This is a genomic window from Rhizobium grahamii CCGE 502, assembly GCF_000298315.2.
Lineage (GTDB): Bacteria > Pseudomonadota > Alphaproteobacteria > Rhizobiales > Rhizobiaceae > Rhizobium > Rhizobium grahamii.
Genome location: NZ_AEYE02000016.1, coordinates 1 through 95,806 on the forward strand (window position 1 = coordinate 1; position 95,806 = coordinate 95,806).

General features: G+C 58.4%; 95 protein-coding genes and 15 pseudogenes. 43 read left to right on the top strand and 67 right to left on the bottom strand.

Translation table 11 applies throughout. From position 1 onward, the window contains the following. Positions 1-33: 33 nt before the first annotated feature. Both RGCCGE502_RS16095 and RGCCGE502_RS16100 read right to left on the bottom strand, forming a co-directional pair. On the bottom strand, positions 34-342 hold the full coding sequence (locus tag RGCCGE502_RS16095) for a tautomerase family protein (RefSeq protein ID WP_016555231.1): 309 nt from the start codon (positions 340-342) through the stop codon (positions 34-36). Between the two features lie 52 nt (positions 343-394). Beyond that, entirely contained in the window at positions 395-1,384 is a 990-nt protein-coding gene (locus tag RGCCGE502_RS16100; protein ID WP_016555232.1) for a zinc-dependent alcohol dehydrogenase family protein, read from the bottom strand. A 224-nt stretch (positions 1,385-1,608) separates the two neighbouring features. On the opposite strand from RGCCGE502_RS16100, the gene RGCCGE502_RS16105 reads away from it, so the two are divergent. Continuing rightward, on the top strand, positions 1,609-2,304 hold the full coding sequence (locus RGCCGE502_RS16105; RefSeq protein WP_016555233.1) for a hypothetical protein: 696 nt from the start codon (positions 1,609-1,611) through the stop codon (positions 2,302-2,304). Between the two features lie 80 nt (positions 2,305-2,384). Further along, complete coding sequence (locus tag RGCCGE502_RS16110; RefSeq protein ID WP_016555234.1) at positions 2,385-3,566, top strand: trans-sulfuration enzyme family protein; 1,182 nt, start codon at positions 2,385-2,387, stop codon at positions 3,564-3,566. Positions 3,567-3,574: 8 nt separating this feature from the next. On the opposite strand, the gene RGCCGE502_RS16115 is transcribed toward RGCCGE502_RS16110, so the two are convergent. The 9 genes from RGCCGE502_RS16115 to RGCCGE502_RS16155 all read right to left on the bottom strand — a co-directional run bounded on the left by RGCCGE502_RS16115 (position 3,575) and on the right by RGCCGE502_RS16155 (position 8,873). Beyond that, positions 3,575-4,258: a CbtA family protein gene (locus RGCCGE502_RS16115; RefSeq protein ID WP_016555235.1), complete on the bottom strand. Its 684-nt coding sequence runs from the start codon at positions 4,256-4,258 to the stop codon at positions 3,575-3,577. A 10-nt stretch (positions 4,259-4,268) separates the two neighbouring features. Next, positions 4,269-4,448, bottom strand: a complete 180-nt coding sequence (locus RGCCGE502_RS16120) for a CbtB domain-containing protein (RefSeq protein ID WP_016555236.1) — start codon at positions 4,446-4,448, stop codon at positions 4,269-4,271. A gap of 36 nt (positions 4,449-4,484) precedes the next feature. Continuing rightward, positions 4,485-5,270, bottom strand: coding sequence for an aquaporin (locus RGCCGE502_RS16125; RefSeq protein ID WP_016555237.1), 786 nt, complete (start codon positions 5,268-5,270; stop codon positions 4,485-4,487). Further along, positions 5,242-5,592: an SH3-like domain-containing protein gene (locus tag RGCCGE502_RS16130; RefSeq protein WP_016555238.1), complete on the bottom strand. Its 351-nt coding sequence runs from the start codon at positions 5,590-5,592 to the stop codon at positions 5,242-5,244. Before RGCCGE502_RS16130 ends, RGCCGE502_RS16125 begins: the two co-directional genes overlap by 29 nt. After that, positions 5,592-6,263 carry a nitrile hydratase subunit alpha gene (locus RGCCGE502_RS16135; protein WP_016555239.1) on the bottom strand — a complete coding sequence of 224 codons (672 nt, stop codon included), beginning with the start codon at positions 6,261-6,263 and terminating at the stop codon, positions 5,592-5,594. The genes RGCCGE502_RS16130 and RGCCGE502_RS16135 overlap by 1 nt, the downstream gene beginning before the upstream one ends. Continuing rightward, positions 6,260-6,592: an SH3-like domain-containing protein gene (locus RGCCGE502_RS16140; protein WP_016555240.1), complete on the bottom strand. Its 333-nt coding sequence runs from the start codon at positions 6,590-6,592 to the stop codon at positions 6,260-6,262. The genes RGCCGE502_RS16135 and RGCCGE502_RS16140 overlap by 4 nt, the downstream gene beginning before the upstream one ends. Before the next feature lie 33 nt (positions 6,593-6,625). Then, the gene (locus RGCCGE502_RS16145; RefSeq protein ID WP_016555241.1) at positions 6,626-6,985 is read right to left on the bottom strand and encodes a carboxymuconolactone decarboxylase family protein; all 360 of its coding nucleotides are present in this window, start codon (positions 6,983-6,985) and stop codon (positions 6,626-6,628) included. 21 nt (positions 6,986-7,006) lie between these two features. Continuing rightward, entirely contained in the window at positions 7,007-7,924 is a 918-nt protein-coding gene (locus tag RGCCGE502_RS16150) for an MBL fold metallo-hydrolase (protein WP_016555242.1), read from the bottom strand. Positions 7,925-8,048: 124 nt separating this feature from the next. Further along, positions 8,049-8,873: an alpha/beta fold hydrolase gene (locus tag RGCCGE502_RS16155; RefSeq protein WP_016555243.1), complete on the bottom strand. Its 825-nt coding sequence runs from the start codon at positions 8,871-8,873 to the stop codon at positions 8,049-8,051. A gap of 477 nt (positions 8,874-9,350) precedes the next feature. On the opposite strand from RGCCGE502_RS16155, the gene RGCCGE502_RS16160 reads away from it, so the two are divergent. The 3 genes from RGCCGE502_RS16160 to RGCCGE502_RS16170 are packed head-to-tail and all read left to right on the top strand — an operon-like array spanning position 9,351 to position 12,432. Further along, positions 9,351-11,414 carry a PAS domain-containing protein gene (locus tag RGCCGE502_RS16160; RefSeq protein WP_081647257.1) on the top strand — a complete coding sequence of 688 codons (2,064 nt, stop codon included), beginning with the start codon at positions 9,351-9,353 and terminating at the stop codon, positions 11,412-11,414. Beyond that, a complete protein-coding gene (locus tag RGCCGE502_RS16165; protein WP_016555245.1) occupies positions 11,414-12,049 on the top strand; it encodes a response regulator transcription factor in 636 nt (211 codons plus the stop codon). The genes RGCCGE502_RS16160 and RGCCGE502_RS16165 overlap by 1 nt, the downstream gene beginning before the upstream one ends. Before the next feature lie 2 nt (positions 12,050-12,051). After that, positions 12,052-12,432, top strand: coding sequence for a response regulator transcription factor (locus tag RGCCGE502_RS16170; protein ID WP_016555246.1), 381 nt, complete (start codon positions 12,052-12,054; stop codon positions 12,430-12,432). Here RGCCGE502_RS16170 and RGCCGE502_RS34515 read toward each other — a convergent pair. Beyond that, positions 12,404-13,369 carry an AraC family transcriptional regulator gene (locus tag RGCCGE502_RS34515; protein ID WP_051158686.1) on the bottom strand — a complete coding sequence of 322 codons (966 nt, stop codon included), beginning with the start codon at positions 13,367-13,369 and terminating at the stop codon, positions 12,404-12,406. The genes RGCCGE502_RS16170 and RGCCGE502_RS34515 overlap by 29 nt on opposite strands. 103 nt (positions 13,370-13,472) lie before the next feature. On the opposite strand from RGCCGE502_RS34515, the gene RGCCGE502_RS16180 reads away from it, so the two are divergent. From RGCCGE502_RS16180 to RGCCGE502_RS16195, 4 genes are all read left to right on the top strand, one after another. Beyond that, positions 13,473-13,925, top strand: coding sequence for a nuclear transport factor 2 family protein (locus RGCCGE502_RS16180; RefSeq protein ID WP_016555248.1), 453 nt, complete (start codon positions 13,473-13,475; stop codon positions 13,923-13,925). Continuing rightward, entirely contained in the window at positions 13,922-15,013 is a 1,092-nt protein-coding gene (locus RGCCGE502_RS16185; RefSeq protein WP_016555249.1) for a Gfo/Idh/MocA family protein, read from the top strand. The genes RGCCGE502_RS16180 and RGCCGE502_RS16185 overlap by 4 nt, the downstream gene beginning before the upstream one ends. Continuing rightward, positions 15,006-16,031, top strand: coding sequence for a zinc-binding dehydrogenase (locus RGCCGE502_RS16190; RefSeq protein WP_016555250.1), 1,026 nt, complete (start codon positions 15,006-15,008; stop codon positions 16,029-16,031). The genes RGCCGE502_RS16185 and RGCCGE502_RS16190 overlap by 8 nt, the downstream gene beginning before the upstream one ends. Before the next feature lie 61 nt (positions 16,032-16,092). Next, complete coding sequence (locus RGCCGE502_RS16195; RefSeq protein WP_016555251.1) at positions 16,093-17,010, top strand: SDR family NAD(P)-dependent oxidoreductase; 918 nt, start codon at positions 16,093-16,095, stop codon at positions 17,008-17,010. Between the two features lie 540 nt (positions 17,011-17,550). Here RGCCGE502_RS16195 and RGCCGE502_RS16205 read toward each other — a convergent pair. From RGCCGE502_RS16205 to RGCCGE502_RS37295, 5 genes are all read right to left on the bottom strand, one after another. Beyond that, complete coding sequence (locus RGCCGE502_RS16205; protein WP_016555253.1) at positions 17,551-18,039, bottom strand: MgtC/SapB family protein; 489 nt, start codon at positions 18,037-18,039, stop codon at positions 17,551-17,553. 536 nt (positions 18,040-18,575) lie between these two features. Beyond that, the gene (locus tag RGCCGE502_RS16210; protein ID WP_016555254.1) at positions 18,576-19,898 is read right to left on the bottom strand and encodes a GGDEF domain-containing protein; all 1,323 of its coding nucleotides are present in this window, start codon (positions 19,896-19,898) and stop codon (positions 18,576-18,578) included. 47 nt (positions 19,899-19,945) lie between these two features. Continuing rightward, complete coding sequence (locus RGCCGE502_RS16215) at positions 19,946-20,695, bottom strand: transporter substrate-binding domain-containing protein (protein WP_016555255.1); 750 nt, start codon at positions 20,693-20,695, stop codon at positions 19,946-19,948. 422 nt (positions 20,696-21,117) lie between these two features. After that, positions 21,118-21,756, bottom strand: a complete 639-nt coding sequence (locus RGCCGE502_RS16220) for a glutathione S-transferase family protein (protein WP_016555256.1) — start codon at positions 21,754-21,756, stop codon at positions 21,118-21,120. 21 nt (positions 21,757-21,777) lie between these two features. Continuing rightward, positions 21,778-22,308 carry a hypothetical protein gene (locus RGCCGE502_RS37295; protein WP_176705702.1) on the bottom strand — a complete coding sequence of 177 codons (531 nt, stop codon included), beginning with the start codon at positions 22,306-22,308 and terminating at the stop codon, positions 21,778-21,780. Here RGCCGE502_RS37295 and RGCCGE502_RS16230 point away from each other — a divergent pair. Together RGCCGE502_RS16230 and RGCCGE502_RS16235 are read left to right on the top strand one after the other, a co-directional pair. Further along, positions 22,304-22,975 (top strand): annotated as a pseudogene (locus tag RGCCGE502_RS16230) (hypothetical protein). The gene RGCCGE502_RS37295 and the pseudogene RGCCGE502_RS16230 sit on opposite strands and share 5 nt — an antisense overlap. 447 nt (positions 22,976-23,422) lie before the next feature. Beyond that, positions 23,423-23,629 (top strand): hypothetical protein, encoded by a 207-nt coding sequence (locus RGCCGE502_RS16235; protein ID WP_016555260.1) that lies wholly within the window; start codon positions 23,423-23,425, stop codon positions 23,627-23,629. A gap of 154 nt (positions 23,630-23,783) precedes the next feature. Here the strand turns inward: RGCCGE502_RS16235 and RGCCGE502_RS35320 are convergent. The 4 genes and pseudogenes from RGCCGE502_RS35320 to RGCCGE502_RS16255 form a co-directional block, all read right to left on the bottom strand. After that, a pseudogene (locus RGCCGE502_RS35320) lies at positions 23,784-24,221 on the bottom strand (acetyl-CoA C-acyltransferase); the annotation flags it as partial. 72 nt (positions 24,222-24,293) lie between these two features. Beyond that, positions 24,294-25,280: an acrylyl-CoA reductase (NADPH) gene (gene acuI, locus RGCCGE502_RS16245; protein ID WP_016555262.1), complete on the bottom strand. Its 987-nt coding sequence runs from the start codon at positions 25,278-25,280 to the stop codon at positions 24,294-24,296. A gap of 58 nt (positions 25,281-25,338) precedes the next feature. Next, positions 25,339-26,343, bottom strand: a complete 1,005-nt coding sequence (locus tag RGCCGE502_RS16250; protein WP_016555263.1) for an NADP-dependent oxidoreductase — start codon at positions 26,341-26,343, stop codon at positions 25,339-25,341. Between the two features lie 134 nt (positions 26,344-26,477). Then, positions 26,478-27,290, bottom strand: coding sequence for an oxidoreductase (locus tag RGCCGE502_RS16255; RefSeq protein WP_016555264.1), 813 nt, complete (start codon positions 27,288-27,290; stop codon positions 26,478-26,480). An 85-nt stretch (positions 27,291-27,375) separates the two neighbouring features. Between RGCCGE502_RS16255 and RGCCGE502_RS16260 the strand changes: the two genes are divergently transcribed. Continuing rightward, on the top strand, positions 27,376-27,798 hold the full coding sequence (locus RGCCGE502_RS16260) for a winged helix-turn-helix transcriptional regulator (RefSeq protein WP_016555265.1): 423 nt from the start codon (positions 27,376-27,378) through the stop codon (positions 27,796-27,798). Positions 27,799-28,299: 501 nt separating this feature from the next. Here the strand turns inward: RGCCGE502_RS16260 and RGCCGE502_RS16270 are convergent. The 11 genes from RGCCGE502_RS16270 to RGCCGE502_RS16320 form a co-directional block, all read right to left on the bottom strand. Further along, positions 28,300-28,788 carry an ion channel gene (locus tag RGCCGE502_RS16270; protein WP_016555267.1) on the bottom strand — a complete coding sequence of 163 codons (489 nt, stop codon included), beginning with the start codon at positions 28,786-28,788 and terminating at the stop codon, positions 28,300-28,302. Between the two features lie 96 nt (positions 28,789-28,884). After that, positions 28,885-29,577: a hypothetical protein gene (locus tag RGCCGE502_RS16275; protein ID WP_040674727.1), complete on the bottom strand. Its 693-nt coding sequence runs from the start codon at positions 29,575-29,577 to the stop codon at positions 28,885-28,887. A 33-nt stretch (positions 29,578-29,610) separates the two neighbouring features. Further along, the gene (locus RGCCGE502_RS16280) at positions 29,611-30,198 is read right to left on the bottom strand and encodes an OmpA family protein (RefSeq protein ID WP_016555269.1); all 588 of its coding nucleotides are present in this window, start codon (positions 30,196-30,198) and stop codon (positions 29,611-29,613) included. Between the two features lie 3 nt (positions 30,199-30,201). After that, positions 30,202-30,630: a cysteine rich repeat-containing protein gene (locus tag RGCCGE502_RS16285; RefSeq protein ID WP_016555270.1), complete on the bottom strand. Its 429-nt coding sequence runs from the start codon at positions 30,628-30,630 to the stop codon at positions 30,202-30,204. Positions 30,631-30,688: 58 nt separating this feature from the next. Beyond that, the gene (locus RGCCGE502_RS16290; protein ID WP_016555271.1) at positions 30,689-30,958 is read right to left on the bottom strand and encodes a hypothetical protein; all 270 of its coding nucleotides are present in this window, start codon (positions 30,956-30,958) and stop codon (positions 30,689-30,691) included. A 119-nt stretch (positions 30,959-31,077) separates the two neighbouring features. Continuing rightward, positions 31,078-31,689 carry a HupE/UreJ family protein gene (locus tag RGCCGE502_RS16295; protein WP_016555272.1) on the bottom strand — a complete coding sequence of 204 codons (612 nt, stop codon included), beginning with the start codon at positions 31,687-31,689 and terminating at the stop codon, positions 31,078-31,080. Then, on the bottom strand, positions 31,686-32,285 hold the full coding sequence (locus tag RGCCGE502_RS16300; protein WP_016555273.1) for a HupE/UreJ family protein: 600 nt from the start codon (positions 32,283-32,285) through the stop codon (positions 31,686-31,688). The genes RGCCGE502_RS16295 and RGCCGE502_RS16300 overlap by 4 nt, the downstream gene beginning before the upstream one ends. After that, positions 32,282-33,316, bottom strand: coding sequence for a HupE/UreJ family protein (locus tag RGCCGE502_RS16305; protein ID WP_040674730.1), 1,035 nt, complete (start codon positions 33,314-33,316; stop codon positions 32,282-32,284). The genes RGCCGE502_RS16300 and RGCCGE502_RS16305 overlap by 4 nt, the downstream gene beginning before the upstream one ends. Continuing rightward, positions 33,313-34,257: a peptidylprolyl isomerase gene (locus tag RGCCGE502_RS16310; RefSeq protein ID WP_016555275.1), complete on the bottom strand. Its 945-nt coding sequence runs from the start codon at positions 34,255-34,257 to the stop codon at positions 33,313-33,315. Before RGCCGE502_RS16310 ends, RGCCGE502_RS16305 begins: the two co-directional genes overlap by 4 nt. A gap of 8 nt (positions 34,258-34,265) precedes the next feature. Continuing rightward, positions 34,266-35,447 (bottom strand): hypothetical protein, encoded by a 1,182-nt coding sequence (locus RGCCGE502_RS16315; protein ID WP_016555276.1) that lies wholly within the window; start codon positions 35,445-35,447, stop codon positions 34,266-34,268. A gap of 77 nt (positions 35,448-35,524) precedes the next feature. Next, the gene (locus RGCCGE502_RS16320) at positions 35,525-37,720 is read right to left on the bottom strand and encodes a DUF3604 domain-containing protein (RefSeq protein ID WP_016555277.1); all 2,196 of its coding nucleotides are present in this window, start codon (positions 37,718-37,720) and stop codon (positions 35,525-35,527) included. A 501-nt stretch (positions 37,721-38,221) separates the two neighbouring features. On the opposite strand from RGCCGE502_RS16320, the gene RGCCGE502_RS16325 reads away from it, so the two are divergent. Both RGCCGE502_RS16325 and RGCCGE502_RS16330 read left to right on the top strand, forming a co-directional pair. Next, a complete protein-coding gene (locus RGCCGE502_RS16325; RefSeq protein WP_016555278.1) occupies positions 38,222-40,030 on the top strand; it encodes an adenylate cyclase in 1,809 nt (602 codons plus the stop codon). A gap of 207 nt (positions 40,031-40,237) precedes the next feature. Beyond that, a complete protein-coding gene (locus RGCCGE502_RS16330; protein WP_040674773.1) occupies positions 40,238-41,467 on the top strand; it encodes an alpha/beta hydrolase in 1,230 nt (409 codons plus the stop codon). A gap of 334 nt (positions 41,468-41,801) precedes the next feature. On the opposite strand, the pseudogene RGCCGE502_RS39370 reads toward RGCCGE502_RS16330, so the two are convergent. From RGCCGE502_RS39370 to RGCCGE502_RS16340, 3 genes and pseudogenes are all read right to left on the bottom strand, one after another. Then, positions 41,802-41,964, bottom strand: a pseudogene (locus RGCCGE502_RS39370) (DUF8437 domain-containing protein); the annotation flags it as partial. Between the two features lie 583 nt (positions 41,965-42,547). Beyond that, positions 42,548-43,351 carry a 2'-5' RNA ligase family protein gene (locus tag RGCCGE502_RS16335; protein WP_244441708.1) on the bottom strand — a complete coding sequence of 268 codons (804 nt, stop codon included), beginning with the start codon at positions 43,349-43,351 and terminating at the stop codon, positions 42,548-42,550. Between the two features lie 18 nt (positions 43,352-43,369). Continuing rightward, positions 43,370-43,738, bottom strand: a complete 369-nt coding sequence (locus RGCCGE502_RS16340) for a response regulator transcription factor (protein ID WP_040674739.1) — start codon at positions 43,736-43,738, stop codon at positions 43,370-43,372. Positions 43,739-44,259: 521 nt separating this feature from the next. Here RGCCGE502_RS16340 and RGCCGE502_RS16345 point away from each other — a divergent pair. The 5 genes from RGCCGE502_RS16345 (at position 44,260) to RGCCGE502_RS16365 (ending at position 51,201) form a co-directional block, all read left to right on the top strand. Further along, positions 44,260-45,927: an arylsulfatase gene (locus RGCCGE502_RS16345; protein ID WP_019280027.1), complete on the top strand. Its 1,668-nt coding sequence runs from the start codon at positions 44,260-44,262 to the stop codon at positions 45,925-45,927. Between the two features lie 104 nt (positions 45,928-46,031). Beyond that, a complete protein-coding gene (locus RGCCGE502_RS16350; RefSeq protein ID WP_244441712.1) occupies positions 46,032-47,024 on the top strand; it encodes an HAD family hydrolase in 993 nt (330 codons plus the stop codon). A gap of 92 nt (positions 47,025-47,116) precedes the next feature. Beyond that, positions 47,117-47,971, top strand: a complete 855-nt coding sequence (locus tag RGCCGE502_RS37300) for a hypothetical protein (protein WP_016555285.1) — start codon at positions 47,117-47,119, stop codon at positions 47,969-47,971. Positions 47,972-48,040: 69 nt separating this feature from the next. Then, a complete protein-coding gene (locus RGCCGE502_RS16360; RefSeq protein ID WP_040674742.1) occupies positions 48,041-50,326 on the top strand; it encodes a multiheme c-type cytochrome in 2,286 nt (761 codons plus the stop codon). A gap of 86 nt (positions 50,327-50,412) precedes the next feature. Further along, positions 50,413-51,201, top strand: coding sequence for a hypothetical protein (locus RGCCGE502_RS16365; RefSeq protein WP_016555287.1), 789 nt, complete (start codon positions 50,413-50,415; stop codon positions 51,199-51,201). 43 nt (positions 51,202-51,244) lie between these two features. Here the strand turns inward: RGCCGE502_RS16365 and RGCCGE502_RS16370 are convergent. The 3 genes and pseudogenes from RGCCGE502_RS16370 to RGCCGE502_RS16380 all read right to left on the bottom strand — a co-directional run. After that, positions 51,245-51,977: pseudogene (locus RGCCGE502_RS16370) on the bottom strand (NADP-dependent oxidoreductase); the annotation flags it as partial. Between the two features lie 113 nt (positions 51,978-52,090). Further along, positions 52,091-52,858, bottom strand: coding sequence for an HD domain-containing protein (locus RGCCGE502_RS16375; protein ID WP_016555288.1), 768 nt, complete (start codon positions 52,856-52,858; stop codon positions 52,091-52,093). 55 nt (positions 52,859-52,913) lie between these two features. Next, positions 52,914-53,555, bottom strand: a complete 642-nt coding sequence (locus tag RGCCGE502_RS16380) for an HD domain-containing protein (protein ID WP_016555289.1) — start codon at positions 53,553-53,555, stop codon at positions 52,914-52,916. A gap of 211 nt (positions 53,556-53,766) precedes the next feature. Here RGCCGE502_RS16380 and RGCCGE502_RS16385 point away from each other — a divergent pair, with 211 nt between their 5' ends. Continuing rightward, positions 53,767-54,741, top strand: a complete 975-nt coding sequence (locus RGCCGE502_RS16385) for a GlxA family transcriptional regulator (protein WP_016555290.1) — start codon at positions 53,767-53,769, stop codon at positions 54,739-54,741. Between the two features lie 92 nt (positions 54,742-54,833). On the opposite strand, the gene RGCCGE502_RS16390 is transcribed toward RGCCGE502_RS16385, so the two are convergent. The 8 genes from RGCCGE502_RS16390 to RGCCGE502_RS16425 form a co-directional block, all read right to left on the bottom strand. Beyond that, positions 54,834-55,412, bottom strand: coding sequence for a DUF308 domain-containing protein (locus RGCCGE502_RS16390; protein ID WP_016555291.1), 579 nt, complete (start codon positions 55,410-55,412; stop codon positions 54,834-54,836). 92 nt (positions 55,413-55,504) lie between these two features. Continuing rightward, positions 55,505-55,783, bottom strand: coding sequence for a hypothetical protein (locus RGCCGE502_RS16395; protein WP_244441709.1), 279 nt, complete (start codon positions 55,781-55,783; stop codon positions 55,505-55,507). 37 nt (positions 55,784-55,820) lie between these two features. After that, complete coding sequence (locus RGCCGE502_RS16400) at positions 55,821-56,597, bottom strand: molybdopterin-binding protein (protein WP_016555293.1); 777 nt, start codon at positions 56,595-56,597, stop codon at positions 55,821-55,823. Further along, on the bottom strand, positions 56,594-57,445 hold the full coding sequence (locus tag RGCCGE502_RS16405) for a cytochrome b/b6 domain-containing protein (RefSeq protein WP_016555294.1): 852 nt from the start codon (positions 57,443-57,445) through the stop codon (positions 56,594-56,596). The genes RGCCGE502_RS16400 and RGCCGE502_RS16405 overlap by 4 nt, the downstream gene beginning before the upstream one ends. Positions 57,446-57,552: 107 nt before the next feature. Further along, entirely contained in the window at positions 57,553-58,179 is a 627-nt protein-coding gene (locus tag RGCCGE502_RS16410; RefSeq protein ID WP_016555295.1) for a hypothetical protein, read from the bottom strand. 68 nt (positions 58,180-58,247) lie between these two features. Next, the gene (locus tag RGCCGE502_RS16415; protein WP_016555296.1) at positions 58,248-58,838 is read right to left on the bottom strand and encodes a TetR/AcrR family transcriptional regulator; all 591 of its coding nucleotides are present in this window, start codon (positions 58,836-58,838) and stop codon (positions 58,248-58,250) included. Positions 58,839-59,012: 174 nt separating this feature from the next. Then, complete coding sequence (locus RGCCGE502_RS16420; protein ID WP_019280032.1) at positions 59,013-60,431, bottom strand: MFS transporter; 1,419 nt, start codon at positions 60,429-60,431, stop codon at positions 59,013-59,015. Positions 60,432-60,515: 84 nt separating this feature from the next. Further along, on the bottom strand, positions 60,516-61,061 hold the full coding sequence (locus RGCCGE502_RS16425; RefSeq protein ID WP_019280033.1) for a TetR/AcrR family transcriptional regulator: 546 nt from the start codon (positions 61,059-61,061) through the stop codon (positions 60,516-60,518). Between the two features lie 195 nt (positions 61,062-61,256). On the opposite strand from RGCCGE502_RS16425, the gene RGCCGE502_RS16430 reads away from it, so the two are divergent. The 5 genes and pseudogenes from RGCCGE502_RS16430 (at position 61,257) to RGCCGE502_RS16445 (ending at position 63,968) form a co-directional block, all read left to right on the top strand. Next, positions 61,257-61,664 (top strand): RidA family protein, encoded by a 408-nt coding sequence (locus tag RGCCGE502_RS16430; RefSeq protein WP_016555299.1) that lies wholly within the window; start codon positions 61,257-61,259, stop codon positions 61,662-61,664. Positions 61,665-61,821: 157 nt separating this feature from the next. After that, positions 61,822-62,268, top strand: coding sequence for a MerR family transcriptional regulator (locus RGCCGE502_RS16435; protein WP_016555300.1), 447 nt, complete (start codon positions 61,822-61,824; stop codon positions 62,266-62,268). Then, positions 62,258-62,752, top strand: a pseudogene (locus RGCCGE502_RS37955) (PIN domain-containing protein); the annotation flags it as partial. The gene RGCCGE502_RS16435 and the pseudogene RGCCGE502_RS37955, both read left to right, overlap by 11 nt. 56 nt (positions 62,753-62,808) lie before the next feature. Then, a pseudogene (locus RGCCGE502_RS36600) lies at positions 62,809-63,145 on the top strand (hypothetical protein); the annotation flags it as partial. Positions 63,146-63,488: 343 nt separating this feature from the next. Beyond that, a complete protein-coding gene (locus RGCCGE502_RS16445; RefSeq protein WP_016555302.1) occupies positions 63,489-63,968 on the top strand; it encodes a helix-turn-helix transcriptional regulator in 480 nt (159 codons plus the stop codon). Here RGCCGE502_RS16445 and RGCCGE502_RS37960 read toward each other — a convergent pair. Next, positions 63,952-64,151, bottom strand: a pseudogene (locus tag RGCCGE502_RS37960) (non-homologous end-joining DNA ligase); the annotation flags it as partial. The gene RGCCGE502_RS16445 and the pseudogene RGCCGE502_RS37960 sit on opposite strands and share 17 nt — an antisense overlap. 131 nt (positions 64,152-64,282) lie before the next feature. Then, positions 64,283-64,567, bottom strand: coding sequence for a DUF982 domain-containing protein (locus RGCCGE502_RS16450; protein ID WP_016555303.1), 285 nt, complete (start codon positions 64,565-64,567; stop codon positions 64,283-64,285). Positions 64,568-65,199: 632 nt separating this feature from the next. Between RGCCGE502_RS16450 and RGCCGE502_RS16460 the strand changes: the two genes are divergently transcribed. Beyond that, positions 65,200-65,394 carry a hypothetical protein gene (locus RGCCGE502_RS16460; RefSeq protein WP_016555305.1) on the top strand — a complete coding sequence of 65 codons (195 nt, stop codon included), beginning with the start codon at positions 65,200-65,202 and terminating at the stop codon, positions 65,392-65,394. Between the two features lie 266 nt (positions 65,395-65,660). Continuing rightward, positions 65,661-65,921 (top strand): response regulator, encoded by a 261-nt coding sequence (locus RGCCGE502_RS39080; RefSeq protein ID WP_016555306.1) that lies wholly within the window; start codon positions 65,661-65,663, stop codon positions 65,919-65,921. Between the two features lie 69 nt (positions 65,922-65,990). Here RGCCGE502_RS39080 and RGCCGE502_RS16465 read toward each other — a convergent pair whose 3' ends face one another. Beyond that, a complete protein-coding gene (locus RGCCGE502_RS16465) occupies positions 65,991-66,686 on the bottom strand; it encodes a response regulator transcription factor (protein WP_016555307.1) in 696 nt (231 codons plus the stop codon). Positions 66,687-66,944: 258 nt separating this feature from the next. Here RGCCGE502_RS16465 and RGCCGE502_RS16470 point away from each other — a divergent pair, with 258 nt between their 5' ends. After that, positions 66,945-69,788, top strand: coding sequence for an ATP-binding protein (locus RGCCGE502_RS16470; RefSeq protein WP_016555308.1), 2,844 nt, complete (start codon positions 66,945-66,947; stop codon positions 69,786-69,788). A gap of 49 nt (positions 69,789-69,837) precedes the next feature. Here the strand turns inward: RGCCGE502_RS16470 and RGCCGE502_RS35340 are convergent. From RGCCGE502_RS35340 to RGCCGE502_RS16520, 10 genes and pseudogenes are all read right to left on the bottom strand, one after another. Then, positions 69,838-70,190: pseudogene (locus RGCCGE502_RS35340) on the bottom strand (2Fe-2S iron-sulfur cluster-binding protein); the annotation flags it as partial. Then, positions 70,100-70,387 (bottom strand): MOSC domain-containing protein, encoded by a 288-nt coding sequence (locus tag RGCCGE502_RS16475; RefSeq protein ID WP_016555309.1) that lies wholly within the window; start codon positions 70,385-70,387, stop codon positions 70,100-70,102. The gene RGCCGE502_RS16475 and the pseudogene RGCCGE502_RS35340, both read right to left, overlap by 91 nt. 128 nt (positions 70,388-70,515) lie before the next feature. Then, a complete protein-coding gene (locus RGCCGE502_RS16480) occupies positions 70,516-71,211 on the bottom strand; it encodes a glutathione S-transferase N-terminal domain-containing protein (RefSeq protein WP_016555310.1) in 696 nt (231 codons plus the stop codon). Between the two features lie 805 nt (positions 71,212-72,016). Further along, positions 72,017-73,408: an aldehyde dehydrogenase family protein gene (locus RGCCGE502_RS16490; protein ID WP_016555312.1), complete on the bottom strand. Its 1,392-nt coding sequence runs from the start codon at positions 73,406-73,408 to the stop codon at positions 72,017-72,019. Continuing rightward, positions 73,398-75,056 carry an acetolactate synthase large subunit gene (locus RGCCGE502_RS16495; protein ID WP_016555313.1) on the bottom strand — a complete coding sequence of 553 codons (1,659 nt, stop codon included), beginning with the start codon at positions 75,054-75,056 and terminating at the stop codon, positions 73,398-73,400. Before RGCCGE502_RS16495 ends, RGCCGE502_RS16490 begins: the two co-directional genes overlap by 11 nt. 339 nt (positions 75,057-75,395) lie before the next feature. After that, the gene (locus RGCCGE502_RS16500) at positions 75,396-76,157 is read right to left on the bottom strand and encodes an ABC transporter ATP-binding protein (RefSeq protein WP_016555314.1); all 762 of its coding nucleotides are present in this window, start codon (positions 76,155-76,157) and stop codon (positions 75,396-75,398) included. 1 nt (position 76,158) lies between these two features. Beyond that, positions 76,159-77,007: an ABC transporter ATP-binding protein gene (locus tag RGCCGE502_RS16505; RefSeq protein WP_016555315.1), complete on the bottom strand. Its 849-nt coding sequence runs from the start codon at positions 77,005-77,007 to the stop codon at positions 76,159-76,161. Further along, positions 77,000-77,911, bottom strand: coding sequence for an ABC transporter permease (locus RGCCGE502_RS16510; protein ID WP_016555316.1), 912 nt, complete (start codon positions 77,909-77,911; stop codon positions 77,000-77,002). The genes RGCCGE502_RS16505 and RGCCGE502_RS16510 overlap by 8 nt, the downstream gene beginning before the upstream one ends. Before the next feature lie 4 nt (positions 77,912-77,915). After that, positions 77,916-78,977 (bottom strand): ABC transporter permease, encoded by a 1,062-nt coding sequence (locus RGCCGE502_RS16515; RefSeq protein ID WP_016555317.1) that lies wholly within the window; start codon positions 78,975-78,977, stop codon positions 77,916-77,918. A 24-nt stretch (positions 78,978-79,001) separates the two neighbouring features. Continuing rightward, positions 79,002-80,597 carry an ABC transporter substrate-binding protein gene (locus RGCCGE502_RS16520; RefSeq protein ID WP_016555318.1) on the bottom strand — a complete coding sequence of 532 codons (1,596 nt, stop codon included), beginning with the start codon at positions 80,595-80,597 and terminating at the stop codon, positions 79,002-79,004. A 129-nt stretch (positions 80,598-80,726) separates the two neighbouring features. On the opposite strand from RGCCGE502_RS16520, the gene RGCCGE502_RS16525 reads away from it, so the two are divergent. The 3 genes from RGCCGE502_RS16525 to RGCCGE502_RS16535 are packed head-to-tail and all read left to right on the top strand — an operon-like array spanning position 80,727 to position 83,509. Beyond that, positions 80,727-81,437: a GntR family transcriptional regulator gene (locus RGCCGE502_RS16525; RefSeq protein ID WP_016555319.1), complete on the top strand. Its 711-nt coding sequence runs from the start codon at positions 80,727-80,729 to the stop codon at positions 81,435-81,437. A gap of 13 nt (positions 81,438-81,450) precedes the next feature. Further along, a complete protein-coding gene (locus tag RGCCGE502_RS16530; protein WP_016555320.1) occupies positions 81,451-82,359 on the top strand; it encodes a dihydrodipicolinate synthase family protein in 909 nt (302 codons plus the stop codon). A gap of 10 nt (positions 82,360-82,369) precedes the next feature. Beyond that, positions 82,370-83,509 (top strand): mandelate racemase/muconate lactonizing enzyme family protein, encoded by a 1,140-nt coding sequence (locus RGCCGE502_RS16535; protein WP_016555321.1) that lies wholly within the window; start codon positions 82,370-82,372, stop codon positions 83,507-83,509. A gap of 204 nt (positions 83,510-83,713) precedes the next feature. On the opposite strand, the gene RGCCGE502_RS39195 is transcribed toward RGCCGE502_RS16535, so the two are convergent. The 3 genes and pseudogenes from RGCCGE502_RS39195 to RGCCGE502_RS16545 form a co-directional block, all read right to left on the bottom strand. Next, on the bottom strand, positions 83,714-84,028 hold the full coding sequence (locus RGCCGE502_RS39195; RefSeq protein ID WP_439332343.1) for a DUF4143 domain-containing protein: 315 nt from the start codon (positions 84,026-84,028) through the stop codon (positions 83,714-83,716). After that, entirely contained in the window at positions 83,929-84,357 is a 429-nt protein-coding gene (locus RGCCGE502_RS37965) for a DUF8612 domain-containing protein (protein ID WP_244441710.1), read from the bottom strand. The genes RGCCGE502_RS39195 and RGCCGE502_RS37965 overlap by 100 nt, the downstream gene beginning before the upstream one ends. 545 nt (positions 84,358-84,902) lie before the next feature. Then, positions 84,903-85,205 (bottom strand): annotated as a pseudogene (locus tag RGCCGE502_RS16545) (adenylate/guanylate cyclase domain-containing protein); the annotation flags it as partial. On the opposite strand from RGCCGE502_RS16545, the pseudogene RGCCGE502_RS35345 reads away from it, so the two are divergent. Further along, positions 85,205-85,390: pseudogene (locus RGCCGE502_RS35345) on the top strand (ABC transporter ATP-binding protein); the annotation flags it as partial. The pseudogenes RGCCGE502_RS16545 and RGCCGE502_RS35345 overlap by 1 nt on opposite strands. Positions 85,391-85,566: 176 nt before the next feature. Here the strand turns inward: RGCCGE502_RS35345 and RGCCGE502_RS34525 are convergent. Beyond that, the gene (locus RGCCGE502_RS34525) at positions 85,567-85,785 is read right to left on the bottom strand and encodes a type 2 periplasmic-binding domain-containing protein (protein WP_016555324.1); all 219 of its coding nucleotides are present in this window, start codon (positions 85,783-85,785) and stop codon (positions 85,567-85,569) included. A 302-nt stretch (positions 85,786-86,087) separates the two neighbouring features. Between RGCCGE502_RS34525 and RGCCGE502_RS16555 the strand changes: the two are divergent. Beyond that, a pseudogene (locus RGCCGE502_RS16555) lies at positions 86,088-86,477 on the top strand (GFA family protein). Between the two features lie 388 nt (positions 86,478-86,865). Here the strand turns inward: RGCCGE502_RS16555 and RGCCGE502_RS16560 are convergent. Both RGCCGE502_RS16560 and RGCCGE502_RS16565 read right to left on the bottom strand, forming a co-directional pair. Then, positions 86,866-87,726 carry a class I SAM-dependent methyltransferase gene (locus tag RGCCGE502_RS16560; RefSeq protein ID WP_040674790.1) on the bottom strand — a complete coding sequence of 287 codons (861 nt, stop codon included), beginning with the start codon at positions 87,724-87,726 and terminating at the stop codon, positions 86,866-86,868. Between the two features lie 34 nt (positions 87,727-87,760). Continuing rightward, positions 87,761-88,408, bottom strand: coding sequence for a TetR/AcrR family transcriptional regulator (locus RGCCGE502_RS16565; RefSeq protein WP_016555327.1), 648 nt, complete (start codon positions 88,406-88,408; stop codon positions 87,761-87,763). A gap of 206 nt (positions 88,409-88,614) precedes the next feature. On the opposite strand from RGCCGE502_RS16565, the gene RGCCGE502_RS16570 reads away from it, so the two are divergent. The 10 genes and pseudogenes from RGCCGE502_RS16570 to RGCCGE502_RS39375 all read left to right on the top strand — a co-directional run bounded on the left by RGCCGE502_RS16570 (position 88,615) and on the right by RGCCGE502_RS39375 (position 94,848). After that, a complete protein-coding gene (locus tag RGCCGE502_RS16570) occupies positions 88,615-89,508 on the top strand; it encodes an NAD(P)/FAD-dependent oxidoreductase (protein ID WP_016555328.1) in 894 nt (297 codons plus the stop codon). A 300-nt stretch (positions 89,509-89,808) separates the two neighbouring features. Continuing rightward, positions 89,809-90,050 (top strand): annotated as a pseudogene (locus RGCCGE502_RS37970) (site-specific integrase); the annotation flags it as partial. Positions 90,051-90,390: 340 nt separating this feature from the next. Continuing rightward, the gene (locus RGCCGE502_RS16575; protein ID WP_040674793.1) at positions 90,391-90,915 is read left to right on the top strand and encodes a cytochrome P460 family protein; all 525 of its coding nucleotides are present in this window, start codon (positions 90,391-90,393) and stop codon (positions 90,913-90,915) included. A gap of 386 nt (positions 90,916-91,301) precedes the next feature. Further along, entirely contained in the window at positions 91,302-91,523 is a 222-nt protein-coding gene (locus RGCCGE502_RS37305; RefSeq protein WP_176705704.1) for a DUF982 domain-containing protein, read from the top strand. Positions 91,524-91,976: 453 nt separating this feature from the next. Further along, a complete protein-coding gene (locus tag RGCCGE502_RS16580) occupies positions 91,977-92,468 on the top strand; it encodes a CBS domain-containing protein (protein WP_019280040.1) in 492 nt (163 codons plus the stop codon). Positions 92,469-92,483: 15 nt separating this feature from the next. Continuing rightward, positions 92,484-92,699 (top strand): annotated as a pseudogene (locus RGCCGE502_RS38910) (BON domain-containing protein); the annotation flags it as partial. 768 nt (positions 92,700-93,467) lie between these two features. Further along, entirely contained in the window at positions 93,468-93,758 is a 291-nt protein-coding gene (locus RGCCGE502_RS16590; RefSeq protein ID WP_016555332.1) for a hypothetical protein, read from the top strand. 80 nt (positions 93,759-93,838) lie between these two features. Further along, positions 93,839-94,117 (top strand): annotated as a pseudogene (locus tag RGCCGE502_RS39085) (acetate/propionate family kinase); the annotation flags it as partial. Between the two features lie 73 nt (positions 94,118-94,190). Next, positions 94,191-94,520: pseudogene (locus tag RGCCGE502_RS39090) on the top strand (hypothetical protein); the annotation flags it as partial. A gap of 133 nt (positions 94,521-94,653) precedes the next feature. Continuing rightward, positions 94,654-94,848, top strand: coding sequence for a phosphoketolase family protein (locus RGCCGE502_RS39375; protein ID WP_016555334.1), 195 nt, complete (start codon positions 94,654-94,656; stop codon positions 94,846-94,848). A 144-nt stretch (positions 94,849-94,992) separates the two neighbouring features. Here RGCCGE502_RS39375 and RGCCGE502_RS16605 read toward each other — a convergent pair whose 3' ends face one another. Both RGCCGE502_RS16605 and RGCCGE502_RS16610 read right to left on the bottom strand, forming a co-directional pair. Then, a complete protein-coding gene (locus RGCCGE502_RS16605; protein WP_016555335.1) occupies positions 94,993-95,430 on the bottom strand; it encodes a type II toxin-antitoxin system VapC family toxin in 438 nt (145 codons plus the stop codon). After that, positions 95,417-95,671 (bottom strand): type II toxin-antitoxin system Phd/YefM family antitoxin, encoded by a 255-nt coding sequence (locus tag RGCCGE502_RS16610; protein WP_016555336.1) that lies wholly within the window; start codon positions 95,669-95,671, stop codon positions 95,417-95,419. Before RGCCGE502_RS16610 ends, RGCCGE502_RS16605 begins: the two co-directional genes overlap by 14 nt. Positions 95,672-95,806: the final 135 nt, after the last annotated feature.

Genomic DNA, 95,806 nt, shown 5'->3' on the forward strand with positions numbered 1-95,806 from the left:
CGGTCATCCTCGCACCTTTAGTGTGCTGGCTGTTCAAACCGCTTCGGTTTTTGGCGGCAATACGGAAGCGAACTCGTCACGAGACGTGGGGTTCCCGTCGATCATTTCGTAAACGGCCTTCGACCTGCCAAGCGTAGCCATCAGTGAAGGTGGTCCCGAAAAGGATTCGCCGCCAATGTGCCAGCCGTCCGTATGCAACTCCTCGATCAGAACCCAAGTCACGGACCTAAAGGCCTCGGAACCTTCAAATTTGACCATGACGTCTGTGATGGCCTTCGCCAATGCATGTTTCTGGGTGCTGGTGAACACGCCATCAACCAGTTTGATGTTCACGAAAGGCATTGATATCTCCTATAACGTTGAAGAAGGGGCAGCGATCAGGCTCCCGAGGCCGTTAATGAACCTCGATGACAAGCTTCCCGTTTGCCTTGTGGGTCTCCAAAAGTTCATGAGCGTCGGAGGCCGTCGCCAAGGTGAACTTCCTCGGATCGACCCGCGGCGAAACGTTCCCGGCCTCCACCAGCTTCGTCGCCTCCCGCATGATGTCGCCGTGATGTTCTCGTCCCTCGCCGGTTAGAAGAGGGATCAGCGTGAATACGCCGGAATAGGTTGCAGACTTGAATGACAACGGAGCTAAAGCGTGAGTCCCCCAACCGAGGCAGCTCACAACATGGCCGAATCTTCCAACGGCTTTGAAAGCGGTATCCAGTCCCGCACCGCCAACCGTGTCGTAGACGACATCGAAACCTTTTCCGGCGGAGTGCTTCGCGACATAGCTGTCGACGCCATCTGAGGCGTAGTCGATCGGCGTGGCTCCGAGACCGTTGAGGTAGTCAGCCTTGGTTGCGGAATCGACGGCATAGACTTTAGCCCCCAGAGCGACACCAATCTGCACGGCGATATGTCCGACACCGCCGCCAGCACCTAGCACGAGAAGACTTTGCCCCGCCTGGAGGTTCACGCGGTCGACGAGCCCCTCCCATGCCGTGATGAAAATCAGAGGAAGGGCGGCGGCATCGCGCATTGTAAGGTTTGAGGGTTTCAAAGCCAGCAGTCGCTCGTCAACCGACACGTACTCCGCAAGGGAACCCTGATTGCCACCGACGCCCCCGGTCATCCCGTAAACCTCATCCCCGGTGGAGAAGCGCGTCACACCCTCTCCGACCTCAGTAACGACACCAGCCAAGTCGATGCCAAGTATCGCCGGAAATGCATGCTTCGCGTGGGCCGCAGCTCCGGCCCGGATTTTCGTATCGAGAGGATTGACGCCGCTTGCGCTTACACGGACCAAAACCTGACCACGGACAGGCCGGGGGTGCGGAATGTCGGCTATTACGAAGGGGCCGTTGGCGGCTTCCACGACCGCAGCTTTCATCATCGACATCTGGCTTCTCCTAAAGCGATTGCCTCGGGAGAGTGCGCCCAAATTCTGGGGGCAGGAATCATATATACCTTTAGATGAGCACGGTCAGCTCGCGTTACAGGTTGTGGCCGTCCCTTCCACCTCGCGCCCTAATGGAACATATTATTTCCGCGTCGCTAGAAAGGAGTACCCTTCCTGTCGGCATCACACGCAGCATCAATCGGCCGCGGAAACGGGGGCGGAAAGTGAACAGACTGCTCGAAAAGGTCATCACAGCGCATGGGGGCCTGAGAAACTGGGACGGGGTCGGTACCGCGAATGCCACGGCAACCGTCACAGGCCTGTTCCGTCATGAACACTCGTCCGCGACACCCAGTCAAGTCAATGTCCAAACTCACCAAAACAGGGTAACGATCGAACCATTGGGTTGCCCCGACTGCGTCAGCCATCTCGACCATGATCACCTGTCTGTCGTTCGGAAAGACGGTACAATTGTTATAGGACTGGAAGATTTCGGCCTGCGGTTCGAGCCACCCATTGGCTTAGCGACAGGCGTGTTGATGACGTGCCGCACCCTCCGCTCAATGCTGACTTCCCCCTTTTTGCTGACGGATGAAGCGGTGGAGATAAGTGAACTGGTACCCTGGAACGAGCGCGGTGCCCAATGGCGGGTTTTAAGGGCCGAGTTCCCCCCTGATCTGTCTGCGCCCGCTCGGGTGCAGGATTATTTCTTTGACGCAGAGTTCCTCCTGCGGAGGCACGACTACCATGTCGACGGCGCTCAGGCCATCACGGTTTGCGAGCTCGTCGCAGACTATGTCGACGTCCAGGGCCTCCGGATGCCGACAAAACTCAAGGGGTACGCGCGCCGCCCTGACTTGGCCCCCGACTTTGGAAGAGAACTGATATCCGTCGACCTCAGCCGTCTCGCTTTCTCCTAGCTCGGAGTTTCGCCGGCCGCGCCTCGTGTGTATTAGGCCGATGACTTCTACCAGTCCGCTTTGGCGAAAAGGATGTATCCATGAAAGACCTCACCCGCTGTGTCATCACACCCGAAGTCAATACGGAAGGTTTCAAGTCGCTGGCCGTAGGTGTCCACCGGGCATCCACGATCGTATTCGATAATGCTGCCGATTATGCGAACCGTGGAGCGCGAGGCCCTGATGGGTATAGTTACGGCCTGTACGGCACTCCCACCACGCGAACGCTTGAAGCCAAGCTTACGGCGCTAGAGCAAGGGGCGAGAACCTTCCTCGTACCCTCGGGCCAAGCCGCGAATACGATCGCGGTGTTGCCGTTCCTTAAAGCAGGTGATGGCATCCTCATTGCCGACACGGCCTACCCACCGATGCGCGATTTCGCGGATACGGACCTTGACCGCTTCGGCGTGGAGGTCGATTACTACGACCCACTCGATCTCTCCGATCTTGAGAGAAGGATCAACAGTCGCACTAAAATTGTCTGGTGCGAGTCTCCGGGTTCGACCACCATGGAGGTGCAGGACCTGCCCAGGATCGCACAGCTGGCTCACAAGCACGGTGCGCTTGTCGGCTGCGATAACACATGGGCGACGCCCATTAACTACAAGCCCCTATCGCTCGGTGCGGATATCGTCACCGAGGGACTTACAAAGTACATTGCCGAGCATTCTGACCTGTTGTTGGGATCGCTGACCGTGCGCGACGAGCGGCTCGTGGCTCCGATAAGGTCCACACTCGGACGGTTAGGTATCTCCGTATCGCCGGACGACGCATCAATGGTGCTCCGGGGTATGGAAACACTGGGCGTTCGCATGCAGCACTCCAGCGAGGTTGCGATGTCGTTGATCGAGAGGCTTCAAGCATCAGAGGTCGTTGAGCGCGTCCTCTATCCGGCACTTCCAACCGATCCTAGCTATACAGTCTGGCAAAGGGATTTCACCGGCGCGTCCGCGGTCTTCAGCGTCATTTTCAAACCGGGAATAGCCAACCATGTCCCTTCGTCACTGGATGTCCTCCAGACTTTCGCGATAGGGGCGTCATGGGGCGGCACGCGCAGCCTCGTCGCTCCAATGCCGGTCAAAGGCCATCGATCCGCTACGAAATGGGCCGGAGACGATCTGATACTGCGGATCAGTGTCGGCTTGGAAGACCCGCAGGACCTGATCGACGACATCGACGCAGTCTTGGCAGATATTACGTCCCGCGTTCGCGTTGATCGTTGAGGAACTATCTATCCCAACACCGCTCGGCATCGGTCTCCTGATCGAAGGACACCGAGCGTAACACCCATTGCTACCCAAGCGACAAGCCCGGCAGCAAGGGTCCCAAGGACGAAGTGACGTTGCAATTCCTCGGGAACGAGCGTCGCGACGCCATCTGCCGTAGGCGCTCCGTAAAGGAAGGGCGCGGCCAGCAATACCAAGGAGGCGAAATATGCGGCGGTTTTTCGGACAGTGGCGGCCAGAAGCAACGCCCCTGCGGTGCAGCACGCACAGCAAAGCCACCAGAGCTGACGTTGGCCTAGATCGGCGGCAGGCATTCCCGGAAGCTCGGGCGGCAAGCCTATCGCCGGCACGAGATTAAATGCCAGGAAGCCACCCATCCCCCAAAAGAGACCTGAGCCCCAGGTTCTCAGACCGCCGCTGACTTCAGCGACGACACTGACGAGAAAGGCATAGCCCACGAACGCAAGGACCATCGCAGCCAAAGTGATCAAGTTCCTTCCAAAGACCGAGACTTGCTCGTGCTTATGCCGAGCCTGATCGGCCGCCGTTTGATGTTCGGCCGCGTGCTCAAAGGCTTCTGCTTCCATGATCGAAGGGACGTTTATCGCAATGTTGAGAGTGGACGCGATCACGCCTCCGACCACTCCCGCAAGCAACGCCAAAAAGAACAATCGCTGAAAATAAGCCATAGCGGGAGCCTCAGTGACAGGGAAAACTCAGGGTATGGCGCACGTCGTGGGTAGCGTCGTGGATGGCGGGAATGTTCGAAAATCCAACACTGCCAAAGAGAATTGCGCCTAGAACCGCAATGGCTGCGATGGAGAAAGCCCTGGCGGTCACGCCAACTACGATGGGCTTCTGCTCTGTGATGGCTATCATCTTCGTTCCCTTCTCTGAAAACCATGAGGTTGAACGCTACCGATGGCCATGATCGCTAGCCCGCTCTTCAGCTGCGCCATCGCGTGGCCGGTGGAATTGCTTCGTATCTTCAAACGCGATCCTGGTTACGACCAAGGCGGCGACGAGGCCTAGCAACTGGGCAACACCAAAGGCAGCGGCCTTGGCCAGGCTCACGGCGACAGGTCCCGCAGCCAGGGTCGCGGCGATCGTGACAGCCGGATTCGCGTAGGATGCCGACGGTGTGGCCAAGATCGCGGCAGTTAGCCAAGCTCCGACCGCGAACGGCCCAGTGTCCCACTTGCTGCTACGCGCGCAACTTATGACGATGATCAGGAGCCCAGCGGAAGCCACGAACTCACTGACCAGGAGCGCCGCCGTCGGACTTTCTCCGATGGTCGGACGAATAGCCTCGCGGAACATCATAGTGGCGAAAATAGAGCCACATACTCCGCCAGCGAGTTGCGCCAGAACATAGGATATCGTGCATCCGGTCGCGCCGCGGAGCCATTGTCCGATCGTGATCAGAGGATTGTAGTGGCCTCCGGACACTTTCCCCATTGCAACGATCAACCCGACCAGAGAGCCGGCGATCGAGACTGCGATGATGACCGAGGCCGCCAAAGGTTCCGCACCCAGCTTCTGCTGCACGGCTAACCCCGACCCCACCATCGCCACGGTGAGAAGACAAGTCCCCACCGCCTCGACGAAAGACCTTCGCAATAATGGAAGCGAGCCGTCGACCTCAAAAAAGCAGAATGCCTCCGGAGCTATATCAGGCATTTGGATGCGAGCGCGCCACATCGCTCGTGTAGCGCGCCTCCAGCTCAGCCATTTTCGTCGCCAGGGCGCCTGGCGTCAGGATACCCTTCTGAAAGAGGATGTTCGCGAAGGCAACGATCCAGCGTTCGTAGTACGACAACTTCCCGATCATCTCCGAGCCGAGCGCCGCGACGCCGCGACGCTTCTCTTCAGTGTTGATGATCTTGTGGAAATCGAGAACGTCGGCTAGCGCGTGGCAGCGCTTCTCCCATGGGAGCAATTCATGTTCGACGCGTTCGATCTTGCCGCTCGCGTCGCCTCCGATGTCGTTGGGAAGTTTTTTGACGAGAAGTTCGCTGGCCATCACGCCGCCTCCGTTCGGTACTCTACCGGGATCACGCCGATCATCGCATCGCGCGTCACGAGCGTTGCGAGGTCCTCCTCGCTCATTGCCTCTGTCCCTGCCGGTCGCATCGGCAACACGAGGTAACGGACCATGGCGGTGGAATCACTGACTATAATCTCGACATCGTCGGGGATGTGCGTGCCGAACTCCTCGAGAACTGTCCGCGGTTCATAGACTGCTCGGGCCCGGTACGGCTTCAGCTTGTACCAGTCGGGCGGGAGGCCAAGCACGGGGCGCGGATAGCAGGAACACAGCGTGCAGACGATGAGGTTGTGGACCTTCGGGGTGTTTTCGACAACGATTAACTGGGTGTCGTCGTAAAACATGATCCCTAGCTCTTCGCACCCCTTGCGACCGTCATCGAGTAACCTTTGACGAAACCCGTCGTCGACCCAGGCTCGGGCCACGACCTTGGCACCGAGTGCAGGCGTTCGTGAGTCCAGCACCTCGATCTGCCTTCGTATCTCGTCCGCGCCAAACAGCCGCCGCTCGATCAGCAGCTCTCGTACGGCAGTTTCCATAAAATCGTAGTAGCCGGGAGCATCCGCGATGGAGATTTCATCATGCGGATGCGAGTGCCCTGGATGGTCATGGTCATGGTGATCGTTGTCATCAGTTCCCACGGTCAAATCCTTTCGAGCCAGTTCTCGTAGACCTCTACTCTCAGCCCGTCGGAAGCCGAGCCTCTGTAGTCGTTCCAAATCTGCGACAGCGGAATCGCGATACGATAGTAATGGCCCTTCGAGCCGGCGTTCCGCCCGAAGCCCTCTTCCTCGTTGTCGACCCCCATCGTTGCGATGACCCGTTCGATCACCGCCGCCTTGCCCCGGAGATACATCGGGAGCCGATAATGACCGACGGGGAATCGCGTCCCCGTCCTCACCATGTCGCCAACTTTGAAGGCGGGAATCTCGCCTAGCGCAGGGACGACAGCATGTGCGATCGATTGCGATGTCATAAAGATGTCCTTTCTTGAGCTTTCTGGCCGGTCTCAGACTTCGCGTTCTTCCTGTGTTTTCGCTTTGACGGCATCCAAAACGCGAGTGGAGTAGACGAGCCCTGCACCCGCGTTCACGCCGATAGCAGTCCCCAGCGCTTCCGCGATTTCCTCGCGCGTCGCGCCAGCTTTGAGCGCGGCCTCTGTATGCACGACAATGCAGCCGTCGCACCGCAGGGAAACCGCCACAGCCAAGGCGATCAACTCGTTGACCTTCGACCCAAGCAGGTCGGTTTTTCTTGCCGAACCGCCGATCGCTTGATAGCCCCGGATAACATCGGGGCTGAGGGCTGCCAGCTCTCCGACCCCGGCAAGTACCTGACTGTGATAGGCATTCCAGTCGATCATGGACATCGAGGGAGCTCCGTTGGGGCGTTAAACACCGTGGTAGACGAGACGTGCGAAAAAGTCGGGCGAGATAACGAACTGCCCCCATTTCGCGTCGAACGCCGCCGTCGGCTTGGCGGCGATCACCGCGTCGACCGGTTTGCCTTCCGACTTGAGCTTCGCGACGTTCCCACGGATATCGACAAGCATGGTCCGGTAGTCGCTGAGCTCCGACTTGTTGCTGAGCGGCTGGCCGTGACCGGGAATGACGACAGTCTTGTCGCCGACGCGGGACAGGATTTCCTCCACGGCCTTGATCTTCCCGTCGATGCCTCCGCCTGTGGAGTAGTCGATGAAGGGATAGATGCCGTTCCAATAAAGGTCACCCGTGTGAACGATGTCGGCTTCGCCGAACGCGACGGAGATATCACCGTCGGTATGAGCGTTCGGATGGTGCTTGAGCATCAAAGTCGACTTGTTCAACTCCAGAGACATCTCGTCACCGACGGTCTCGGAGGGCACGGCCGCGAGTGGCGGCCGCGGGAACTCGAAGTTCCAGTCCTCGACCTTCTGAACCGTCATCAGGTGCGCTTTGGTGTTCTCGTGCGCGAGGATCGCCGCCCCTTCTGCGTTCAGCCATTCGTTGCCGTCCGTATGGTCGAAATGCCAGTGAGTGTTGATCAGGTGCCTGACAGGCTGTTTGCCCAGTCCTGCCAGAGCTTCGAGTAGCCGGAGCCGCGATGCGGTTATGCCGCCGTCGATGAGCACCTTGCCGTCCCCGCCGGTCAGGACCGCGATATTCCCGCCCGATCCTTCCAGGATCGACACTCCGGCTCTTGCCTTGTGGACTTTGACGGGTGCCTTTGCAGCTGCATCGCGGATCATGTCAACGATGCCTTGCGCCTTAGCAAACACCTGAGGAGGGCTAAGCCAGCCTCCCGTTGCGACGAAGGTCGAGGCTGCCATGCAGCATAGGCAAAACCCGCGACGTGATAACTTGAAGTCTTGAGTCATGGCGTGTCCCCTCAAAAAAGGCGGGGCGGCTCCGGGGAGCTTGGGATTCACCTGGAGCCGCTTGTCCGCCGAACGATCATGCCTGGAAAAACGCCAGCAGATCGGGATTGATGATGTCCGGATGGGTGCTGCACATCCCGTGCGGGAGGCCCTTGTAGACCTTCAGAGTTCCGTTCTTGAGCAACTTGATCGACAGAAGCGCGGCATCCGCGATCGGCACTATCTGGTCGTCATCCCCGTGCATCACGAGCACCGGAACATCGATCTTCTTCAGGTCCTCCGTGAAATCGGTCTCGGAGAAAACCTTGATGCACTCGTAGTGTGCGATAGCACCGCCGATCATACCCTGTCGCCACCAGTTCTGGATCAGGCCGGGATAGACCTTGGCGTCCTTTCTGTTGAAGCCGTAAAAGGGGCCGCTTGGAACATCGAGATAGAACTGCGCGCGGTTGGCCGCGAGCTGGGCGCGGAGATCGTCGAACACCGAGATCGGTAGACCGCCCGGGTTCTTGTCCGATTTCACCATGACCGGCGGGATGGCAGCTATGATCACTGCCTTGGCGACCCTGCCCTTTCCGTGCTGGGCGACATAACGGGTGACCTCCCCGCCTCCCGTGGAGTGACCGACGTGGATCGCGTCTTTGAGGTCCAAGGCTTCCGCCAACTCCGCGACGTCAGCTGCGTAGGTGTCCATGTCATTGCCGACGGCGGTCTGCGTAGAGCGGCCATGTCCGCGCCTGTCGTGCGCGATTACCCTATAGCCCTTGCTTAGAAAGAAGAGCATCTGGTTGTCCCAGTCATCGGCGCTAAGCGGCCATCCGTGGTGAAAAACCACGGGCTGTCCCTTGCCCCAGTCCTTGTAGAAGATTTGCGTCCCGTCTTTCGTGGTGATCATGCCCATTTTCTTTTCCTCGGCTGGTGATTGGCTTGTCTGCGCGTTCGCGATCTGGACTGGAGCGAGTTCGGGAAATCCGAATATGGATGCTCCGAGCACCCCCGCCGCGGTCCCGAGAACGGTGCGGCGGGAAACGGGGATTAATGCCGGTATATCGGACGTCATGATCCTCGACCCTTTTGCAAGCCGCCGAGCGACGGCATTCGAGAGCAGGAAACGGTGGGCCAGGCCCGCCCGTCGATTGGGATGTGCGGGAGGATATGCAGCCGCCCCTCGTCGGCCAATCATATGTTTCCGTTAGTTCCGCCTGTTCGTCTGGCCTGATCTTCGGGATCGAAGTATAGTCCCGGCAACTCCAGTGGCGTGTACCGGGAGAATGTCGTGAGGGGGATTGAAATACGGCAATACGCGCCCGCGCTTGCTACGGGCTGCGCGGGAACTGCTTTGGGAATATTTGAACAGGAGCCGTATGGCGGGCTCTTCATGGCGGTTGCCGCGCTTGTGTTGATAAAAGGCAGGCGGACCGCGGCGTGCGTCGCGTTGTTCTTGATCGTCGGCTGCGCTTTGATCCCGTTCAACCGGGCGAGCTCTTTCACGAACCCCGTGGCGTTCCTACTGTCGGGACTAGGCGCTTTATGGCTGGTAAGCATCTGGAGGCAGCGTACGGAGGTCGATCAGAGCCTGGTTGACGCGAGGTTGATCGTCGAGAGCATGCCGGGCCTAGGCTGGGCGACCGATGACAAAGGAAACTTTGTCTACGTCAACCCAAGCGTCGTCGATTACGTCGGTAAGAGCACAGAAGAGTTTAACACCACCGGGCGCACGGGCCTCGAGGCCGTACATCCTGAAGATTCAGACCGCGTCACGCAGGCTTGGCTCACCAGTATGAGGACTGGCACGTCTTTTGAGTCCGTCCATCGCATCAGGCGCGCCGATGGCGATTACAACTGGTTCCACGCATATGGACGCCCCCACCTGAATGAGCGAGGGGACATTCAGGGATGGTATGGCACCACGATTGATGTCGATGAGAAACAGCGAGCCGAGCAACGGCTGGCGGAAAGTGAACGCCAACTACGCACGCTGATCGATACAATGCCGGTGATGATCTGGTGCGGGTCGCCCGCTGGGGAGCCGATCTACCAGAACCCCAAGTTACTGGAATATCTCGGCGCGACGACAGAGCAGATCAGGGACAACAATTTCGGTGTCGTTCATGCAGGTGACATGGCTGGATTCCAATCGACGTGGGCCGAATGTGTAAAACAGAAGACGCCTCTCTCGCTGATATGCCGTCTTCGGTTCAACGATGGGACATACCGTTGGAACCGGGTAACGGCAGCCCCTCTTCTCAGCGATACGGGCGAGATTATCCAGTGGTACGGCACCAACGTCGACATCCAGGAACTGCACCAGACGCAGGAAGAACTGCGCGAGAATGCAAACCGCCTTAGATTGATGCTGGACACCCTGCCAGCGTCCGTTTGGTGTGCGAGCCCCGACGGCCAACCAACCTATTTCAACGAACCCTTGATGAGGTATTCGGGAGTTTCACTGGAGGAGTTGCGAGGGGCGAACGGGTCGGGTTTCGCGCCGATGATCAGCCGGCTTGTCCATCCGGCTGACGCCCCAATCCTCAAGAATCGTTTTGAGCAATCGTTCAAGTCAGGCGAACCCATCGCTTTGAAATATCGTCATCGCCTCGCCGACGGCGGCTATCACCTCGTCGACTGCAGAGCACGTGTTCTGCGCGACTGCCACGGCCGGCTGTTTCAGTGGTACGGCGTCATAGTCGATGTCGAGGAAGAAGCACAGGCCCAGGCGCAGTTGCAGAAAGCGCAGCACCATTTGGAGTTGGCCACACGCGCCGCGAGTTTGGCCGAGCTTTCCGCGTCCATTGCCCATGAGATCAACCAGCCACTCGTAGCAGTCGTCACCAACAGCAGTGCGACGGAAAAGTGGCTCGAGGCCGTGCCGCCAAATCTCGAGCGAGCGAAGAAAGCCGCCAGGAATTCCGCGGAAGCAGCAAACGACGCTGCCGAGGTTATCACCAGGGTCAAGGCGCTTTTCCGGCAGTCTGGCGGCGCGAAATCGCCAGGCAATCTCAACGAAGTCATCGAAGAGGCTTGCGTTCTGCTTCGGGAGCGTATTGCCGCCTCGCGGTGCGATCTGCGGGTGGAACTTCAAGCCGACTTGCCACAGGTCGTTTTCGATAGAGGACTCATCCTGCAGGTGCTCGTGAACATCATACAGAACGCGATGGACGCGATGGCCAGCCTAAATGGATCGGTGCGACTGCTAGTAATCCGTTCGATGCGCAGCGGCGGGGATGTGGTCGTGGACGTTAGGGACAGCGGTACCGGATTGCATGATACGGAGAAGATTTTCGAGCCCTTCTACACAACGAAGCACAATGGCATGGGCATTGGATTGTCGATCTGCCGGAGCATCGTGGGGGCTCACGAGGGAAGATTGTGGGCGACTCCCGCTGAGCCTTTCGGCACCGTGTTTTGCTTTTCCCTTCCTGGAAGCGGAGGAGAACCTTGATGTACGAGAAAGATCACACCGTATTCGTCGTGGATGACGACAAGCGTGTGCGTGACGGTCTTACGGAATATCTGGAAGCGTCGCGGATAAACGTGGCGACCTTCGCGACAGGACGTGAGTATCTCGACGCGCCCAAGCCCGACACGCCTTCCTGTCTTGTCCTTGACGTCAGACTTCCCGATGTCGACGGATTTGAGCTTCAAGCGCAAATGTCAGACAACCCTCGTCCGCCGATCATATTCATCACAGGGCACGGCGATATCCCCATGACCGTTCGAGCCATGAAGCTTGGCGCTGTCGACTTTCTGTCCAAACCGTTTCAGGAACATGAACTGCTTGCCGCGATCGAAACCGCGCTCCAGCGCGACCGGACCTCTCGGCAGGAACGGGCGGCGCTCCTCGAACTTCAAGCGAAGCTGGATTGCTTGTCCGCGAGGGAACGCGACGTTCTCCCGCTCGTTGTAAGTGGACTGATGAACAAACAAGGCGCGGCCAAGCTGGGCATCAGCGAGATAACGTTCCAGATTCACAGAGGCAATATGATGCGCAAGATGCACGCGGATTCTCTCGCCGACCTTGTCCGGATCGCCGGTAAACTCAACATTCCCATTACGCATTCCCGACATGGAAATTGAAAATGATAGCGCAGGCGAGCCATACCTTTGCGATCGTGGACGATGACAAACGTGTTTTGGAAGGATTGAGGGAGCTTCTGGAATCGGTGGGATACGTGGCGAAAACCTATCGATCGCCGAGCGCTTTCCTGAATAGCGGCGAGCTGAACACTTGTGATTGTGTCATCACCGATATCAAAATGGAGGCCATGGACGGGTTCGAGCTGGAACAGGCAGTACGCGGTCAGGAACCGGGGAAGCCGATGATATTGATGACGGGACGCACCGACATCGAGGACAGAGGGTACGTTGGCGCTGACGATCACCGGGTGTTCATGCGCAAGCCACTCAACAGCCAGGCGCTGTTGCAGGCAATCACGCGGCTTCTTGCATTTCCTCGTTGAAGACGGACGTCTTGGAGGCGGCAGTGCTCATTACACTTTTTCTATGCTCGCTCGGTGCGTGCCCCAGCACCTTTCTGAAAGCCTTGGTGAAAGCAGCTTCGGATTGATACCCGACACGCCGAGCGATCACCGATATCTTGCTGGCGTTTGCTTCGATCAATCGGGCGGCTTGATAAATCCTCCACTCGGTCAGGTACGCAAGCGGAGCCTGACCAACGACGTCCTTGAAGCGGGCGGCGAAAGCAGATCGCGACATGCCGGCCTCCTGGGCCAGCCGATCGACGGTCCACGGCGTCTGAGGGTCGGCGTGCATCGCCTCCATCGCTAGCGCGAGGTTTTTGTCTGCGACCGCAGCTAGCCAACCTGTCTTCGCTGTTCCCCATTGCTGTGAATAGGCACGAATAGCGTGAACGAACAGCAGTTCGAAAAGCCGTCTCACCACAGCGTCCGAACCCAGCCCCGGCGAGTCAGCTTCCGCGGCCAATAACTCGAGTACGGCCTGGAAGGCGCGGCTTCGGTTCTGCTCGGACCTCAAATGAAGGAGCTTCGGCAAAACGTTGAGCAATGGCCGAACATCAAGCCTCTCGATCTCGAAAAAGCCGCTGATGAATGTCGTCGTCGTGCCGCCGCCGCCGAACTGAATTCGGTTACCTTCCCTTAGCGCTTCGACATCGAGACAATCCTCAATACGGGACCGTTCATGGTCGTAGACGCGATAGGGCTCGTCTCCGAACATGATGAATACGTCGCCCGCGCGCAGCGCCACGGGTTCTGGGTTTCCTCGAGTCGTCAGGACTCCCGACCCTCGGACGACGAGCACGAATTTGATGGAAGGATCGCCGTTCGATACAACGCCCCAGGGTGCAGTCGCGTCAAGCGTGGTGAACTTCGCCTTCCTGATCCGCAAAGAAGAAAAGATATCACTCAAGGGGTCCAACTAAATGTTCCTATGATGGACGATCGAGCCAAAACTTGGGACGATCGAGACTGAAGGCTCTTGGCTACCGTCGCTATATGGGGGTGCGAAAAGGAGATTCCAATTGCAGAAACGTCTCGCTCTAGCTGATACCATTCGGACACAAAAGGCCCGGTACTGCCGCTATGTCGATACCCATCAATGGGTCGAGTTCACAGCCTTGTTCGCAAGCAATCCCACGATCCGCTTCTTTGGAGAGGATGGCGTTCTGCTGGCGGAATTCGATGCCGTCGACGAGTTGGTGGCCGTCACCAGGGCGTACCTCTCCGGTGTGAGGTCGATCCATCAGGTCCACAACGACGAGATCGACATCGTGTCGGACACCGAGATCAGCGCCGTGTGGTCAATGGAAGACTACCTGATCTTTCCGGATGGGAATGATGGCCGACCCGCGTCCATGCACGGTTACGGACACTATCACGAAACATGGCGGCTGGAGGACGGGCAGTGGCGGCTGGCGCTGCTGGAGCTTCGCCGAACTATCCTTGAGATCAAGCCGAAGGAGAACGCGGCATGACAACCACTCCCATCAAAGTTGGCATTATAGGCGTACATCCGGACAAGGGCTGGGCAACTACGGCCCATATCCCCGCTCTGAAAACACTGCCGCAATTCCGCATAACAGCCGTCAGCCATAACAAGCAGGACATCGCGCAGGCATCTGCGCTGAAGTTCGGCGCGGACCGAGGCCACTCAACGACCGACGAACTTGTGAACGATCCGAACGTCGATCTCGTTGTCGTGACCGTGAAGGTACCGCATCACCTTGAGCTTGTGACCAAGGCCCTTGAGGCCGGAAAGGCGGTATTTTCGGAGTGGCCTTTGGGAATGAACTTGTCCGATGCCGAGAAAATGCTGGCGCTTGCGAAGAAACAGAACGCCTTCACGGCAATCGGGCTTCAGACGCGCTCCGTTCCGGCTATCAGCCTAATCAGGGATTTGGTGAGAGACGGCTACGTCGGCGAGGTCCTATCTGTCTCCATCATCGGTTCGGGGATCATCTGGGGCGAAGAGATCAACGAGAGTTACCTCTACACGCTTGATATGGCGAACGGAGCGTCGATGCTGCACGTCCCGTTCGCGCATACTCTGGACGCTGCTCTCTTCGCCCTGGGCTCCGGAATGGAATCTGTCGGAGGATCTTTGTCCAACAGCCGGCCCATGGTCCGCGTGGCGGAGACCGGCAACCAGGTCCCGTTCACCGCACCCGACCAGATCGTGGTCAGCGGCCTTTTGGAGAACGGGGCCGCGTTGAGCGCCCACTTCCGCGGCGGTCTCTCGCGGGGAACGAACTTTCATTTGGAGATCAACGGCACCAAGGGCGACCTGATCCTGACAAGTCCGGTGGGGTACGTTGGCTTGGGCGGATTCGCCGTCCGAGGCGCTCAGGGGGACGAGCAGATGCACGAACTGCCGGTGCCGCAGACCTATGACACGCTCGGCATCGCCGAAGGTTTCAGCCAGAGCGTCGGCATCGCATACTCACGTATCGCATCCGACATGTTGGATGGCACCAATCTCTCGCCCACGTTCGAAGACGCCGTGAAACTCCACCAGGTACTGGAGACAATAGTATCGGGCAACGGAGAGCGTCGCGATGTCTGAGAAAATGCGGGCGCTCGTTGTGACGCGGCCGGGGGGACCAGAGGTTCTTGAGGTTCGAGACGTAACCCGCCCCGGGCTACGCGACGAGCATGACGTCATCGTTAAGGTCAAGGCGGCAGGCATAAACCCCGCCGACTGGCAAAACCGGAAAAACGGCGCGGTCTACGACGTTGAGGGTGATCAAAGCGCATCGCCGACAATCCTGGGGATCGACGGCGTCGGCATCATTGTGGAAGCGGGCGCGGCCGTAACCAGCGTCCGCGCCGGCGATGAAGTCTGGTACGTGGACGGCGGCTATGCAGGCAACCCCGGTAGCTATGCCGAATATAAGGTGGTCCGTGCCGATTACGTGACGTTCAAGCCTGCCGGCATGGGCTTCGCAGAGGCGGCGGCACTGCCTGTTGTCGGGCTGACGGCATGGGAGGCCGTCTTCGATAAGGGGCAGGTCAGCAGTGGCGACCATGTCCTCGTCCACGGCGGCGCAGGCGGCCTCGGACATATCGCGATACAGTATTTGACCTCGATTGGAGCGAAGATCGCGACGACCGTGTCCAGCAAAGCCAAAGCTGAGCTTGTCCGAAAGCTCGGCGCTGAACTCATCATCAACTATCGGACGCAGAACATCGAGGAAGTACTAGAGACCTGGAGGGGCGAACCTGGCGCTGACGTAGTCTTCGACTTTGTCGGCCACGACAACTTCGCCAGAAGCTTCGCCCATACATCAGCGTACGGCAGGCTCGTGAACACGGTTGTTTCCGAGTGGCCAGCAGGAGGCAACGCTGCTGCCGAATGGAAAAATCTCGACATCAGCTTCGTCAACATCGGATTGCCGCAGATCAGCCGGAACCATGGACATCGTCTCCGACAGACGGCCATTTTGAAGGAAATCGCTGAACTCGCAGATCGCGGCCGCCTGAAACCACACATCGACAGGGTAGTGTCTTTTGATGGTGTCGCGGAGGCGCAACGAGCGCTGGAAGCCGGCGAAACCCTTGGCCGCCCCGTTCTGGTCCTGTGAGGACCCTACTTGACCTGTGCCGAACCCGGCTTTGAGTGACTAACGAAAAGAAAGACCGACGATGACTGATATACTGCCATTTGGCTTCTCCACGACAGCGGCGGAGGTCCTCTCCGGTGTCGATCTGAGGGGAAAGACCATGATAGTAACTGGCGGAGCCAGCGGCATCGGGATCGAAACCGTAAAGGCTCTTGCATCCGCTGGCGCTGCAGTGACAATCGCGGCGCGCAGACCAGAGGCCGCCGCAGATCTCGCTTTGACGCTTCGCGAGCAGTCGCGGAATCCCCAAATTGACGTGCGACAGCTCGACCTAGCCGACCTAAGGTCGGTGCGGAAATTCGTGGCCGATTGGGACAAACCGCTTCATGCTCTCGTCAACAATGCTGGAATCATGGCCCTTCCCGAGCTGGAGCGATCCGCCGAGGGCTGCGAAATGCAGTTCGCGACCAACTTTCTGGGCCACTTTGCCCTCACAACCGGACTCCATCCTCATCTGGCAAAAGCCCAAGGTTCCCGGGTCGTGTCCGTAAGCTCGACAGGAAGTCTCTTCGGACCGGTCTTCTGGGACGACCCGCATTTCCGTTTCATTCCCTACACCCCGCTTCTTGGGTACGCACAATCTAAAACGGCCTGTATCTTGCTATCCGTGGGCATCGCCCGCCGCTGGGAAGCGGACGGCATCGTGTCGAACGCCCTCAATCCGGGAGCGATAGCAACGAACCTACAACGACACACTGGCGGTCTTAGAACCCCTGAACATTTACGCAAAACGCCGGAACAAGGCGCGTCGACGTCGGTACTCCTGGCGGGATCGCCTCTCGTCCAGGGTGTCAACGGCCAGTACTTCGATGATTGTCACATTGCACCTGTGCTCCCGGCAAGGCCGGATGGCAAACTAGAAGGCGTGGCCGCTTATTCCCTTGACGGAGAAAACGCAGATCGCCTTTGGCAGTTGGCGACTGACTTGATTGGGGTATGAGCTCGGACGACCAAGCGGTGCTGTAGACAACGGATGTCAGGGTGACATCCAGCCTCACCGCGCTCCAAGGGATCAAGGTCTTTGCAATGACGATCGAGTGCGGGAAGCGATCGAGGCATCCATTTGACGAGCGCGACACTTCACCGAAAGATGGCCTCATCGAAGAAGCTCGCCCTCATTTGAAAGATGCCCGCCTTGCCTCTTCGAAGCCTCTATCAACAGTCCGGTGAAGCATTGGCAAGCGGTCGTGAGCCGTGGAAGTTCCAGGTCCTTCGATGGCAAATGAATTAGGTATGCCATGGGGAATAGAATCCTAAGTCTCAAAAAGAATGGCTTCCTCGTGTCCGCGTTGAGGAAGCCGTGCGGGCCAGCAAAAAGTGACTGCTCGTCCCGCCGAAGGGCGTGTTCGATCGCATCGAGATCCCCTCGAGTACCCAAATGGATGACGAGAAAAATCAACGACACGAGTGCAGCAAACCAACACAGCCTAGATTGCGGCATGGCAGCGGGCGACAAATCAAGCCGAGAAGCTTCTTTATCTCAATGATCCTCAGGGGCACCTGTGGTTTCTAAACGATCGACATCAACCTTCTCTTCGGCTTTGAAGTTCGTCATAACCCGAAGCGTTGCGAACGTCGCAATCGAAAGCACCACTGCAGTCTCGTAGGCGCCAAGCCCCACGGCAGCACCGATCGCGCCGGTTGCCCAAAGACTCGCTGCGGTTGCCGTCCCACGGATACTTGCCTTGCCGACTAGGATCGCGCCGCCGCCAATGAAGCCGACGCCATTGATAATGCCTTCAACGATACGGGCCGTCGCTTCGGCGTTCTCTTTGGTCACGGTCTCGGCTGCTTGGATGAACCCGCAAGCCGCTATCGCGACGAGCGGAAAAGTTCGAAGGCCCGCACTACGCTCGTTGCGCTCACGGTCCCAGGCTATTGGAAGCGCCAGGATATAGGCAACGACCAATACGGTGAGGTTCCGCAACAAGTCTATGTGTACACCAATATCGCCAAGCCATTCAGCCACCTCTTCCTCCTTTATTGTAAACCGTGAAAGATGGGCGGCGGTAGATTATCGGCAAGATGCCGACACACCACTTTAACAAAGACGGAAATTGAACGGGTCAGTGAATCCATCGAGGAAGTCGTAAGAGGGGTTTTCTGGCATGGCGAAGTCGGGGCATGAGATCTCGGTTTTAGCTGCGAGTGCTACTTTAAACGATGTCCGGAACTTTTCGAGATCGCGACCTTTCGGCGTGCCCGATAACGGCGACAATGGATGGGTATTCCCTTCCGACTAAACCCGAGTAAGATAGACGCCAGGTCCTGCACGGACAGCGGGATCGGCAAAGCCTGCGTGCCTCGAAAGCCTCCTCTCGTCTACGAACCGGTCGTTGCTGACGATTTACGCGTCGAGCGCGGCGGGTGACAATTCGATGAGGTTGAAGATCTATGGCTCCGTCGACAGTGTCGTTGAACAGCCAGAGCTTCCACCTAAGGTCACATCGCCTGGGGAGACCTCTGGCGACTAGGAGCTCGGCTCGTCACCGGGCGGACATACGCTTAGTCCGTTGTCTTTTCGCCCGCTATTTCGCCGCGCGCAATCGCTTTATCACAGACCGCTCTGTTGCGCCCGCTGCTCTTCGCAAGATAGAGAGCTTTGTCCGCCCGCGATATTGCCTCGCTGAGTTGGCAATCCTTGGAACTCATCGTAAATGCCACACCGATGCTGGCGGTCAGCGTCAGAAAATGACCGTCTGCAATGGGAACCCGCAGCGCCGCGATCCTACGGCACAGGAATTCCGCATCCAGAAGCGCCTGCTCCTCGCTGTCGGCGTCATACACCACGACGAATTCCTCTCCCCCGTAACGTGCTGCTAACGGGTTGGAGAGATGCTCGAGGGAGGTCAGCATCAGTGCGAGACTTTGCAAGCACAAATCGCCCACCTGATGCCCGTGCCGATCATTGATCGACTTGAAATGGTCGAGGTCGATCAACAGGAGTGCGGTTCCGCCGGGCTTGCTATCGTCAAGGAGCGAAGATTTCAGAAAAGTCTCGAATGTCCGCCGATTGGCAAGGCCAGTTAGCGGATCTTCCTCTGCTAGCGCTTGAAGGACAGCATTCTTGCGCCTCAGCTCGCTCGCCGTTACCCCGTAAGCATGGACGGCATCACCGATCAACGCTATCTCGGTGATTACAGGCTTCGATCCAGCGGGAAGTGTGTTCCCGCTGCCGTTGATACGCTCAAGGTTCGCTATCGCGTCCATGATGGGCTTCGCAAGGTGTCGCCGGGCAAGCAGCAACAGGATGACGCAAAACGCCCCCGGGACGAGCACCGTGAGCAGAAGAGTGTAACGTATCCTCGCCGCTCTAGCCTGAATTTCCTCGGTGATATTGTCGGCAACAAGGGCTGCGTCACTGCTCAGCTCCTTTGCCATCTCGTCGATGATCTTGATCGCCTCGCCGTAGGCTGTTGTCGCCCTTTCCTCGTAGGTGAAAAGGGCGACGTTGGCCTTGGTCGCGTCACGCGCCTGCTGCCGGGCAGCGGCGATCTCCTTTGCCAGCACCGCAACCCGCTTCGAACCGCTGACGAGATTGGCCCCGGCCTCGAACGGAAACCCCTGCGCAAGCGCCTGGATTTGCAATTGCACCTGCCGTTCCAGACGTCTATCCCGCGCGAGATAGAGAGCCCTTATCAGAGAGGCAAGCCGCTCCGTTTTTACGGCATTCCTGGTCTGCGAGAGGATGAGAGGTATCTGCGTTTCGCGCGTGAACTGAGCCTCGCGCTCGATCTTGCTCAGTTCGATTGCAGTGAAACCAGCCGCGACGCATGTGTAGGTGACTGCAATGATCAGTAGAAACCGACCGGCGGACTTCAGCGACACTTGCCGTGATGATTTCCGTTGGGACCGCGAACTCAGCATCTCATCTCTCAGTAAATGCTGAACGGGAAGTAGGCGTCGTTTATCTTGTCGTAGGTGCCGTCGAGTTTGATATCTTTCAGTGCGGTGTTGATACGGCTGATGAGTGCCGCGTTGCCCTTCTTCGCTGCGATGTGCGCTGAACTCTGCAAGAATTCGCTGGAGATAGGATCACCCACATAGCTGAACGCCGCCCCCTCGGGTGTTTCCATGAAGCTCAGCAGCTCGATGGCGTCGCCGATCAAGAGGTCGACCTTCTTCTCGATGAGCAGGCGGTGTGCCGCGGGTTGATCCTCGGCAAGAACGATCGCGCTTTTGCCATAGGCTTGCTTGAGGTAGTCGGCCTGAATGGTTCCCGTCTCGGCCGCGATACGGACGCCAGCCAACGCCGCGGGAGAGCTGTCTTGGTACTCTTCATCGCCAATCAGCACGGAGTGCGATCGGTAGTAGGGGGCGGAGAACTCGACGCGTGCGGCTCGCTCCTTCGTATAGGCCATGCTGGCGACCACTAGATCGTATTGATCGCTCTCCAAGCCGTCGATTATTTGCTCCCACTTCACCGCCTGGAACGTGCACTCGACTGAGATCTTAGCACATAGCGCTTTTGCGATGTCGACATCGAAGCCCTCGAGTTCGCCATTCTTTACGAAATTGAAGGGTGGATACGCACCCTCGGTGGCTATCCGCAGGCTTTCTGCCCTGCTGATTGCGGGCATCAGGACGGCATATGAAATGAGTAACGCAAAAGCGAGCTTTACCACGGGCGATCTCCTCTACAGGCGATCATACGTTTCCAATCTAAACAAAGCCTTGAGTTTACTCACGAAGATCTTCCTGCGTTCGCTCTCGGCTTGACTGCGAGCAACCTGAGAACCCCGTAAGGTTGCGAACCAAGGGAAAGCAAGGCGTGCCGATCATTGATCGACTTGAGACGATCGAGGTCATCATGAGGAGCGCGGTTCCACCGGACTTGCTATCGTCAAGGAGGGAAGACTTCAGGAAGTCCTCGAATGTCCGCCAATGGCGAGGCCGGTATCTGTGAGTTCATGCTGCAAAAAAGCGCGACGCCGGTCGTCCGCATCCAGCCCGCTTCGCCCTTCGGGGCTCCCATCATCCGGCGAACGATGTCGACCGCGAATGCAGCCATGTGCCCGTCAGTGCCGCTATCCCATCAGTTCAATCGTCAACTGTCGAGCGGTGGCAAATCTGGCGCGTTTAGTCCGAGGAACGGATCGCGCCAGGCTTCAATCAAATTGAGCTGGTCTGACCATCGTTTTACGGCCGGGTATTCATCAATCGGGAGGCGCGCGGCGTCATTGAAGGGCAAGAATGCCGCCATCCGGAAATCGGCAAAGGAAATCGCTTCGCCGAGGAGCCACCGCCGATCGGAAAGGTGGCTGTCGAGGATAATTGCGGCCCTGTGGAACTGCCGCAGACCTTCTTCAACCATCACTTGGTCACAGGTCCCAATGCCGTACCGCAACTTTGTGCCGCGTTCCCAATGTACGGCGTCGCATGCCTTCATGAAGTTTTCCTTTGCCCAGCTGATCCAGCGTATCATCTCCGGCTCATCATCATCGGTTCTCCAGAAGTTCGAGCCGGCGCGTCGAGAGAGCCAGCAGGCAATAGCATCAGTCTCCCACAATGTCCTACCGCTATGCTGTAAAATCGGCAAAAGAAGGTTGGGGTTGAGCGGAAGGTAGCGCTCTGCTTGGCCTGGAGCCATTGGCTCGGCAAATTCAAATTCGATCTCTGCTTTCAAAAACCGCGCGACGGCGACAGCAAGGCGCGGATTAGGATTTCGGCTAAAATACAACTTCATTACGTTTCTCCGGATGGGCACTTAGCAAAGACGAACGAAGACAAACGGTTTCGACAACCAAACGCAAGAATCCGCTCCGGATTTCCATTTTTTAACGGCCAAACCGGGCTGGGGAAACACATTTTCACCAGTAATTGGCAAACAACAATTGTTGTGCTTCTTCGCAGCAATAGTCACCTGGGACCATCCTTTGCCGATCAGCCGGTCACGATGCGCCAGGTGCTGGCGCTGGAGTTCTAGAAACAACCTGAGCAGGTCCTCGGCGTCCCGCGTCGGCAAGCCGCATTGCGACAACTGCTCAATTCGGAATCGTTGCTCCGCAATGATGAACTCACCGCGGCACACACGCCTCTCGACGATCTCGACTTCAGTTTCGACAGAAGCGCCCATCGAGACAATATGCGTCACTTTGTACGCCATCGCACGAAACTCAACGCGGCAGGGAACCGGCGTCGCCAACTTGGGACCGGTGAGGACCATCTGACACGATGGCGACGGCGTCTTGTGTTCGGTTCCAACGCTATCTTCGACCTCACGAGCGATCAGTATCAATTGGGAGAATCAAATTCTGACACTAGCATCCGTTGCGGTACTTTCCGTCGCGATTGCCGGTAGTTCGTTTGTCTCGGGTGGCTTCGATACGAATGCCTTGGCAAAGAGCGGCGGCAACGGGGGAAATGGGAGGGGCAACGGCGGTGAAAATAGCGGTGGCGACAGCGGTGGCCACGGAAACAGCGGCAACCATGGCGCTGGCAACGGCAATAGCGAGAGCGGCGGTTCAGATCAAACTGGTGCCACCAAGTCGCAGAGTGGCGTCAAGGGGAAGTCGAGTGAGGCGGGCGGCTAGGCGCAGTCATCAACGAGCGACAAGGCAACCTCCGTCACCCGGGAGACAAATACTTCGGCACAACTTGCTGGGCTGAACTGGCTAAATCGCAACTACAAGGCTTATATGCACACCTCCGATCCGCCCATGACGGCGATTTCGGCCTTCGCGATAGCCTATGCTCAATACGAATTAGACAATGGAACCGAGCCCTCTGCAGATGATCCAGTCCTAGGCGACGACGCTCTCGAAGACGCCTTGGCCTCGGCGATGAAAAGCGGCGAGCTGAGTCCCGCTGCTCTCGACCGAGCAAAGGCTATTCTCGGAGTCGGCGAGGCAGATGGGACGATCGATCAAATCCTAGGTGCGTTGAAAAACTCACAGCCGGAGTAGGTCATGTGTCACGGACTTAGGTCCAGCTAGCTATCGGCAGAGATGCCGTTGAGACGTCTTCATTCCTCACCAGTCCCGAGGATGCGGTAGAAGCCTGGTAACGTTGGAACACGACACGCCAGGCTTCTCCACTTGCAGAACCCTGCGCGGTGCCAGGCTGACAATCGATCAACGGCAAGGGCTGGAAACGGTCCTGCCAAATCCCCACATTTCGTCTAGCGTTCGGCCATTGCCCCCCATGGCCAGCGTCAGGTCGGCTCCGAGAGAATGCACCCTCAAACGAGCCGGCCACCTCACCAGCATTTACAGGCGTTGCATTGTCGATCGTCGGACTTTGGTCCACTATCGACGCATCCGAAAAGGTGTAGAGTCGCTGTGTCCCGATGTGTATGGGCGGCGGGCAACTGGGAGTTTTCGCCGTGGAACCAGCAACCTCCGGAGCAATCGATGTCAGCCACTAGGGCTGCCGACCAGCAAACTCCAAGATATAAGATAAGGGAAAGCACCTCCTACAACGGCAAGTGGGCGGTTGTAGATGTACGCACCGGGTTGCCGGCGATCGTCGACGACGTTCCGCTCGATTGCATGACGGAAGGCGAGGCGAAGGATCTGGTCGACCTGATGAACGGCAGCGACCTGCGAACGGAAAGGTGAATTGCTCACTGGCCGAAGACAATCACAGCCCGTCATCACGTCGCGAAAGTCGCTTCCAGAGTCATGCCGCCAGTCCCGACCACGCCGAGCATGCGGCGGGATATCAGGGGACCGCGGACCAGAAACGCTATGATGCCAAAGAGGATGCCGGATCTCATCGATTTTGGCGCAGATTTTCCCGCTTCATCGCATGTAGGAACCGAGTGACGAGGATGGCACCGATTGCGCCGATCGGGTGGCCATGGGCGATGGCGCCGCCCTCGTCATTGACTATATCCTCCGAGCAGCCCCAGCTCCCGGGCGACCGCGATAGGCACGGCGGCGAAGGCCTCGTTGCTCTCGACGCGCTCGATGTCGGAAAGGCTCCAGCGCGCTCTTGCCAATGCCTTGCGCACCGCAGGAACGGGACCCAGCCCACACATGCCGGGCTCCACTCCGGCGAGCCCGCAATCCGGCCGATCGGCCTGATGCCTTTTGCCTCGGCGACGGCGCGTTCGGCGACGATCATCGCCGCAACGGCCCTGTTCAGCCCCGGCGCGTTGCAGGCGGTGATCGGGCCTCCGGGCCGAAAGGCCGTGCGCATCCATGCGATTATAACGGTGTGGCTTGGCTGCGAAGCGCTTCGAACGACCGCCCAAAGGCGACGGTGCTTTCGGCGAAGGCCTCACGCGTTGACGTCGACGACGGTGCGCCCCTGAACTTTCCCCGCCAACATCCGGGTTACGACGTCCGGAACGTCGGCAAGACCCACCGTTCGAGTGGTCAGTGCCAGCTTGTTCAGATCGAGGTCACGCGCCAGTCGGGACCAGGCTTCCATGCGGAGCGCTTGCGGCGCGTTGACAGAATCAATGCCGGCAAGCGTGACATTGCGCAGGATGAAAGGCAGGACTGTGCCGGGAAGATCCATGCCCTGAGCCAGGCCGCAAGCGGTAACCACGCCACGATACTTGGTCTGCGCGAGAACGTTGACCAGCGTATGGCTCCCAACGGAGTCGACCGCGCCTGCCCAACGTTCGCTGGCTATCGGCGCACCCGGTTGCGAAAGCGTGCTGCGGTCGACGACTTCCGCCGCACCGAGCTCTCGAAGATACCCAGCTTCGTCAGGCCTTCCGGTGGAGGCAATGACCCGATAGCCGAGAGTAGACAGCAGCGCGATTGCGATCGAGCCGACGCCGCCATTGGCGCCGGTTACGAGGATGTCACCCCGATCTGGCGTGATGCCGCCATGTTCGAGGGCAAGCACGCTTAGCATCGCCGTATAGCCGGCCGTTCCGATGGCCATACCATCCTGGGTCGTGAGCGGTTCAGGGATTTTGACCAGCCAATCGCCGTTCAGCCGCGCCTTTTGAGCGTAACCGCCGTGATGGGTCTGGCTCAGCCCCCAGCTATTGGCAACGACACGATCTCCGACGCTAATGCCGGGATGAGAGGAGGCTTCGACTATGCCGGCGAAGTCGATACCCGGGATCAGCGGAAACTGCTTGATGACGTCCGCACGTCCGGAAAGCGCCAGCGCATCCTTGTAGTTGACTGTCGAATAGTCGACCGCGATTGAGACATCGCCAGGCATGAGGTCGCTCTCGTCCATATCGATGAGGTTGGTCTCGATCCTGTCGTCGGACTTTGTAGCTAGAAGCGTCTTGAATGTCATTGTATGTCCTCATGGAATTGCTGGGGCTCGGCGGCAGCGCCGAAAATAAGAGCCGGAGCTATCGTTTCACGGTGATGACGACCTTGCCTTTTGCGCGTCCTGTCTCGACGTAGGCCAAAGCATCGCCGGTCTTCTCAAACGGTAAAACCTTGTCGACGACCGGGTGGATCACGCCCGATTCTATCAGGGAAGCGATCTCGCTCAACTGTTGGCCCTCGGCCTTCATGAACAGGAATGAATAGCGAATACCGAGGCTTTTGACTTTTTTCCGCACACCACGGCTCAGCAGGCGCATCACCAGTTTCAGGAACAGGTTCAACCCTAGTGCCTTGGCGAATTCGGGATCCGGCGGGCCCGAAATCGAGACGAGGAGGCCGCCTGGCTTCAAAACGCGTAGAGATTTTTCGAGCGTCCTGATGTCCTGGCTGTTGATGACAAGATCGTAGCCGGAAAGGACCTTTTCGAAATCCTGCGTTTTGTAGTCGATGATCACATCGGCGCCGAGGCTTTTCACCAGTTCGACATTCTTCGTGCTTGTCGTCGTCGCAACCGTCGCGCCGAGATGTTTCGCGAGCTGGATCGCGAAGGTCCCGACACCGCCGGACCCGGCTTGAATGAAGACCTTTTGACCCGGCTTCAGCCTGCCGACTTCTACCAGCGCCTGCCAGGCAGTTAGGCCCACCAATGGGATCGAGGCGGCCTCTTCCATGCTAAGGTTCTTAGGCTTCAGCGCCACGTCCGATGAATTGACGGCAATGAACTCAGCGAAGGTTCCCACCCGGTGATCGCGCGGCCGCGCATAGACCTCGTCGCCCGGTTTGAACTTCGTGACTTTTGAGCCTACCCGAATTACTTTCCCCGCGACATCGTGGCCCAGGATGAAGGGTCGGCGATACGGCAGAAAGAGCTTGAAGTCTCCATCCCTGATCTTGGAATCTAGGAGGTTCACGGCGGTAGCATGAATCTCAACCAGGACATCCTCGTCCCGCAACTCGGGCTTCGGCATCTCGGCCAGCCGCAGAGCCTCCTTCTTTTTATATTTATCGACAACGAATGCTTTCATGGCGTCTTCTTCTCCGTTGGAAGTTTTCTGGGCTGTCAGGCTTCGAGGAAGATCAAGGCCTTCGGCACGAAGTCGGCGTAATTCTGGAAAATCTCGCCATGCCCAGCGAGCTGTCATGAGAACGTGGTAAGGGCTTAGGCGCTAAATCCGTTGAACTTGCGCAAAATACCGTCAATCATCTTTTCCGGAAGGTAGCGGCGAAGGGCCCGCACCTGGCTGGATTGCTTGCCTGCAGAATAGCGAAGTTTCGGCCTTTTCGCGGCGGCAGCCTTAACAACGATATCGGCCACGACCTGCGGATCATCACCTTTTTCGACCCAGGTGCGCATCAAGTTTTCGCTGCGGACCCGCTCAGCCTGGTAGACTGGAAGCGGCTGGTCTGCACGGGTGAGATTCTCTTCAAAGGAGGTGCGTGTCACGCCTGGTTGGACGAGCAGGACACGAATGCCGAAGCCGCGCACTTCATGATCGAGCGATTCCGAATAGCCTTCTATTGCGTGCTTGGTCGAGGCATAGAAGGCGTTGTACGGAGACGGAATAAGCCCGAGGATGGAACTAATGTTCACGACCCGGCCACTTTTCTGCTTGCGCATGATCGGCAGCACGGCGTTGACGACACGGGCGACGCCAAAGACGTTGACGTCAAACAGGCGCTGAGCCTGGGTGATAGAAGACTCCTCCGCCCCGCCGAGTAGGCCTATGCCAGCGTTGTTAACGACGAGGTCGATGCCGCCAGCCTGTTCGACGATCTCAGCGATCAAAGCCTGAATCGAGGCTTCATTCGTCACATCGCAGATCAGCATTGTAATGCCCTGCGGGTTTGCCACCCGCTTGCGGCTCGTTCCGAACACACGGTAGCCGGCTTTTGCGAGCGCTTTGGCTGTCACCAATCCGATGCCGGAGGACGCACCGGTCACCAGCGCGACGTTATTGTTTATCTTGGCCATGTCATCAGCTTTCGTTTGGTGTGGATTATTATCAGATGCCGTGTTACTATTTTTTTGATACCATGTCACTATCGAAATGATACCGATGAAAAATAGCTCCACTCCACAGTGCCCGGTAGCGCGCGCCCTTCAGTCAGTAGGCGATGCCTGGAGTATTCTCGTCCTCAGAGACGCGCACGCAGGACTGACCCGCTTCGACCAATTCAGAAAGAGCCTTGGCATCGTGCCGACCATGCTCACCAAGCGGCTCAAAGCGTTGACGGAGGATGGCTTGCTGGAAAGGAGGCTTTATTCGGAAAAGCCCCCACGCGACGAATATGTTCTCACCGAGGCCGGCCGGGACTTCCTGCCGGTACTGATGATGATCGGCGCATGGGCGCATCGCCACTCAGACGGCAACCTCGCCCGTTATGTAGACGTCGAGACTGGTGAAGAGGTTCAGCCGATAGCTATCGACGCGGTCACTGGCGCGAAGCTAGGAACAAGGCCAATTCGGATGAACACCTGAAGGAATTGAAGCTCGCGTAGGATGTGATGCGACTTATGCCCGCGCAAAGCTGTCGAGCAGGTTCTCCCCTTGATACCGTCCAGCGCCCAATCAGGGTTGCCCCAAACGACCGTGATCGCACTCAGAGATCTTTAACGAATTGTGACGACATCAGGCGTTGAAATGGATTCGGAGATCGGCGCTGCCTCCGCCAAGACGACGGCCAAATTGCACGGCAAGAAAAATGCCCGCCGCGACCGGCGCCATCAATGCGGAGAGGTAGTCCTGGATTGGCCTCATGGTTCTGGGAACAGCAGGACCGCCAACCGCTGCCGCCAGACCTGCGAGCAGGCTGATCGGCTGTCTCTCGACTTTTAAAGGTTTGCACTGAAAATTGATCAGACCGACGGTTGGTTAGTCTCGGATTGCTGGTTGGATGTCGCGGCGGCTCTTCATTCCGAAAAGGGTTTCGCGGAAACTTGGTCGCACGCTTTATCCTGAGTAGCGAAGGCGAGAGCGGACTCATGGCGTCTTGTCCTCCTCCACTCGCTCCCGCCGTGCCTGCAGTCTGTCGAACTTGCCGAAGTCGGTCATGATGCTGACGAGGACGCTCCCCGTCCAACCGAAGGTGAACAAGCCGGACATTGCTATGATCGGTCCAAGCAGACGCCAGCGATCTGGCAGCGCGATGTTGCCTTCCCCAAGCGTCGTATAGCTCTCCAGCACGTAATAGTAGCTGTCGCGCATCGATGGGATGATGTCCCTGACATAGAGAGGAACCGCCCAGAGCAGAGTTTCTACGAAATGCAGGATCGCCAGCGCGGCGATCGTCACCGCCAGCATCAGGTTCAATCGCCAATGCGACGTGGTGCTCGTCACGCGTGCCCAGGATTTGCTGAACTGAAGGCTAATTGTCCGGATGCCCACGCCGTGCACGAAGATGATGACGATCAAAACCAGAGTGCCGACAAAGATTTCGAATACCGGGTTCGGGTTCGATAGATGGTCCAATCGCTAGGTCCTCAATCTTGTCACCGCTGACGGAAGGCTCCTTGCAAGCCTCCCGTCGCACAGAAACCAGCGCATCCATGTTCCCTCGCCCCGATGCTAGTAGCAGGGAGGATAGGGATAGTAGCCGCATGCCGGATGCGGGTAGTAGTAAGGACGTTCGGAAGCGACAGCCGCTCCCAGCGCTGCCCCTGCGACGACGCCCGCACCGTAGTATGCGCCCGGATGCGCATACCATCCCCCACGCCAGACTGCCGCACGGCCAACGCCCCCGACGGCGACGCCGCCGTATGGACCGCGGGCCGCAAACCAGTCGATGAACAGTGATGCGGGACCATCGGCTCCAGCGAGATCGCCTTCGAGGACGGCGACCTCAAAGGTCAGGTTTCCGCCCTCAAGCTTTGGTGTCTTCAGGACCACCACGGCATCGGCGACAGTATCACCTTTGCCACTCAAGACCGAGATCGTCGCGTTGGGTGGGTCCTTGGCGAAACTGTCGGGGCCCTCACCCCATTGCTTGATGAACTCGGAGGTGAGCACATGGCCCGCCGATCGCACCGGCCGGTCGGCGAACACGATCGACACCGCGGAGATGCCACTCATCGTCAGTTTGCCGTTCTCGAGCTTTGCGCCTCCGGAATTGAGGACGGCAAGCGACGGCACCATCTTTGCTTTGGTTGCGCCAATGGTCTTCTGCGCGGGCGCCGAGATGGCGTCCTGTGCGAGCGCTGGAGGAGCGGACAATAGGCCCGCTGCCGCCACCACCAAACACATGTCGAATAATCTAGGCATTGGTCTTACTCCCTGGATTTTCCTTGAGTGGCTCTATTTCAGAAGCCCCAGATTGATCAGCTGCACGCGCCTGTTGTCGGCCGACTCCGGATGACCGGGATCGATCGGCCATTCCTCGCCGGCTCCCACTGAAAAAAGGCGGTCGGGGGAAACCGCAAAAGTGGTCGACAGCGCCTCGTTGATTGCGTCAGCCCGCTTCTGGCTGAGTTCGAGATTGTGTTTGGCGGTTCCAGTCGCGCTCGAGTGCCCGACGATGAGGAACTTGTAGCGGAAAAGGTCCGGATGATGCAGTGCATCCGCAATCAGCCCGACGGTGCGGTAGGATTTCGGCTCGATGGCAGTCGAGTTGTTTTCGAAATCGATCTCGACGATCAACTGCGAAAGTTCTGACAGCTTGCTCCAGTTAGGCAGCGCTGCAACGCCCTTTCCCACATTGGCGTTGGCTTCCTCAATGAGGAGCGCCACATCGACGGCAGGTGCCGCCGACCTCATCTGTGCGAGCGTGCTCATGATCTGACTGTTGTCGAGCTGCTGGGCGGAAGCGATGCACGGGGCCAGAAGCAGGCCGAGTGCCAAGGAGATGCTACGAACGTTCATTTTCTTTTCCCCGGTTCCGGTCATGGTTCACCGCCATCCGGCGTCGGTGATTGCCTGGTTACATTCCCTGTTGTCGACGCGCTTCGTCTCGACGAGACATGACAGAATGTTGCCGTCGCCCTGCACGCCGTTGCAGTATTGCGAGATGTCATGCTGGCAGACCTTGAACACCGACGCCTGCGCCTCCTGGCGCTGAGCGATCGACGTCATGACGCTGCCCAGAGTCGATGTGCAGGTCGGTGAGACCTTCGCCGCGTTCTTTTCGAGGCAGGCCTGGATGCGGCCGTTTCCGAGGTTCTCGCCATTGCAGAACTTCTTGATGTCGGAGCCGCATTCCTTGGCAAGGGTCGTTACCGCGTCAGCGTAGCTGAGCGTGTCTGCCCGACCCACGGCTGTTATGGATAGGAAAGCGGCAAGGGCCGCCCCTGCGAAGATGCCAACTCTGTCTCTCATCATTGTTCCTCTCTCCGAGCGATTGATCTGAAGTGGTCATTTATCGGTATGCGCAGTGGGGTTATCTTCGTGGCGGTTTGAACGGGACGACGGCGTCTCTATCGAGGGCCTGCGCTATCTCCGTGCGGAGGATGTCCATGAGTTCCTGATACTCGGCGATGCGCTCGCCACGTTCCTGAGCGGACGATCGTTCCCATTGCAGTTTCTCGTCATGCGCAGTCAGAAAGTCGTCGCAGAGGTCGCGAAAACCCTCGTTGTGTGCGGCGAGTTCCTCGATGACTTTGGCGCGTTCCTTGAAGGAGCTCTTTACGAATTCAACACCGTTCCCCATGCGGTTTATCCATTCGCGTCCGTCGCCTGGCAGCAGGCGATCTCACAAGATGATGATACAAATCTCTCCCTTTGCACCGTGTGTTACTGTAACAAACGGTCCCGAGGCCGCGACGACCGTCAACGCAGCCCCCATCCCAGAAGCAGTAGGCCGCTTGCGGCCGTCCAACTGCCCGCCACGCGCATCGCAATGCGCGTCCAATCCCATTTCGCTTTCGGCACGGCAGCCGAGACAAGGGCGATCAAGACAAAGATCAGCCCGGCGGAGCCAATGATCGCTGGGGCTCCGTCCCTGGCTGCGGAATACGCCGAGCCGAAATTCCAACCTTCGAACGCGCCGAGCAGGACCACGAGCAATGCCATACACCACGCCGGCATTCGAATGTCGGCAGCCGCCAGACCTCCCAGGATCAGCAACGGCAGGCTTTCATAGGCCGGATTGATAGCGAGCGAACCGAGCACCATTCCGACCAGTCCGAAGGCTATCCACGCGACCGGCAGGAGCAGCACGGCTATCCGGGCATGGGCCAATCCCCTTAGCCCGGCGAGCATGCCGAGCGCGACAATAGGCAGAATGGCCTCCGGCGACATCGCGAAATGCGCGACCCCGTCGTAGATCGGCCCAAGCCCTGTATTGACGAGATGAGCGCTGGCGTCGACCGGCATTGCTGTGATCCCGATCGGCGCCCATGCGGCGCGAGTACGACTTTTCCTGAGAGCCGTCGTCGTCATGCGAGTGCATTCCACAAGAAGAACGCCCCGACGGCTCCGACCGCGCCGCCTGCCGCCCTGACTGTGATTTTGCCCCATGGCCATTGGTAGAGCAGGCCGATGACGATGCCGACAGCATGCAATAGGCCAGTGGCGATCACGAAGCCGAGGCTGAAGACCAGGGCGTTCTCGCCAAGTGGGAGTTCGGTACCGTGCGCGTAACCGTGGAAGATCGCAAAGACCCCGACCAGGATCGCCGCCGCAAACAGCGGCGGGCGAGTTTCGGTCAGCACGGCTATCCCCAGCAGGACGCCCGACAGCGCGATGCCAATTTCAACACCGGGCATCGGCACGCCGAGAAGGCCCAGAAAGCCGCCGAATGCCATGACGAGGGGAAACGTGATCGGCAGCATCCAGATGGCGGGCTTTCCCAACTGCGCGCCCCACAGGCCAACGGCGATCATCGCCACGACGTGATCGAGCCCCGTGATCGGATGGAAAAACCCGGCGGCGAAGCCTGACACACCACCCGTCCCAACATCGGCTTCGGCGACGCCGGTTGACAAGAGCAGTGCCGTAACGACAAGGCCAATGCTGCGAAGCACACAGTGTTTCATGCAACTCCCCCAAACATTACAACGATGCGATCAACGGTCCAGTAAGCTCCCAACATCCCCACCACGTAGGCGGGCATCAGTTCCAGGCCGCGCGGCAATCTGATTTCGATCGATTTCAGCGCCGCGATCATCAGCAGGATCAGTCCCACGAAGGCCAACTGTCCCGCCTCAACGCCCAGATTGAACATCAGCAGGGCGAACGGGATGTCGCCTTGCGGCAAGCCGAGCGACGTCAGTCCGCTCGCAAATCCGAAGCCATGCAGCAGCCCGAAGGCGAAGGAGACGATCCAAGGGTGGCGAATCGTGAAGCTCGTCTGTCCACGCCACACCCGGACGATCTCGGGTCCCAGAAACAAGATGGACAGGGCAATCATTGCGTTGAGCGGCAGCGCCGGAATCTCGACCTTGCCCAGCGTCGCGACCGCAAGCGTGATGGAATGGGCGACCGTGAAGGCGGTGATCGTCTTTACCAGCATCCATCTGGAGCGGACGATGAAGAGCAGACCGAAGACGAACAACAGATGATCGATACCGAGAAGGATGTGCTGGAAGCCGCTCACGAAGTAGACCCTTGCCGCAGCCAGAGGGCTGCGCGTGGCGGCGAAGTCGATCCACGGTTCAGAGGGATGGATCATCGTCGTCTCGACAGTGCCGTCCAGCAGATGAACGCGGACCAGCACATCGGTGATCGTTGCCTGTAACCCGACGAATTCGACACGTTCACCTGCAAGACCACCGCCGTCTGTCTCGATCACCCGCGTTTGGACAAGCGAATCCGGAAGATCGCGCTCAGCCGGCCCCGTCACGTTGCGCACGCTCTCGGGAAACCGCAGGACGATGGGGAGCCGCATGCCTGACAGCATGGGCGTGCGCCAGACGACCTTGTAACGCTTTGCCGCCATTTCATCGATCTGCAGATAGGCGGGCCGTATCTCGTGGGCGACCGCGCTCGAGACGAACGCAACGGCTGCCACGACGACCCCAAACAGCAAACGCCAAAGCGACATGGGCAAGTGCAATCGAGCGCTCATTGGGCTGACAACTCAATCTGGGCGCTCGCCCCTGCCGGCACCTCCAGGCCCCGCAGGTCGTCCGCGGTAACGGTGGGCAGGTTTACGACGTAGCGCGAACGCATCTCCTTCAGGGCGTTGCTCTTCACCTCTGCGTAGCGCTCGTCGAGCCATGCCGATTTGACGGCAGGAGCGACTTCCTCGAATGCAGGAACCCGTCCGGGCTCGATGGAATCGACCCATATAAGATGCCAACCGTAGCCGGACTGTACCGGTCCTTGCCACGATCCTGGTTTCAGGGTGAAGAGAGCCTTAGCAAAGTTCGGTCCGAGCTCCTTGGCCATTTGATCGGGCGTGGCGTCGCTGTAGTAGTTCCGGAACATGAACGGGTCGGCGACCGACGCAACTTCAGGGGAGCTGGCTGGTTTGCCAGAGATAGTCGGTATCGCGGCCACGGCGGCGTCGCGGGCGGCCTCGCCGTGCTTGTCAAACGAGAAGTATAGATGACGAAAGCTCAGGTGTGGGGAAAGCGCGAAGCGGTCTGAGCGTTTCGCATACCACGCCTCGAGTTGAGCATTATTTGGCTCGTCCAGACTCGCCAGGTCGGCGGCCAAGAAGTCCATTTTCTGGGCCAGTCTGCGCTTGATGATCTCATCGTCGCGATCAAGGCCAAGGGAGACGGCCTCGCGGAACAAAATCTCTTCGGTGACCTTCTGGTCCATGAGGCTTCGCATCTCATCCGGCGTGGGTGGTGGCCGGCCCTGCGCCAGCCAGGTCACCGCAAGCTGACGGACGTCATCCTTCGTCAGATTGATTTTCTGCTGGTCGACGGCTTCCTCGGGTGCCGGGGTGAACAAGCGATAGCCACCAAACAGAACTACGCCGACAACGACGAAGTGCAGGAGCGGTTCGCTCAGAAGCCGCTGCCACTTCTTTTTCGGGACGTCGGACGGGACTGGCATAGGGACACCTATTGTCGTTGATCAGCAGAAGGACCCAAAGCTGCCTGAGCGGTGGTCAGCGGACTGCGTTTGAGATAGCTGAGGATGGCAAACTGCTCGGCGGGATCGCGGACCGCCTTAGATCTGATGATGGCGACGTAGTCCGCGGTCGCATCCCACGCCTCCCAGTCCGCCAGTTCCGTGGCGACGAACCCGGCCATCGGCTTGCGTATCTCAATGAAGTTGCGATAGGCCTCGATCACCCGCTGCCGGGGGATGGTGCCGTCGGCACCGCCATGCACGCTCAATGCGAGAAGAGCCGCCTGGATTTCCGGCAGGGTCCGCTGGCGATCGGCGAAGAAGGTTGTCTCCAGCCAGTCGACGCGGCTTGCACCCCGCAATTCCAGATCGGCGGCCAGCAAAGCCGAAAGGTTGGTCGCGTCCCGTGTCTTCAACGCCGTGTCGATTTGCTGTTCAAGCGCGACGGCTGTATCAGGACCGCCTGCGATACCCAGCAGCAACGTGTAGGCCGGACGTCGAGAAGCCAATGTCGAATCATTGGTCCAGGTCACTAGTTTGGCTGGATCGAGCTGTGGCTTGAGCAGCCGGGTCACGCCGTAAGGCGCTCGCGACAGCTCGCCATATGCGATCTCGGCTACCAAAGGTTCAGGGCTTTCAAGTTGCGACGCGACGACGACAATCCGTTCCCGCCATTCGTCGTCCGTCAGATACGAGGATGTGAGGGTCAGTTGTGGCCAAATTCTCTTCGGCGTCGCTGCGCTTTGCTTCGTCTGCGCGAGTTGTCGTAGCCACCCGGCGAAGTCGACCGGCATTGCGCCCAAGCTCGTCCATTTCTCGGAAACCGTGTCGTGAAGGAGAAGCAAGGGCCTATTGTCGAGTTTCGCCACCTCTCCATCCGCGACAGTCAGACCGTCGACCGACATCACCGCCACGGCGACTGGCGTGACCAGTCCGGGCTGCACGAGGACATCGCCGACAGTTCCGTTCCCCTTGACAATTTTCATGACACGGAACCGACCTTGCCCATCCAGGGGAGTGGCTAGCACCGCCTGGTCTGCGGCGTCGATCTTCTGGCCCGGCGTCACCGCCAGCCCCGAGAAGCAGATGGCACAGGCCTGCGCATTTCCAGCGAAGGCCAGGATCACACTGCCTATGCTCAAAAGCAGCCGTACGAATGCCTTCGCTACCATGGGACTCTCCATTACCCTCGGCCAGCCCTCCAACATCGGCCGACGACCATCGGCGCGCAGTCAATAGAGCTTCCAGTTCAGAATGGTGCCTTCTGCGGGGTCAAGGGATCGAGCATACGCGGCGTCGGCACGACTTCGTAGTTCGCGAAGCCGAACTCGTTGCTGCGGGCGGCGTAGTATTTGTCGCCTAGCTTGTAGACGGTTGCCTCATACGGAGCGTTATTGAGGGTCGTGATGATGGCCCCGTCCTTGATGGCGTAGGCGGTACCCTGCCCCGTCAGGCCCCCGTGTAATACGTCCCCGATCTCGCTGGGCTTCGGGATCGCTCCGTTGACGTTGCCGACGAGGCGCTGGCCCGATGTGGTCCAGGCGATGTTGAAAACTTCCCCTGTGACGTTGTTGCGAACCCAGCTCGACTTGCCGACGACGAGGTCGGTGAGGGCTTTGGTATCAAGCGCCATCGCACCTTGCTGCTTCAGATCCGCAACGGTCGTGCCCTTGTCGGCGGCAGCCCGCAGGTCCTTAGTCGGCGTATACCAAATCGGCGAACTCCACGCGCGTTCCTGAACGGTCGCGGCAACATTGTCGGGGGGCGCAATGCCCAGCTCCTTTGCCTGGATCGTGGTCCAGCGAGGTGTCGGGATTTCGAGAGTACGCAGATAGTAGAAGGCGTCGAGGCTCGGATCGAATTCAGGGTCCGTCCAGGAACCCTTCAATTCAACGGCGCCGATGGTGTTGGTGTAGCTTGCATCGGAGATGTTCACTGTGCTGCCGATCGGCGGGACGATTCCGGTGAATTCATCGGGCGTACGGTTCCCAGCCCAGGCGACGTCGTAGACCTTCTCGAAGCTCTGGCCATGCTTCGACCAGCCCTTGACGATCTGGATTCGGTCGAGATTGCCGGAGGTCGGGTCCTTCACCGCCCAGACGGCAAAGGACGGCGCTTTGGCTTCACCCAGCGGAGGCAGGTCGCCGCCCATCGGCACCCCGCTCGCATATGCGGTCTTCACCCAATCTTGTTTGGCAACATTGGTTGCGTTGGCGCCCCCGAAGAAGCGGACCTTGATGTGCGGACCGCTGGTGGCAAAGGTCTCCTTGCGCTGCATGGCGTCGAAGAGTGACGCTCGGGTATTTTCTTCGGCCCAGACGCCCGTGAGGCCTGCGGGGTTTTCAAGCCGGACATCGAGACCTGCGAAAACGTAGCCCGACATGCGCTGCTTTATGTCGCCGTCATTGCGCGCATGGCCGCCGTAGAAATTGTCTTGACGATAAGGCACGCCGGTATTGTGAGAGTCCGATCCGCCGACGAATCCAGTCTTGTAGGGGTTGAACCCTTTCGCTTGCGCCATCGCCAGGCCATCCTTGAGCGCCTGTCTGATGTAACTGCCGGAGACGGTCGGGAAGCGGCCTGCCGGATCGCCGAGGAGGTAGGTGAGGATTTCGAAGTTGGCGAACTCGTCGTTGGGAGACAGGGTCGGGTGAGTCTCGGACGCTCCCTTGATTTGCTTGATCTCGCTCAGCCGCTCGTTGCGATCGCGCGATGCTGCCCAGGCGGCGTCAATGGGGCGCCCCTTCTCATCGACATCGGTCGGAAACATATGGCCGTCAGAGAGATTGGCATTGTGGGAGATTGCCAGAAGGTCGTTGCCTGCCTTGCGCTGTCCATCCATCCAGTTCCAAAGGTCAGATGGGTCGCTTGAATCGATCGAACTGTAAGGTGCCTCCGGGACTTTGGCGCAATCACGGAAAAAGACATTGCGGTGCATGTTGCGGTTGTTCGGCGTCGACGTCCACTCATAGGAGCAGAAAGCCGTAAACTTACCGGGTTCGTTGGCCTGGTCGGCCATGTCGATGTTCTGCTTCCAGACGGAACCAGCCACCTCGGGCGATATGAGCTCCTTGATCGGATCCTTGTCGACGATCGTACCTCCCAACCAGAGGTAAATCCGTGTGATGTCTGCCGGGTCTTTGACGATCAGCTTCTGCGCGATCGGAAGCTTGCTGATGGCTGAACCTGGCGTGTTGGCAAGCGCGACGGTTCCAACATACTCGGAATGATCGGTGACACCCATCCAGTCAAGCGGCGTGTCGATCTTGATGTCATATCCGAGTGGATGCTTGATTGTCTCGCCCTTGGCGTATCTGTACGCGTCGGCTGGCGTGCTCTTCGTGTTGCCGAAGATGTAGGCGTCAAACGACCACCCGGTGTGGACGTGCGTTTCGCCGAAATAGGCCTGCCTTTCCTGTGCCGATGCCGCAACGACTGAGACCATTAGAATGGTTGACGACAGCAACAAAGTCAGTTGGTTCGATCCGCTCATTCTAGCAATCCTTTATCGATGGGGTGCGGGTATCCCTCGGGTCAAGCGAATGTCTGTGAACTTCCTCGATCTCGGTCGCGCGCCACGCCTTGGTGAGAACGCCTGCAGCAACCCCAGCAACGAGGCCGATCTCTGAAGAGTCATGATGTCCCATTGCGCCGCAACTCCCTCCGAGCGGCATTGGGCCGTAGTGCGTATCGTGAGCAGAGATCGGAAATCCGCAAGTATGTAACTGTAACCTACGGCGTATGGCGTCCGTAGTTGCTGTCACGCGTCGGAGTTGTATGACAACATTGACCGGGACTGCGGGCGTGCGAGGTCCCAGTGCAAGAACTGCGTGCACAAAAGGTTTATCTTCGTGGACGACGAGCAGGTTCTGCAGTAAGTTACATTCAGCGCATGTAATAAAATTTCTGATAGAAGCGTCCCTCAAGAGTGGGTGAGGAGCTAGCCTTGCAGAACGAACTGTCACCGGGGGCCGGTGCTGCGCCCCTGCTCTCGCGCGCCGCGCCGAGCGCTGAAGATGTTCGCACTCAGCTTCAACGCATCATTACCAGTCCTGAATTTCCGCCCTCGGGGCGGGGTGGAGCATTTCTCACATATGTGGTGGAGGAGACACTTGCGGGTCGCGCCGATCGGATCAAGGGCTACTCCGTTGCGGTCGAAGTATTCAAGCGCGATGCGGGTTTCACGCAAGACGACCCGGTGGTGCGCATTGAGGCCGGCCGGCTGCGGCGAATACTGGAGCGCTATTATCTCGTTGCTGGTCAAAGTGACCCTATCAGGATCGACATTCCCAAGGGTGGCTATGTTCCCGCAATAGGATGGAATGATCCCACGCCGGATACGCAAATCAGGCCGGTGGTTGACGACGGCTCGACGGCAACCCGGCCGCGACGCCTCTTTACACGGGGATGGCTGATCCTCCCACTGCTGCTTGTTTTCGCGGCGGGAAGCATCCTGTCAGCCTGGTTCTTCCCTATTCCATGGTTTGGGGGACCAGCATCTGACGAGCCCACACTCGCCATCGCCCAGTTTGCCAATCTTGGAGAAGGCCCGCGCGCAGAAAGCTATACGCTGGGGCTGACCGAGGAATTGTTGACCGCCCTGCCGCGGTTCAAGGAAATCAAGGTGTTCGGGCGAGCAACATCGAAATCCTTGAGCCCAGAAGCCGGGACGTCCCTGGTGCAGACCGACCTGGGCACACGCTTTCTGCTTGGAGGAGGTGTTCGCGTTTCCGGCGATCTTGTGCGTGTCACGGCGCGGCTCGTCGACACCCAAAGCGGGGAGATCCTGTGGTCCCAGATTTACGAGGACAATATTCGAACGCGCGATCAGTTCACGATCCAGGCGGATATCGCCAATCAGGTTGCATCCGCCGTAGCGCAGCCCTATGGCATCATCGCGCAGGTGGAAGCCGCCAATCGACCACCCGACGATCTTGGCATTCAGGCATGTATGTTGGCCTTCTACGGCTATCGAGCCGAATTGAGTGCCGAGCGGCATGCAGCGGTGCGCGCTTGCCTCGAAACTGCTGTGGCCGACCATCCCACTTTCGCGACCGGGTGGGCGATGCTCTCCATGGTTTATCTCGACGAGAGCCGTTTCAAGTTCAACACCAGGAACGACGCCTCGACGCCGATCGAACGCAGTCTTCAGGCGGCCCGTCGTGCCGTGCAACAGGATGTGAACAACACCCGCGGCCTGCAGGCTCTGATGACTGCATTGTTCTTCAGCAATCAGGTTCCAGAGGCACTCAAAGTCGGTCAACAAGCGTTGGACATCAATCCGAACGACACCGAGCTGTTGGGAGAATTTGGAACTCGCGTCGCGATGAGCGGGCAGTGGCGACGTGGAGCCGATCTGCTGGATCGGGCCCTGGCGCTTAATCCTGGCGGAGGTGGCTATTATCACGGGACACGAGCGCTGGCGGCCTACATGCTTAACGATACCGAGACCGCCCTGATCGAGATCAAGAACGCGGATCTGCAGAAATTTCCGCTATATCACGCCGTCGCTGCCGTCATCTATGTTAACGCCGGAATGACCGACGACGCCCGTCGCGAGGCCACGCTGTTCAACCAGTTGCGCCCTGACTTCATCCCGAACATCGTTGCCGAACTGAAATCGCGCAATTTCCAACCCGCGGATCGGGCCCGATTGATTGCGGATATCCGAAAGGCAGGATTGCCCGCCGCGGACGAGGTGGCGTCGACAATGATGCTTCCGACAGATTCCTCGGCCACCCTTCAACCCCGCTGATAATGTGGCGGATTGGCCACAACGCCAAGCAGATACGGTACAGAACATACCCGATGTTACGCGACCGGGACCAGGTCCTTCATGTATCCATCGAGGGACTGGTGATGAACATCTGGAAGAGGGCGATCGGTGGGCAGCCATAATAGCGTTGCGTGGGCGTCGGCACGAACGGGCTGGCTCCGTTGGCTTATACTGTTTTGTGTGCTCCTGGCCCTGCCGGCGTGTGGTGGCCATCCGAAAGATGTGCTGACCCCGGTGGCCAATACGTCTCCGCAGTCGCCGAAAGTGGACATGCTGATCGCCACGACCCGCACCCGTTCGACCGTGCCAGGCGAGATGTTTAATGGAGAACGTGCGCGGACCCCGGCCTTCGCCGACATGACGATCTCCATTCCACCGAGCAAAGTTCGCAAGGAAGGAGAAGTCGCCTGGCCGAAGCGATTGCCGTCCAATCCGGCGACCGACTTTGCCACCATCAGGGCCGACGACTTAAACATTGACGAAGCCAAGAAATGGTTGAGCGCAAACGTCAGAAGGACACCAGACGGAAGCGTGCTGGTCTTCATTCACGGCTTCAACAACCGGTTCGAGGATGCGGTCTACCGCTTCGCGCAGATCGTGCATGACTCCGGCGTCCATAGCGCACCCGTCCTGGTGACATGGCCCTCGCGTGGCAGCCTGCTTGCCTACGGCTATGACCGTGAAAGCACAAACTACACACGCAACGCGCTTGAGACGCTGTTCCAGTATCTGGCGAAAGATCCCGAGGTGAAGGAGGTGTCGATCCTTGCCCATTCGATGGGCAACTGGCTGGCACTGGAATCGTTGCGCCAGATGGCGATCCGCAACGGGCGCCTGCCCGAGAAGTTCAAGAACGTCATGCTCGCGGCGCCCGACGTCGACGTTGATGTCTTCAGCCAGCAGATCGTCGACATGGGCAAGCAGCACCCGCAGTTCACACTCTTCGTATCCCGAGACGACAAGGCGCTGGCGTTTTCGCGTCGCGTCTGGGGTGACGTCTCAAGACTTGGTGCCATCGATCCGGAGCAAGCGCCCTACAAGAAGGATCTGGAAGACAACAAGATCATGGTCGTCGACCTCACCAAGATCAAATCCGGCGACAGCATGAACCACGGCAAGTTCGCGGAATCGCCTGAGATCGTCCAGCTTATCGGCCAGCGCATCTCCGAGGGACAGACGCTGACCGATAGCCACGTCGGACTGGGCGACCAGATTCTCGTTGCAACGACGGGGGCTGCAACTGCGGCCGGCAACGTCGCTGGCCTTGTTCTCGCCGCACCGGTTGCCGTGGTCGATCAGGACACCCGCGAGAATTACGCAACCCATGTCGGAAGCCTGGCGGGTGCAGGCCACACACAGTCGCCCGCGCCCAAGAATTGCGATCAAACCCGACCGACGCCGAGCTGCAAACACTGATTTCGCGAATAGAGGACTGCAACTACATGGCCATAAAGAGCTTTCTGCAGCATGATTTCGATAGAGACAAAGACCGCGATCGGGGCAATTCCGTCTAAAGCAGATGAGGGAATATAAGCGAGTTTTTTGGTTGCAGGCCGCCACCTTGTGCGTCGGCCTTGGTGTTGCATCTTCGGTTCAGTCGGCCAACATCGCTCCGGGCATTCCGGAAGCGAAGGTGGGAGGATCCTGACGACATGATCGTTTCTAATCCCTTGCCGGTTGACTCAAAATAATCTGATCCTGATCAAGCAGAGGCTGGACATACCGAAGATCAGTCCACACGGTTCTTGGCCAGCACGCGACGCTCGCCGTCGATATCCTGAATAGGTCGAAAATCTGTGGAGCTCGGCAATTCAGCGCATCGGCAAGCAGTTCGCCGGCATGGCGGCGGCGGCTGCCCACCCCGATGTGCCGGCTGCGGAATAGCCGAGCTGGCGTGCCTCCACGATCCAGCTACGCATGATTGCCATGAGGGCGGTATCGATTACGTCGTCGATCCATTCATCGCGATGTTGGATTCAATGCTGCCCGGTTTCTGTCTCGAGGTGCATTGGAAGCCAGCTCGCGATGCTGCGGCGCTCGTATCCGGTCCGCCTATAGCCCACAGTAGCGGCTATTTGAATTCTCGACTGACTTTAAAAATCACATGAGCCTCCCCCTTTAGGAGTGAAGCCATCTGCGCAGGCAGCGTTTGCAGGCTGTGTAAGGGACCGCGCTCCTGGTCCGCCGGTGGTGCATGACGCGCTGAGTGCGGCGAGAACAAGGAAAGCAATGGCTGCGACTGGCTTGTGCACGCTTTTCATTGAAACCTCCAAATTGGAAATGCCACAGAGTTGATACCCAGAAGCAATTCGGTTCTAAACAAGGCGGCTGCCTTTCGGGCCTTGGACAGGCAGAAACAACTGATCAGAGCGACCCGCAGATAGTCGATTCTCACCCGCATTGGTGCCTCCCTCCAACATCAGGATTTGTTGCACCCGGCGGGCTTTTGTCATTTTCATTGATGAGATATCCCAAGCGCTTATCATCGAAACGGCTTCACGGCGTGGCCGATAACTTCATCAGCTCCTTTCGAGCTGTACCGAAAGTTCCAAGCTGATAAACTGACGCGCCGGTTGATGAGAATGTGAACGACGGAAATGGCTCCGCCAGCATCTTGTTCAGATACGTTTCCGTTCCGACTCCAATGGTCACATGCGGATTGAAGCGCTCCCCCGCTGCCTCCTGCACGAACTTGGCAACATATTCGATCAGGGATGTCTGTATATCCTTGCCTCCGTCGTCACTGAAGAACGCAGCCGGAGTACCGGTTTCCACGGTGTAAGGTTTAACGGCAGCAATGAGTTCCTCTTGCAACCGGTGCAAGTCCTCCGTCGGTTCAACGACAATTCCTGCGAGGCCTACGGGTGGAGATGGGATATAGTAATACTTGAAGGCCTTCAGCGTCCATCCGGTCGGATTGTCCTTGGCGATGACCGTGTTCGCCGCAGCAAAAACTTTGTCGAGGTCATCCGTGCGGACAAACTGCTGTAGCATTGAGATATGAGGGTGGTGAGTTTCATCGAGCGCGAAGCCCTTCGGAAAAGACTGGCGCAGAAGAGCGTTGCAGTCCATCGCGTGCTGCATCATCACTGCGTCGGGTTCGAGCGCGATGTCGATTGCTGTCACGCTTTCCTGCGCGGCTGCCCCCGAAGAAAGAAGCAGGACGAGGCCAAGCCGTGTAACAGCTAAGGCGCACAGACCTCGCAAGTGGATCAGAGACATTGGCACTGATCCGACCACGGCATAGACACTTTCGATCGGCTCCAGACTTTGCTTTCGACCAAACATAGTCAACTCCATTTCCGGACACTCTCGAGGTCACGGTCCGAGTGCCCTGTTGATCGCCGCAATAAGCACGGACCCGGCGAACGGCTTCTGCAAGTAAGCGATGCACCCCGCGCGCACTGCCGAGTTTTTAAAGCGTTTATCTTCAAGGGCAGTGACGAAGATCACCGGGATCCTGGGACCGTCACTGGCGACCAACTTGCACTGGAGGTCCAGACCGGACATCCCACCACCCAAGTCAATATCCAGCAATATGCACTCAACTGTCACGTTCCGGTCTCGATCGAGAAAGGCTTCGGCCGACGCATACTCCACGGCCTTGAATCCAAAGGCATTCAGCAGTCGCCCGAGACTTCGGCGTAGGCTCTCGTCATCATCGACGAAAGCGACAGTCGGGTGCAGCTTTACACCTCGTGCCCCCGTTCATGACGATACGCTGGCCTGCAGTTCTGAGGTCACTGTAGGCGGGTCGGCCGTAATTTGATATTGCCCTTAAGGGAGGGTTAGCCGTCATTCTCGGTGTCGTTCCGAGCGCTTTTTCAGAACGCCCGTACTCGCGGAAATCGCCACCGCCTCTGCCACCGACCGAACATCGAGCTTTCGTATGACCTCGTGGCGCAGTTGGAGACAACAATGAGCGCCACGCTCAGCACGTATCGACAATGCGCCCGCCCCATTGATACGCCCCCAGGTAACCGAGAAGATAACACTTCAGGCACCTGAGTCACCCGGGTCTACTACTCATGATTGCTTCGACGTCGACTGGATTCCCTTAAGGGCAATATCGGTGCCTATGGCCTTCTGTTAATTTGACGCGAGCGGTTGCCTAGAGGCTCCCGGATCGATGTTGCTTTTGACCAATCCCGAGTTGAGCTGTGGCCCACCATCCTTCACCCGAAAGGCCCAAACGGAAGGGTTTAAAAATGAACAGAGTCCTTATCGGCTGTATCGGAGCACTGACGTCTTCGACTGTGCTCTGGTGTGCAGCCTTACCCGCACAAGCGCAAGACGCCCAAAGAAAGCCGAACATCTTGTTCCTCGTCTCAGATGATACCGGCTATGGCGACCTCGGACCCTATGGCGGCGGCGAAGGCCGCGGGATGCCGACCCCGAACATCGACAAGCTCGCGGACGAGGGAATGACATTCTTCTCATTCTATGCCCAGCCGAGTTGCACGCCCGGGCGCGCTGCGATGCAGACCGGACGTATTCCGAACCGCAGCGGCATGACCACCGTTGCCTTCCAAGGCCAGGGAGGCGGCCTGCCGGCGGCAGAATGGACGCTTGCATCGGTACTTAAACGCGGTGGCTACCACACCTATTTCACCGGGAAGTGGCATCTCGGAGAGGCGGACTATGCGTTGCCGAATGCGCAAGGCTATGACGAAATGCGGTACGCCGGCCTCTACCATCTCAATGCCTATACCTACGGCGATCCGACGTGGTTCCCGGATATGGATCCAAAACTGCGCGAAATGTTTCAGAAGGTGACGAAGGGCGCCCTGTCAGGAAATGCCGGCGGACCGGTGACCGAGGAGTTCAAGATCAACGGACAATATGTCGATACCCCTATCATCGATGGCAAGGAAGGCGTCGTTGGTATTCCCTTCTTCGACGGCTACGTCGAAAAGGCCGCGCTGGGCTTTCTCGATGAAGCTGCGAAGAAGCCCGACGAGCCGTTCTTCATCAACGTGAACTTCATGAAGGTGCATCAGCCTAACATGCCGGCGCCGGAGTTCGAGCATAAGTCCTTGTCGAAAAGCAAGTATGCCGACTCTATCGTGGAACTCGACACCCGCATCGGCCGGATCATGGACAAGCTACGTGAAACGGGCATGGATCGGAACACGCTCGTTTTCTACACGACGGATAACGGTGCTTGGCAGGACGTATATCCGGATGCCGGATACACGCCGTTTCGTGGCACCAAAGGAACCCTACGCGAGGGCGGCAATCGTGTTCCCGCCATCGCAGTCTGGCCGGGCCAGATCAAGCCCCGGACCAAAAATCACGACATCGTCGGTGGCCTCGACCTGATGGCAACATTCGCGGCCGTCGGCGGAGTGCCATTGCCCGACAAGGACCGTGAAGACAAGCCCATCATCTTCGACAGCTACGACATGTCGCCGATCCTGCTCGGTACCGGCAAGTCGGAACGCAAGTCCTGGTTTTATTTTACAGAAAATGAACTTTCGCCCGGCGCTATTCGCGTCAACAACTACAAATTCGTGTTCAATCTTCGTGGTGATGACGGCGCCCAGACTGGCGGCCTGGCCGTCGATTCGAACCTTGGTTGGAAGGGTGCGGATAAATACGTCGCCACTGTGCCCCAGGTGTTCGATCTGTGGCAGGACCCGCAGGAACGCTACGACATATTCATGAATAACTTCACGGAGCGGACCTGGATGGGTGTGGTCATGGGCGAGGAACTGAAGAAGATCATGGCGACCTATGTCCAGTATCCTCCGCGGAAGCTGCAGAGCATGGGCTACACAGGTCCGATCACGATATCGGACTACCAGCGCTTCCAGTGGGTGCGTGACTCCTTGGCGAAAGAGGGCGTCAGCATTCCGATGCCAACCGGCAACTGATGCGTACGGCGGCCGTGGATCACGCCCCGGCCGCCGTAACGGGAGAATTCACCTGAATTCGTCGCGGCAATCTTGGAGGTAGACCAATGTTCTCGATGCGAGATATGTTCAGATCGGCCCGCGAGGGAACGTTGGCTGCCGTCGCGATACTTCTCTTTGTAACGGCGGCACAGGCACAGAGCGATCCTCTTCCGTCGTGGAACGACACCGCTCCCAAGGCCTCCATCATCGCCTTCGTCGAGAAAGTAACAAAAGAGGGTTCGCCGGAGTTTGTTTCTGAACCCCAACGGATTGCCGTGTTCGACAATGATGGGACGCTTTGGGTCGAGCATCCCATGTATACGCAACTCGCCTTCGCCCTGGATCGGGTGAAGGCCCTTGCTCCGCAGCATCCGGAATGGAGAACCAAACAGCCATTCAAGGCCGCAATCGAAGGCGATATGGAGACCCTTGCCTCATCGGGCGACAAAGGTCTCCTGGAACTCCTCATGGCGACCCATGCGGGCATGACCGTAGATGATTTCCAGAAGGTCGTGACAGACTGGCTCTCCACGGCGCGAGACCCTCGGTTCAACCGGCCCTACACCGAGCTCGCTTACCAACCTATGGTCGAGTTGCTTGCGTATTTGCGGGCAAACGGCTTCAAGACCTTCATTGTATCGGGTGGCGGTATCGAATTCATGCGACCATGGACGGAGAAGGTCTACGGCGTCCCGCCAGAGCAGGTTGTCGGATCCTCGATCAAGACCGAATTCAGGATGCAGGACGACATGCCGACCCTGTTCCGTCTGCCTGATGTCAACTTCATCGACGACAAGGCCGGCAAGCCGGTCGGAATCAACCAGCAGATCGGCCGCCGCCCCATAGCAGCGTTCGGCAACTCGGACGGTGATCTTGAAATGCTCCAATGGACAACAATGGCAGGTGCGCCTGCACGTCTCGGCATGCTCGTCCATCACACAGATGCGGAGCGCGAATACGCATATGACCGCAACACCGAATTCGGCCGTCTCGACAAAGCGCTCGATGCGGCCGCGATTGCCGGCTGGACCGTCATCGACATGAAAGCCGATTGGAAGACTATCTTCAAGGACTAGAACCGTGCGCCGGGAGGCATGCCAGATGTCTGTGACACCACCTTCACTGAAGGCGACGGATTTCTGTCCGTTCAACTGGGAGGATACACGCCATGAAAGTCGATCGATTCACCGCAGTGATCTTTGCCGGAGGTTTCGCACTGAGCTCCGCGGTTCTTGCGCAGGAGGCTCCAAAGAAGCCGAGCGTACCGCTGGAAAAGACCATTGGCGTTGTCACCCCTACGGGGCCGGTGCCCTCACTGGCAGTGCTCAACTCGGCGGGCGCCAAAATCGAAAACGGCAAGCTTATTTTGACTGGCGTCTCGGCCAATTCGATCGTCTTTGCCGATCGGCCGGTGCGCGCAGCCGGGCATGTGATGACCGATCAGTTCATCATGCAATGGGACGACGGCAAGGACAACTTCGCCGTCGATCCTCCGAACGCGACGATTTCGGTGCTTGGCGGTGACGGATCTGATGTCAGTGACGCAGTCGTGACGCTGAAGGCCCCGAAACTCGATGGCACCACACTGACATTTGACGTCACCATTCTGGAGGGAAGCGTGAGCGGCGCGCCGGGGCCGGCCGCCCTCTTCATCGATCACTTTGGCGGAGGAGGAGGAGGATTTGGTGGCGGCGGATTTGGTGGCGGCGGCTTCCATGGAGGCGGTTTTTCTGGCGGCAGCTTTGGTGGCGGAGATTTCCGCGGGGGCGATCTGGCGGGAGGTGATTTTCGCGGCGGCTTCCGGGGAGACGACGTGCATATCGGTGACACGAACATCAATCGGGTGGGAGGTACCTACTGGCATGCGCCCGTCTACCATGGTGCCTGGTATCGCGGCGCTCCGGTAGCGACAGGCGTGGTCGCCGGCGCCGCGATCGGAGCGGCGGCAGCCCGCCCCTACTACTACAATTCCTATTACAATAACCAGCAATGCGGCTACTACCCCTTCCCGCCTTGCTATTGATCGCTCGTCTGCGTTACGCTGCCAAGGCGGCGTGACGCTTTCCAAGCGCGATCATGATGGAGTGATCGAGTGGCAGCATCTGTTCGGTCAGAAGCCGGAAAGGGATTGGTCTTCCTCCTATCCCTATTGCTTCTGTTGCTGGCAACCAGCGCGAAGAGCCATGCAACCGAACAAATCGCGCCCCCCAATCCGGATCCCCGGTTGTCGCTCCATGAAGGTTTTGTCGATGAAAGGAGCTGTGCGACCTGTCATAGCGATCAGGCGGCTGCTTTCGCAAAATCCCATCATGCCAAAGCCATGGCGCTGGCTGACGACACGACCGTCCGCGGCGATTTCGACAATGCCCGTTTTGAACATGACGGCATTGTTACGAATTTCACGCGCCGTGAAGGCCGCTTTTTCGTCAAAACGGAAGGGCCGGACGGCAAGGAAGGCGAATTTGAGGTCAAATACACCTTCGCCTACGAACCGCTTCAGCAGTACCTCGCAGATATTGGAGGAGGACGGCTGCAGGCTCTCGACATAGCCTGGGACACGGCCAAGCGGCAATGGTTTTGGCTCGGGAATGAGACCCCGGCCCGGCCCGGCTCGACCTATCATTGGACAGGTCCCTTCTATCGCTGGAACCGCACGTGCATCGACTGCCATTCGACCGACCCGCAGGCGAACTTTCAACCGACAACGAACGAATACAAGTCGAGCTATGTTGCCACCAGCATCGGCTGTCAGTCCTGTCACGGACCGGGCGCCAAGCACCTCGCCTGGGCACAGTCCGGTAACACCCCTTCAATCAACACAGATCCGGGTTTGTGGAAGGTCGATGCGACTACCTGTTTTGCCTGCCATGCAAGACGGAGCAGGCTCCTGAGTGGCTATGAAGCCGGGAAGCCCTTTCTCGACTATTTCTCACCGGCACTATTGCGAGAGGATCTCTATTTTCCCGACGGACAAATACTCGACGAGGTCTTCGAGTATGGCTCCTTTCAACAAAGCAAGATGGCAAGGGCGGGAGTGACGTGTCTCGATTGTCATCGGCCACATGATGCCGGCCTGAAGGCAAAGGGCAATGCGCTCTGCACGCAGTGCCACGCGGAAATAAGGTCTGAGCGCTTTGTCAAACAGGACCCGAGCGGTCGGTTCGACACCCCTGATCACACCCACCACGCGGTCGGTTCGGCGGGCGCTCAATGCGCCAACTGCCATATGCCCGAGCGGACATACATGAAGGTCGATCCGAGACGCGACCACTCATTCGTCATCCCTCGACCGGACCTGTCGACGGCCTTGGGAACCCCGAACGCCTGCACGACCTGCCATGCAGGAAAGGACAATACCTGGGCTGCAGAGACCATGGACACATGGTACGGAGCCGACTGGCGTAAGCGCCCGACGATCGCCCATGCGTTCAGGGACAACGCCAACGACAACCAAGAGACAGTCGAGGCGTTGCGCCAGCTTGTCAGTGACCACGGCCAAGCAGGGATCGTCCGGGGCAGTGCAATCGCCAGAATGAGCCGGGTCGGTGGAACCGACGTCGCGGCGGACATTCGAGCCGCCTCGGTGGACACCGATCCACTCGTTCGGCTTGGAGCGGCGGAAGCGGCCGCAAACATTCCACCTGAGCGCAGGCTGGAAGCGATCGGCGACCTCTTAAGCGACAACACCCGGGCTGTCCGTGTTGCAGCCGCGACAGCCCTCGGGAGCACGCCTGCAGACCTGTTCGGCAATCGCCGCGGCAGCTTCGAGGCCGCGGTCGACGACCTGCGCGCCTATGTTGTCGCAAACGCAGATGTTGCCGAAGCGCAAAGTAACTACGGCTTCTTTCTGTTTGGCCAGCGGCGCGAGACAGATGCCGAGATTGCATTCAAGCGGGCGATTTCACTTGACCCCACGCTGGAAGGTTCACACGTTAACCTCGCAGAATTCTACCGTGCCATCGGGCAGAACGACAGCTCTGAGCAGACATATGCCAAAGCGGTTTACCAGTTTCCCGAACAGGCAGATCTGCGTTACGGGCACGGGCTGGCATTGGTCCGCAAAAGGGCACTCAACGATGCAATCGTGGAGTTCGGGGAAGCTGTTCGACTGGATGCCGGAAGCTCCCGCTATAAGACGACCCTTGCAGTCGCGCTGGATGCCGCAGGAAGGACAACAGAAGCACTGGACAAGCTCGATAGCTGGGCCGCTGCCAACGCGGACGCTGACATCACAGGTCTTGCGCTGCAATACAGTCTCAAGCTCCAGCGACTGCCCGACGCGTTGAGATTTGCCGAGCGAATGGCAGAACTCCATCCGCAAGATCAGAAGATCGCGGAACTGCTGGAGCAGTTACGTGATGCAATCAACCAAAAATAGACGTAGCACTTGCCGAAATTCACGTCCTGTCGCACAGTTTCGACTCAAGGGGCGATGCTGGGTTCAAACGAGATCGGGGGATTCTCATGAAGGCCATTCCATTGCAGGCGATCATCCTGCTGGCGAGTTTCGCTGGTGCATCGATCGGCAATACCGCAGATATTACTCCGCTCGCCCCGGAGGCGAAGACCGTGGAGACCCGTAGCGGCTGGGAATTCACGGTGGCACCCTACTTCTGGGCGGCTGGCATTTCCGGAAATGTACGGCAGTTTGGCCTCCCCGAGGTCGACATTGACGCTGATTTCAGCGACATTCTGGACAACCTCGACTTCGCCTTTATGGCAACAGCCGAAGCAAGATATGACCGCTACAGCATCGTCGGCGATGTGGTTTACGTCAAGCTGGGAGCTGATGCGCATACGCCGCGTGGCATTCTGGCAGAGAGTGTCAACGTGACGTCGGAGAGCTTTGCAGGACTTCTGGGCGTGGGTTACGCTCTCCTTGAAGATCAAAATGGGCACCTCGACGTGTTCGGTGGTGTGAAAGTCTGGTCGGTGCAGACTGACATCTCGTTCAATGGCGGACTATTGGCCGGTATAGAGCGAGAGGACAGTGCAACATGGGTGGACGCGGTTGTCGGCCTGCGGGGCAATTACTTCTTCACCCCTGAGGTCTTCGTCACCGGATGGGGGCTGGTGGGCGGAGGTGGCGCCGATGTTGACTGGGACGTGGGCCTCGGCCTTGGCTACAAGTTCAACGACACTATTTCGACGGTTGCAGGATATCGCGCACTCGGCGTCAACTACGAGAACGACGGGTTTGTCTTCGACGTTGTCCAGCAGGGGCCGATCATAGGCGTATCCTTCCACTTCTAGTGAAGGCGAGATTTGGCGATCAGCTCAACTGACGGTCATCAAACCTCCTGGAAAGGTGCTGATCAGGCTGTGAGACAGCAGAGATAAGCTTACCACCGCGCTTCAGGACCACCTGAAACGAACGCTGCTGCGTTCGCCGCCGACAAGATCGAACACATCATCTACGTCTCGGGCTGTGTCCTCAAAGCGTCGGAACGGTAATCAACCACTCTGTCTGACCCAAGTTCGCGGACGAGCGCGAGATCTCGGCCAGCGGCCGTCGCGATGACACGAATTCCGGCACGCCGGGCGAACTAAACCGCGAAGGCTCCGACATTGCCAGCCGCCCCATGGATGAGGACGGTCTGGCCGACCTTGAGCTTTGCCTGTTCGAAGAGGCCCTGCCAGGCCGTCACAGCGATAACAGGAACGGAAGCCTGCCTCCACGTAGCCGAGTGAGTTTGGTTTTCTTGAGACCATCGCCGCAGACGCCAGCGCATACTCCGCGTAGGCTCCAACGAAACGGGGGTTCGTGACCCCATAAACCTGGTCGCCGACGGAAAACTCTGTCACATCTGGGCCAATGGCCTCGACATTCCCTGCCAGGTCCAAGCCAAGGATCAGCGGCAGTGGCTGCGGTAAGGCGCTCTTGCCCGCCCTGATCCATCCGTCCCACGGCCCTACTCCGGCGGCATGGACTTTAACCAGGACCTCGCCGGGTCGGGCATGGGCTTCGGAACGGCCTCGAATTTCATTGTTTCCGGCGGGCCAAATTCATGTACGCGCCACGCCATCATCGACTGATCGTGCGGAAGTTGTACGATTTGGCTGGGAATGCTGTTCGGGTACATCTTACGCTCCTTTCGAAGGGCTTGAGGAGGATAGCGATCAATACGAGTCCGTTTTCCATTTACCTCTTTGTCGCCCATGGCGAGTTGCGCATCAGGTAGCTGAAATCCCTGCGGCGGAAATTCGGATCCTTGTACGCCATAACATCGGCCAAGCCGGTCCCCTGCGTCGTTTCCGGCCGGTGTTTGAGGCCTTCGTAGACCGCTTGCATGAAGTCGTCCGCAAATCCTGCAGGATGCGGATGAGCCGCCTCGATGGCGTTGCGCTCGGCGGCAGTGAACTCATTATATCCGGCTCCTACCAGATCCATGTTGGCTCCTTCAGCCAGTAAGGCGGCAACAGGAAACAGGTTTGGTGAGATGCCGTTTGTGGTGTGGAGCGCGATCGCAAACCAGACTTTTTCGGCATCCGCCTCCGGTATTGCGTGGCGGCGCAAAAAATCCCGTGCGGCGTTTGCACCGTCCACCTCGAAGCGGCGGTGGCTTTCTCCATAACTTTCCGCCAGCCCGAAATCATGGAACATAGCCGCGACATACAGAAGCTCTGGGTCAACGCGAAGACCCTTTCGCTTGGCCGCCAAGGCTGCCCAATAATAGACGCGTACGGAGTGTTGAAATAGGAGTTCACCCTCGCTCTCGCGAATGAGCCGCGCTGCATCCCGCGCCAGTTCAGTGTCCGGAACAGCTATGCCGGAAACATCCTCTGCACCGTTCATTACCGTTTGCGCCACAGGCGTTTTTGCCTGGCCGCCGACAGCCTCGCTCGTCGTACTTACGGCGACAGCGAAGGCGGCGAACGCAACGGCAGTCGTGAGTGTGTAAACCTTCATGGTCATTGTCCTTTGTAAGCGGAATGGATGTTTGCGCCAGGCGCGGTCGACCGGGTCAGCCGGGCCAGGCGGAACCACGAATGATCGAGCAGAAGTTGGTCCGCGCGAAGTTTGGATCCTTGAGGGCAAGCACGTCCGCCTTGACGTTGCCAAAGGTCGTCTGCGGCTTCTTCCTGATACCGTCCGCAAAGTGGTCGATGATGTTCTCTTTGAAGTCAGTTTCCCGCGGATGGCACGAACACACCGCGTGTCGGTCCTCATCTGAGAATTCGTGGTAGTTGATGCCCAGAACGTCCATTTCAACGCCGGCTGTCACCAGGGCAATCGTTGGCCGCAAATGTTCCGGAATTCCGGGCGTTGTATGGAGTGCGATTGCAAGCCAGACATCTTCGATGTCCCGCTCGCCAACGCCATAACTCGTCATGAAATCGCGAGCGGTATTGGCCCCGTCGACCTCGAACCTTAGATCTGGGCTCGAATGCTCTTCAGTGAGCCCCATGTCGTGAAACATCGCTCCGAGGTAAAGAAGCTCAGGGTCGTACCGAAGCCCCTTGCGTTCCCCGGTTAAGGCTCCCCAAAAGAACACGCGGCGGCTGTGATTGTAGAGAAGGTCGTCTTCAGTGTCGCGTACAAGTTGGGTGGCGGCGCGCGCAATCGCGCTGTCGGGCACGCGAATGCCGGCAATAAGCTCGTTCATCGTTATTCTCCCTATAGGGCAAAGCTCCGCCGTGGCGTGAATGGGCACGCGGAAAGAGCTCTCGTTGCGAAGTTAGAACCAAGTCACATTGGTCAGCAGCTTTGATCTGGTTCTGCTTTGTTATAAGGGTTCGATAGCTCCGGCTGCAACGACACGCGTTCGGCGGATCGAGACAACCGCACGTCAATTCTCGCCAGGACCATCGTCAACCATGGCTATTCTGAAGGTTGGTATCGCTGTCCACGAAGGTGTCCAGGCCCTGGATGTTGCAGGGCCAATTGACGTATTTGTCGAGGCGAACAGATACCTCACCGCAGACAATCGCTATGAGACGGTTGTTATCGGCCCGCACCAACGGCCGCTGCGGGCATCAAACAATATGCTCTTGATGGCGGACGTGACGTTTCAGGAAGCAGACGGAGGATTTGACATCCTGCTTGTGGCAGGCGGCCCTGCCCTCTCCTCTGGAGAGCCCGATGGGCAATTGATCGAATGGCTGGCTCTCGCTCCTACCCGAGCGAGCACCTACGGTTCGATCTGCACCGGCGCATTTGCCTTGGGGCACGCCGGCTTGCTCGACGGGCGGCGAGTGACGACCCATTGGCAAAATGCCGACCAGCTGGCAGCAAGGTTTCCGGACGCGCAGGTCGAGCGGGACGCAATCTATGTTCGCGACGGCCGTCTCGTGACATCCGCCGGCGTGACGGCGGGGATTGACCTGGCGCTGGCACTCGTCGGAGAGCGACATGGGAGCCGCATAGCACTGATGGTCGCCAAGCGGCTGGTCGTGGTCGCACAGCGTCAAGGAGGGCAGTCCCAATTCAGTCCCTATCTGACAGCGCCCAGCGATCCCCGAGCACCCGTCGCCACGATCCAAAATCACGTCATGGAGAATATCGGAGCCCGCCATACGCTGCAGTCTCTCGCCGGTCTGGTCGGTATGAGCGCTCGGAATTTCGCGCGGCATTTCGTGCAGGAGACTGGGATTACACCGCACGAGTTCGTTGAACGTGCCCGGATCGATGCCGCCAGAAACCTTCTTGAAGGCAGCGACCAGCAACTGAAGACGGTCGCCTATGACTGTGGATTCGGCACGGCGGACAGGATGCGCATCATCTTCACAGAGCGGCTGGGTGTCACACCAGCACAGTACCGCATGAGCTTCAGGGACCGGGACGCAGGCTAGCGATAAAACCCCACGCCTTGAAGGGATCGGAACTGTCGACCCTGTTGTTCTCGCGGGATTGAATGACGTTACATGGGCTGCAGATGGATCATCTACACATTTGCCGAACGGCGCATATGTGTGACGCTCAGCCAAATCGCCGAAACGAGGAAATAAAACGCCCCGACGCCTGCATAACCGGCGACCGTGGAGATCGAAGGCTCCTGCGGCATTTGCGCCTGAAACATGAAGAGCGCGCCGGCCACTGCGGATTGGCCACCACTCAGAACCATCGCCCACTGACCACCAGTTGTTTTCCAACGCCGTACAGCAGTACCAAGCTGCAGCAAGCCAGAGAAAATTGCCCAGAGGCCGAATGCGCCGAGGACCCAGTTCATGCTCATCGTCAAGGCAACAATCACGGCAATCGTCATAGCCGAGCTCGCTGCGAAGTTGATCACTTGGCTCCGGTTGATCGCAAAGCCACCGCTTCTGGCGGCATCAACGACGTTAGCGGCGGCATCCCAAGCGGGATAAATGACCAGCAGGAAGGCAGCCACTGGAAATGAGTGCTGTCCGACAGTGAATGCGGCCCCGACCCACAGCGCCGAGAACACGGCCCGGGTAAAGTAATACTGCTTGAGCCACTGGTCGTTCCCGCGCGTGGAATTAGCGTTTTGTTCGTTCAACATTGGTACCTGTCCCTATCTTCAATTGATGAAATTCCGGCGGTGCGCCTTACAGGAAGCCGACATGCTCGCCAGGCGGAGCGTTCTCGTCCCAGTCAATTTGCCCGATCCGATCGCTTTTCGCCGGAAAGTTTTCCGGCTTCGGAAATACCAAAATCCCGTGGTTCGTCCAGAGAGTGAGCCTTTGCCTCGCCGGACTTCTCGCTCTCCAAGCGCATGCGTCTTTCAAACGCCTCGTTGATCGCCCCTTGCCGCTTTGCCACCCATCTGCCGTCAGGATCGGAGAGGATCGAACTGGTCTGGTTGATCTCGACCTGTCGTGACGACGCGACCGCGAAAATCGGCATCACTTCCTGAATTCTGCGTCTAGTCATGAACTGTTGTGATCCTTTGATTCAGCGTGCGAACGCCTCAGATGCCGGCGTACCATTCGTAGCCGCGGTCTTCCCAATAACCGCCGTTCCCGCCCCACAGGCCGGCGAAGCTGTCGACCAGTTCGATGCGCATGATGTACTTTGCCTGCTTGTAACCCAGCTGCCGCTCGACCCTCAGGCGCAACGGCGCGCCGTGGCCGACGCTGAGATCCTCGCCGTTCATCTGGTAGGCAAGGATGGTCTGCGGATGAACCGCGTCGATGAGATCGATGCTCTCGTAATACCGGCCGCTTCCATCGAGCGTCTTTTCGAGCTCGTCTGCACAATGCAGTACGACATAGCGTGCCGTCGGTTTGATCCCGGTCAGGTGCAACAGATGGGCAAGCGGCACGCCCGTCCATTTGCCTATCGCGCTCCAGCCCTCGACGCAGTCATGACGGGTTATCTGGGTGCGGGAGGGAAGCGCCTTCAAATCGGATAGCGAAAACTCTCGTGGCCGATCGACAAGGCCGTCGATCTTCAATCGCCAGTTTGCAAACTTGCCTTCCAACAGTTCCGCATATTCCTCGCTGTCGGGAGCGCTCGTTCCATTGACACGGAAGGATGGGGAAATGTCCTTTTTGTCAAACTCGCGCGCCAGCGCATCGCGTCCCTGAAGCAGTCTCTGCGCCGTCATGGTCAGGTGCTCGGCTGAGCGAAGGACATTGGCGATGTCGGCGTTCTGGTCCAGCAGGTCACACCCGGAAAGGGGCAAGGCGCTAGCGCCAAGTGCGCCACCGATCAAAAAGCGGCGTCTGGTGAGAAACGTGCTCATGCGTTCGGTCCTTCTTCGTGAATGGCGTAACGTCCGGTGACCATTGATCGGATATTGTTCCAGGTTCCCGACAACACGACCATCGCCACGTGTACGATGACGAAGACGACAAGCGCCGACGCTGTGATGAAGTGGATGGTGCGTGCGGACTGGCGTCCGCCGAAGATTTCGACGAGGGCGGGGAAAGCGGCGTCCACACCGGGTGACATCGTCAGCCCCGTCAGCACCATCAGAGGCAGCAGGATGACGATGACTGCTAGGTAGGTCAGCTTTTGCAAAGCATTGTAATGCTTGGCTTCCTCCCCTTTGGGAAAACGCAGCCGAGCGTGGTCGAGGACTTCGCGGCCGAGATGGCTAGGCGAAAGCTCATACGCCGTCGGAGCCAAGTCGCGTCTGAAATGTCCGCTCAGCACGCTGAAGCCGAGATAGATGATGCCATTGATGACAAACAGCCAGGCGAAAAAGAAGTGCCAGCGCCGGCCAGCCGCAAGATCCTGAAACGACGGGATCGTTGCCCAGGACGGGAAAGCGCGTGCAGTCGGCTCCCCATCAACATTGGAAACACCAAGCACACCCGTCGTCGGTACCTGTACCCCCGCAACACGCACGAAACCGCTTGGCTCGGCCGCATCATTGGCGCCAATCGTCAACACAGCGGGATCGCCATCCGCACCGTAATGACCCCAGTAGAGCTCGGGATGGGCGTTGAAGATCTGCAGCCCGCTCAACAGGAGAAAACCAAGGCAGAGCACGTTCAGCCAGTGCGTGAGCCGTGTCACAACCGAGTGGCGGCGGATGAAGACCCTCCGCGGGTAGCGGATATTATCGTTGGAAGCTTCTGCGCTCATCTTAGCGTCTTTCTTCAGTGACATCTCACGGCTGCAGGCAGGCAGCATCAATATCTAGTCGCTGGCCGGAGCAGTGGGGCGGGTGCTCCGGCCAGTGACGGCGTGGCTTACATGGGGGGAACCACGCCATTCTTGCCGACGACCACCTGATGGGCGATGGGGCCAGTCGCAGCCTTTTCCGCGGTGATGAAGACAACGGCGCCGGGAACGAGATCATCCTTGGCTGCCGCAGCAATGGTCACGACAGGGGTGCCATCTGGAATGGCGATCTTCTTTTCCTTACCATGATAGGTCACGGTGACAGTCCGGCCATCGACGCCTTTGACGGCGTCGGCGACAGTCGCATTCGTCATGCTGCTGTCGGGCTTGAGATCCCAGCCATAACTACCCTCTCCCGTTCCCTTCATGGCCGGCGGGAAAATGAGAACCTCAAGCGCCCCATCGCCACCATCGGCCTTTGGCAAGGACGCGATGCCGACAAAATCGCCCGGCTTGATATCGGTAACCTTAGCTTCCGCGACGCTCGCAACGTTCCAGCCGTCGGCAAGCGTGACGTCGACAGTCTCACCTTCGCGGGTCTTCACCTTGAGGTTGGATCCTGTATAGGCGACGATGCTGCCACGGACGTGAATGGGTGGAGTTTTCTTATCCTCGGCATGAGCGGTTGTCGCTAGAACTGTTACGGAAAGGATGCTCGTCAGCCCAAGGGCGAAAGCGGGGAAAACATTCTTCATCGATTTCTTCCTACTAGTTGGTAGATTAATAACGCGCAGTCTACCTGATGAGCTTGGCTACAACAGGATTAGTGAGAGACGGTGGGTGTAAGTCGATTGAGAGCAGGTTCGAGTATCATCTGGAAAACATCCGCTTTCCCATAGGCTCTTGCCGACAGCATCGCCCCATAGACGGTCGCGAGAAATGCTTCTGCTTCGACGTGGGGCTCACTGGTAAGGTTCAGCGCGCCTTCCCTGGAGCCTCGCTCCATAACTGAAGTCAGCCACGATGAAATGAAGCCAAAGAATGCTTTCACCTCCTTCGCCACATCCGGCGGCAGGGACGGAAGCTCGCTAGCAAGCAAAGCACACACGCAGTAGGGTCGGCTGGCATCCTCGATGCATTTTGCCCAATGGTTGGCATACACCTTGAGGATGTCCAAGGCGTCAGGGACGTTTTGCTCGAGGAGCGCTACAGTTGCCTGACCATCTTCGCGATACCGCTTAACCAGTTCACGCACCAAATCCACCTTGCTCGGAAAATGATGGTGAATACTGGCCTTACGGATTCCGACCACCTCCGAGATGTCAGCATAGCTGAAGCCGTTGTAGCCTCCGTTCATGATGAGGGTTCGGGCAGAAGCCAAGATGTCGTCGGAGGTGGTTGAAAGATTGCTCATACGCTTTGTCTACCTTCTAGTAGGCAGAAGGTCAAGAGCAAAACGCTTCTAGGCTACCTCAGAATGTTGGGGTCATTTATGGGGAAATATTTGGTTGCTGGTGGCAGCTGAGACATCGGGAATGGTCGCTCCTTCGACTGACAAGTCGATGATCAAACCCGCCGAGGCTCGCGCTCATCGGACGACCTCTTTCTTCGGTCCGAGCCCTGCAGAGAGCCACCCCGCAATGAGAAGGCAAAGACCGATCGCGATTGCTGCAACGCTGTAGGCATGGCCGATGGATCGCTCATCGGTCGATGAGCCCAGGATCGAAAAGAACAATCCGCCGATCAAAGCTGTGGCTAGAGCGCCGCCAATCTGAAGCATCGAATTGACAAGACCGGAAGCCAAACCAGACTGCGCCGGGTCAACCCGCTGCACGACTGTTCTGACGAGATTGGGAAGCGCAATTCCTTGTCCGGCACCAACGATGAACAATGCAACAGAGAGGAATTCCGGCGCCCCGAACGAGATCAGTGCTGCCGTCCCGACCAATCCGGATGCTTCCAAGGACATGCCTGCAGCGGTGGAATATCGACCGAAAAGGCGAAAGATGTGGCCGCTCGCGAAGGGCCCCAAGACGAAGCCGACTGCCGCGGGAAGGATTGCAATTCCGGCCTCGAATGGTGTGTGACCAAGGCCGCCTTGTTGGTAGACCGAAAATGTCAGCCAGAAAGCCGCAAAGGCATAGAAGAATAGTGCTGAGAGCAGCCCGCGCTTCAATCCCGGAACCTGAAGCAGGCGCGGTGCGAGGATCGGATCTCTTCCAGCCGCCTCCACCTTCTGCTCGTAATGCCAAAACAGGAATAGAAGCGGCAGCGAAGCGGCAAGCATCAGAAGTGACCAGACCGGCCAGCCATGCTCACGGCCCTCGATGAGCGGCCAGATCAGCGCACAAAGCGCGAGTGCAATCAGCACAGCTCCGCCAAGATCCAGTTTGCTTGCGTGCTCAGATCGCGTCTCACGCAATACCATCACCGCGGACGGCGCCGCTATGGCGATCACGGGAAGGTTGATGAGGAAGATGGCCCTCCATCCCAGCCCAAAAATATCGAGCGCAATCAGAGCCCCACCGAGAAACAACCCCGCCATAGATGCGATACCGAATGTCAGCGCGTAAAAGCTGAGCGCCTTTGATTTCTCGTGCTCTGGAAAAATGGCATTGATGGATGCCAAAGCCTGCGGCGCCATGATCGCTGCAGCAGAGCCCTGAAGGATCCGGCCGAGAACCAGTACCGCTGGCGACCAGGCAAAGCCGCATAAGGCGGAGGCGCCTGCGAACGCGACCATCCCTGCCAGGAAGACGTTTCGGCGACCATACAAATCACCGAGCCTGCCACCGGTGATCAGCATGACTGCATAGGTGGTGGCGTATCCAGAAATGATCAGTTGCATGGTCGATGCGGAGGCATGGAAATCCTCACGAATCGATGGCAGCGCCACGTTGACGATGAAGAAATCCAGGGGCGGCAAGAACGCCCCGGTCAATAGAATGACCAATGCGGTCCATCTGCGCGGGTCAGTGGCTTGCTCCAGATTACGGACATGTTCCAAAAGTCTCTCCATGTCGATTTGCGAAGCCGATCAATCGGCTTGTACAGATGCGTCTTTTAGGAACCATTTGGTTCCTAATTTCAGTCAGTCGAGCGGCTTTAGTGCGAAGTCGACCATCGCCTTGGTGGCGTCGCGATTTGCTCCTGCTTTGCCCAAAACTCTCATTCCTTGGATCTGACAGACGAGAAACCGCGCCAGCGTTCGCTCGTCCAGTTCTGGATCAATTTCACCTAAGGCCTGAGCTCTTATGATCGCCGCCGCGTATAGATCTTGCAGTCGCCGAAACAGCCGCGCAATTCGAGCGGAAACCTCTTCGTCTGCCGGAAGCATTTCTACAGCCGACAACACGACGAAGCATCCACGCAGTCCCTCCTTGCCGGAGGACTCTTCAACTTGTCGCGAGAATGCGTCTTTGATTGCAGCTTTCGGCGACGAGTTGGAATGCAGGATTTCCCCAGTCTTTCGAATGGCATCGTCGATGTAGACATCAAGCGCACGGAGATAGACGCCCCGCTTGTCTACAAACGCCTTGTAGAAACTGCCTCTCGATAATTCCATGCCTTCGAGCAAGTCAGGCAAGGAGGCATCGTGATATCCACGATCCCAGAATACGCCCATCGCCTTGCGCACTGCGTCATCAAGCTCGAATTCACGAGGGCGTCCGGCGGACGGGGATGTCTGACTGTGTCTAACCATGAGGCCAATATGGAACCATTCAGTTCCTATTGCAAGTGATGTTTTCTGTGATTATGGAGAAGGCCGTGACGTTAGGCGCCGCCCTTCTCTGACTGGGCCGCCTATCTTTAATTGGAAAAGGGTAGGACGATGGATCGAGTAGTCATCATTCCGGAGGAAATGCGCGAAATCGTCGCGCGCGCGGGGTATGCCCCGGCGGTTAAGGTCGGCGATACGATCTACGTCGTCGGGCAAGTCGGCCGCACGAGGGACCTTCAGGTGATTGAGGACGCGCAAGAGCAGTTTCGCGCCATGTGGGAAAACCTGCGCATTGTCCTTGAGGCAGCTAACTGCACCTTCGACGACGTGGTGGAGATGACTAGCTATCATGTTGAGATGTCGAAGCACATGGATATCTTCCGGACGGTGAAGAACGAAGTCTTCCCAAAAGGAACCTACGCATGGACGCGCATCGGCGTATCCGAGCTTGCACATACGGGCTTGCTTGCCGAGGTGAAATGCGTCGCGGTAAAGCAATCGCAGACAACCTCAAGCTGATTGGCCAAACAGGCTCAGCCAGCCACTCCGCTTGACGCGAATCGAACCAGCGTTCCGAAGAACGGCCCCCCATTACCACCAATGCAACCAACCCGCACTTTCAGTTATTGCAGTTAGAGGCCTTGTTCGCTATATTGACGGCGAAGGAGATATCGTCATGGCCAGCCAGATTGTTCATTTCGCCAGACTGTCAGATCGCGACCGAAAAATAGCAACGCCCTTACCAAAGCTGGTTGCCGGCGACAGGCTGGAACTCCACGTTCGTGATGCAGGTGGCAAGGAGCGGACGCTCCCGATCCCGCCCTCGGCCGCTGCGGCTGTTGAAGCCCTTCTGGCGCACATGCTGCGCGGAGAGCGCGTTGCCGTGCTGGCCGAGGACCAGGAACTGAGCCCGAGCGAAATTTCAGCCATTCTCGGCATCTCCCGCCCGCTCGTCGTCTTGCGCATGGACCGGGGCGATCTGCCATTCCGCTACGTCGGCAAACACCGCCGCGCCCTCCTTAAGGATGTGCTCGCGTTGAAGTCGAAGCTCGACAAACGACAGACGGCGATGGAAGCGCTAGCCGAGGACACAGAGGACCTGATCGAGACCTATGGCCTCTAATCCGCCCGTCGCGGTGTACGATGCCTGCGTCCTCTACCCCTTCCACCTCCGCAACATTCTGATCCAGTGCGCCTTCGACGGTCTTGTCGAGGCGCGCTGGACCGACGATATACATGATGAGTGGATGCGCAATCTCGCCGCCAACACACCAGGTTTGTCAATCGACCGTTTGAGAGCCACGCGCGACCGGATGAACGCGGTCCTCCCAGAAGCAGTCGTGGCTGACTATCGCCCGATGATTCACGCACTCACGCTACCGGATCCCGATGATCGACATGTCCTCGCGGCAGCCATCGCGGGCAAAGCCTCCGTCATCGTCACCTGGAACCTGAAGGACTTTCCCGCAAGCAACCTTCTCGCCCATGGTGTGACCAGCAAGTCGCCAGATGATTTCCTCACCGATCTCCATGCGGCGTTTCCGGAAGCGCTAATCTCCAGTGTCAAAAGTGCGAGGCATAATCTGCGAAAGTCGATTCCATCGGTTGAGGCGTTCGTCGACGTGCTTCATCAAGGCGGGTTGAAGAAGTTTTCAGGGATGCTACGCTGTTCGTCAAAACCGTCAAAACGACCAGCATCGATGCGGCTTATAATCAGACAACATTCTACGAGGCTTGGCGGTTGGCGATCCAGCGCTACGGCATCTACAATCCGCATACCGGCCGCGGCGCCATTAAGGGTCTGCTACCCCATGGCCCCCCACAATGTCCGGGACGTGCTTGCCACTCACATCCTGAAGCAAACAGGATCCTATGAGCAGGCCAGTTATGCCATTCAGGACACGCCCGACGTCGTGCAGCAGCACTACGGACGTTTTCTGCCTCAAGACAAGGCAGCATTAGCTGCGCGGATCCTCAATCAGGTATGGGAGGCAGCTTAGCGTTTTGGATGCTTCGCTTAGGCCATTGCAGGCATATGTGCAAAATGTCCGCGGCAACTGGGCACTGCTTATCGTCTCCGCCTTGAAGGGATCAGAACCAACGGCCCTGTCAATTCAAATTTCCTCTGTAACAGATTCGCTAGGCGAGCCAAGAATTTGGCCTGGCTGGAATGACTGATTGAGATCTGAAGCTGACAGGCAGCTCCAAGTCTGCCGTCTACGCTAGCGGACGCCGCCCGCAGGTTGCCTGTTCTTGCCGCCCCGCTGCCGGTCGCTTGCCGATCATTTGCCTCACGCCCTGATCCATCCTGTTGTAGGCTGCACCAGCTAGAAGGGGGCCCCTATGAAAAAATACACCGCTAAAGGAGCGACGATCAAAGAGTTGCGCGGGGGCCTTGACCGGCTGAGCACGCAAAAGGAGAAGGCGGCGGAAATCGGCGTCAGCGAACGCATGCTCGGTTTGATTGAAAATAATAATGCCGCCATCCCCATGACTACGGTCGATCGCTTGGCGAAAGCGCTTGGCGTGCGTCGCGAGCAGATCATCTATTCGGAAGGCGGGCCGGCTAGCGTGGAGGCGCTAGAGTCTACGGTTCCTCCGCTCCCTCCGGTCCCGCCTGTGGACTCTACCTTGGAGGAGCCGCCGCACGTCATTCCGCGCTTCGAGTGGGATTATGCCTACGCCACATCTGACGAGACGAGGCTCTATCACGAAGCGTCGCATTATCATGACCTTGTCACGGCAATTGAAATTGCGCTCACCGAAGAGACCAGTGGGGAGAACCCGTTTAACTGGCAACCGACAGATATCCATCCCACTTGATTTCATACAGCCAATCAGGCCCAGCTTGTGGACGAGGCTTGAGAAGCGCCAGGCAGGGTTCAACGCGGGCCGGCATTGGATCAAGGGAAGATTCGGTTGCGATAGATCTCGCGGCTTGCGCGCTCGGCTGCGAAGCGGCTTATCTTCTGCAAGAAGGGGCTTAAAACGCGGAGACTTTGCCATCAGACAATTACATCAGGAGGAGCTAAATGAAACTTGAAGAATGGCAGCGTATCAGATAACTTTGAACCGCGCCTATGCCTTTTGCGCTTTTCGATGTCACCTCTAACCTCGCCTTAAGGCGGGGTTTTTTTCTAGCTTGCCTTTTTCATTTCGGCCATGTCGTCCGGCAGAACGTGCAGCCCGACCTCGTGAGCGGCCTCAACGAAAGCTATGCGGGCGGTCTCGCCATCCACATACCATTCAATGGCTTCCATCGAGCGCCAGAGCGCCGTGTGATAGTTAGCCCCGCCTTTCGGCCACCGTCCGCCCATGAGCATTCCGACAAGATCCTGAACCGTTTCGGCGTGTCGATATTGGCCTGGGCCGTTGATCTCAACATCGAGCGGTTTGATGGAGACGGGCAAATCAATGTCCATCCGAAATCTCCTTGACATGAGGAAATTTAAGAATGGTGAAGTGATTCGCAGGAGTCCAGATGCGTGGAAAAATTTAAATTAGACGGAACTCAAGTTTGCCGTTTGCGTTGGCCGAATATAACTCACACCTCTACTGCCCCGCTTGTTTCCGCTTTCAGGTGGGGCTCTTTTTGAAAGACGGACGCACCAGACCGTTCCCTCGTGGAGCCTCAGTACCTGTTTCGTTCGATCTCAAAACTTGTGAGCTCTCACGTCGCGATCGTTCATGAGATTAACTAGGTCCTCTGCTTCGTGTGCTGTCAAGCAATCGAGCGGAGTGCCATCGATGATTACCGGACGATCAGTGGAGCGCTGTACAATGACCCATTTGCCATCGTAGACCATGCTTCTCGCCAGCCGATATTTTACCGCTTCCTGCGCGTTGCACATGACACCCCCTGAAGCGAAGCCCCAAGCGACTTTACCATGACGCTTGGAAGCCTCCCCTTGCTGCCCAGCGAACAGAGTGCCGCCGGTCAGCATACCCCTCACTGAGATCATACACCCGACAATGGCCTTGGGTTAGACGGACCAAGGTCCGACAACCGTTTAGCCCCCCTTGGTTATAGGAAACCGAAATTATCTAGGATCCCATGAGCGACCGAGACCTCAGAGAAGCCGCCAACAGTAAGGTCCAACGCGGGACACCTATCGACCTGCTTGAGATCGGACCCCGGCTCGTGATCGAGATGCATTTTACGGAGGACGAGGTTGTCAATGCCCTCTATGCGATGCAATCTGCCGGCTTGATCCAGATGCTCGATGGCAACCGGATACGAGTACTTTGACGCTTCACAGATGGGGAACGAAGAAAAGCGCCATGTACATCGCGGCCAGCGTGAGAAAGAGCATCTTTGGTCGAAACATTCATTGTTCCCCCTGATGGGCTGCAGAATGCGCCGGCAACCTTACTGATTGCTTAAATACAAAAAGCCCCTCTCCCGATCAAGGAAGAGGGGCTTGATTATGAGCGCGTGGTGCGGCGCGGCTGGTTTATCGACCAATCACCGACTTCGCCGCTTCCGCGGTTATGGACGAGACATTGATTTGGTCCATGTCATCATCTTTGAATCGCCTGAAGGCGCCAACCAGCTGCCTCTTGCTGGACGTTTCGATGCCTGGAATGTCCGGCCCCGACCTTTACCAGTCGCCTATCGCTGCACAAATCCATCTCCCGGTCGTGTTTATCACCGGCGTTGAAGACGAATCCGCACGATCAAGGCTCATCCAGCAAGGAGCGACAGACTGCCTTTTGAAGCCCTTACAGGACGATGCTTTGCAGGATGCTCTCGCGCATGCCATCGGAGAAGCCTAACTGTTTCTTTTCGGTATCACCGACGATACCGAACATGGTCGTGATTTCACTCAGCGATGGGTCTCGGCTTCAATGTAGGTCCGACAGCGAGACCAGCGGGCCGGTATCTAAAATCCCGAGACGCGCTGCAGTCACGACAAGTTCGGGCACCGAATGAGCATTCATCTTTCTCATCATTTGACCGCGATGCGCCTTCACAGTAATTTCGCTGATTCCAAGTTCGAAGGCGACCTGCTTATTCAGCCACCCGGCGCAGACAAGGGACATCACCTGGCGCTCTCGTGGGCTTAGCAATTGGTATCGCTCTGACATGGTTGATAGTTCGAGACGGCGCGCTAACTGGTTTCTGCTTAGCTCAATGCAATCTTCGATCGCAAGCAACAATCGGTCATCGGGAAGCGGCTTTAACAAATATTCGCGTGCTCCAGCCTTCATCGCACATACCGCGGCGGTCACGTCGTCGACACCCGTGATGAAAATGATCGGCATTGCATCGCATTTGCCGCAGATCATGCCCTGAAGGTCGAGACCGCAGAGGTCCGGCAGTTTTAGATCCAGTATCAGGCACGTTGGCACATCCGGTCTCGGACGTGCCAGAAATGACGCGGCACAACCATGTGTTTCGGCGCGCCAACCACAGGAATGGATCAATCCTTCCAATGACTCACGCACCGATACATCGTCGTCGACAATGTAGATCAGCGGTGTAGACGTATCGGTGGGGTATGGCGCACCAGTTCTGTTCTGGTGAAGTATCCTGAGCATAGCGACTCCTCCAGTCGTTCACCGGCCCTTGCCGGCATCCTCGGTCCTTCGGCCGTAACGATCGTCGGAGATGACGATCTGACGGTCGAGAGCATTCATTGCTCTTCACTCTGCCAGAGGCGGCCCGGAATAGCCTGTTTGATAGTGCTTGGAATTATTAGACGTTGATGAACCGGCGAATCTCATGGCGTCGGGGGGCGATGGAACTGCGCGGTTTATTCAGCTAAGATTTGAACGCCTTTAAAGGAAGCGCGCTGCATGTTTACAGAGCGAGTGGCATCTAGCGGTGAAATTTTCTTCGACAGATTTTGCCTTAATCTGAGTGAACGTCTTCTGACCTTAGATGACCAGCCGGTGGAGATCGGCGGCCGAGCCCTCGACATCCTGATCCAGCTTGCCTGCAATCCCGACGCAGTTCTCAGCAAGGCCGACATCATGGACAGCGTCTGGCCTGATATCACCGTCGAGGAAAGCACTCTCCGATTTCACATGTCCAACCTGCGCAAGGCATTGGGAGACGGTGTGAACGGTGCGCGTCTCATCGTAACGGTCGCCGGTCGCGGTTACCGCTTCGTCGTGCCGGTACGGTCGGCAGTGACACCGGTTGCGCGAGTGGGTACAGACGTCACGGCGTCGCATCTCCTGCCGCCGCGCATCAGCCAGTATATCGGCCGGCGCGATGGCATTCACGAACTGTCGAACAAGCTGATTTCATCGCGGTTCGTAACCATTATCGGGCCGGGTGGCGTTGGCAAAACGACCTTGGCACTGGCGGTTGCGCACGAAATGTTGGAGCCTTTTGTTGGTCGCGTGCTTTTCCTCGATCTGGGAATGCTAGACGATCCGAGCATGGTGCCAACCTCACTCGCATCGACGCTGGGTATTGCTGTCCGATCGATTGATCCGACGCCGAGTCTCGTAACGTTTCTGCGAAACCAACGGATCCTTCTTGTCCTCGACAATTGTGAGCACGTCGTCGAATCCGTCGCTGCCGTTACGACGGAAATATTCAATGCAACGCCGCAGGTCTACCTTCTGACAACCAGCCGGGAAGCGCTGAGGGTGGCGGGTGAATCCGTCTTCAAACTCGATCCGCTCGAGGTGCCACCAGATGGGGCTCAAATGACCGCCGAGGACGCTCTCGCTTTTCCCGCAGCGCAACTCTTCATGGAGCGCGCCAAAGCGACTGGCGCCCGCATTGAGCATACGCGCGACGCCGCCGGGCTCGTTTCGGCGATTTGCCGGAAACTGGATGGTGTCGCCCTTGCAATCGAGCTGGCGGCGGGACGTGTCGAAGCACTGGGACTGCGACAGACCGCAGAACTTCTCGACCAACACCTCTCACTGTCGTGGCCAGGTCGCCGATCAGCTCCGGGACGACAGAGGACCCTCCAGGCTACCCTTGACTGGAGCTACGAGCTCCTCTCGCCGATGGAGCGCGTGATTTTAAGATGCGTCGCTGTTTTTTCGGGTCATTTCACGCTCGATGGAGCGATTGGCGTCGCCCCGAGGGAGATCGCCGCAGGCCTGGTCATCGAAGCGCTCGAGAACCTGGTTGGGAAGTCCATGGTTGCATCCCGTCAGCTGAACGGTGCCACGCGTTATCGGCTGCTTGCGACGACTCGCGCCTACGTCATTGCACTGAAAGGCGACCCGGTTGCGGGCCGAAATCTCTCAAGACGTCATGCGGAATACTGCATCGGCTGGCTCGAAAACAATGCTCTGGCAGGCGTTGCACTTCGCGAGACCAGCGCCCGTGCGCGCTATCTCGACAGTCTCAACGACGTCAGAAGTGCATTGGAATGGTGTTTTGGACAGTCGGGCGATCAGCCCGCTGGGATACGCCTTGCAGCGCGGGCCGCCCCGATCTTTCTCGGTCTGTCACTTCTGGGCGACTGCTACAAATGGTGCGGGACGGCAATTCGCGCCCTTGGCACGCAGGAGTCCGGCTCTCCCGACGAAATGCATCTTCAGGCCGCATTTGGCTTATCGGTGATGTTTACGCGGGGCAGCAACGATGACGCGCGCGAGGCATTGAACCGAAGTCTCGCAATTGCCGAAAAGCAAAACGATATCCGCAGCCAATTGCAGCTCTTGGCACCCCTGACGATGTACCATCTAAGGATAGGCGATTTCAGAACGGCGATCGAACTCGGCCGAAACGCTTCGCGCTTGTCAAAATTCGTCAATGATCCAGGGACTGAAGCGCTTGCGCATTCGATCATTGGAATATCGCTGACCCACACAGGAGACCTTGCTGGCGCCCGCGCCGAACTTGAGGCCGCCCACCAGAATCCATCGCCAATCCTCGATCCTGCCGCAATTTACCTCGGCTTTGACGGGCACGATCTTGCTGGCATCTTCCTTGCGAAGACCCTTTGGTTGCAAGGTTTTGCCGATCGGGCGAGATCTTGCGCCGACGAAACGATTTCGGACGCGTTCGAAAAGGACCATCCAGTCACACTGTCCATCGCATTGATCTGGGCGATCTCACTCTACATTGCCATGGAAGACGTGAAGGTGGCGCAGGAGCTCCTCGACCAGTTTACAGCTCGCGCAGAACTCCATTCGCTCGAGCCATATCTGGCGGCAGCACGCGCCTACAGGGGTCTGCTCGCCGTCCGGTCCGGCAATGCGGGCAGCGGCGTTCCGATGCTGACGTCAGCGCTCGCCGATCTGCACGCCGCTAAGTATGAACTCTTCACGACTACCTTTACCATCGCGCTTGCACGAGGGGTGGCTGAGATCGGTAGCAATGACGAGGCGCTGACCGTTCTGGGCGAAGCCATAGCTGGAGTAACTGCGAGTGGTGATGTCTCTCACATGCCTGACCTGCTGCGCGCCAAAGGAAACCTATTGATGAAGGGCGGCTATCACGAAGAAGCCGTCGAAGAATGCCTGTCTGAGGCCATCACCTGGAGTCGCGAGCAAGGCGCGGTCATCTCTGAGCTCGCTGCCACGATCGACCTCGCAACCTTGCGCCAGCAGAGGGGAGTGAGCGGAGTGAGAACAATGCTTCAAAGCGTATATCTTCGACTGTCCGAGGGGTTCGAGAACCCACTTGTGCGTCAGGCCGAACGTCTTCTCGCTCGACTGCCATAGAACCACGTGCCTCTGAGACGAGCAGGAGCGCGCCTTTCGGACAAACGCCCTAGAGGTCAAGAACGGCATCGCTTGTCGGATGACAGCAGCACAAAAGGACATTGCCTTCTGCTGGCTGGTCGATCGGATCCGGTTGATACGACACGTCGCCTGCGATTATCGCTGTCTCGCAATTGTGACAAACGCCCGTACGACATGACCAACGCGCCGGTACATCGCAGGCTTCAGCCAGTTCGAGCAGGCTGGCGAATGTGGAACTCCACCGCACAACAGGCCGCTGCGGGCAAACGAGATCATCGGACCAGAACCGGTCACGCCCTCCGGGGCATGTGGAGGGCGCACATGTCTTTCAGCGATACCGGGCGTCGGGGATTTGCCCGCGCCAAATTCCTCGGTATGAAGTCAATCTGGTAGACGAACACCGCCCGGTTTTCACCGCCATGGCCGGCGGTATCGCCCTGCCCGTCTCCATTAATGTTCAATCTGCGAACCATGCGTGGCCCCTTTACGGGCTCCTTCCAGATGGCGGTGCTGACCACCTGTCCCCGCCATGGAATGTTGCGCAGAAGTCCGACATTCAGGGAAAGCAGTTGGGCCATCGACACCTCTCCATTTCATGGGCTTCGCAGGGCGGAACTGGCAATTGCGCAGCACGCTCATCCGCCCGGAATGCAGCGTAGATCATTTCGAGCTTTTGATCGGGCCATCACGCCACTGACGATTGAGCCTATCCCTGATACCGGAGCTCGCGCTTTTGTCTCCTGCGCTCTTCCTTTCCGACCAGCAGGGCGCGCTCGACGGCAGGCCGGATCGACATTCGCGAAACCCATTTGCCGACGCTTGGGAAATCCGAAAGATCGATCCCGGCATTCTTGTGCTGAACGACCCACGGGAAGCATGCCATATCGACGATCGAATAAGGTCCGGCGATATATTCAATGTTCGAGAGTTGTTTCTCAAGCACCTGGTAGAGACGACGAACCTCGCCGCTGAATCTCTCGATTGCGTAAGGAACGTGTTCAGAGACGATATTGCGGAAATGGTTCGCCTGGCCTGCCATCGGTCCCAGTCCAGCGACCTGCCAGAACAGCCATTCGTCAACCCTCACCCGCTGCCTTTCGTCTTCGCCATAGAAGCGGTTAAACTTCCGACCAAGATACTGAAGAATTGCTCCGGATTCGAAAATTGAAATTGCCTGACCGCCCGGCCCGTCGGCATCCACGAGAGCGGGAACCTTGTTGTTGGGCGCGATCCGCAGAAAATCGGGCGCAAACTGTTCGTCGCGTCGGATGTTGACGTAGGTCAGCCTATAGGGGACTTCGAGCTCCTCCAGCATGATCGTAATCTTGCGGCCATTGGGTGTCGGCCAGAAATATAGATTGAGGGCAGCGTGCGCCAAGTCGTCTCCAATTGTCCCGACCATCAGTATACACCCGCGCTGAGCGTCCTCTCGAACCGGTCCACCACCGCTCCAGCTAACACCATGATCTGTTCATGGCGGTCACTGTCGCACTTCAATTTGCCCCCGTCGATCACACGATGGTATCGAAGACCGCGCTTGCAAATTGCGGGCGGATACTGCCAATGTCAAAATCCGCCTGCAGAAATCGCCGAACCCGTCACTGCGCTCGCTACATCGGAGATCGGAATGCAATCAGCTTCGCGATCGAGGTTGTGGACACCCAGCCGTTGACGTCGGCTGTTGGCATGCCCTGCCGGTTCTGGGGCGTCGAGATCGAAGTTATCTGGAAATAAAAATGCCCAGCCCACTGTGCAAATGTGAACATCGAGTTTGGCGCGGTGGGATCCCCTGTCCCGACTAATGGGTATCTATGTCCGACGAGGCGTACGACTAAGTTTTCAGGAGACGTCGCTCTTAAAGCACCTGTGGACGGATGTGGGCATTTTTGGAGGGCTTCGCAAAGCCTCCAACGGCATATAAGGCAGAACAATCTCGTATTCTATCGACGCGGGTCAGCCGTGGATCAGGCGTCGCGACATTGATGGAGTTCATCGGTGAGAGCGGCGCGAAACGCCTGCCAACATAGCAGTAGCGAAACCTCGGCGCGCGTCCATTCACGGAGATTGGGCGAGCGCGGTAGGAGTTTGTGCTAAGCGGTCCGAAGGCGGACCGGTTACAACATACCGTGAAGACCATCACCTTCAGTTGGTTGTAGATGGAAACAGCACTGCGAGACCATCATACTCCTGCAAGCCAGTTGCGCGGATCAACTGACGCCGTTTAATACCACCATCTTGTCGTCGGCCATCTCCTCCATCGTCCAGGGAATACCTCCGACACCATACCCCGACTGCCTGCGTCCGGCAAAAGGCATCCAGTCGGTTCGAAAGGCCGTGTGGTCGTTGACGAGCACAGCCGACGCGTCGAGATGCTTTGCAGCCTTGAGCGCGACGGTTATATCGGTGGAAAAGACACTCGCCTGGAACGCATATGGCAGCGAATTGGCGATACGGATCGCCTCATTGAGATCGCTATAGCCATAGACACAGGTCAGCGGTCCGAATACCTCGAGCCGCGACACCTTGGCGTCCGCTGGCGGATCGAGCAGGACGGAAGGCAGAAGCGTGGTCTCCGACAGTCGCCCTCCCCCGAATTGCCTCGCTCCGGCATCGGTCGCTTCCTTGGTCCAGCTTGCAACGCGATCCGTCTCGCGCGGCAGGATCAGCGGCCCGACCTCCGTCTCCTTCAGAGTGGGGTCGCCGACGTGAAGGCTTGCGACCCTGACGGCGAGCGCGTCGGTGAAGTTGGATAGGATGTCATTGTGCACGAAGAGGCGCTGCACCGACACACAGACCTGCCCCGCGTGATAATAGCCGCCTTTGACGATCGTGCCGACGATTGCGTCGATGCTGGCGCTGCGATCGACGATGACCGGGGCTGCTCCACCATGTTCCAGCGCACATCTCGTGCCCGGCGGCAGCTTGCTTTTCAGATACCAGCCGACCTTCGCCGAGCCGATGAAGCTCAGGAAGGCGACGCGCTGATCCGTAGCAAAGCTCTCGGCAAGCGCATTGTCTTCCGTGATGAAGGTCTGGCACCAGCGCTCGTCCAGTCCCGCCTCCCAGAACAGCTTGACGATCTCGATGCAGGAAATCGGTGTGGTTGCCGCCGGCTTGACGATGACGGGGCAGCCAACGGCCACCGCGGGCGCAATCTGGTGGACGTTGAGATTGAGGGGGTGATTGAACGCCGATATCGCCGCCACGACGCCGATCGGCTCCTTGGTGGTGAAAGCCCATCGGTCGGTACTGGCAGCAGTCAGGCCCATCGGGATTTCCTTGCCACCAAAATTGCGCAGCTCATCCGCCGCGTTGACGAGACCATCGATCCCGCGCGTGACCTCCGCGATCGCATCCGTCAGCGGCTTGCCACCCTCACGGGCGATCATGATGGCAAAGCGGTCACGGTTCTCCGATAGAAGCTCGGACACTCTTCTGAGGATAGCCATCCTGCGATGAGTGGGTAGCCAGGCGCTACGATCGGCATAGGCTTTCGCGGCAACATCGAGCTTATGCTCGAGAACAGCGGCATCATCGGCCGGTATTTCGGCAATGAGCGCGCGATCGAATGCCTGATAGACCTTCAGGTTAGGCGTCATCTTGATCCTCCAGGATGGCGGGAAGCCGCTCGCGCAATTCCTTCACCAGCACACGTTCGTTTTCTGAATAATCGACCGGAACGTTCACCAGATGAACGCCACCGCCGGAAAAGGCATCTTCGAGCGCCTGCTTGAACTGGCTGATGTCGTCGACCCTGGTCCCCTTGGCGCCGTAGGATTGCGCATATTTCACGAAATCCGGGTTGCCAAACGTCATCCCGAAGTCTGGAAACTCGTCCACGGCCTGTTTCCAGCGGATCATACCATAGGCATCATCCTCAATGACGAGGATGACAAGATTCAGCTTCAGCCGGATGGCCGTTTCGATCTCCTGCGAATTCATCAAGAAGCCGCCATCCCCGCAGACCGCCATGACACGCCGTTCCGGATAGAGCATCGAGGCAACCATGGCCGATGGGAGACCGGCGCCCATTGTCGCAAGGGCGTTGTCGAGCAGCAGCGTGTTCGCCATGCGGGTCCGATAGTTCCGTGCGAACCAGATCTTGTACATGCCGTTGTCAAGCGCCAGGATGCCGTCATGCGGCATGACTTCCCGGATGTCATGAACCAGCCGCTGCGGCGTGAAGCGATCTTCCGTCGCCCGAACGGCGATGCGCTCAAGGATGCGCTCGCGCAGGTGAAGAAGGGCTTGCGCGTTCGGCAGCTTGCCTTCGAGGCGATCCGCCAGGACCTTCAACGATGGGCCGATATCGCCGATGACTTCCGATTGCGGGAAATAGACCTGCTCAACGGTTGCCGGCTGATAGCCGACATGGACAACGTTCGGACCATCCTTGCCCATGATAAAGGGCGGCTTCTCGATCGTATCATGGCCGATGGTGATGATGAGATCGGCCTGCTCGATCGCCTCATGGACATAGTCCCGCTCCGACAGTGCAGCGGTGCCCATGTAGAGCTCTGTTCCGCCGGGGACCGTTCCCTTGCCCATCTGGGTCGTGAAGAACGGAATGCCGGTGCGGATGACGAATTGTGCGATGTCCGACGTCGACCGAGGACGCGAAGCGGCTGCCCCGAACATGAGGAGCGGGCGTTTTGCCGCAGTAATGAGGGCGGCCGCGCGATCGAGCGCCGCGTCGCTCGCGATCGGCAGCTCCAGCTGATGCGGGGCGACCAGAGCGACCGGTGCGCATTCCTCGGCAGCGATATCCTCAGGGAGCTCGAGATGGATCGGACCCGGTCTCTCCTCCTGCGCGATCCGGAAGGCTTCCCGAACCATTGTCGGGATCATCTGCGGCGAGACGATTTGCCTGGCAAGCTTGGTAAGCGGCTTCATCGACGCCACCACGTCGACTACCTGGAAACGGGCCTGTCGCGACGAAAGTATGCCTTTCTGACCGGTGATCATCACCATCGGCATGGCGCCGAGCAGCGCATATGCGGCGCCCGTCGAAAGGTTCAGGGCGCCAGGCCCGAGCGTCGTCAGGCAGACGCCCGGCCTGCCTGTCAGGCGGCCATAGGTCGCGGCCATGAACGCAGCCGCCTGCTCATGCCGGGACAGCACCAGCTGAATGGACGATTTGCGGATAGACTCGACAACATCGAGATTTTCTTCGCCTGGAATACCGAAGATACGCTCGACACCCTCGTTTTCGAGTGCGGCCACCAGGAGATCGGAGCCTTTGGTCATGACGAATGCCTCGTTTGGTTATCAGGTCGATCCATGAGCGATCGCGATGGAGCGAGTGCAAACATAAGCGCCTTCCCGATCCGATCCAACGGTAGTTCGGTGCATGTATCGCAGATTAGGTGTGCTTAATCGGCCTGCAGAGGATCGCGAGAAAGGAGACACCTTTCGCGCCAATTTGGGATACCGCAAATATTTGCCTTGAAGGGAGTCGAACCTGCGATCCGACAGTTGCCACCGCAGTAAGTCGCTGATCCGGCGTGTTTATGCTCTCTTAGACGCGGATCCCAGCAAATGGAGTCGTGCGGGCAAGGCAGCCTCTCGTGGCGCACCATTCTCATGTCACCTTGGATGGGGGATATACCCCCTGCTCCCATCCAGCAGCGTCTTCGTGTAGGAATGCTGGACACCACCCTCTAACAGTTGCTTCCGAGTTGCAATCTCCACAAAAACGCCGTCCTGCATGACCGCCACGCGATTGCAGAGATGCGCGATGACCGCCATGTCATGACTGACTAGAATGTAGGTCAGCTTCGAGCGTTCGCGTAGATCCTTCAATAAGTTGAGTATCTCGGCCTGGATCGAGACGTCGAGTGCCGAGGTTGGTTCATCGAGGAGGAGGATCTTCGGTTCGAGAATGAGAGCACGGGCAATGGCCACGCGCTGCCGCTGCCCGCCGGACAGTTGATGCGGAAAGCGATGCCGGAAGCCCGGCGGCAGGCCGACGTCGCGCAGCACCTGTTCGACGCGCTCCTGCCTTCGATCCAACCCATGGATTTCGAGAGGCTCCAGCAGCGTGCGCCCGATTGTGTGACGCGGATGCAGGGAGCCGAACGGATCCTGAAACACCATCTGCTGCTTGGCCAGCTGCGCGCGCGACCGCTTCGGGCCGACCATGTCGCCGTCGATCGAAACCGCGCCGCTCCATCCCTTGATGCGTCCGGCCAATGCGCCGAGCACTGTCGACTTGCCGCAACCGCTTTCGCCCACCAGGCCGAATGTCTCGCCGGGCGCGACCTCAAAGGCGACGCTTTTCACGACCTGCTTTAAATCATTGCCGCTACCAAAGGACACGGCGAGATCATTTACCGATATGATGGACATCTCACGCCTCCGCCCAGCTTGCCTGACGCTTCAGCACTTCCAGACGATCTCGAGGATGATCGAGACTTGGCAGTGCCTCAAGAAGGCCGCGTGTATACGGATGGGTTGCTTCGTCGAGCCTGGCGGCGTCGATCGTTTCCACAATCCGGCCCGCATACATGATAATGACGCGGTCGCAGAAACTCTTCACGAGGTTGAGGTCGTGGGAGATGAAGATCAGGCCGATATTGCGCTCGGTGATCAGGTCATCGAGAATCGACAGCACCTGCTGGCGCACCGTCACGTCAAGTGCGGAAGTCGGCTCGTCGGCGATGATCAGCGAGGGTGACGAGATCAGCATCATCGAGATCATGATGCGCTGGCCCATGCCGCCGGAAACTTCGTGCGGGTAGAGATTGAAGACCCGCTGCGGGTCGCGGATATTCACCCTCTCCAGCATGGCGAGCGTGCGCTCCCGCGCCGCCTTCTTTCCAAGGCGCTCATGCAGGATGACGGTTTCTGCGATCTGCTCGCCGACGGTCATGACGGGATTGAGCGAGTATTTCGGATCCTGCAGGATCATCGAAATTCGGCTGCCGCGGATCGCGCGCATATCGGCTTCGCTGGCGGCCAGAAGATCGACGTCCTCGAAGCGCATCTCGTCGGCAACGACGCGAGCAGTATCGGGCTGCAGTCGCATGATCGCGCGTCCCGTCGTGCTCTTGCCCGAGCCGGATTCGCCGATGATGCCCACTTTCTCGCGGCCAACATCGAACCTCACATTCTTGACGGCGTTGACCACGCCGGACAGCGTCGGAAACTGCACCGACATGTTCTTGACCGAGAGGATCGGTTTTGACTGTTCAGGCATTGCGGGGATCCATGATGTCGCGCAGTCCGTCGCCAAGCAGATTGAAGGCGAGACTGACCAGAAGAATGGCGATGCCGGGAACGGTCGTAAGCCACCAGGCGTCGAGAAGGTATTGCCGCCCGGCGGCCGCCATGGCGCCCCATTCGGGCATCGGCGGCTGCGCGCCGAGCCCGAGGAAGCCAAGACCGGCGGCCGTCAGGATGACGCTCGACATGTTAAGCGTCAGGCGAATGATGATCGACGGCGCGCAAAGCGGCACGATATGGCGAAACAGAATGCGTCCCATGCCCGCGCCCTGCAACTCGGCTGCGACGACGAAATCGGCGGCACGGAACGTCAGCGTTTCGGCGCGCGCCAAGCGCGCGATCGGTGGCCAGACGGTGAGTGCAATGGCGACCACCGCATTCTCGATCCCAGGACCGAGGGCAGCGGAGAAGGCGAGCGCCAGCACGAGACTTGGAAAGGACAGGAAGATATCGGTAACGCGCATCAAGACGACGTCGACCCAGCCGCCGAGATAGCCGGCGGTCGCGCCGATCGCAAAACCGATGGGCGCAACGATGACCGTCACCAGAATGCTGATGTAGAGCGTCGTGCGGGCACCGTAGACGAGACGTGAGTAGACGTCCCGGCCGAATTCGTCGGTGCCGAACCAGTTGGCGGAGGATGGCGGCTTCAGCGCCATCCTCAGATCCTGGGCGATCGGATCATGGTTTGCGAGCAGCGGCGCGATGGTTGCGATCAAAACCAACATCAGCACGACGAGGAAGCCGGCGAAGGCCAAAGGATTGGCGATCAGGTTCAGCCACAGGACATAGGCCTTGTGGAGCCGTGCCTGACGTGTCGAGGAGAACTCCTCGTTGATCAGCCAATTGTGCAGATCGTTGAAATAGCGGGTCGCCATGATGTCACCGGGTACGCGGATCGAGGAATCGATAGGTCAGGTCCGACAAGAGGTTGATGGCAATCGAGATGATGCCGATGAGGAGCACGCTGCCGAGCACCGCGTTCATGTCGGCGAAAAACAGCGCCGACGTCAGGTATTGGCCGAGGCCGGGCCATGCGAAAACCGTCTCGATTAGAACAGTGCCGTCAAGCAGGCCGCAATAGGCGAGAGTGACGATCGTGAGCAGCTGAACGCGAATGTTGCGGAACGCGTGGCGCCAGACGATCGCCCGCTGTCCGAGGCCCTTGGCCTTGGCGGTCAGCACGTATTCCTGCCGCAACTGCTCGAGCATGAAGCTGCGGCTCATTCGGCTGAGATAGGCCATCGCGGCATAGCCGAGGATCAGCGCGGGAGCCGCGACATGCAGCAGAGCGTCCCAGAACACCTCCCACTCGCCGGCAAGGATCGCGTCAACGAGGATGGAATTGGTCGGTCCTTCGACCAGCCCTTCATTATAGACGTCGAGGCGGCCGCTGCCGGGTATGAGGCCGAACTTTGCGTAGAAGACGAGGATGACGATCGTGCCCAGCCAGAAGATCGGCGTCGAGTGGCCGAGCAGGCCGACGATACGCGCCAGGTGATCGACCCAGGTGCCCTTGCGGACAGCGGAAATGATACCGAGCGGGATACCGAAGCCGGCGCCGATGATCGTAGCCAACGTGGCAAGTTCCAGCGTTGCCGGGAAGACGCGGGCGAGATCGCTTGCGACCGGGTGTTTCGTCACATGCGACTGGCCGAAATCCAGATGCGCGACATTGCCGAGATAGGTGGCGAACTGCACATAGAGCGGCTGATCGAGCCCCATTTCCTTGTAGACGCGCTCATAGGTCTCGTGATCGGCCTGGTCGCCGATGACGGCGATAACCGGATCGGCGGGAACCATGCGGCCGACGACAAAGGTGATCACGAGCAGACCAAGTAGCGTTGTCAGGATGACGGCAAAGGATGCCGTCACCTTGCGCAGCGCGCCAAGCGCTGCACGTCCGCCTGCTGGCGCGTTTCCAGATGTCTGCGAGATACTCACATCATTCTCCTCGACAGGAAGGCTTTACTTGCCCTTCGAGACGGTGTCCCAACGGGTGAGCCAGGTCGAATGACCGACATAGCCCTTGACTTCCTTTCTGACCGCCTTCGCGTCAGTGCGCTGGAAGGAAGTGATCAGGGCCGGTGAAGCGTCCAGATAGGCCTTGTTGATCTTGGCGTAGAGAACGGCGCGCTTCTCCTGGTCTGTTTCATGCGCGGCCGCCGTGACCATGTCCTGGATGTCTTTTGGAACCTCCCAGGCGGAGCGCCAGGCGATCAGGCCGGAGAGTTTCGCATCGTCGGCGTTGTTCGGGTTGGTCGCATAGGACGCCAGGACCGCGTGCGGGTCGGGCAGGCGTTCGCCGGTGCGCGCCGAAAAGATCTCGAATTCGCGATTGCGGAACTTGCCGATATGGTCGCCACCCTGCAGGTCGAGCTTGATGCCGGCCTTGGCGGCGTTCGCCTGCAGCGACTGGGCAACTTCGTATTCCGGTGTGACGGGCGTTGCGTAATAGACCTTGGAGAATCCGTCAGGATAGCCAGCTTCCGCCAAGAGCTGCTTGGCCTTGTCGATATCCAGCTTGTAGGGATTATCCGTGCTGGCGCCGGGCAGGCCGCCGGGAATGATCGTCTGCTGCTTGATGCCGTAATATTTCATGACGGTATTGGCGAGACCGTCGTAATCGATGAGGTAGCGGAATGCCTCGCGAACCTTAGGCTTGGAGAGGATTTCGTCCTTCTGGTTGAGCGCCAGATAGTAGAAGCCGAAGCCCGGCGTCTTTTGGATATCGGCCTTGCCGCCCGCTTCAATCGCCGCCAGATCGGTGGAGGAAAGACGCGTCGCGACGTCGACGTCGCCGGCTTCCAACTGCAGACGCTGGCCTGACGATTCCGGCATGTGGCGAAGGATCACCCGGCGCATCTTCGGCGCGCCCTGCCAGTAATCCTTGAAGGCGTCGGAGATCAGGAGGTCGTTGACGCGCCAGGTTCTGAGCGAATAGGGGCCGGATCCGGCATCGTTGGTCTGCAGGAATTCGCGCCCCATGTCGCCGTTCTTCTCGTTCTTGGCGAGAAGCTGGCTGTCCAGGATCGAAGTCGAGAAGCTCGCGAGCGAGAAGAGGATCAGGTTCGGGTTCCAAACCTCCGGCGTCTGCAGCACGACGGTCGCATCATCCGTCGCCTTGATCAGCTCATCGACATTCTTGTCGGTGATCCCCCACTGGCGAAGATCGACTGAAGGTGCCAGCCCGAGCTTCACCAGGCGGCGCAGCGACCACTCGACGTCCTTGGCGGTCAGCGGGTTTCCGGAATGGAACGTCACGCCGGAGCGGATCTTGAAGGTGAAGGTCTTTCCGTCGTCGGAAACCGTCCAGCTCTCGGCAATACCCGGCTGCGGCTTGGTGATGTCGTCGGCGGAGAGCACGATCAGTCGCTCATAGAGGTTGGCGACGATTTCCGCCGATTCCAGCTGGTTGAGCTCGTTGGGATCCAGTCCGCGCATGGAGGACATGTTGGTGGCGATCACCAGCTGGTCCTTCGGCGTTGCAGCCTGCACTGCGAGCGGCATGGCAAGCGTCGATACCATCATAGCCGATGCCATCAGAAAACTGCGTCTTTTCATCGTCCTATTCTCCTCCCTGGTGCGCCGGACCTCGCCCCGAACGCGAATTTTCATATCGACATTGATCTGAAATCTGGTATATCAGATCTCACAAAACGATTTTGCCGTCAACGGGGGAATTTTCGGGACATGCAAAAAGAGGCATCGACAGAGCCTGGTGCAGACCGCATCGAAAAAATCGACCCGCGGTTTTTGACGACCCTGCGCGACCATGTGCACAAGGCGCTGCGAGCGGCGATCCTTTCCGGTCGCTTTGCGCCGGACGAGCGGGTTAACGAACGTCAGCTCGCCGAGCAGCTTGGTGTCAGCACCACGCCCATCAAGGAAGCCTTGCGCCAGCTTGAGACGGAGGGGCTGGTGGAGACCTTGCCACGCCGCGGCGTGCTTATCCGTTTCAATGCGGGCTGGGCCGAGGAGATGATTTTGGCGCGCGCCGCATTGGAATCGATGATTGCGCACCTGGCCGCCAAACGCATTGAGAAGGCCGAGGCCGGCAAGCTGGAAGACACCGTCGCGCTGATGCGCAAGGCGACCGAAGACGGCGCGGCCGACGACCTGATTTCGCTCAACGAGACGTTTCACGAACAGATCCATATCGCTTCGCGGTGCCAGTATCTCTCGCGCATGATTGAACGGCAGCAGTTCTACGACGCCAGCATACGCCGCGTCATCCATTCCGATCCGCTCGAGCGCGGCAAGGCGTTGGCCGAACATGCCGCGATCGCCGCCGCAATCATATCCAACGACAGCGACAAGGCCGAACGCGTCATGCGCGACCACGTCGTCCGTTCCGGCGAAACCTACCTCAACATCGTGTTCAATAAGAAGGAGGACATCTGACGTGACCGAGGCAATGGAAAAGATCCGAAAGGCCCTGACGGGCATATCGGGCGTGCCCGTGACCCCCTACAAAGCGGATGGCAGCGTCGATACCGCCAAGCTCTCGGCCCTGATCACCCGCCTCGCCCATGCGCGTGTCCACAATCTTATGGCGGCCGGCAACACCGGTGAGTTCTTCACCCTGACCATGGACGAAGTGCGCGCGGTCCATGCAGCGACGATCAAGGCCGCCGCCGGCAAATCGCTGGTCAGTGCCGCCGTCGGCCGTTCGCTGACAGAAGCCAAGGCGCTCGCCCGCGATGCCATCGCCGAGGGCGCCGATGCGATCATGGGTCATCACCCGATGGACCCCTTCGCCGGCCCAAGCTACCAGGCCCGGTATTTCCTTGAGCTTGCTGACGCCAGCACCGTTCCTGTCATCGCCTATGTGCGCAGCGACACCTTCTCCGTCGCCGACTTCCGCAAGCTCACGCTTCACCCCAATATCGCCGGGATCAAGTTTGCATCAGGCAATCTGATGCTCCTCGCAGAGGTGATCCGCGCGACCAGGGATGCGCCGGCGATCTGGGTCTGCGGCCTCGCCGAAGGTTGGGCGCCGGCCTTTTATGCCATGGGCGCCCGTGGCTTCACCTCCGGCCTCGTCAACGTCTTCCCGAAACGTTCGCACGCCATCCACCAGGCGCTGGAAAAGGGTGACTACACCGCCGCCCGCGCGCTCATCGACGATATCGCCGGCTTCGAGGCACTGCGCACCAAATATCTTAACGGCGCCAATGTCACCGTTGTCAAGGAAGCGCTCGGCATGCTCGGAACCGATGTCGGCCCCGTACGCGTTCCCGGCGTCGAGAGCCTGACCGAAGCCGAACGCGCGGACCTGCGCGCCATCGTCGACAATGTCGCCGAAAAGAGCCGCGCGGCCTGAGGAAGATCCCATGCATATCACAGGCTTCAAGACCTACATGCAGCGCGTGGACGATCGCCCTCGCCTGCTTCTCAAAGTCGAAACCAGCGAAGGGATTTCCGGCTGGGGCGAGTGCTACAACCACGGCCCTGACTGGGCGCTGCCGCCCCTTCTCGACTACCTCTTTCATCAGGTCGAGGGCGAGGATCCGCGGCGCGTGGAATTCCTCGTTCTCAAGCTCAACCAGCAATGCCGCTTTCCGCCAGGTGCGCTCGGCCTTGCGGCGATTTCGGCGATCGATCACGCGCTCTGGGATATCGCCGGCAAGGCCGCCGGTCTGCCTGTTTACATGCTGCTCGGCGGCAACGTACGCGATCGGGTCAAGGTCTATTGCGGCGTCTATACAGCACCAGACCCGGAAGCCGCACGCGATCAATCGCTCGAACTGAACGAGAAGTACGGTTACACTGCCTTCAAGCTCAGCCCCTATCGCCGCGACCTTCATGTCGGCCGCTGGGGCGAACTCGTCAAGGAGACCGGCGACTGGTTCGGCAAGATCCGCGAGATCACACCATCGCACTTCGATTATGCATTCGACGCCCATGCGAAGATCTCCGAACCCTACCAAGCCGTCCAGCTCGCCGCCGCCATCGCGCCAAATGATCCACTGTTCTATGAGGAGCCAATCCGGCCGGAACATATCCCGGCTTGGGCGGAGTTGAAATCAAAGGTCACCGTTCCCTTGGCAACCGGTGAATCGCTCTATTCGCGCTTCGAGTTCCTGTCGCTGCTGTCGGCCCGCGGCGCCGATATCATCCAGCCCGATATCTGCGTGGTCGGTGGCGTCAGCGAAATGCGGCGTATCGCGACCATCGCCGAGGCGCACTATGTGACGGTCGCGCCGCACAACCCGATGGGTCCACTGGCAACTGCGGTGAACATCCACTTCTGCGCGGCCCAGCCGAATTTCAAGGTGCTGGAGTTCAAGCCGCACGTCCACGCGCCGTGGGCGGCCGACCCCTACATGCCCGTCGGTGGCCACATGGAGCTACGGCCTGATCGACCCGGCTGGGGTCTGGAGATCGACGAAAAGGCGCTGCAGACGGAGGACTACATTCACTGGGAGCGGAAGATCACCCGCAAACCCGATGGCGCGACGGCCTATCCTTGATAGGCTTCACGCCTGGCTGCCGCGCGAGTGCGCTGCAGCCAGCGTTCGATCCAGAAATGTGGGCCTAGTGGTCTTGAAGGGATAAGAACCCACGGCCCGTCGTTGCAAACGCTATTCGCCTGAGATTCCTCAGTCGCGGACATTGCCCCTACCTAGATGAAAAAAGTCGAGGTTTGAGAAAGGCAATAAATATGGCCTTTAGGCTTACAAATATGGACAGATATAAACTTGACAGCAGACCTTCAAGTGAAGCTTTGGCGTCTTGACGAGCCGGCTCAAGCGGTTATTGGACCACGGGACAAGTGTCCTGATCAGAAAGAGGCGCTCAAGGATAGCCACGTATTTCTGTGCGGTGATGCTCGACAATCCGAGCGCCACACCGAAACTGCTCTGATTGACCAATTGTCCGGCGTGTTCCGCTAGGACATCGAGCAGCCGCGGAAGCCGGTCCAACTGATCGATGTTGGCGATATCACCACGTCGCGGTCGAGGATCAAATTCACATAATCTTCCAGCCAAGCAGTCCGCCGGCGGGGCGTCGGCCGACGCAAAGCTTCTGGATAGCCACCTTGTAGCACCGTCAACCGCAGCTCGTCGCCAACGACGGTGTTTTGCCAGGCGGAAGGCTCCTCTCCAGCGAAAAAACCGATCCAGCAGACGACCCGGAGTGGATTGAATCTCAGATTGGGCAAATGGCAGCAATGGACCGCCATACGACCGGCGAGCGAGTCTGCAATGGCCGGAACGGTGGCCAGATTGGCTGAGCCGTTGAGCAAGAACCGTCCGGGCTCGTCCTCGCGGTCAACGCTTTCCTTGATCGCAAGTATCAGTTCGGGCGCCCGTTGCACCTCGTCGATCAGGGCCCGTTTGATACCTCGGATAAAGCCGATCGGATCGGTCCTTGCTGCGTTAAGCGTACCAACATCATCGATGTGTTATAAATGGACGATCGGAGCCAGAGACCTGTCGCGCAAGGGTCGTCTTTCCGGCTTGCCGCGGACCGGCGATGAGCACGACTCGTGTGTCAGCCAGCGCAGTTTCGACGATCGGTCGGGCTCAGTGTTCGATCAGCTTTTTCGGTAGCGGCGAATCTGTCATCGGCTATCATTAACTGGGTCGCCGGCTAATTTAAAGCACAGGTCCCGCATTTTTTAATTCACGCTACGGCTAATTAAAAGTGCGACGTTTTGCGCGGCATATCCAGATTTATACCGATTTCTGCCGGGAAACACGCAGCGGCCGAGAAGTCACGCGTCAAACCGACTTCCGAAGTTTCGATGTATTCTATTCAAATAGGGTTGCGCCCTTGCCCGATCGCGGCTCTGGGAGAGCCTTCCACCGCGAACGGGCGGTTCTCCTTGCCTGGGACATGACAAGTTAACCCACGGCCCATCAGCCGATGCTCACCAAGAGCCACGAAGCCGACATCGACTTTATGAGCGACTTGGTCGAACGCGGTGCCGGATATGAAAATTCCGCCAGGCTCGGCAATTCCCTGTAGACGGGCGGCTATGTTGACGCCGTCGCCATAGATGTCATCGGCTTCGACAATGATGTCGCCAAGGTTGATCCCGACGCGAAACCGCATGGGTTGTTCGTCTGGGACTCCCTGATCTCTGCCTGACATCCTCCGCTGGATTACGGCCGCGCATTGAACCGCGTCCACGACGCTAGCAAATTCAATCAGGACGCCATCGCACCACACTTGTCATCGCCCATCGGCTGTCGACGGTGCGGGCGCTCGCTCGGCTGCTGGACTTCGGTAAGGGCAAGATCATCGAAGAGGGCGACCACCAGGCGCTGATCCGGCGCAGCGACGGCATCTATCGCCGTTTGTTTGAGCGCCAGGCGCTTGAGCTAACCAAGGGACTGGTCGCATGAATCGAAACGCCAGGTAGCCCCACCACCCTCTGGCCTAAAATCTCAACCTGCTGCCTGATCATGCATGGCTTTCTAACAGGAAGGCCATGCACCTTTGCCACGTTGGCACTCGTATTCCTCAGCCTACGACTGGCGGGGTCGTTCCGTTAACGCTCATATCACGTCAGCTCGACCGGTTAAGTGCCGAGATCGGCGGGGCCGGCGAGATCTTCAGCCGCGTGTCGCGCGAGAGGCGTTGGCAGATCAGCCAAGGCAACCGTCGCGCAGTCATCGCTTAGCGCGATCATTTCGGGAGCCGCGAGGAGATGGGTCACGGAGACGGCGAGCGCGCTCCAATCCCCGCTGCTGGCACGCCTGGAAGATGCCTGCACGCATCCTGCCCGGCCGAAAGACATTGACGTGCTTCATGCCCGCGTATCGTTCGCTGGTTTGCGTCTCGCCGACGTCCCGGTGATCGCTACGAAGGGCGCATATGAGGCTTCGACCATGAAGCGCTGTACGGCCAATTGTCCAGCGTATCGACTATGCAGCCGAGCACCTTGTGGATAGCGCCAGAAACCGCTCCAGTCTCTATCCCTCACTTCCCGGAGCAATATTAATTTGCCGCAATTGGGGCCGCTTGCACCTTTTTGTTGCGTTCGGAATGGGATGCTAAAGTGGTGTTGATCGGTCGCGGAGACCGTAGAGGGAATTTGAAATGCAATGGACTGCGTCGTGCTCGTGTGGTGCCCTTTCCATTGTCACCTCTGGCCAACCTAGAAAGGTCTCGGTCTGCCATTGCAATGCCTGTTAGCGCCGAACAGGATCAAGCTTCGGCGTAGCGGTGTTCTTCGATACCGAGCTAACCGAGAAAATTGGTTCGTCAACGACCTACAAAAAAGCGAAAGATAGCGGGAAATCGCTCGAATTTCATTTTTGCCCCACCTGCGGTTCGGCCGTTTTCTGGAAGCCATACTTCAGGCCAGGTTTGACCGCTGTCGCTCTCGGCTGTTTCGACAGTACGCTTGGCCTGAAACCATCCCAGACCGTTTACGACGAGTACCGCCACGCTTGGGTGGCGGTCACCGTCGACGAACTGTCGAAGTAACCCGGCGGTTGCACCTGCCTCCCACAAGCGGCATTTCAGACCGCGGTTGCCTCGCGGATCAAAAGCGCGCGTTGCGCCAGGGTGCGAGAAGCAAAGCGAGACAGTGGACTAATTTTGCTTGCTCGAAAGGAATGGGCATAACCGGAGCATCAGAGAGCTCGGCAGGCAGATGGTCGCGCTCATAACCGCTCACGAAGAGCCACTCCCGGCGTCGGAGGTGTCGTTGCGGCGGATGACCGAGAACCTCTGGTCCTGAGTGTAGCGTGCGAACCCAACAAGCATACTCGGTAGGCTTCCTCTGCGTCACGGCCGCAAGCGGTGCGTGGTCGATCGCGTCACGGCCGACGGAGAGCCATTGAGACGGGGCGTCTCCCCCTGCTAATCCCTGTCAGCTCGCCGGATTGCGCGCAGTGACGATCCAGGCCGCGCCGTCGATCATCACCGACCGCTCACCGGGGCAGCCCGCGAAGGCGACACGAACCGCAGCCGAGGCGCGGGCGCGGATGTCGTCGGGCTGATCAGCGAGCGCGCGCGACAGCGGGCCGACCTCGAGTGTCATCTCCACCGCGTCGTCGATCGCTGCGTCCCGCGTCCCGCCCTCGCCGAACGGGATGGAGGCATCGAATGGCGCGATAGCGACATCGGTGAAGCCAGCCGCCGTTAAAATACGCGCCACCCGCCCCTGGTCGCCAAACGAGAACGGGCCGGGCGCTTCGGGATCGGGCGGCGCCGTCGGCGGGACGATGCCCTTGATCGCGCCCATCGGCAAGCGCACCCAATCGTTCTCGGCCATGCCGCGCCAGCAAACGAAAGCGACCCGCGCGGCCGGCTTGAGCGCCCGGCGCATATGAGCGAACGCCGCCGTCGGATCGTCAAAGAACATCACTCCGAAGCGCGAGAACAGGATGTCGAACGCGCGCTCGGGCAACTCGGTGCTGCTGGCGTCGGCAACCTGAAATAGGGCCGGCGTATCCTGCGGCGCTAGCGCACGCGCTCTGCCGATCAGCGGTTCAGATATATCCACGCCTAGCACATGGCCCCCCGCGCCGACGCGGGCGGCCAGATCCAGACTAGACGCCCCCGCGCCGCAGCCGACGTCCAGCACGCGTTCGCCCGTGGCGGGCGCGGCGGCTTCGATCGCGGCCTGGCCGAACACCGCCAGCATGGCATCGAGCCGGGCCTGGTAAGCAACCCAGCGCTCCCCGCTTTGGCCATTCCAGTCGGCTACCTGATGAACATTTTTGTCTATCTCATGTCCTCTTTCTGATCGGTTCTTAGCCAGGCTATCCGCCGGCGTTGTCGTTGCCGCCGTGCGCGGCGATAAACATGGTGACGGCCGACCGGCAATAGGATTCGATTTCGTTGTCGTCCTCTGCTCTTGCCTCATCGAAGCGTGCGGTAATCAGGAGATCGGATCCTTTGAAGAGCGCGGCAAACAAGCGGGCGGACTGGAGAGGATCAGGCACGTTCAAAACCGCCTTCGCGTGCAACTGCCGCAACAGGGCCTCGATTTGGGCGATGACAAAGGCCGGGCCGGCGTCGTAATGGAGCTTGCTTAACGACTTTTGATTCGTCTTGTCGGCCATGACCATGGCTTCGACACTGCGGACGTCCGGGCGCAACAGCGTGCGAAGCAGGGATGATCCCGCCGCCATGAGCTGATCTTCAGCCGAACCGTCGACGCCTTCAAAAAGAGCGTGCGGCACGAACTGATGGCAGCGGGCCGCCATGGCCGCGCTGAACAGCGCCTCCTTGTTCTCGAAGTGCCGATAGATGCTAAGCTTAGATATCTTCGCCCGCCGGGCGACCTTGTCCAATGTCGTGGCCTGAAAACCCAATTCCACAAAGAGCTCGTGCGCTGCGTCGAGTATCGTTTGGCCAAGCGCCTCGTTAGTGGGCCGGCCACGTCGACCCTGGCTTTTTTCGGTCACGACAATTATGATCCTTGACAGTATCGTTATTCTTGAATTACGATAACATGCAGTATCCGAAATGTGCAAGCCAACGAGTGGATTTTATCTTGTCCTCCAAATCAAGTTTCCCTTGGCCGCCCGGCGATATCGAATACGTATCGCTGGACGAAAATGCGCGCCAGGCCCAGCCCAACCCCTCCATCCACCCCACGGAGCTTATCACCATGGATGACGTCATCATCATCGGCGGCAGCTTTGCCGGCCTCGCCGCCGCCCTGCAGCTCGGCCGTGCCCGTCGCAAGGTCACCGTTCTCGATACCGGACTTCCGCGCAATCGTTTCGCCGGCCACTCGCATGGCCTCCTCGGCCACGATCACAAACCGCCGCTGGACATCCTGGCCGCCGCGCGGCAGCAGCTGACGCGTTATCCCACGCTCAAGCTGGTCAATGCCCGAGCCGACAGCATCTCCGGCGCCATCGACAATTTCTCTGTCCTCACTGGCGATGGCGAAAGCCTTGGGGCGCGCCGCCTGATCCTGAGCTATGGCGTTGCCGATCAGATGCCTGATGTTCCGGGCTTTGCCGAAAGCTGGGGCACGTCCATCGTGCCCTGCCCCTACTGCGACGGCTTCGAAGTCGCCGACCAGCATTGGGGCCTCGTCTGGTCCGGCCCGCAGTCGCACACTTATGTGAGGCTGTACCACGATTGGACCGACACGTTGACGGTCTTCGCCGATGGTCACGACATTGCACCCGATATCCAGGCCGATCTGGCGCGCCGCAACATACCTGTCATCGACGGCCGGATCGCCGAGATCGCCCATCACGGGGGCCATATCACCACCGTTAATCTCGAAAGCGGCCGCAATGCCGGGGTCGATATCCTGTTCGCGCATCCGCGCAACAAGCCGTCCGCAAGCCTGCATGAATCACTGGGCCTCGACACGGTCAATACGCCCCTCGGCATCGCCCTCAAGGTCGACGAGCGTCGAGAAACCAGCATGCCCGGCATCTACGCCGCCGGCGATGTTGCTAATCCAGCGATGGCCTCCGTCACCACGGCAATATCACAGGGCGCGACGGCGGGTATCTCCGCGCAGCAGTCGATGCTGGTTTGAGAGCAGAGAAGCCCTTTTCCGGGTGCCCCGGGCTATTGCCGGCGAACCGGCTAAGCGAGGCCTGCGTGACTTCATTCTGAGATAGGGAGAAATTCCGCTGAACCTGGCAAAGTCCGCCGATCTTCACCCGTGCCAAATCGTCAAAAACAGCAGATTGCTATCCCGTGATCCTGGAAAACCGACAAGGAAAATCGGGGCAAATCACGGCCGCGACGGCCCCAGGGAGGGTGGCGATGGCTAAGAAACTGCCAGGATCGAAGCCCGCGCCGAGGAACTCGACACCATTGCCGCGGTGCTGAAAACCTGCGCGATCGGGCGATCCTGATGGTCGCCTTTGCCTCTGGCGGTAGCCGATGCAGGGAGATCGCCGCGCTTCGCGTCGAGCAGCTGAGTGTCGAGGCGCCGATCGAGCAAAAGGACGACCCTCCCCTCCCTGGCCATTCATCTCGGCCGCACGAAGACGACATCGGATGAGGAGGACGAAGTCGTCTACCTCACCGGACCGACCGGTCGAGGCGCTACATGCCTGGATGGCGACCGCCGATTTCTGGCCTGTTGGCGGATTCAAACAGCGGGGGCAATGTCGTGCGCGCCTTGATTGGCGACGGGCGGCCGGACGAGCTCACACAGAAGATCGATCCAGACCGTCGATTGGCACTCGACTTCTACCGCAGTCGCTAGACGACCCCGGTGATACAACACACCGCCATTCAGTGGTATCTCGGCCTGCCGATGCGACCCGAAGGGACTGACGATCTCGACGAACTCTTGACCCCCGACAGTGCTTCGGCGGTTGACATATCGCCCTATGTGGTCGTTCAGATTGCCGGAGTTGGTCTTGCCGCATTGACGGTATCGACGATCATCGAGATGGAGGTTGAAATGCGAAATATCTCTGTTTTCTTTCTGCAAGCGTCAGGCATCGCAGCCATTTGCATTGCCGTTGCTGCGGCGGCCGTAGCCACCGATAACGTTTCGCCGATCTACGGAGTGGCCCTTCCGGAGGGGTATCGCGACTGGAAGATGATAACGGTGGCGCACGAGGCAGGGAAGAACAACGACATCCGAGCAATCCTTGGGAATGAGATCGCAGTACAGGCTTTTCGGGAGGGGACGCGGCCCTTTCCCGATGGATCGGTGATTGCGCGCTTGGCGTACGTATACAAGTCTTCTCCAGAAAACGACGCCGTATTTCCGGCGCCGCAATCTTTTGTGGCGGGGGATCCCACGAACGTGCAGATCAGCGTAAAGGACTCGAAGAAATATGCCGACAGCGGCGGCTGGGGATACGCGCAGTTCGAAAACGGCCTCGCAAACCAGAGCGCGCCGCTTATGAAGTCTTGCTTTGCGTGTCACACAATGTTGGATCGTTCGAAGGATTTCGTGTTCAGCCACTATTCTCAATGATCGCGACGGGTGACGGAGACCAAGCTAGCCGAACGATTGGACGATGGCCGATATCCGCTGGGGATGAAGGCGCTCTTCGGCCGAGACCAAGTGTTCAGGAGAAGTGCCCGCTTGTTTCGATGCGCACCTTTCGCTTTGTCCGTGGAACGTGTCTCTGGAAAAAGTCTCTATTGGCACCATCACTGTGGACCCAGCCGGTCCGGCGGCTGAGTTGTGCAGAAATCCAGAGCCCCTTCCGGGGGTGTGGCACTGCGTCCCCTTTCATGGTTGGAACTGCCGGGTCGGCAACATGCCGAAACCGCCGGAACGTCCGCCACTGGACCATTATTGGACTCCCCGCCTCACTTGCCCTATGCTTCTGGTGGAACAACAAAAAGGAACTGCAATTGAACGTTGTACTATGGGATCGACCTATCCGAGCTGGGGGTAACTTGATCTTCGGACCGCTTGCGGCGAAGGAATTCATGGCGACCGGGTGGTCAGAAGCTAAAAACGGAGATTTCGCAGCAGCCCTGACGGCGATCCTCGCTGCAATCCGCGGTAAGGGATCTCCCGATTTCGCGCGAGAGCACTTCGAAAAAGCTCTGGTGTCGGCCGAGTTGATCTAGGATCGAAGCAGGTCTTTTTCTCCTTCAAATCAGGGGTGGCGTTCCAAGACGCCTCCCTTCTGGGGAAAGAGGCAATCCTGGAAATCTTTTCAATTTTTTAGCTAGAAACGTTCGGATTCCATTGCCGAACCGCGGGCCGGGTGGCTTGGGCTTGCCCTATCCAAGGACGACGGCGTCGCGATCCTTAACTCTGCCTGGAGCCAGTATCGAGGTCGCTTTCGCAGAAACATTGATCTTCAGACGAATGTCGTCCTGTTTGCCGGTGCTCCCTGATGTGTGCTGACCTTTCAAGACGCGATGTTTGACTTTCCTCAATGCCCGCATCCCTTGCCCGCGCCATAGTTCTCTGACCGGTTCCGCAGCAAGCGAACCAGGATCCGTCAGGGCCGAAGATCTCACCCACCAGCTTCGGAACCAATTGTTTAACAAGACCGTCCGACGAGGAGACAAGGCATGATCGTTGAGAACGCAATGACACCGTCGCCGATAACGATCGGCGAGTCTTCTACGGTCTTCGATGCAGCGAGCCTCATGCTCGCAAATCGGATTAGCGGCCTTCGTGTCGTGGACGACGAGGGTGTGCTGATCGGTATAATCACCGAAAGCGACTTCCTGCGGCGCCACGAACTCAATACCGACCGCAAGAGCTCATGGTTGCAGAACTTTCTGGCAAGCCCAGGCAAAATGGCCGACGAATACGTTCGCACCCACGGCCGCCTTGTAAAGGAGGTGATGAGCCCGCACCTCGTAGTCACAAGTCCGACGGCAGCTCTTTTCGAAGCTGTGCTCCTGATGGAGCGAAACCGCGTCAAACGGTTGCCGGTTGTCTCCGAGGGCAGACTGATTGGCATCATTTCGCGATCCGACCTGTTGCGTGCGCTGGCGAGAACGCAAAACCCCTCCGTGCCGTCGGTCGAAGACACGAAGGTCCAGGATGCCGTCTAGGCCGAACTTGCGAAGCAAACCTGGAGCAGAAACGGAGCCATCCGCTGTCAGGTGAGAAACGGCATAGCCGAGCTTGCCGGTACCATCTTCGACGAACGCGAGAGGCTCGCTGCCAAGGTCGCCGCCGAAAACGTTCCAGGCGTGAAATCGACAACAGATCACCTGATTTGGATCGATCCCTACTACGGGGTCGCCCTGCCACCACCGGTCGGAAACGAGGAACGGATATAATACCGGTTGTCGAGAAGTAGGGCGCGAGGAGCCACGACTGAAAACGAACCGGCTCCTCGCAAATGTCTCGGTATCTCATCCCCGCGACAGCGAGACTCTAGCAAAAGCGTGGTAAACAAACTCCTATCGCATTGAGAAAACGGCGACACGGGCTCGAGCTTGGGGAAAATGGCTGGGTCGCTCCGAGTAGCTGCTAATTGAGCGGGGTGAGGCCGTCATCTCCACGAAATCAGCGACCCACACGTTCGGATCCTACGCTGATCCTATGGTTGAATTATGTAAAACACGATCTGCGAAAATTACAGACGTTTGCTGTAAAGGATATCCCAGATTGATCTCCATCAAGGAAGCCTTCGTTCCCTTCCGTATGCTTCTGGAGCTAGTAGCGGTGAACCATGCAGGAACCAAGATCGTCTCTGCACGACGATGCCGATCCTGCTTTCGAGGCGGGTTTGCGAATGCTCATCGATGGCGGCATGTTTCAGGGAACAAGGCGTGATAAGGAACTGAGCGATCAGCCCTTCCCTTTCAATGCGCATGTGCTCGGGGCTGTGTTGCCGACCCATGAGCAAACCGGTCAATCCGGCGTCCTTTCAAAGCTAACTAGGGGAGGCTTCGGCGCGACGATATATACAACCCACGATCCCGACCGTATTCATCGGTTCGAAGTCAAGAAGCTCGACTGCCGCAGCCGGGTCGTCATCCTTCGGAAGGTAAGACGGTCGCTAGACCAAGAAGAAGAGCGATGCAGAGCGAAGGAGACAGACAATGCTATCCACTGATCGGGATTTCAAACCGGGCGGCGAGCATTTCGCCATTCCTACCCAAGGGGAAGTCGAAGGAAAGCTCATGGCGTCAGAATTGGTCGCTGTCGCTTGTCTCCAGGAGCTCTTGAGGAAAGAACATGCGCCGGTCGTCGAAAGGGTTCGGCGTCGGATCCTCCGTGATCTGAAACACCGCTGCCGCACGCTGCAACTCACCGCGGATGACGAAAAGACGACCGGTGACTATGCACTGCAGGTTCTGGCGGCAGCTGTGGATGAAGCGAGATCCAGATAGGGTTTAGGACAAGTGGGGATCCCCATGAGCAAGGACGTGGGCGTTGCTTTCAATGTCGGTTCATCGAGCGTGAAGATGGCATGTTCGACATTGGCTCCGGGTGCGCGAAGCGCATTGGTCGCGCCACATTACTCTTGGGTCAGCATTCCCGGCTTAAATACCAGGTAGCCGACGAGGTCGAAGATATCGAACTACCTGCAGCGGAAAGCGGCTTCGGCACCAGGGCGACTTCAAACGTTCTTGATCGATTATTGAACGGTGATTTTCACATCGGATTTGTCGGCCACCGTGTCGTGCACGGCGGGCTGGCCTTCAAAGGACCTGCGCTTCTCAACGGAAGCGTCATATCGCAAATCCAAAGCTTGGCCCCAATGGCACCCCTTCACCAGAAACAGGCGCTGGATCTCATAGACGTTTGTCTTTTCCCTATACCCCCGTGTGGTGCAGACCGCCTCGTTCGACACGGCCTTCCATGCCTCTCAATTCAGCCTCGCGAGCCGGTTGGCCATTCCCAACGCTATGCACGAAGCTGGCATACGGCGATACGGATTTCATGGTCTCTCGTATAAATACGTCGCAGCATTACTGCAGAAATTTGCGCCTTACGTCGGCGGCGGCAGAGTTGTGTGCGCCCATCTCGGATACGGCGCCAGTCTTTGCGGCATGGTCGATGGGGTCAGCATTGATACCAGCATGGGCTTTCCGCTCTCTACGGCATCCCCATGGCAACGCACCCAGGAGCGATCGATCCAGGCGTGTTGATCCATCTGCTTAAATCGCAATTTCCCGATGCCAACAAACTCGAACATTTTCTTTATCACCGGTGCCTTTCTTGGCGTCTCGGGAATCAGCGGTGATACCCAGGTGAGGCCATCGCAAGATCCTCGAAGACTGGATGCGAAGCTATAAGCCAGAGGAATTGTTTGACCCCCGCGGCCGCCTGAAGGAGGAGCTGCGCGAGCTCGCACCCAAGGGCGAAAAGAGAATGGGAGCGATTAAATTCGCAAATGGAGGGGGACTGCGAACGGAACTCATCCTCCGGAAATTGCGCAACACGCAGTCGAGGTTGGCGATCGTGGGTCGAACCTGATGCAGTCGACGGAGGTTCTGGGACGGTACTTGCGTAATGTCCTTCCCCTTAACGCCGCCCACCGCAACTTTCGTATTTTTCTTGCGTCTGCAGCGCAGCTTATAAGAGCTGCCAGGCTTCGTGTAAGTATCGACACTACGCCGTTCAAATCGGTAGAGCCCACCGGTTCACGAGACTAACTCCCATACCCTCGAAATCTTTGACATTGCGCGTGACTAGCGTCATCCGATGGATGAAGGCTGTCGCCGCAATATAGGCGTCATTGATCGGTTTGGGACTGGGCACATGCAATCGTGCTGCCCGAACTGCCGCCGCCTCGTCCAAGGGCAGGATGCGATTGGAAAACGCAGTGAGAACGGTATTTTCCAACCAGTTTCGTAACGACTTCCCGGCGGCTGTATCATTATGCTCCGCCAGCCGAACACCAATCTCGAGTTCGTGCAGGACAATAGACGAAATGAAAGCATCGGCCGGATCGACGGTTTCGTTCCAGACCACGACATTGCGATCAGCCTTGCCACTCGCGACCTTGCGCAGTTCGGACACGACGTTGGTATCGAGCAAAAGCTCAGGAGAGATCAACCGGCTGGGCGCGTTCTGTGTGCTCCGGGAGCGTCAGGTCAACGTCTTCGGCCCCCGGAGCTGCCAACATATCGCCAAGCGTCCGCATTTTACCTGTAAGCCGCCTGTACTCATCGAACGACAGCAGAACGTGAGCAGGCCGTCCCCTGTCGGTGATTATCACAGGCCCATTCCTGGTGGCGCGCTTTGCACGGCCAAGATCCTGATTGAGCTCCCGGCCCGAAAGAGTGGTGACGGTCACGACAAACCTCATATACGTAGTTACGTAACCACATTGATATCCAGCGACAGGAAATGCAAGCCGCGCCGCCTTGATGGGAGGCTGCCAGAGAAGTCGTAAAGTGCCCGAAGGCGAGCACCGCCTGTGATCGTGTCC

What these genes read in the sequence shown, in the direction of transcription:
- RGCCGE502_RS16095 (WP_016555231.1), bottom strand. Translation starts at nt 342, where the DNA reads ATGCCTTTCGTGAACATCAAACTGGTTGATGGCGTGTTCACCAGCACC.
- RGCCGE502_RS16100 (WP_016555232.1), bottom strand. Translation starts at nt 1,384, where the DNA reads ATGTCGATGATGAAAGCTGCGGTCGTGGAAGCCGCCAACGGCCCCTTC.
- RGCCGE502_RS16110 (WP_016555234.1), top strand. Translation starts at nt 2,385, where the DNA reads ATGAAAGACCTCACCCGCTGTGTCATCACACCCGAAGTCAATACGGAA.
- RGCCGE502_RS16115 (WP_016555235.1), bottom strand. Translation starts at nt 4,258, where the DNA reads ATGGCTTATTTTCAGCGATTGTTCTTTTTGGCGTTGCTTGCGGGAGTG.
- RGCCGE502_RS16120 (WP_016555236.1), bottom strand. Translation starts at nt 4,448, where the DNA reads ATGATAGCCATCACAGAGCAGAAGCCCATCGTAGTTGGCGTGACCGCC.
- RGCCGE502_RS16125 (WP_016555237.1), bottom strand. Translation starts at nt 5,270, where the DNA reads ATGTGGCGCGCTCGCATCCAAATGCCTGATATAGCTCCGGAGGCATTC.
- RGCCGE502_RS16130 (WP_016555238.1), bottom strand. Translation starts at nt 5,592, where the DNA reads ATGGCCAGCGAACTTCTCGTCAAAAAACTTCCCAACGACATCGGAGGC.
- RGCCGE502_RS16140 (WP_016555240.1), bottom strand. Translation starts at nt 6,592, where the DNA reads ATGACATCGCAATCGATCGCACATGCTGTCGTCCCTGCGCTAGGCGAG.
- RGCCGE502_RS16145 (WP_016555241.1), bottom strand. Translation starts at nt 6,985, where the DNA reads ATGTCCATGATCGACTGGAATGCCTATCACAGTCAGGTACTTGCCGGG.
- RGCCGE502_RS16150 (WP_016555242.1), bottom strand. Translation starts at nt 7,924, where the DNA reads ATGGCAGCCTCGACCTTCGTCGCAACGGGAGGCTGGCTTAGCCCTCCT.
- RGCCGE502_RS16155 (WP_016555243.1), bottom strand. Translation starts at nt 8,873, where the DNA reads ATGGGCATGATCACCACGAAAGACGGGACGCAAATCTTCTACAAGGAC.
- RGCCGE502_RS16160 (WP_081647257.1), top strand. Translation starts at nt 9,351, where the DNA reads ATGGCGGTTGCCGCGCTTGTGTTGATAAAAGGCAGGCGGACCGCGGCG.
- RGCCGE502_RS16165 (WP_016555245.1), top strand. Translation starts at nt 11,414, where the DNA reads ATGTACGAGAAAGATCACACCGTATTCGTCGTGGATGACGACAAGCGT.
- RGCCGE502_RS16170 (WP_016555246.1), top strand. Translation starts at nt 12,052, where the DNA reads ATGATAGCGCAGGCGAGCCATACCTTTGCGATCGTGGACGATGACAAA.
- RGCCGE502_RS16185 (WP_016555249.1), top strand. Translation starts at nt 13,922, where the DNA reads ATGACAACCACTCCCATCAAAGTTGGCATTATAGGCGTACATCCGGAC.
- RGCCGE502_RS16190 (WP_016555250.1), top strand. Translation starts at nt 15,006, where the DNA reads ATGTCTGAGAAAATGCGGGCGCTCGTTGTGACGCGGCCGGGGGGACCA.
- RGCCGE502_RS16195 (WP_016555251.1), top strand. Translation starts at nt 16,093, where the DNA reads ATGACTGATATACTGCCATTTGGCTTCTCCACGACAGCGGCGGAGGTC.
- RGCCGE502_RS16220 (WP_016555256.1), bottom strand. Translation starts at nt 21,756, where the DNA reads ATGAAGTTGTATTTTAGCCGAAATCCTAATCCGCGCCTTGCTGTCGCC.
- RGCCGE502_RS16235 (WP_016555260.1), top strand. Translation starts at nt 23,423, where the DNA reads ATGTCAGCCACTAGGGCTGCCGACCAGCAAACTCCAAGATATAAGATA.
- acuI (WP_016555262.1), bottom strand. Translation starts at nt 25,280, where the DNA reads ATGACATTCAAGACGCTTCTAGCTACAAAGTCCGACGACAGGATCGAG.
- RGCCGE502_RS16250 (WP_016555263.1), bottom strand. Translation starts at nt 26,343, where the DNA reads ATGAAAGCATTCGTTGTCGATAAATATAAAAAGAAGGAGGCTCTGCGG.
- RGCCGE502_RS16255 (WP_016555264.1), bottom strand. Translation starts at nt 27,290, where the DNA reads ATGGCCAAGATAAACAATAACGTCGCGCTGGTGACCGGTGCGTCCTCC.
- RGCCGE502_RS16260 (WP_016555265.1), top strand. Translation starts at nt 27,376, where the DNA reads ATGAAAAATAGCTCCACTCCACAGTGCCCGGTAGCGCGCGCCCTTCAG.
- RGCCGE502_RS16275 (WP_040674727.1), bottom strand. Translation starts at nt 29,577, where the DNA reads ATGCCTAGATTATTCGACATGTGTTTGGTGGTGGCGGCAGCGGGCCTA.
- RGCCGE502_RS16280 (WP_016555269.1), bottom strand. Translation starts at nt 30,198, where the DNA reads ATGACCGGAACCGGGGAAAAGAAAATGAACGTTCGTAGCATCTCCTTG.
- RGCCGE502_RS16285 (WP_016555270.1), bottom strand. Translation starts at nt 30,630, where the DNA reads ATGATGAGAGACAGAGTTGGCATCTTCGCAGGGGCGGCCCTTGCCGCT.
- RGCCGE502_RS16290 (WP_016555271.1), bottom strand. Translation starts at nt 30,958, where the DNA reads ATGGGGAACGGTGTTGAATTCGTAAAGAGCTCCTTCAAGGAACGCGCC.
- RGCCGE502_RS16295 (WP_016555272.1), bottom strand. Translation starts at nt 31,689, where the DNA reads ATGACGACGACGGCTCTCAGGAAAAGTCGTACTCGCGCCGCATGGGCG.
- RGCCGE502_RS16300 (WP_016555273.1), bottom strand. Translation starts at nt 32,285, where the DNA reads ATGAAACACTGTGTGCTTCGCAGCATTGGCCTTGTCGTTACGGCACTG.
- RGCCGE502_RS16305 (WP_040674730.1), bottom strand. Translation starts at nt 33,316, where the DNA reads ATGAGCGCTCGATTGCACTTGCCCATGTCGCTTTGGCGTTTGCTGTTT.
- RGCCGE502_RS16310 (WP_016555275.1), bottom strand. Translation starts at nt 34,257, where the DNA reads ATGCCAGTCCCGTCCGACGTCCCGAAAAAGAAGTGGCAGCGGCTTCTG.
- RGCCGE502_RS16315 (WP_016555276.1), bottom strand. Translation starts at nt 35,447, where the DNA reads ATGGTAGCGAAGGCATTCGTACGGCTGCTTTTGAGCATAGGCAGTGTG.
- RGCCGE502_RS16320 (WP_016555277.1), bottom strand. Translation starts at nt 37,720, where the DNA reads ATGGTCTCAGTCGTTGCGGCATCGGCACAGGAAAGGCAGGCCTATTTC.
- RGCCGE502_RS16335 (WP_244441708.1), bottom strand. Translation starts at nt 43,351, where the DNA reads ATGGAGTTGACTATGTTTGGTCGAAAGCAAAGTCTGGAGCCGATCGAA.
- RGCCGE502_RS16345 (WP_019280027.1), top strand. Translation starts at nt 44,260, where the DNA reads ATGAACAGAGTCCTTATCGGCTGTATCGGAGCACTGACGTCTTCGACT.
- RGCCGE502_RS16350 (WP_244441712.1), top strand. Translation starts at nt 46,032, where the DNA reads ATGTTCAGATCGGCCCGCGAGGGAACGTTGGCTGCCGTCGCGATACTT.
- RGCCGE502_RS37300 (WP_016555285.1), top strand. Translation starts at nt 47,117, where the DNA reads ATGAAAGTCGATCGATTCACCGCAGTGATCTTTGCCGGAGGTTTCGCA.
- RGCCGE502_RS16365 (WP_016555287.1), top strand. Translation starts at nt 50,413, where the DNA reads ATGAAGGCCATTCCATTGCAGGCGATCATCCTGCTGGCGAGTTTCGCT.
- RGCCGE502_RS16375 (WP_016555288.1), bottom strand. Translation starts at nt 52,858, where the DNA reads ATGAAGGTTTACACACTCACGACTGCCGTTGCGTTCGCCGCCTTCGCT.
- RGCCGE502_RS16380 (WP_016555289.1), bottom strand. Translation starts at nt 53,555, where the DNA reads ATGAACGAGCTTATTGCCGGCATTCGCGTGCCCGACAGCGCGATTGCG.
- RGCCGE502_RS16385 (WP_016555290.1), top strand. Translation starts at nt 53,767, where the DNA reads ATGGCTATTCTGAAGGTTGGTATCGCTGTCCACGAAGGTGTCCAGGCC.
- RGCCGE502_RS16390 (WP_016555291.1), bottom strand. Translation starts at nt 55,412, where the DNA reads ATGTTGAACGAACAAAACGCTAATTCCACGCGCGGGAACGACCAGTGG.
- RGCCGE502_RS16395 (WP_244441709.1), bottom strand. Translation starts at nt 55,783, where the DNA reads ATGACTAGACGCAGAATTCAGGAAGTGATGCCGATTTTCGCGGTCGCG.
- RGCCGE502_RS16400 (WP_016555293.1), bottom strand. Translation starts at nt 56,597, where the DNA reads ATGAGCACGTTTCTCACCAGACGCCGCTTTTTGATCGGTGGCGCACTT.
- RGCCGE502_RS16405 (WP_016555294.1), bottom strand. Translation starts at nt 57,445, where the DNA reads ATGAGCGCAGAAGCTTCCAACGATAATATCCGCTACCCGCGGAGGGTC.
- RGCCGE502_RS16410 (WP_016555295.1), bottom strand. Translation starts at nt 58,179, where the DNA reads ATGAAGAATGTTTTCCCCGCTTTCGCCCTTGGGCTGACGAGCATCCTT.
- RGCCGE502_RS16415 (WP_016555296.1), bottom strand. Translation starts at nt 58,838, where the DNA reads ATGAGCAATCTTTCAACCACCTCCGACGACATCTTGGCTTCTGCCCGA.
- RGCCGE502_RS16430 (WP_016555299.1), top strand. Translation starts at nt 61,257, where the DNA reads ATGGATCGAGTAGTCATCATTCCGGAGGAAATGCGCGAAATCGTCGCG.
- RGCCGE502_RS16435 (WP_016555300.1), top strand. Translation starts at nt 61,822, where the DNA reads ATGGCCAGCCAGATTGTTCATTTCGCCAGACTGTCAGATCGCGACCGA.
- RGCCGE502_RS16445 (WP_016555302.1), top strand. Translation starts at nt 63,489, where the DNA reads ATGAAAAAATACACCGCTAAAGGAGCGACGATCAAAGAGTTGCGCGGG.
- RGCCGE502_RS16450 (WP_016555303.1), bottom strand. Translation starts at nt 64,567, where the DNA reads ATGGACATTGATTTGCCCGTCTCCATCAAACCGCTCGATGTTGAGATC.
- RGCCGE502_RS16460 (WP_016555305.1), top strand. Translation starts at nt 65,200, where the DNA reads ATGAGCGACCGAGACCTCAGAGAAGCCGCCAACAGTAAGGTCCAACGC.
- RGCCGE502_RS39080 (WP_016555306.1), top strand. Translation starts at nt 65,661, where the DNA reads ATGTCATCATCTTTGAATCGCCTGAAGGCGCCAACCAGCTGCCTCTTG.
- RGCCGE502_RS16465 (WP_016555307.1), bottom strand. Translation starts at nt 66,686, where the DNA reads ATGCTCAGGATACTTCACCAGAACAGAACTGGTGCGCCATACCCCACC.
- RGCCGE502_RS16470 (WP_016555308.1), top strand. Translation starts at nt 66,945, where the DNA reads ATGTTTACAGAGCGAGTGGCATCTAGCGGTGAAATTTTCTTCGACAGA.
- RGCCGE502_RS16475 (WP_016555309.1), bottom strand. Translation starts at nt 70,387, where the DNA reads ATGGCCCAACTGCTTTCCCTGAATGTCGGACTTCTGCGCAACATTCCA.
- RGCCGE502_RS16480 (WP_016555310.1), bottom strand. Translation starts at nt 71,211, where the DNA reads ATGGTCGGGACAATTGGAGACGACTTGGCGCACGCTGCCCTCAATCTA.
- RGCCGE502_RS16490 (WP_016555312.1), bottom strand. Translation starts at nt 73,408, where the DNA reads ATGACGCCTAACCTGAAGGTCTATCAGGCATTCGATCGCGCGCTCATT.
- RGCCGE502_RS16495 (WP_016555313.1), bottom strand. Translation starts at nt 75,056, where the DNA reads ATGACCAAAGGCTCCGATCTCCTGGTGGCCGCACTCGAAAACGAGGGT.
- RGCCGE502_RS16500 (WP_016555314.1), bottom strand. Translation starts at nt 76,157, where the DNA reads ATGTCCATCATATCGGTAAATGATCTCGCCGTGTCCTTTGGTAGCGGC.
- RGCCGE502_RS16505 (WP_016555315.1), bottom strand. Translation starts at nt 77,007, where the DNA reads ATGCCTGAACAGTCAAAACCGATCCTCTCGGTCAAGAACATGTCGGTG.
- RGCCGE502_RS16510 (WP_016555316.1), bottom strand. Translation starts at nt 77,911, where the DNA reads ATGGCGACCCGCTATTTCAACGATCTGCACAATTGGCTGATCAACGAG.
- RGCCGE502_RS16520 (WP_016555318.1), bottom strand. Translation starts at nt 80,597, where the DNA reads ATGAAAAGACGCAGTTTTCTGATGGCATCGGCTATGATGGTATCGACG.
- RGCCGE502_RS16525 (WP_016555319.1), top strand. Translation starts at nt 80,727, where the DNA reads ATGCAAAAAGAGGCATCGACAGAGCCTGGTGCAGACCGCATCGAAAAA.
- RGCCGE502_RS16530 (WP_016555320.1), top strand. Translation starts at nt 81,451, where the DNA reads ATGGAAAAGATCCGAAAGGCCCTGACGGGCATATCGGGCGTGCCCGTG.
- RGCCGE502_RS16535 (WP_016555321.1), top strand. Translation starts at nt 82,370, where the DNA reads ATGCATATCACAGGCTTCAAGACCTACATGCAGCGCGTGGACGATCGC.
- RGCCGE502_RS34525 (WP_016555324.1), bottom strand. Translation starts at nt 85,785, where the DNA reads ATGTCTTTCGGCCGGGCAGGATGCGTGCAGGCATCTTCCAGGCGTGCC.
- RGCCGE502_RS16570 (WP_016555328.1), top strand. Translation starts at nt 88,615, where the DNA reads ATGGATGACGTCATCATCATCGGCGGCAGCTTTGCCGGCCTCGCCGCC.
- RGCCGE502_RS16575 (WP_040674793.1), top strand. Translation starts at nt 90,391, where the DNA reads ATGCGAAATATCTCTGTTTTCTTTCTGCAAGCGTCAGGCATCGCAGCC.
- RGCCGE502_RS16580 (WP_019280040.1), top strand. Translation starts at nt 91,977, where the DNA reads ATGATCGTTGAGAACGCAATGACACCGTCGCCGATAACGATCGGCGAG.
- RGCCGE502_RS16590 (WP_016555332.1), top strand. Translation starts at nt 93,468, where the DNA reads ATGCTATCCACTGATCGGGATTTCAAACCGGGCGGCGAGCATTTCGCC.
- RGCCGE502_RS39375 (WP_016555334.1), top strand. Translation starts at nt 94,654, where the DNA reads ATGCGAAGCTATAAGCCAGAGGAATTGTTTGACCCCCGCGGCCGCCTG.